Genomic DNA, 115,343 nt, shown 5'->3' on the forward strand with positions numbered 1-115,343 from the left:
CGCCCACCTGCAGGACACCGGGTGGAATTTTCAAGGAAACATTGCCCTCACCGTCGGGCGCTTCAATGCGCGCCGTCTCCAGCGGAACATTGTTGAGGCTGACCTGGAAATTCGAGTCTTCCGGCGCGACCACGATGGCGTTCTGATAACCGATATTCAGCGAAACGGCGGCATTCACCTGCTCGGGCGTCAGATAAATGCTCCACTTCCGCCGATCCATTTCGCCGGAAAGGCTGAGCTTTTCGTACGGCAAGATATACCGGCGACGGCTATCCGCCGCGGGTGACGATGCCTGAACGGGTGCGGGTCTCGCCTGACCCTGCGGCGGCATGGATACGGGTGGCGTCAGCGGCCGCAGCGGCGGTTGCGGCGCAGGTGCGGGCTGCATTACCACAGGAGGCTGGCCCACTGCAGGCTGGGTCGATTGCTGGGCTGGCTGCGGCTGGCGCGGTACAGCGGGGGGAAGTGTCGGCGGCGGCACGGGTGCCGGGGCTGTCTGTGCAGGCTTCTCCGGCGACATGTCGAAGGGTGAGGACTGCGCCATCGCACCGGTTGCGACGACACCCAACATCAGTGCTGTCAGTGAACTCCTGATCGTTTTACCGCCGGTCATTTTACAACTCCGGCAGGTTTGACGGTTTTGGAGGCGGGCCGGAGCGCCTTGGCCAGATAAAACAGGCCGCGCTGCGTCTGGAACAGCGATATCGCCAGAAAGATCGCCGTGCCTCTGATGAGGCCGGGGTTCTTGCGGCGCACGCGCTGGAACTCGCTCCATTGCTCGGAATTGGCGAAGATCAGGTCGGCGATCAGGCGATGATCGATGGCGCGCTGCGGCGAGAATGTGCAGCCTATGGAAATGAAACCGTCGCTCCGGACCGTGCGGACCACATTGATGGTCATGGTTTCCGGCACGCCCTCGCTATGCGGCTTCACCCTAATGATCGCTGTCGTGTTCTTTTCGATAGCGGTGATGCTGTCGAAAAGATTGATCAGCAGGCCATGCACCGACACGTTGTCAATGGAGGCCGGCACCCATGCGTCACTACCCTCAAGCTTGACCTCGCAGCGCCGCTTGACGGTGATGCGCCGCGACGCCGATTTTTCGCCGCGCTCGGAGACGACGCCAAGCGCACAGCCCGCGAAGATAAGGTTGAGCAGGTTCCAGCCGCCGACGACGAGTGTTACGTCCGCCTTGTACGGCTCCGCATAGATGCGCCAGATGGCAAAGGCCATCGCAACCAGCAAAAGTGCGAAAATGACGAAGAACGGGCGGCTGATTTCCGAAAGCCGCGCCTCGGCGATGGATTCGTCCTTCGCCGTCACCTTGAAGGTCGGCTTGCCCGGATTGAAGATCACAGACACGACGGCTGGCAGAAGGTGGACCGTCTGCACATATTCGTAGAGTTCAGAAATCCACGGCCAGCGGAAGCTGCCATAGAGATAGTTCTGCATCATCAGGTTCACGAGCATATACGCGGCCGTATAAGCCAAAAACTCGCCGCCGGAAGCCACGAAAATCTGAAGATCGAAGAACAGGTAGAACAACGGCGCAAACAGGAAGATCGTGCGCGGGAACGGGAAAAGCCAGAACAGCGTCGACGACATGTAGCAAAGACGCTGCGTGAAGGAGAGACCACGGCGGAACAGAGGCTGGCGAAAGATCAGAATCTGCATCATGCCCTGCGCCCAGCGGCTGCGCTGGCCGATGAAGCTTGCGAAGGTGGCCGGTTGCAGCCCGGCGATCAGGGGCTTGTCGACATAGACGCTGTTCCAGCCGCGCGAATGCAGCGCGAGCGCCGTTTCGCAGTCCTCGGTGATGCTGACGCCGCTGAACCCTTCCGTATCCAGCAGTGCCTCGCGCCGCAGCACGGCGGCGGAACCACAGAAAAACGCGCCATTCCACTTGTCGAGACCGCGCTGGATGATGCCGTAAAACATCTCGTTTTCGCTCGGCATCGTCTCGAAGGTGCGCAGATTGCGCTCGATCGGATCGGGATTGACGAAGAAGTGCGGCGTCTGCACCAGGAAGAGCCGGGGGTCTTCCTCGAAATAGCCCACCGTTTCCAGAAGGAAATCGCGCGCCGGCGCATGGTCGGCGTCAAACACCGTCACCAGTTCGCCGGTCGAGTGGGCGAGGCCGTTATTGAGATTTCCGGCCTTGGCGTGGACGTTGCGCTCGCGCGTCAGATAACGCACGTCGAGGTCCTCGCAAAGCTTCTTCAACTCCTCATGGCGGCGCTGTGCCGCCTGCGCCTCGACGATATTGCTGGCATTGCGCTTCTGCACCGAGCCGCCGTCGTCCAACAGCCAGACGGTGAACTTGTCGGCCGGGTAATCCATGTTCTTGGCCGCCGCCAGCGTATTGGCGAGAAGCTCCGCGTCCTCGTTGTAACTCGGCACGAAAACATCGACCGTCGGCCGGTAATCGGGCGAGCCAGGCCGGGTCTTGCGGGAAGGCAGCGGCATCGACACGATGACGAGGCTGAGACCCAGCATCACGACGCTATACATTTCCGCGAGATAAAGCAGAAAGCCGGGAATGAAGTTTTCGAGCTGGTTGACGGGCGGCAGCGTGCTCGTGGTGCGCCAATAGACATAACGAAGCACGATGGCCGTGCCGAAACCAAGCGCCACGAGCCGCCAGGCTCCCTGCCCGTTGAAACTCTTTATTGTTGCGAGAAGGACAAGCGAGATCGCCGTGGCGACCAGGTGCGTCTGCAGGCTGACCGGCATCGTGACGATGGCCAGAACGCAAAGCGACACAAGAAACCAGACAATGATTGTGATGGCCTTGTTCATCCCGAAACTTTCCGCTCTCTTCCCCGCCCGGAATTTTTACCGGGATCTTTTGCAATGCCCTCTTCTGCTGTTGCTCCAGCCATCACCTGCATCCCGGAGGCGCTGCCGAACCGGACAAACATGTGGGCGACGGAATGGCCACCTGCGGAACCTGCGTCGGCTGCTGGCTCTCCACCTGCACGCTGGCCGCGCGCCTGCCGACTACAGCAGGCCTTGCGGGCTGGGCGGGCGCGCCAACGGATGCGGGTGACGGAATACTGACTGCCGCAACCGGCGGTAGGGGCTGCGCCGTTGGCTGAACAGGCGTGACGGGTACGGCAGCACGGCGCACGGGTTGCAATGGTATGCTCGCAGTCACTTCACTGCCGGGCCGCATCGGCACCTCATTGGTCTTCATGGGATAGACCGGATGGCCCGGCCGCCCAAGGTTCTGATCCACCGCCTGCGGCGTGCCATAGGGGTTCCAGCTTTGCGAGGCATAGGTGCCGGTGATCGTGTAATTATACATGACCGTCAGAAGCTGCTCGACGCTTGCCGCCGACTGGCAGAGGCGCAGTCGCACCTTGATACGCCCCAGGTTGCGGAAATCCTGCCGCATGCTTTCGGGTGAGCGGATGTCCTGCCAGCCATAAAGGCAGGTATCGCTGCCTCGGCCCTTGCCGGCCGCATAAGAAAAGGCGCCGTAACCGTTCTGCAGATAATTCGCCGACATGACGATGTTCTCACCCGGAAACTCCGAGCGGATTTCCCGCGCGACGGAGGATGCCTTAAAGCCGGAGAAAGTCAAAGCATCGCGATCAGTGTCGCCGGCTTGCTGCGGACCGAAGAACTCGGCCTTAATGTAGTTCTGTCCGGGCGTAGCGGCTTCGGCGCGCAATACGACCTGCTGTGCCACGGCATTGGAGTAGGTGCGATTGACTACGGTGACGATTTCCGGACCGCCGGGCGGTGGGAAAACCAGTGCTTCGGACGCAGACAACATCTTTGCGCCCCCGAACGACCTGACGCCCGAGGGAGTATTGCAGCCCGAAAGAACTGCAATAGAGAATAGCAATGAAGTAAAGGCAGAAAATTTCACTGCCCCGTGCCCCTTTATTTCCCCAAGCCCTAACAGGTTAAAAGGAGACCGAATCACTAATGACCAGACCATTGTTACGAAATACTGGAGGCAGGCGAATAAGCAATATCAAATTTATATTGTAATTTCTGATGCTTTGTGGCCTCCGAATCGTTTCGGATCCCTTCTTTGCCGGACGAGACGACGGAACCAAATCGCGCTGGTACGGGTTCGCTCGGCGTGAGGTCGATATTTTTACGGTTGCAGCGCAATATGTCCCATGGTCTACTTGCGTCTATAATGACGTATTTTTATTGATCACTTTTTTCATTCAACTGTAAAAACAGAGAGTTGACGCATGACTGTGCAATTTCCGAGTATCTCGCAGGCGCTTGCCGAAGAGATCGGAACCTTACGGAAATGGCTTGAAGAGGACGCGCTACCGCTGTGGTGGGAGGTTGGCTCCGCCCGTCCGGACGGCGGTTTTTACGAGCGCCTGGGCCAGGATGCGAAACCGGTTTTTTCTGATGACCGCCGCGCCCGCGTGCAGCCTCGTCAGGCCTATTGTTTCGCTGCCGCCGGCCAGAACGGCTGGCAGGGTCCGTGGAAGGATGCGTTGCTGCATGGGCTGAGCTGGTTCGAAAAGGTCTATCGCCTCGATAACGGCCTTTACGGCAACCTCGCCGACCAGACCGGCAAGCTGATCGATCCGTCCTTCGATCTCTACAATCAGGCTTTCGCGCTTTTCGCCGCAGCACAGACGGCCGCAGCCCTTCCCGACCGCAAGGACGAGATGCGTGCCCGGGCGCTCGAGATCCTCGCCGTCCTCAATCGCGACTACAAACACCCCGTCGCCGGCTTTGAGGAAGCGAACCCGCCGCGCACGCCGCTGTGCTCCAATCCGCATATGCATCTTTTCGAGGCGATGCTTGCCTGGGAAGTGCAGGACCCCGAAGGTCCATGGACCGCGCTGGCCGACGAGATCGCCGGCCTTGCACTCACCCGCTTCATCGATGGCACCAATGGCGGGCTACGCGAATTCTTCGGCCATGACTGGATGCCGTTTGAAGGTGAGAAGGGCCGCATCATGGAGCCCGGTCACCAGTTCGAATGGGCCTGGCTTCTGGTGCGCTGGGGCAGCCTGCGCAACAATGGCGAGGCAATCGCCAAGGCCAAGCGCATGTTCGAGATCGGCGAAGCGCATGGCATCTGCCCACGCCGCAAGGTCGCGATCATGAGCTTGTACGATGATTTTTCGGTACATGACGGTCTGGCACGGCTCTGGCCGCAGACGGAATGGCTGAAGGCAGCCTTGCGCCTTGCCAGCGTGACCATTGGTGAAGAAAGACAGCGTTATCTTGCCTCGGGCCTGAGGGCCATCGGCGCGCTGCAGCCTTTCCTCGACACACCGGTCAAAGGGCTTTGGTTCGACAAATGGCCGGCCGACAAGCCGATGCTGGACGAACCGGCACCGGCCAGCACTTTCTACCACATCGTCTGCGCCATCTATGAGGCTGAGGCAGTACTCGCCTCCAGCCATTAGAGTCCGGGCGGGCGAGCGGGCCGGGCGTCCGCTCTACCCGCTCCAGCCTCAGTTAAGCCGCGCCGGGCGCACAACGCGCCAGTCGGGCTTGCCGAGATTGTGCGGCCATGGATGCACGTCCTTGTCGTTGAAATAGACGACCTCTTCCAGCTTGGGAAAATCCGCCTGTTTCAGCGTCACGTCGTTCATCCATGGACGGACGTAGGAATCGCCGCCTTCATAACCCAGTTCAGCAACCCAGACCGGTTTATTGAAGGTTTCGACAAGCCCATAGCCCTTGCGCAGGAGATCGGTGAACTTCTGCGGCCCGCCATATTCGATCTTGTCATAGTCCTCGAGACCGAAGACCGAGAGACCGACCAGGTCCGCGTAATTGTCACCAGGATAGTAAGCGCGCAGACCGTCAAGACCTTTCGGCGACCACATCACCTTGACGCCGGGGACCGCCTTGCGGGTCATGTCCACCATGCGTTTGTAGGCCGTGATATAGTCCTGCGGGTTCCAACCCGACCACGAGAAGCGGCCGGATGTGTCTTCCATTTCCTGTCCCCAACGCAGGATCAGCGGGCTCTTCATTGCGGACATGCGTGCGGCGATCGCCTGCATGTTCTTGTCGTAATCGCCTCCCATCACCTTGCGGCGCAACTCGTCGGAGGTGAGCCGCCAGTTGACGTCCCATGACCAGGGTTCGACCGTGATCAGCACGTTACGCTTGCGCTCCAGAGCGTAAGCGTCTGCGAGCGCGAGGCTGTCGAGATCCACGTCCTCCCAGGGCAGGAACAGATGTTCCGTCGCCACCCCGGTCTGGCCGGTGAAATCGCCGTGCGGATCGTAGGCGCCGAAGCGTATACCATCCGCGTGCAATGTCGGACGTTTGTCGGCAAGCGTCTTCATGCCCGTGGAGCCCATGGGCGCGACCCCTTGGGCATCCAGTTTGAATATGGGGTACATGCTGGCTGAAGCAGCAACAGCAGCCCCGCTTGCAAAGAGCAGTCTTCTTCTTGTTATTTGCATGACACTTTCCTCCTACCTCGTCGCAGTCATCGCCTTGCCATAGGCGGCGATTTGCGGGGTGACGTCGTCCTTGCGGACAAGTTTCAGGAATTCATCTCCGGGCCGTGGCGGATTATGCCGGAAGACGTACCAGGGCCCGCCCTGCTTGCGCTGGTAAAGCACCTGACCGATGCGACCGTGGTCGAAACACGTGTCGGCCTTGCCGTTTCCGGCATCGGTTTTCCAGGTAGCGCGCATGCACAGCGTACCTTTGGCATCGACGGTCCAGCGGCCTTCACCGACGGCCTTCTTGCCTTTCTCTTCAGTCAGGGCGATGAACTTGCGGCCATCGGCGATGAAGCGTCCGCCACCAGTCTCCCATTTCCAGGTCTTGTCGTAATACATATCTACGACTTCGCTGGTCCGGAGCGGTTTCGGCGTCTTCGTGCCGCCAGCGGCGTGGACGGCACTTGGCGCGATCACCGCAAGGCAGAGTACGAAAGCGGAGAACCCGCATTTGCTTATTGTTGTTCTCATCACAGCCTCCTCCTTCTATTGTCCGACCCTATTGTCGGCCAGCATGATTTCTCCGGTTGTCATGACCGGTGGCGGCACCATGGGCTCCGCCTGCATGTTTCGAATTCCGGGCATTCCCGGCAGTACGATGCGCAGTTTCAGACGCACCGATCTCGCTCCCTCCACGCCAGCACCGGCCACGGTGAACCGCGTTTCGGTGAAGCTGACATAGGGTTGCCCGTGCGACAGGGCCTCCAGCCCACCAATCGCATGGGAGCTGAGTTCCGCGGCACTACCTGCCACAAGCAGTAACGAACAGGCGGCAACCGTCGCCCCACCGCGCAATGCCGGCAGCCGTGGCAAGCCGTTTTCCATGGTGTGTCGGACGAGAAGAAAAACCGAAAGGCCCGCGTAGATCGCCACATTGATCGCGGCGAAGACGAAGAAACCTTCCGCAGCGTTTTCACGCGGCGCCAGCACCATTGCGAGAAGGCTTAGTGCCGCCAGAACCATGTAAGGCGCGATTACACGCAGCGGCAGCGGCGGTTTTGCCTGCGTGCCCTTGGGTGTAATGCGAAAGTCGACGAAATCACCACGGATCGTATCGCGTATCGCCGCAAGCACACCCATCAACGACCAGGGCCAGCGCAGGAACAGAAACACGATGGCTTCCCACCCGAAGAGTTTCGCATCATGCGGGCGAAAGGCCCCCGTGGCCCGCCAGAAAAAGGCGAACACGATCATGATGAGCGAAATCGGCAGGAAATGCGCCAGAAACACTGGATAGGAGGCATTGACGAGTACCTGGCCGCTCAACAGTGCAAAAGCGGGAAGCACGAACATCAGTGCCATGAAGCCGGAAAACAGGGGATACCAGAGCTGTGAAAACAGGAACTGGAATTTCAACCGCAAGGGAAGCTTCGGCACGTAATGCCGCGAATATTGCAAGAGGATGGTCATCAGACTGCGTGACCACTGGAATTCCTGCACCACGAGATCGGTAAAAGTCACCGGCCCGTCGCCATGCGCGATTGCGTTGACGGCATGGACGCCGCGCCAGCCGCCCGCATTCATCAAAAGCGTGGTGGAATGGTCCTCGGCAAGCTCGGGTCCCAGACCGCCCACCTCACGCAGGGCTTTGGTGCGCACGGCGTAATGCGAGCCGATACAAAGCGGCGCCCAGCTGTTGTTGTAACCCAGCTGCAGGGCGCCGTGCAGGCTTGCCTCGGCATAAAGCCTGCCACGCGCAGCCCAGCTCTCCTTTGCATTGGCATCGCAGATGCTTGGTGCGGAGACATATCCAACCGCCGGATCGGCGAAAGGACGGATGATTTCACTCAGATAGTCCGGTTCCGGAACGTGATCGGCGTCGAATTGCGCGACGAAATCATAACGCTCATACCCGTAATGATCGTAGAAATAAGCGAGATTGCCTTCCTTGCAACGGGTGCGGCGAGGCCATGTCTTGCGGTGATAATCGACGACACCCCTCCGGGTCGAAACGAAAACACCGTGCGCGCCGCACCATTTCAACGTTTGCGCATCCGGGTCCTCATCCGCAAGCCACACGTCAAATTCCAGGCCCTTCTGCTCCAGCATGGCCTGCAGCGTCTTTTGTACTACGGTAAATGGCTCCGACGGCGCCTTGGTTACAACCATCGCCACCCTGCCCTGCGGCAGAGGAGAGCGCCGGTCGACGACCCTTGCGTTCAGGAAGATGAAGATGAAATAGGACGGCAGAAGCGTGATCCACGCGAGTGTTACCGTAACGATCGTAAAATACGGCCAGTCGATGACCCGATCCCGGTCCAGCCACCAGATCCAGAAATAGGCAAGCGTCACCAGCCAACCGCCAATGCCGAGACGATAGGCCATGCGGTTCCAGCCGGTGAAGACGGGCAGCATTGGCAATTGGCCCGCGACGGGACGCGATGATGGTACGGAAGGGGTAGAGCGAGCTTTCATGACAGCACCTCCAACCCGAAGCCGGGACCAGCCGTGCGGATGATGGTGTCTATATCGGAGCGCTTCGGCGCAAAGCCGAGGGTCGCCCTCGCTCTTTCTATATCAGCGAACAGGGCGGGCGGATCACCGGCGCGCCTTGCGCCGAAATGTACCGGCACTTCCTGTCCCGTGACGCGATGGATCGCGCGGATGATATCCCCGACCGATGTGCCGTGGCCGGAGCCGAGATTGACACGCAGGGTCTCGCCGCCATCGGAAAGATAGTTGACGGCGGCCACATGGGCGTCAGCCAGATCGCTGACATGGATGTAGTCGCGGATACAGGTGCCGTCGCTGGTGTCGTAGTCCTGGCCGAAGACGTCAAGTTGCGGCAGCCGCGAGGCGGCGGCCATCAGTGCCCGGGGGATCAGATGGGTTTCCGGCTCGTGGCGTTCGTAAAGTTCGCCATCCGGGTCGGCACCCGCCGCATTGAAGTAGCGCAGAGCGACGAAACGCATGCCATAGGCGGCAGCGTAATCATCGAGCGCCATTTCGAAAATCAGCTTCGTACGACCGTAGGGATTGACCGGGATCTGCGCCGTTTCCTCGCGGATCGGTAATTGCGGCGGCACGCCATAGGTGGCGCAGCTGGAGGAAAATACCAGCCCGCCGATATTCTGGTCGAGACAAGCATCCAGAAGCGCCAGACTGCCGCCGACATTGTTGCGGTAATATTTGCGCGGATCCTCAACGGATTCGCCGACATAGGCATTTGCGGCGCAATGGATGACGAAGGCTGGCGAGAACTCCTTGAGCGTGGCCTTCAAGAGACTACGATCCAGAATGTCGCCTTCAATGAAGGGACCCCAGCGAACTGAATCCGCGTGACCCGTCGAGAGATTATCGTAAGCAATGGGCTTGAAGCCGGAATGCGCCAGCGCCTTGCAGATGTGGCTGCCTATGAATCCGGCCCCGCCCGTGACGAGGATTGTACGGGACATCTCATACGGCCTCCGCAACCTTCTTGCCGGCCAGCAGCGCATCGAAATAGACGATGGTTTTCTCCAGACCGGTTTCGAGCGGTACGCGCGGTTGCCATCTGAGCATTTCCTTGGCACGCGAAATATCGGGACGACGCTGCTGCGGATCATCGATCGCAGCGGGCAGATGCACGATGCGCGAGCGGGAATTCGTCATGCGGATGACGATATCGGCCAGCTGCCGCACCGGAATTTCAGTCGGGTTGCCGAGATTGATCGGTCCGGTGCAATCCTTCGGCTTAGCTGAAAAACGCAGGAACCCGTCGATCAGATCATCGACGTAGCAGAAGGAGCGCGTCTGGCTGCCGTCGCCATAAATGGTGATGTCCGACCCCTTCAGCGCCTGGACGATGAAGTTGGAGACCACCCGCCCGTCATCGGGGCGCATGCGCGGCCCATAGGTGTTGAAGATGCGCCCAACCTTGATATCGACGCCATAAAAGCGGTGATAATCGAAAAAAAGCGTTTCGGCGCTGCGCTTGCCCTCATCGTAGCAGGCTCGCGGCCCGATTGTATTTACGTTGCCGAAATAGCTTTCCGGCTGCGGATTGACGAGCGGGTCGCCATAGACTTCCGATGTCGAGGATTGCACCACGGTTGCACCGCATCTGCGAGCGACTTCGAGAACGTTGACCGCGCCGAGCACATTGGTAAGCAGGGTGCCGACTGGATCACGCTGGTAGTCCGGCGGCGAGGCCGGCGACGCGAAGTTGAAGATCAGCGAGACGTCGATGTCATAGGGCTTGCGGACATCATGCTCGACCATCAAAAACCGCTTGTTGGCTTGCAAATGCTCAACATTAACGGTCCGTCCAGTCGAAAGATCGTCGAGACAGATCACCTCATGACCGCAAGCCAACAGACGTTCGCAAAGATGGGAGCCAAGGAAACCAGCCCCGCCGTTGACCAGAACGCGCTGGCCTGGCCGCCACTCGGAATAGATTGTAGCGCCGTTGTCATGGTCGTTGGGAACGAAATTACGCATTACACACTCCTCTCAATGAGGAACCAGCCCGGCTGATTCGACTTGAACTAGATCAAACTCCAGATTGCAGGATATTTCGAATGTCACCTCCGGTTTTTATTTCTTCTGGAGGTTTTAATATTTAGATTCGGTATATTTCAACTTTTATGATAGGCGCGTCATAAAACAGGTCAACTTTATTTTATCGAAATATTACAATTGATTACCCCGAATTACTCGTATTAATCACTCGATTGAATACTTTTTAACTACGCCTCCATTATGCCTTTCTTATTGAGCATTAGCGCAAGCTTCGCTCAACCAGTCGGGACTATTCTGGTTTTGTAAGGCTCGGTCCACCGGGGCAAAACCACCCGGCGAGATGCGACAGCTAGTCGATTTCAGGGGACATACATCATGAATGAAATGCCTTATTCCCATAACAGCAAAGCGGCCCGCCGCTGTCGTTTTGCACTTGTTGCCGCCGCACTTGCGACGTTCACTTTCGCAACGGCCTCGTGCTCCGTCGTTGAAGATGCCGTTCTGATCAAGACCGCATCTGCTAATACGGCGACGATCAAGAGCCGGGTTGCTCCAGCCAAGGCGTCCTACGGCTATGACAAGACAGGCAACGCAGCCGTCACGCTTGTTGCCGATACTTACGACACACCGACGATATCGCCGCGGCATTCCTATTCCGGTTCTTCTCCCTATATCTGCTCACCGAGCGGATTTGGTCAGAAGTCCCGCTGTTTCCTGAGGCCCTGAGCCTCAGGCATAACCTCTGCTTGAAACTGGCGTCATTGCGGCATCAGGCCCGCCAGATGTTCAGTTTCTCCAGCCGGAGATAGCCGCGTCGTCGTCCTTGTGAAAGAAGCGCGATGCTGCCTCCGTTCGGTTGCGCACATTCATCTTCTTATAGATGTTGCGAACGTGCACCTTCACGGTATTCTCGGACAGGTGAAGCCGGTCGGCGATGATCTTGTTTTGCGTTCCCTTGCAAAGCAGGTCGAGGATTTGCACCTCGCGCGTCGTCAGCGCCGCCATTTCACTCTTGCTGACGGCAAGAGCGTCGGCGCGGTTGGCGATCACGGCGTTGCTTTGAACGCTTTTGCCGTTCACGGCCTGGGAATAGGGGGTGAGCTTGCCGAGAAGGGCAGCGGGAAAATGCTCCCCGCCCTTCATGAGGAGATCAACCGCCGCCATGAAAACATCGAGCCGCAGATTAAGCGGCAGCACGCCATCGATGATACGCATCCCCACCAGTTGCTTCAGCGGCTCCTCAAACTTGTCGATGGTTTCGACGACAAGTGCAATTGGGGCATCCGGATGCTTTTCGTGGACTGCCGAAAGAACGCTATGAAGCCGCTCGCCCGACATACGGTACGGCAGGACCAGCCGGACATCGGCGCCATAGTCATCGTCGATCGTTGCCGAGGACATAACGCTCATCACAGCGAATGTAGGGAACTTTTTGCCCAGCGCCTCCACGAGGCACTCGGAAAACAGGTCCGGATCCGCGATGATCAATAAAGTTCCATTTATAGGCGCAACGGCTCCACTTTGTTTTGCCGCATAATCTGAAGTTCCCATGAACATCGACGTCTCCCCTAAAGCGCTACGCATTACGTTCTTTTTGGTTGTGTGCTCTGTCATTCGCCGGGATACCCCTAGAAACAAATGGGGCAACTCCCGCTTCACGCCATGTCAACTATCATTAATTACCCGTTAATTAAGGAGGCTAATACGAAAAGCTGTGCAAAGAAATGGCCCAAATGGGTTATTTCTTGCAATTGACGTACAAAATTGGTTACGCCCGTAATGAATCGTTGAGCCCGGAACCAGTGTAAAAACAAACACATCGGAAAAGCTTTCGCTCCGGTTTTGCAATCCGGGAAAATATAACTTTTGGTTGATATCCCTTTACATACCTGCCCGGCAAACGAGCTTCCGGAATGTGCCATTTCGGGATAGGGACCCTTCTCACCGCCATTGACTATATTTTTAGGAAAAGCAGCTTTTCCCGGCCTGAGCGCAATTATTTGCGTCTGAACCGGCGGCAAATCTCCATGCGACCGCCTTCCGACATATATATTGGTGGTAAGGGTGCCGATATGTTTAGCCCGAATTGATAGCTAGGAAGCGCGATTTTTCTGCTGCACAGTCTGACCGTCGCTGCAAACAGTGACCGATGGAAAGACAACCCCGGCCTTTGACGTGTGTTTGCAAACGCCGGTTCCTTTTCAAGACATAACGAAAGCAAAAAGACGAAGCCACCGCGCTCCCAACGGAGCGAGGAACGGATTTGTGCGCCTTAATACCGAGTAGCGCACAAGGGCTGAACGAGAAGAGCCCGGTTACGGGCCGATGCCAAGCCGCAGATGAGACGTACCGAGTGCATCTGCAGAACATCAATCTTTGTGCAACGCGGAGCAAGCGCGAAAAAATCCCGTTTTAGATGAGAGGGATTTCGAAAGCTGCTCCGAGCTTTTTCGGAGGAAATCGACATGGGTTACAATCCACAGCCTGCGGGCGACGACATCACCAAGATTGGCGCGCTTTCGGAGGGTTTCGCCAACACCTCGACCAATGACGCAAAGGTGGACGACAGCAATGTCGGCACCGCAAACGGTGAAAACCGCAACAACGACAACAGCGACAACAGCACCAATGTGGATGTTGACGCCAAAATCGACGTTGCAGTGGGCAACGGCGACAATCGCGACAACGACTATGACTGGAGCTATGACAGCAAGTCTTACAGCGACAACGATACGACCGTAAAGACGAGCACCGAAACCAGCACCGAAATCAAGACCGATTACGACTGGAGCTATGAAAGCAAGTCGTACAGCGACAATGACACCAACGTGAAGACGGTCACGGATACGGACACCAAGACCTTCTCCTATTCCGACGACGACACGACAACAACAACAACGACGACTTCCGACAGCTTCAACTCCGCTGACAGTTTCTACAAGTCGGATGACGACTTCGGCAACATCGCCGGCGTCAAGGATGTCGGCAATCTCGGCATCGCTGGCGGAGACCTCACCTTTAACCTCGGTGACGACTTCTCCTTCACACTTGATGTCGACAATATCCTCAACAGCTCGCTCAACGGCGAAGGCAACGACACGGGCTTCAGCCTTGTGCAGGCCAACCACCTGGCGGATCAGGATCAGGCCTGGGATGTCAGGATGGACAATGGTGGTGCCCAGAACCACCTGAGCGCGAATGCCGGCGACGCCTTTGGCGCAGAAGGCATGGACGGCAAGGGATGGGACCTCAAGGCTGGCGACGACGCTGCGGGTACCAGCACTGCAGATGCATCGGCTATCCTTGCAAACTCCGGCTTCCATCTGGAACTGGTGCAGGGCGCCAACATGCTCTCCAATGCCGTTGATGTCTCGGTCACAGGCGGTAACTCGCATGTTTCTGATACCGGCGAGGACAGCGGCTCCTGACGAGTACCTCTCTATGAAAAAAGCTGCACCGGCATTCGCCGGTGCAGTTTGCGGTTGAAGGACCGGGTTTGCGCGAAGACGAAGCACCGCCTCTTGGACGTGTGCCGCCCGCCGCCCAGGCTCTGCCGCGATGATCAGGGAGGGACCTGCAATGCAAATCGACAGAATTTCAGACATGATTGCGCATTTCATCGGCCTGTTCGACACGGTGATCGAGGAAGCGCGTCTAAGAAGCAACTATGCCGAAGGCACGGCACACGCGAACAAAGACCGGTTGTCGGATGATGACGCGGCAAGACTGCTAGACAAGACCTACGACTTGCAGCTTCAGGATTACGATCCCGGCGTTAAATATCGCGCCGGCTATTACGACTTCGACTATCTGCAACCGCATTTCGCTCGCATGGTCGAACACGACATGCAGCAGCTTGCAAATGCGATACCGGTAGATATGTCAGCCGCGCATTTCCGTTTTCCGGGCAGTGTCTCCTTTGAGCAAGAACGCGAACTGGTGGTGCACACCGGCCCGGGCTCGGTTATCGCGCATGTCACGCAGGTCAACATTCTTCAGGACGACGACTATCTGAACATGACGGACGGCCCAAATGTGGCGCGCGACACCAGTTTCGTGACCCAGCGCACCGTCGAGTTCCATAACGAAGCAGCCGTCTTCACGCCCTTTTCCGTTTTCCAGCGCACCGACAGCTACGACGCGTTGCAGGCGCTCGCCAAATCAGCACATGATTATATCGACCATGCGCGCGAAAATGACGTGACGTCCCTTGGAACCGGCGCGGAACAGGATTTCGTTCTCGCCGGCAATGACATCAACGGCCTCTACATCAATGGCTCCATGGCAAGCGAAAAGCCAATGCTCGACGACTTCATGCCGGATCGTGGCATTGCCAAGCCCGCTGAAGAGCCTGAAAAGAGCGATGTTTCGCTGCATGAGGATAGCCCCGCCGGAAACAGCCTCGATGTGGCTGCCGGCGCAAATGTCGTCGCCAACATAGCAACGCTGGTCAATACTGCCGTCATGGCCTCCGTCACCACCGTCATGGGCGATTATCACCAGATCGATGCAATCACCCAGGCCTATGTCTATAGCGACCGCGATGAGGTCGATTCCGTTTTCACGCAGTCCGAAGACCATGACGCAACCGCCGCCTACAATATTGCGACCTTCTCACGCAGTGTCTATCCGGGTGCAGAAAGCGCCGATAGCAGCCACGATAGTGGTGAACCGCCAATATTTCCCACTGCCTGGCGTGTCAGCGTCCTCGAGGGAGACGTGTCTTTCGTCCACTGGATCGAGCAGTACCAGTTCATCAGCGACAACGACACACTGACGGTTACCTCTTCGGGTGCCAGCGTCAGCTTGCTGAGCGGTGGCAACGCTGCCCTCAACATCGCCAATTTCCTCGGCATCGGCATGCAGTACGATCTGGTCATCGTCGGCGGCAATGTGCTGGACATGAACCTCATCAGCCAGATCGCCGTGCTTTACGACAATGACTGGATCCGCGCCAACCCCGACGCGCCTGAGGGCGCCACCGTTCAGTCCGGCAACAACCTGTTGTGGAACGACGCCAGCATCCACAATGTCGGTGGCAACGACCGTTTTGAAACCATGCCGGACTATATGGCGCAGACGGTGAAAGCGATTAACGAGCGTGATCCGAACATGCCGGACGCGCTTGCCCACGATGCCAATTTTGCGGGCTATCAGGGGATCAACGTCCTTTACATCACTGGCAATCTTTATGACGTCAGCATCATCAAACAGGTGAGCGTGCTGGGCGATTCCGACTATGTGACGCAGGCAGCCGCAAAGATTCTGGAAAACAACGAGAACGTCACGATCCATATCGATACCGGCAGCAACGCCGTCATCAATCTCGCGCAGATTATCGATTACGACAGCTTCGGTTCCACCACCTACGTCGCAGGCGGGCTTTATTCGGATGCTATCCTTATACAGGGCGGCATCATCGAAAATGATGCGTCGCAACCGGGTCACCAAGGCCAGCAGCTGGCAAACGAAGTGATCGCGTTTCTGCACGACGATCCCGCCACCATTCAGAATGAATCCGATGGCGTCATCAACGCCGGTCACGACATGTCGTGGTCGAGCGCGCATTCATCCGACGTCATGCAGGCGGTCACTGCATAGGTTTTGACAGGCGGGGAGAAACACCCGCCGCCAAAGCCGCAGAAACCGCGAGATCACCGAGGGGATTAATAAAAAAATGGATCATATTTCAAGAAAAACCATTACCGCCGGGCACTCGCTGGACTTGCCGCTGGATCAGGATGCGGAAGACAGCAAGCTGACTGATGCCTGCATTTCGGCCATAAACGAGGCCGTCGAAAACCTGCGCCATCTGTCCGGCGCGGAACCGACCGTGAAAGCAGCCCCGCCCTCCCCTGAGATCACACCGCCCCGGCCCCTTCCGCAACATTCCCCATACGCCGAACAACCGCAAATGCGTGACGTTCCGCAGGAAAGGCCAGTGCCGCCGCAGCAAGACCGGCGCCCCGCCTCACCGCCGGAGCCGGAAGCAAAGGTGGACAATACCGAGCTGAAAAGCTCACCCGACCTGCCCTTCGTCAAGACCATCGACAATAATGACGGGCCTATACGTGAAAACGAGCGCCGTCCGGTGACGGGCGGCGGCGGCAACGGCAAGGAGCCGACGGAGAATGGCGGTGGTGGCGGAGGAGGCGGCGGAAGCCAGAGCGGCTTCCACAAGCGCAGTGAACCCGTCAATTTCGCCGCCAGCCTCGCCAAGGGCATCGCCGCGATACGGCGCAACATGGCGATCGTGATGCTGTTCACCATCGCCATCAACGTTCTGCTGCTTGCCATCCCGCTCTATCTGTTTCAAATCTCGGACCGGGTCCTGACAAGCCGCTCCATGGATACACTCGTCATGCTGACGGTCGCCGTTCTCGGCGCGGTTCTGTTGCAAGCCTTCATGGACGCCATCCGGCGCTTCATCCTGATGCGCACCGCTGTCGAGCTTGAAGTGCAGCTTGGAGCGCCGATCCTGTCGGCAGCGGCCCGTGCCTCCCTGCATGGCAGCGGCAAGGACTACCAGATTCTGCAGGACCTGCAGCAGCTGCGTTCCTTCATTACCTCCGGCACCCTGATCGCCTTTCTCGATGCGCCGTTGATGCCCCTCTTCATCGTGGTGGTTTATCTTGTACATCCGCATCTCGGCATCATCATCATGGTCTGCTGCGCGGTGCTGTTCATCATAGCCTGGCTGAACCAGCGCTTCACCGCCAGACAGTTCGCGGAAGCCTCCGGTTATCTGAGCCGCGCCAATTTCCATCTCGATTCCATGTCGCGCAACTCGCAGATCATCAATGCCATGGCGATGATCCCAGAGGCCGTGAAGATGTGGGGTCGTGAAACAGCCGGATCACTGAAGTCGCATGTGGCGGCGCAGGATCGCAACATCATGTTCTCAGGTGTTTCCAAAGCAGCCCGCATGATCACGCAGGTCGCACTGCTGGGTTGGGGCGCGCATCTGTCTCTCGCAGGCGAACTGACCGGCGGCATGGTGATCGCAGCATCCATCATTTCCGGCCGCGCGCTGGCGCCCATCGAAGGGGCGATCGAGGGTTGGCATCAGTTCAACAAATCTGCAGCCTCCTATAGCCGTATCAAGCAGCTTCTCATCACCTCACCGCTCAATTTCCCGCGTCTGCGCCTGCCCAATCCGGAAGGGCGTCTGGATGTGGAACGTATCCTTTTCGTGCCGCCGCCGCAGAAGAAGGTGATCTTGAACGGCATTTCCTTTTCGCTGAAGAAAGGTGAATCCCTCGCCATCATCGGCAATTCCGGTTCCGGCAAGACGACGCTTGGCAAGATGCTGGTCGGCTCCATCCTTCCCACTTCCGGCAATGTCCGCCTTGACCTCATGGACCTGCGCAACTGGGACCAGCGGCAATTCGGTGAAAGCATCGGTTATCTGCCCCAGGACGTGCAGCTGTTTCCCGGCACCATCAAGGCCAATATCTGTCGCATGCGTGACGATGTTGAAGACCGGCAGATCTACGAGGCGGCTGTGCTCGCTGACGTACACGAGCTGATCGCCGGTTTCCCGCAGGGTTACGAAACCGTGGTTGCCGCCGATGGCGCACCGCTTTCGGGCGGCCAGAAGCAGCGCATCGCGCTTGCCCGCGCCTTCTTCGGTGATCCCAAATTCGTGGTTCTGGACGAACCAAACTCCAACCTTGATACGCAGGGCGAACAGGCGTTGGCAAAAGCCATTCTGCACGCCAAGAAACAGGGCATCACCACCGTCACCATCACCCAGCGACCCGCACTTCTTCAGTGCGTCGACAAGATAATGGTGCTGAAGGACGGATCGGTCGCCATGTTCGGCGAACGGATGGACGTACTGAAGGCTATTTCCGGCAATGGCCGGCAAAGTAGCCAGTCTCCGCAGATCGAGGGTTGAGGATCGTCATGTTCAAGAAAAAAACCGCCGTCGCCGTCGCAGAGGTAAAACCCCAGGGCCAGCTTGAGTGGTACAGCGAAGTGCCACGTTCCATTCGCCTCCACAGTTCAATCGGTCTTGCCGTGCTGCTCGCCTCCTTCGGCGGCTTCGGGTACTGGGCCGGCACCGCACCGCTCTCCGCCGCCATCATTGCCCAGGGCAGCTTTGTCGCCACAGGCAACAACAAGGTCGTGCAGCATCTGGAGGGCGGCATCATCAAGGAAATGATGGTCAGCGAAGGCGACACCGTCAAGGAAGGCGACGTGCTTCTGACGCTCGACAAGACGACGGCGCTCGCCAACGAGCGCATGTTCCAGCTGAGACGCCTTCGCCTCGAAACCATCGTCACGCGCCTGCGCGCCGAGGCGCAGGGCCAAAAAAGCTTCAAGGTGCCTGACATCGTCATGAAGGAAGCCAGCGATCCTGATATCAAATCCATCATCCAGAGCCAGAACATCGTGTTCCACAGCAAGATCGTGAAGCTCGACGAGCAACTGAATCTCATCGAAAAGAACATCAAGTCGCTGGAGTTTCGTTATGCAGGCTATGAGGGGCAGAAGCAGTCCTTCGACCGTCAACTGGCACTTCTGACCCAGGAGCGTGATTCCAAGGAAAGGCTTGCCAAGGACGGTGTCATCCGCAAGACCGACATGCTGGCGCTGGAGCGCGCCATTGCCGATGCCATGGGCGATATCGCCCGACTGACCGGCGAGATGAACCAGAGCGAGGCTGAAATCGCCAAGTTCAAGCAGGAAGCGGTCATTGCCATCAACGCCAACAAGCAGGCTGCTCTCGACGCGCTCGAAACCGCAGAAGCCGATCTGGACAGCGTGCGCGAGCAAGTGCGCGGTGCCGCCGAAGTGCTGGAACGCACCGTCATCCGCTCCCCCGTCAACGGTACCGTGGTGCGCGCCTATTACCACACGGCAGGCGGCGTCATCACCACCGGCAAGCCAATCATGGAAATCCTGCCCGCCCACGTTCCCCTGATCCTTGAGGCGCAGGTTCTGAGAACCTCCATCGACCAGTTGCATGAAGGCCAGACGGCAGCGATCCGCCTTTCGGCACTGAACCGCCGCACCACGCCTGTTCTGAACGGTAAGGTCTTTTACGTCTCCGCCGATAGCATCGAGGAAAATGCAGGCCTGCAGGTTAAGGACGTCTATATCGTGCGCGTGCAGGTTTCAGACGAGGAGATCGCGAAGGTCCATAATTTCCATCCCGTTCCCGGCATGCCGGCGGATGTCCTGATCCAGACTTCGGAGCGAACCTTCTTCGAATATCTGACCAAGCCTATCTCCGAGAGCATGTCCCGAGCATTCAAGGAAAGATGAAGAAATACCGCTTTTCCAGGAAGGTTGGACGGCGGTTTTGCGTCGGGAAAATGCGGAACGCAGAAGGACCTACACTGTCAATCCCGTCCAGATCGGCATAGAATGCCAGTATATGTCTGGTGGGGCGGGAGAACAGCATGGCGGCAATGTCGGATATATTGCTGATGGTCGGCAGGCTGAATTACGTGTGGACCAACACCGAAAGCCTGATGATCTATCTGATCGTCCATCTCCTGAAAGTGGAGAAGGAAGCGGCCATCGTCGTGTTTCTGACGCTCAACACCACGCGCGCGCGCATGGATCTCATCGAGCGTCTGGCAAAACTTCCCTCAACGCCGGCGCCGGATCGCAAGACCATTCTATCCATCATGGCGCGGCTCAAGAAAGAATCGAAAACGCGCAACAAATACAATCATTGCATCTACTCCTTCGACGAAAAGGGCGAAATTGCCAGCACCCAGCTCATGCGACTGGTGGAGGACGAAACCCAGGTCCGTTACGGCAAGGTAGAACGCATGGACGAGAAAGAAATCGAACACCTCGAGAAATCCATCGCCGACATCGTCTCTGTCAGCAAGGACATGTGGAGTTTCATCCACGCCAGCCCGCACGTCTCATCGGATTACCTCTAGGATCGGGCAGAGCGAATGCTCAGGCTCGCGTCTGTAACCGCACGCCAATCGCGGGATGAGTTTCGCTATTCTGCGTGGCTTTCGCCGGCAGGCACAGTTTTCCGGCGGCGAAATACAGCAGGAACGAACCGATCTGGAATGGGAAGATGATATCGATCTCCACGAAGGAGCGGACGACGAACAGCGCGCAGATGGCAAAGAGAATGACGCCCTGCGGATCGCGCTGGCGCATCAGGACCGAGCGCAGATGGCCGAGCAGCGTTCCGTAAAGCACCATGCCGAGCAGAACCATGCCGACGATGCCATTCTCCACCACCGTCTCGATATAGGTGTTGTGAAAATGGAAGCCGCTGCGTCCGGTAATGAAGAAGTCGTTCCACAGGCGCTCGGCATCGGCAAAACCCACCACCCAGAACCCCTGGTAACCAACGCCGAGGATCGGTGTCTGCTTTGCCGCTTCGATGCCCTGCTGCCAGAGATAGGTGCGTCCTGTCAGTGTCGAATCCTTGCCGAAAAGGCCGAGAATGGCATCAAGCAAGCCGAACTGCAGGGACGCGACCACCAGCAATATGCCAATACCGCCGAGTGCGAAAAAGGTCATCTTGCGGTTGGCGGGTGAAAGCATGCCAATCGGGATGAAACCGATGATGAGGGCGACCACCGCCGCCGTGGTAATGGTGGATGTGGCCGATTGCGAAGCAATTAGGCTATAGGCCGATAGGAGCCCGGTGATGCCCGCGATCGGCAGCCAGATACCCCTTTGCTTGAGGATCAGCACGGATGAGACAGCGAAAATGACGCCGAGCGAGGCGTAAAAGCCAAGCTGGTTCTTCGATGAGAAAGCCCCGACAAAACTGTAGGTTCCATCAAGCGCATCGAAAAGGTGGACACCGAACAGCAGCGAATAGAGCAGAATGACGGTGATGCCGATCAACGCCCCACGCGTCAGCGTGCGGATGGACACCACCCGCATGGCGATAAGTGCACAGACGATATGCGTCATATACTGGATGGAAGCGCGCATTGTGACCGATGCTGCCTCCGACCAGAAGCTCGACAGCACGGTCAGGATGCCGAAGGCGAATATCCACAGATAGCGCGGATAGTTACCCAGCACGCGCCGGTAATTGACCACTACAAGGGGCAGCCACATGCCATAATAGGCCAGAATCGAGATTTGCCCGAAACGCGACGAATAGGCGAAAACGAAGAATGACAGCGCAATCGCCGCCATTCCGTAGACCTCATTGCGTTCGGGATCGATCAGTGCCGATTTGGCGATCCGCATGAAAACCTCACTGCATCAGGATTTCGGACGAGACCTTGATGACGTCGCCTGGCTGAAGCATGGCGTTTTCATCCACCTTCACTTCCTTCGGCTTGCCGTTTTCCTCACGCACCACGACGTAGCTGATTGTCGCGGATTTTCCCGACGGATCGAAACGGATCGCCTCAGCCGATTGTGCGAGCGCCTCCGACATCAATTCCCGGCTTGTACCCAGTTGCAGATTGAGCTTGTCGAGTTCCGCTTCCGTGTCCTGCAATTCCTTGGAGCGCTGTGCCACCCAGTCATTGCGCAGGTTGATTTCATCCTGGGTCGCCTTGTTGATATCCTGCTTGGCACGCAATGACTGCGTGTCGATATCAAGCAGTGCGGCTTCCACCTCCGCTGCACGTTCTTCCGCGGAAATACGCCGTTGCGATAGTGCAAGGCCCTGCTCGTTCAGCCGGTTGACGCGGTCTCGGTCCTCATTGGCAAGCTCGAGCTGACGGTTTTGCGTTTCCGATTTCTTTTTCAGCGATTCGACTTCGCTTTCCAGAAGCGCATGCAGATCCGTCAGTGCCTTGAGCTGCAAAGTGTAACGCTCGGTGCGCGATTTCATCAGCGCACTTTCGCTGGCGAGAAGCGCGTCGATCTCGGCAATCTTTTCCATCTCCGGCGTCTTGGCGATGACCGTGTCACCCTTGACCTCGGCGATCAACCGCGCCTGACGGGCAAGCAGCCTTGCGCGCTGGTTGTCGTAAACGGCTGCGTCGCCGCGGGCATTTATGAAGTCGCGGGCAAAACGCTGCCCGGCATCGGAGCGCCGCAACCCGCCGGCAAGGCTTACGGCCTTCAACACCGTGAGATTGGCAGCATAGGGATATTCGCCTGGCGTCTGTACATCTCCGCTGAGGAAGATCGGCCGGAACTGGGCAATTTCGACAGAAGCCGACGGCAGGTTGCGAAGGGCGAACTTGCTCTGAAGCTGGGCTCCAATCGCCTCACCGACCTCTGCGGACGTCTTCCCCGCCACATCCAGCTGGCCGATGAAGGGCAGCGACAGCGCGCCGGATGGGCCGACGGAATAATCGCCGTTGATGACATCCCAGTTGCGGATGCTGCCATCGGCCGGCTGCCATTCGGCAACGCGGATGCGCAGCTTGTCGGCGGTGCCAAGCTTGTATTGAGCGCCTTCCGCAGCCATTGCGGAAAGCGGCGCTCCAAATGCGACGGATGCGACAAGCAGAAGGGCGGAGAAAGTGCGTCCGGCGGTTCTTTTTGCAAGCGGACGGCTAGCGACGGCAATAGGACCGTTCATCGGGAAACTCCCTGTTTGCGGATCGCCGCGCGGGCGATCAGGCGATAGAGCAGCCGGACGGTGCCGGCTGCACAGCGCCGCAAAAAAGCGGCCATTATGATTTGCACCAATGACGCACCCAAAGACCGGACTTGGGATCCCGGTCAGGGTGCGTGGCAAAACAAAGATCGATAAAGCCAAACTCAATATCGGTTTTCAGTAGCTTCCGCGTGAAAGGCACACGGCGGGAATGGTCTTGACGATGATGAAGACGTCCTGTCGCATCGACCAGTTCTGCACATATTGCGTGTCGAAAGCCACGCGGGTCTTGTAGCTTACGTCATTGCGGCCGCTGATCTGCCAAAGGCCGGTCAGGCCCGGACGGGTGCTGAGGTAATAGGCGGCATCGCTTTCGTAGTAGCTCAGCTCCTCGTCGACGACGGGGCGCGGGCCAACGACGCTCATTTCGCCGCGGATGATGTTGAGAAGCTGCGGCAGCTCATCAAGGCTGAGCTTTCGCAGCACGGCACCAACTGCGGTTACGCGCGGATCATTCTTGAGTTTGCGGGTCGCACGCCATTCCTCGGCAGCCTCCGGATTGGCGGCAAGATATTGCCGCAACATTTCATCACCGTTCATCGCCATCGTCCTGAATTTCAGGCAATGGAAATAGCGGCCATTATGTCCCACACGCCGGTGCCCATAAAAGATCGGGCCGGGATCGGACAATTTCACCAGTGCGGCGATCAACAGAAAAATCGGGCTGAAGATGAGCAGCGCAAGCAGGGCCGATGTCATATCGAAGCTGCGTTTTGCGATGCCCCCGATAGGGAAACTGACATCGAAGTCTTCGGAACTGCTGAGTGTCTGTTCAGCCGATTGGGTCGCGGACTTCATAGAGAGAACTCCATTTATGTTTTGCGATTGGTCGGTGCCCGGAGGCGTGTCTTTCCGTCTAAAAGAGATAACAAGTCTGTGTTCTGAATTTGATGCTAATGGATTTTTTGTAAGGCACATTGCCCCTGACCGTCTATGCGATTTCTTGCGAGAGCGGCCGATCAACGTCAGGGCAATATTAACGGTTGCATAAAAAAGCAACAAATGTGCCGGCGGCCATGTGTTGAGAGCATGGGTGCCGCTCCCGCATGTATTGCGTTTTCGACAACAGATAGTCTTTTCTTATATGTTTCTTGTGACTTAATCAGGTGAGACAGGAACGCCAAGAACAGCCATGCGTCAGGAAGAATATTAAATTTTTTTGCAGCGCAGCAAGATTGTGGCAATGCATATAAAATTTGACATATTAACCGGGATTTTTTTGCCGGCACGCCAACTTCGCCAAGAAAAAGCGATGGAAAAATTGCAAAAGCGGCGCAAAAGCGGCAAAATAATGGCAGGAACCCGTATCAAAGTTCGGTCGGCTCGTAGAAAATCTCTCCGGCTGGACCATATTATCTCCGGCTGCAACGGTCCGACCACCATTCCGGCGTGACTTTACGCGAAAGCCATAGAATCAGAAGGTGGGTGGTGTGCAGGCGCTGATGACCTCGCACGGCACTGGACCAACGCAACGGAAGCGGTGCGGCCTGCGGCTTTCGAAATAATAGGCATCCCCCGGACCGAGAACCCGCCGCTCCTCGTCGACCGTCACCTCCAGACGCCCGGAGAGGATGATACCACCCTCTTCTCCATCGTGGACCAGTGGCACCTTGCCGGTATCGGCACCCGGCTGGTAACATTCCTTCAAGATTTGCAGGCTGCGGCCGAAAACATTTTCGCCCACCTGCCGGAAGGATATCGGTCCTTTGCCGATTTCGACAAGTTCATCCGCGCGGTAAAATGCCTTGCGGCTGGTCTCCGGCTCGTAGGCGAAAAATTCGGCAAGGCCGATCGGTATACCGTCGAGAATGCGCTTCAGCGCGCCGACGGACGGGTTGGAGGTGTTGGATTCGATCAAGGAAATCGTCGAATTGGTAACGCCAGCACGTCTTGCCAGTTCACGCTGGGAAATATTGTGACGCAGCCGCAAATGGCGCAAACGCCCGCCTATATCCACCGACATGCGTGATCCCCCGTTGCCGTTGTTCGAAATATCGAAAACTACCTTTCCCGCCTATAACATTTTCAATGGCTTGGCCACAGCGAGAAAAGGGCTTGTTCAGCCCGGAAAATAGCTTTCAATCACCGGCACCGAACAGGAGAACCGTTATGGACAACCCCAACCGATCCAACTCCACCTCACTCGACAGCTACTGGATGCCATTTACCGCCAACCGGCAGTTCAAGGCCAATCCCCGCCTGCTGACGAGCGCGGAGGGCATGTATTACACCAGCAATGACGGTCGTCAGGTTCTCGACGGTACAGCTGGCCTGTGGTGCGTCAATGTCGGCCATGGCCGCCACCAGATTGCATCCGCCGTCAAACACCAGCTTTCGACCATGGATTATGCGCCCTCGTTTCAGATGGGCCATCCCGTCGCCTTCGAATTCGCCGAGCGGCTGGCGGAAATCGCGCCTGGCCCGGAAGGCGCGAAGCTCGACCGCGTGTTCTACACCGGCTCGGGTTCTGAATCAGTCGATACGGCGCTGAAGATTGCGATCGCCTATCAGCGCGCCATCGGTCAGGGCACCCGCAGCCGTCTGATCGGCCGTGAGCGCGGTTATCACGGCGTCGGTTTCGGCGGCATCTCCGTTGGCGGCCTTGTCAACAACCGCCGTGTTTTTCCGCAAATCCCGGCCGACCACCTGCGTCATACCCACGATTTGGCGAAAAACAGCTTCGTAAAGGGCCAGCCCGAGCATGGTGCCGAACTGGCAGACGATCTGGAACGGCTGGTTGCTCTGCATGGGGCCGAAACAATCGCGGCCTGTATCGTTGAACCGGTTGCCGGCTCCACCGGCGTGCTGGTGCCGCCGAAGGGTTATCTGGAGCGCCTGCGGGCCATCTGCGACAAGCACGGCATTCTGTTGATCTTCGATGAGGTTATCACCGGTTTCGGCCGTATGGGCTCGTCCTTTGCCAGCAACTACTTCGGCGTGACGCCTGACATCGTTACCACCGCCAAGGGGCTGACCAACGGCGCAATCCCGATGGGTGCGGTTTTTACCAGCCGCAAGGTGCACGATGCGTTGATGCATGGGCCTGACAACCAGATAGAGCTGTTCCACGGCTATACCTATTCCGGACATCCGGTTGCCTGCGCCGCCGGCATCGCCACGCTCAACATCTACCGCGACGAAGGGCTCTTTACCCGCGCGGCAGAAATGCAGGATGTCTGGCACGACGCCATCCATTCGCTGAAGGGCCTGCCCAATGTCATCGACATCCGCACCATCGGCTTCATCGCCGGCATCGAGCTGCAATCGCGTGATGGAGCTATCGGCGCACGCGCCTATGACGTTTTCGTGGATTGCTTCGAGCGCGGTCTGCTCATTCGCGTCACGGGCGATATCATTGCCCTTTCGCCGCCGCTTATCGCCGAAAAATCCCATTTCGACGATATCGTCTCGATCTTGGGCGACGCGCTGAAAAGAGCGGATTAAAAGTATAAATCTCTAATAAATAAAAGGCTGCAATTTCTATTGCAGCCTTTTTTTGCATTTATCAAGACCGCAACAAAAATAGATCATTTCTTAAGCATATTCTATTAATTTCCCGTAGTATAACCAACCGAGCGGGAATGGCCTCATGGCGTCGATTCAGAAAAAAATTATATTTGCAAGCATTGCAATCTTTTCCATCACCGGAAGCGCGGCGGGGGTCGGTATCTGGGCGACGAATACGCTCAATCGCAATAGTACGGATGTATCGCGGTCCGCCGAGATACTTCACAATCATATGCGTGCCGACATGATGCACGATGCGCTGCGCTCAGACGTGCTGGCAGCCATTCTTTCCACGAATGATACGATGGGCCTGTCGTTCGACGCGGTAAAGGCCGACCTTGCCGAACATGAAGCCACTTTCCTTGAAGCATTGAAGCTAAACAAGGCGCTTACCGAAGGTACGAACGCCAAAGCCGTTATTGAGAGCGTTGAAAAACCGCTTCAGTCCTATCTTGAAAGCGCCAAAACGGTGGTTGGCCTCGTCAACGCCGATCCGGGCGCGGCGACAAAAATGATTCCGGACTTCATGCGCCAGTTCACCACTCTCGAAACCGCGATGGAAACGGCGAGCGAACAGATCGACGCGCTTTCCGAAGCAACTGTCGCGGAAAGCCAGGAGACGAAGGCGGTAATCGAGCTCGTATTAGAAGGGCTGCTGGTTCTGGCGACACTCTTCTGCGTAGGCCTCTTTATCCTCACCCGCAAAACGGTAACGGGTCCAATCCTGCGCCTGTCGAAGACGATGGAAATCCTTGCCAGCGGCGACACGTCACAACCTCCTTCCGGCATGGACCGGAAGGATGAGATCGGCTCCATGTCCGGCGCGGTCGAAATATTCCGGCAGGCGGCGATTGCCAATCGGGCGCTCGAAGAACAGGCCGCAGCAGCCAGACTGCAGGCAGAAGCCGATCAGGCGGCGGCGCGACAGCAAGCGGAGGACGATGCGTCAGAGCGGCTGCGCATCGCCACTTCCGGTCTTGCGACAGGACTGAAGCGGCTGGCATCGGGCGATCTGGCCTTTCAGCTCGATCAGGCCTTTGCCCCTCAATTCGAGGCCTTGCGTCACGATTTCAACAGCTCAGTGCGTCAACTCGGCGAAACGCTGTTCGCCATTTCCGATGGCATCAGCACCATTGACGGCAGCAGCCGGGAAATCGCCGCAGGTGCCGGCGATCTTTCCCGCCGCACGGAAAATCAGGCAGCGTCTCTGGAACAGACAGCAGCAGCTCTCGATGAAATCACGGTCAATGTTTCAAACGCCAACAAGCGTGCCGCCGAAGCGCGGCTCGCCGCCACCGATGCCAACCACAGCGCACTGAAATCTGTGGAAGTTGTCAGCCATGCGGAAGAGGCGATGCGCCGCATCGAAACCTCGTCCCGGCAGATCACCGGCATCGTCGGCGCCATAGACGAGATCGCCTTCCAGACAAATCTTCTGGCGTTGAATGCAGGCGTGGAAGCCGCGCGCGCCGGTGAAGCCGGCAAGGGATTTGCGGTAGTGGCGCAGGAAGTGCGCGATCTCGCCCAGCGCGCAGCAAAGGCCGCAAGCGAAATCCGCGATCATATCCGGCAATCCTCGACGGAAGTGGAAAGCGGCGTGAAACTGGTTCTCGACACCGGCACGGCGCTGAAGGAGATCGGCGAGCGTATCGCGGGCATCGATCGCCATATGAACGCCATCGCCACATCGGCGACCGAACAATCGACCGGTCTTGCCGAAATCAACGCGGCGGTAAACTCCATGGATCACGCCACCCAGCAAAATGCTGCCATGGTGGAACAATCCACTGCGGCTTCTGCAATGCTCGCCGCCGAAACGGCAAAGCTGCGCTCGCTTGTATCGCGGTTCCGTCTGGAAATGGAAAGTGCCGGTAGCAGCGACGTTACCCGTCGCGTTGCCTGAGGTCGCTGCCGCAGATCGAGCCGGCAGCCGCAGTATCGAAGCGCTGTGATTGCGCCTTCATTCATTAGCCATTTCCAGCCGCCCTCTCAGGCGGCTGGAAATTTCGTCTATCAATAGGTCTGCATTGGTTGCGACAGGCCGTCGCCGACCACGCCGCCGCCATACTGCGCCACGGGCACGCCTGCCTGCCCGATAGGAACACCCTGCTGTGCGGGCCCGAGCGCCGTCACCACAATCGGCGTACCATCAGGCACACGGTTATAGAGGTCGACAATATCCTGGTTCAGCAGACGCACGCAGCCGGAGGAAACCGACTTGCCGATCGTCCACCATTCCGGCGAGCCGTGCAGACGGTAGATCGTGTCCTTGCCGTCCTTGAAGATATAAAGTGCACGCGCACCGAGCGGGTTCTTGAGGCCCGGCTCCATGCCGCCATTGCGGCCGCTATAGGGTTCCAGCTCAGGCTGGCGGGCAATCATCTCGTCGGGCGGCGTCCAGCGCGGCCATTGACGCTTGTACTGGATAACGCCGCGTCCGGCCCATTCGAAGCCCGCGCGGCCGAGACCGACGCCATAACGCATGGCCTGGTTGTTCTCGTAGGTGAGATAAAGGAAATGGTTGGCGGTATCGACCACAATGATGCCGGGACGCTCACCGGTGGGATTTTCCACCATTTGACGCAGGAACTGGCGCGGGATCCGCTTGTAGGGAATTTCCGGCAACGGAAACTGCTCGTCGGGCTTCGGACCGTACATCAAGGCATACATCGGGTCGTCGGCCGGGGCTGTTGGCCGTGTGGCCTCACGCGCGGTGGTGTTGCAGCCTGCAAGGCCGGCCAGCGCCAATCCGCCCGCTCCAAGCAGGAAACCTCGCCGGGTCGTTGTCGTGTCGTTCAATTGAAAAACCTCATCTGCGTCATCTTGCGCTGGCAAAGGGATCTGCCAGCGCCGCCTCGGGGCGGCTTATAGGGTACTTCGTGCCGGAGACCTGCGATGCCATGGCCTTTGCGCCACTGGATTTCAGGATGGCACGGAAGCTCGGGTGCATGCCGCCGTCTACATACGCGCTGACCGGGGCAGAAGTTCCCTCGTTCATCGCGGCGGCAAATTTCTGTTGCTCTTCGGCCATTTTCGACGCCACCAAGGGGTCCGGCTGGTTTATCGCAGGTGGGCAGGCCGCCAGCGGATCGGCAGGCTCACCGCCGGCAAATTCGCTGTTAAAAACGTATCGCCGGCCACAAACGGAAACCTTTGGCTGGCGGCGCGTCACCTCGAAATAGTCATAGCCTTCCTTGAGCGTCTTCCAGAAGGGCATATTGGGATCGTCCCGATTCGCCACCATGTTCCGCGCGCTCATGCGGAAGGGATAGGCCTGAACCTGAAAGCGGTCCTGCCCGCCCTGCAGCGCGCGCGCCACGACCGCATAAATCTCGCCGACCTGTTGATCGGTCATCGCGTAACAGCCCGACGAAGAACAGGCACCATGCACCATCAACGCTTCGCCGGTGTAACCAAGCGCCGATTCCAGCCGGTTGGGATAGCCGAGATTGAAGGAGACGTAATATTGCGAATTGGGGTTCAGCATGCCTGCGGAGACATGATAAAATCCTTCCGGCGCCTGCCGGTCGCCCGTCTTCGTCTTCGGGCCAAGTTTTCCGGACCAGCGGCACATGGGATAGGTCTTGAGCAGCGCATAATTACCGGTCTTGTCGATCTTCCAGACCTCAAGCTCGCTTTCCTGCTTGAAAATGCGAACGAGAACCGGGCTTTCCGGGCGCATGCTCTTGGCAGACATCTGCGCCATCATCTTGGATGACAGCTTCGGCGGGTCCTTTTTGACGCTGTCGAGACCCATGGAGGTGCACGCGGCGAGACCGCTGCCGATCGCGACGACCGCAGCTATTCTCATTCCCGCTTTTACCCTGCGCCGCAGCCCCGCACTTGCGAAGTTCAGCAATGCATTCACACCCATGGATCGTTCTGCCCGCCCGATTTGCCCGCCTTTGTGGCAGAGGCTTAACTAGCGAAGGTGGCCATATGGCGGCAACCTCCCGCAAGGACAAAGTCTCGTGAACAGACGTTACCCATTCGTTAATCATACGCACACAAGCCTGTGATGGAACTGCCGCTACCGAAGAAGCCCCTGCCCGCCATCGATCCATACCGGCGTTCCGGTGATATGGCGCGACTGGTCCGATGCCAGAAAACCGATCAATGCAGCAACATCCTCGCTCGTCCCTGCAACCCCGCCGGTGACCGGAATGTCACCCGCCGGGAAACGGACTGGCACTTCGGTCCTGTCGCGCCCGCGTATGTCCGTATTTTCGTCAATCGCCGTTTCAATTTCGCCCGGACACACCGCGTTGACACGGATGCGATGACGCCCGAGCTCCAGCGCCAGTTGCTGGGCCATGGCAAGCTGCCCGGCCTTCGTCACCGAATAGGCGGTAGCGCCCGGCGAGTTGAAAGTGCGTGTGCCGTTGATGGAAGAGACGATGATGATGGAGCCGCCACCTGCCTCCTTCAGATGCGGCACACTGGCATGGATAGTGAGATAGGTGCCTCGCAGGTTGATGCGGATCGTATCGTCCCACTCCGAAGGCGTCAGCTCGTCAATCGGTGCCCAGACGCCGTTGACGCCCGCATTGGCCACCACGACATCCAGACGGCCGAAAGCATCCACAAGCTCTGCAACGGAGTGTCGCATCACTGCCTCCTCCGCCACATCGGCGACGAGGACCTTAGAAGCGCCGGATAAGGCGGAAATCTCATTTTTCACCGCCTGCAATTCAGATTCGGTACGGCCGAGAAGGCCTACGGAAAAGCCTTCCGCAGCCAGATGAAGGGCAGCAGCCCGGCCAATGCCGGAGCCAGCGCCGGTGACGAGGGCGACTTTACCAGTGGCCAAGGTCACAGCCCTCCTTTTCTAGACGCGATCGAGGTGACCGTTGCCGAGACGGGGTCGCTCGCCGGAAAACTGTCTTCCAGCCCCTCTTCCAGTTCCTCTTCAAGAATGTCACGATCCTTCGATGTGCGGGCGCTCGCCTGACCGTGCGGGACTTCATCCTGCGCCGTGCCGAGAGCGGAAAACTGCGACGGCGCATCGGCGCCTTGACGCGTTCCGAATGCCGTCAGCTGAACCATCACCGCGCTCGCGCGTTTGATGGCCTCCGCATCGTCGATGCCATCAAGACCGTCGGCAAGGCGGACCGAGACCTGATCGCCGTCGCTGCCGACAAATTCCACGGAAATCACTCCGTTATCCCGTTTTACATAGGTCGTAGAAAGTTGCATGACATGCCCTCCGATTTGAAAAAGCATCGGCGTAATCCGATGCGACAACACACTGAAACCTGAATTCACAACGATGGCAGAGCAGAAGGGGTTCCAGATGGATCAGGCCTTGGGCCCGGAAATGCAGGAGCGCTTCTTTCAGCGCGATCCCGTTGACGTTGCCCGCGCCCTCATCGGCGTGGAATTCCGCGTTGGCAATACAGGCGGCATCATCGTGGAAACCGAAGCCTATCATCCTGATGATCCAGCATCCCATAGTTTCAATGGGCAGACCCCGCGCACCAAGGCGATGTTCGGCCCGGCCGGCCATCTCTATGTCTACCGGTCCTACGGCATTCACTGGTGCGCAAACTTCGTATGCGCTCCGGGCTCCGCCGTGCTTCTGCGCGCCATCGAACCCCTCACCGGCATAGACATGATGAAACTGCGGCGAGGAACTGACAAACTGAAACTGTTATGTTCCGGCCCCGGCAGGCTTTGTCAGGCCTTGGCCATTACCGGAGAAATGGACGGAGCACCGCTGGACCGCCCGCCGTTTTTCCTCCGTCTGCCAAAGGAGGCCGCTGCCGTTACCAGCGGCAGACGCATCGGCATAAGCCGCGCGCAGGACTATCCTTGGCGCTTCGGGCTTGAAGGCTCGGCCTTCCTCAGCAAGAAATTCGAACAGGCCTGAAACCTACAAGACCTTGGGCGGCCCGTCGTTTTCATCTGGATTGGGGGTTGGCGCCTCGTCCGGCAGCCTATCGGGCTCCGGCTCTTTGACCGGCGGTATATCCGGCTGTGGCGGCACCGGCATTGGCGGGTCTGGATAGGGTTCAACGGGAACAGTTGGCATTGCAGCTCCTGGATATAAGCGCTTCGTCCAATGCGGAATCGAAATGCGCTTTCATCTGCTGGGACGACGCGAGCGCGCGGCCCCTCCTGAGGCGGCGCAACACCCAATTCGCCCATCGGTCAATTGCCGGTCAGGTCCCTTCGGTTTCATTGCGCCGCCCTGCGGATTGTACAGGGCAAACGCAGGAAAACGCCGGTCAGTTCCGTTTTTTTTGGGAAGCTGTTGCGAGGGCTCAGGCGAAACCCAGCGAGCTGCGGGAAATATCGCGGTTTTCGCAATAGTCGCGGGAGTGGGCCTCATGGCCGTGTTCGCGAGCGGTGGAACGGGTCAGTTCCGGGCTGGGCACGTTGAGCAGCGCGTCGGCATAGGTGCCGGTTGCCTCCACGTCATCGATCACAGTCTGTTGTTGCGGCTTTAAAAATTCAAACATCGGTCACCTCCTTCAACACGTCCCCTCAACGCGCTGGCCCAGGTCCTGTTCCAAAAGGCCTGTGCAGCTTCGATTATACACGAGATGCCGCTGCCGTATAGGCGATGAAAGACGAACGGCAATCAATTGACGTTCACAAAATGGAATGGAATCAGTGAGCTATGGCGACGAGGTCAGGCTGGACCGACCGATTCCCGCAAGATCAGTTCGACCGGCCACAATTCCTGAACCTCGCGGACGGGACGGCCGCCGACGATCTGCAGAAGCAGGTCCGTAACCCGCATGCCAGCCATGCGCATGGGCGAGCGGGTGGTGGAAAGCGGCGGCATCATGCTTTCCGGAGTGAGGTAAGGAAACACGTCGTCATGGGCGATGACGGACACGTCCTTGCCGATCACCAGTCCCAGCTGGGTTGCCGCGCGATAGACGCCCTGCGCCGTCATCATTGCGCCAGCGACGAAGGCCGTCGGGCGCGGCGTCTGCTCCAGCAGCGAGCGGGCGAAACGGAAGGCGGCATCTTCGCTGAAATGCTCGCTCATCATGAGGCGCGGATCAGGCGTGATGCCATGGGTCGCGAGCGCATCACGAAAACCCTGTTCGCGGTCCTGCACAAAGGTACGGCCTGTCGGGCCGTTGATCATCGCGATGCGACGGTGGCCACGTTCCAGAAAATGGATTGTCGGACGATACGTCACATCATGATTGTCGATATCGAGCCAGGCGTGCTCGAACGCCGTCTTCGAGCGGCCATGCACGATGAAAGGCACGCCCAGCCGATTGAGCAGCGCGATGCGCTCGTCCTCCGGACGCGGCGAATGCACGATTATGCCATCCACCCGTCCGCTCGACGCCAGCCGGCTGAAAATCGCGAGCTCTTCCTCAATGTTATTGTCGACGGTGACGCTGACGAGAATGTCGGTCTCTTCGCCTTCCAGCCGCGTCGCCATGCCGCCCATGAATTCCGAAAAGAAATGCCCGCCGCCCGAACGGCCCATCACGACACCGATTGCGCCAGCCCTGCCTGTTGCCAGCCTGACCGCGTTGGCATTGGGACGGTAGCCGTATTTCAGCGCAGCATCCATCACCCGCTGGCGCGTCTCTTCACGCACCTCGGGATAGCCGCCAAGCGCACGGCTGACGGTGGTGGGCGACAGCCCGACCTTTTCTGCGAATTCCTTGAGCTTCATGTTTTCTGCCAATTTGCTCCTGCATGCGTCGCCGCCGCAGATTTTTCAAGCGGACAAAAATTGAAATCGCTTTCAATTTATTCCCACCTGAAATCTTACAGTTCGCCGTTTCGAAAGGCAAACCCTCCGTGGCAACATGCGAAGATGCCCAATTTCCAAGCCATAAGAAAGAGTATTGACAGATTTGTCGGCTTTTGCGAACTTCACACCAGTCAAAAGCGCTTTCAATTTTGAGGATGATTGGAAGCGTCAACGGAGGAGTTTGACAATGAATATTTCCATGAAGGCTTTGTTGCTGTGTGGCAGCGTGCTGTCTGCGGCAGTTTCCGCGCAGGCGGCCGAACTTTCCATCGCCGCCAACTCGACCGGCAAGAACATTGCATTTTTCAAGGAGCGGATCGCCGCCTTCGAAAAAGAGACCGGCCACAAGGTCAATCTCGTCACCATGCCGTCATCGTCCAGTGAGCAGTTCAGCCAGTACAGGCTATGGCTTGCCGCGGGTAACAAGGATGTCGACGTCTACCAGACGGACGTGATCTGGGCGCCGCAGCTCTCCGACCAATTCGTGGATCTGACCGAAGCGACGAAGGATGTCATTGGCGATCATTTCCCCTCCATCGTGGCGTCGCAGACCGTGGACGGCAAGCTTGTCGCCATGCCGATGTTCACCGACGCGCCCGCTCTATTCTACCGCAAGGACCTTCTGGAAAAATACGGCAAGCAGCCGCCGAAAACCTGGAAGGAACTGGGCGAGACCGCCAAGGAAATTCAGGACAAGGAGCGCACAGCCGGGCAGAAAGACCTGTGGGGCTTTGTCTTCCAGGGCAGCGCCTATGAGGGCCTGACCTGCAACGCTCTGGAATGGATTGCGTCCGCCGGTGGCGGCCATATCGTTGAGACCAACGGCGACATCTCCATCAACAACGAGAAAGCCGCAGCCGCGATTGAAGCCGCCAAGGGCTGGGTCGGCACCATCGCGCCGCAGGGCGTCCTTGCCTACAAGGAAGAGGAAGCACGCGGCGTCTGGCAGACCGGCAATTCCGTCTTCATGCGCAACTGGCCCTATGCCTATGCGCTTGGAAACGGTGCCGACAGCGCCATCAAGGGCAAATTCGGCGTCACGCCGTTGCCGGCCGGTGAAGAGGGTGCGGCACCCGCCTCAACGCTCGGCGGCTGGAACCTCGCCGTTTCGAAATATTCCGACGATCAGGAAGCTGCCATCCAACTTGTGAAGTTCCTCGCATCAAAGGATACCCAGAAGATGCGTGCGATCCAGCTTTCCAACATGCCCACGATCGCCTCGCTTTACGACGACAAGGATGTCGCGGACGCACAGCCTTTCATGCCGACATGGAAGCCGATTTTCCAGACCGCCGTTCCACGCCCCTCTGCCTCGGCGAAGGTGAAATACAACGAGGTTTCGGCCAAATTCTGGGGTGCCGTGCACAACACGCTCTCCGGCAACGGCACGGCGGCGGAAAACCTTGAGCTCCTTGAAGTCGAATTGACCGATCTCAAAGGCAACGGCTGGTAATCCGGCCCGTGTGGGAAGCGGTCTCGCCTGAGCGTTTCCCACACCCCAACTGCGAGATATCCCAATGAACGATACCGCCCTTCAAAGACCGGCCGCGGCATCCGGCACCGGCTCCGATCTTCAGTCGGAACGCCTGAAATCCGCATGGCTGTTCCTAGCCCCCACGTTTCTGGTACTTGCGATGGTGGCCGGCTGGCCGCTGGTGCGCACCGTCTGGTTCAGCCTCACCGACGCGTCGCTGACCAATCTCGACGGCGCACAATTCGTTGGCTTCAAGAACTACCTCACCTGGATCACGCTCAGCAGCGGCCGCACCATCTATCGCGGCCTGTTGGCTGATCCCGCCTGGTGGGGCGCGGTTCTGAACACGCTGAAATTCACCATCCTTTCGGTCAGCTTCGAAACCGTTCTCGGCCTTATCGTTGCGCTGGTGCTGAACGCGGAATTCAAGGGACGCGGCCTCGTGCGCGCCGCCATCCTCGTTCCATGGGCCATTCCCACCATCGTTTCGGCGCAGATGTGGGCGTGGATGCTGAACGACCAGTTCGGTATCTTGAACGACCTGTTCCTCAATCTCGGGCTGATCTCCCACAAGATCGCATGGACCGCCAATCCGGACACCGCAATGGTCGCCGTTCTTATTGTCGATATCTGGAAGACGACGCCCTTCATGGCGTTGCTCATTCTCGCCGGCCTGCAAATGGTGCCGAAAGACATGTATGAGGCGGCGAAGGTGGACGGTATCCACCCCGTCAAGGTGTTCTTCCGCGTCACCCTGCCAATGATCCGGCCAGCGCTCATGGTTGCCGTCATCTTCCGTATGCTGGATGCGATGCGCGTCTTCGACCTCATCTACATTCTGACGCCGAATAACGCCCAGACCCGCACGATGTCGGTGCTGGCGCGTGAGAACCTGTTCGATTTCGACAAGTTCGCCTATGGCGCAGCCGCTTCCACCATGCTGTTCCTCATCATCGCCTCGATAACAGTCGTTTATATGTGGCTCGGGCGCGTCAACACAGATGGAGCTTCGCGATGACCCTGCCAAGCATCCTGAAAACCACCGCCTTTTATGCGCTGGTCGCCGTCATCATGGTGATTTCGGTATTCCCGTTCTATTACGCGATACTGACCAGCCTGAAATCCGGCTCAGCGCTGTTCCAGGTGAACTACTGGCCGCGTGAATTCTCGCTGACCAATTACAACTTCGTCATCGGCAACGGCACGTTCCTGCGCAATCTCGGCAATTCGCTGTTCGTTGCATCTTCAGTCGTCGTACTGTCGCTGTTCCTTGCGGTAACGGCGTCCTATGCCCTGGCCCGTGTCCGTTTCCGGGGCCGCTCGCTGCTTCTGCTCACCATCCTCTCGGTCTCGATGTTTCCACAGATCGCCGTTCTCGCCGGCCTGTTCGAACTCATCCGCTGGGCTGGCATCTTCAACACGCCGCTCGCGCTGATCTTTTCCTACATGATCTTCACTCTGCCCTTCACTGTCTGGGTGCTGACGACATTCATGCGCGACCTGCCGATCGAAATCGAGGAAGCGGCAATCGTCGATGGCGCAACGCCATGGGTCATCATCACCCAGGTCTTCATGCCGCTGATGTGGCCGGCGCTCGTCACCACAGGGCTCCTCGCCTTCATTGCGGCGTGGAACGAGTTCCTCTTCGCGCTCACCTTCACCTCATCGAACGAACAGCGCACGGTGCCCGTCGCCATCGCACTTCTTTCGGGCGGTTCGCAGTTTGAAATCCCCTGGGGAACGATCATGGCGGCCTCCGTCATCGTCACCGCCCCGCTCGTCGTCCTCGTTCTTATCTTCCAGCGACGCATCATTTCCGGCCTCACCGCCGGCGGCGTCAAAGGCTAGGAGAAAACTTATGACCACCATTCAACTGCGCAATCTTCGCAAATCCTTCGGCGCCTTCGATGTCATCAAGGGCATCGACATGGACATCCGCTCCGGCGAGTTCATGGTTTTCGTCGGCCCTTCCGGTTGCGGCAAGTCCACGCTGCTACGCCTCATCTGCGGGCTCGAGGAAATCACTGGCGGCACGCTCTCCTTTGACGGAGAAGCCGTCAACCGCCTGCCACCCGCCAAGCGTGGCGTCGCCATGGTCTTCCAGTCCTATGCGCTTTATCCGCATATGACCGTATTCGAAAACATGGCCTTCGGCATGAAACTCTCAGGCGCCGACAAGGAGCAGCGCCGCAAGCGTGTAGAGGCGGCAGCGGAAATGCTGCAGCTCACGCCCTATCTGGAACGTCTGCCGAAGCAGCTTTCCGGCGGCCAGCGCCAGCGTGTCGCCATCGGCCGTGCCATCGTGCGTGATCCGAAGGTGTTCCTGTTCGACGAACCGCTCTCCAACCTCGATGCGGCGCTGCGCGTCGCAACCCGTCTCGAAATCGCCAAGCTGCACCGGGAGATGCATGACACGACGATGATCTACGTCACCCACGACCAGGTGGAAGCCATGACGCTCGCCGACCGCATCTGCGTTCTGCGCGATGGCCGCGTCGAACAGATCGGCACGCCGCTCGAGCTTTACGAAAGCCCGGTCAACACCTTCGTTGCCGGCTTCATCGGCTCGCCGAAGATGAACTTCCTTGCCGGCAAATATGCGGAAGTCGAAGGTGCCGCCACCATCGGCATCCGCCCCGAACACCTTGCGATCGGTGCCGGTGAGACCGGCTGGAACGGCGAAATCATCCATTCGGAAATGCTGGGATCGGACAGCTACATCTATGTCGAGATTGGTGCTGGCGAACCCATCGTCGTTCGTGAGGAAGGCGTGACCGACCGCAAGCCGGGAGAAAAAATCGTTCTCGTGCCGGATGCGGCGCAGATCCACCGCTTCGACGCGCAGGGCCAGACCCTTGCCCGCAATCCCGTGCGCGGCGCCGCCTGAACAGTTAACTTTCGCCGGATCACCCAAGCTTCCGGCTTTCACCAAGGAGCAAGAAAATGACCATCAACACCGTTGTATGGGGCGAAAATATCCACGAACACATCAACGAGACGGTGCGTTCGATCTACCCCGATGGTATGCACAACACCATTGCCGATGCGCTGAATACCAACCCTGAGATCAGCGCCACCACCGCCACGCTTCAGGAACCGGAACACGGTCTTTCGCAGGAGCGTCTGGACAAGACCGACGTTCTGGTCTGGTGGGGCCACAAGGACCACGGTGCGGTTCAGGATGAGATCGTCGAGCGCGTTGCCAAGCGTGTCTGGGAAGGCATGGGCCTCATCGTCCTCCATTCCGGCCACTTCTCCAAGCCTTTCAAGCGACTGATGGGTACGCCCTGCGCGCTTAAATGGCGTGAGGCGGGCGAACGCGAACGCCTGTGGACGATCAATCCGCGTCACCCGATTGCAGCCGGCCTGCCCGAGCATTTCGAGCTGGAAAACGAAGAGATGTATGGCGAGCAGTTCTCCGTGCCGGAGCCGCTGGAAACCGTGTTCATCTCCTGGTTCCAGGGCGGCGAAGTCTTCCGTTCTGGCCTCACCTGGCGCCGTGGCGCAGGCAACATCTTCTATTTCCGCCCCGGTCACGAAACTTATCCGACCTATCACGACGCCAATGTACAGAAGGTCATCAGCAATTCGGTGAAATGGGCCTATAATCCGGTCGGCGCACTGAAAAGCATTCATGACGCCCCCAACGTTCCCGTCGACAAGGCGCTGGAGCCTATCGAAGAACGCGGCCCCAAGCTGCACAAGGCAGGCGAAGCAGGTTACAGGTAAACAGCCATGAGACTTCTCATTCTCGGAACCGGCGGCATGGCCAACAACCATGCCACATATTTCTCGCAAATCCCCGGCGTCGAACTGGTGGCTGCGGTGGATGTGGATGATGTGGTTGTGCGGGGCTTTGCGCTTCGCCACAACATTCCACTCTCCTTTACCTCGCTGGATGACGCGATTGCCTGGGGCGAGTTCGACGCGGCGGCAAACGTCACGCCGGATGCCATCCACCACCCAACCAGCCTTAAGCTTCTGGCGGCGGGCAAACATGTTTTCTGCGAAAAGCCGCTGGCGGAAAACTACGCCAAGGCCGCCGAAATGGCCGATGCCGCAGAAAAAGCGGGCCTTGTTGCCATGGTCAACCTCACCTATCGCAATGTCGCCCCCTTGCAGGCGGCACGCGAAATGGTGCTGGCTGGCAAGATCGGCAAGGTGCGCCATCTGGAAGCCTCCTATCTCCAGAGCTGGCTCGTTTCCAAGGCCTGGGGCGACTGGATGACGGAGAGCAAGTGGCTGTGGCGGCTTTCCACCAAGCACGGCTCAAACGGTGTTCTGGGTGATGTCGGCATCCACATTCTCGACTTCGCCTCCTATGGCGCGGGCAGCGATGTGGAGCGCATCTTCACGCGCCTGAAGACCTTCGACAAATATGAAGGCAACAAGATCGGCGCCTACGATCTCGACGCCAATGACAGCTTCACCATGACCGCCGAGTTGGAAAACGGCGCCATGGGCGTCATTCACGCCAGCCGCTGGGCAACGGGCCATCTCAACGAACTGCGCCTGCGCATCCACGGCGACAAGGGTGCGCTGGAGGTGATCCACACGCCTGACTATTCCAGCCTGCGAGCCTGCATCGGCGACGATGTGGAAAAGGCGATCTGGAAGACAATCGATGTCGACCCGGTGCCGACGAATTACGAAAAATTCGCCAAGGCCGTCATGGAAGGTGGCATTGCTGATCCGGACTTCCGCCACGCGGCGAATTTGCAGAAGGTGCTTGATCTCTCGATCATCGCCGACCGCGAACGGCGGGAGCTGGCCGTCTCGGCTTGAATTGCAAGGGCGCGGCGGCGTAAGCCGCCGCTTCCAATACTGCAGCGTGTACTATTATCTCCCGTCACCCCGAATCTAGCGCTGCATGACGGAGGTACTACCTCAAACGCCTCGCCTATTCCCCCACAAGAGCACATGCAGCTGCGGCAGCACCCGGGCGGAAAACCAACGGTCTTCGCTGACCTTGTCCACCAGCCACAACATGCGATCCATGATTCCATCGATATCCACACGCGCGTCGTCGTCATCCGGCGGCGGCGGGGTGTGGTTGCCGGGCTGGAGGTAAATCGGCAAATGCGGGAAACGGGCTGATGCAGCCTTGGCATAAGCATAGTCCGCATCGTCAAACACCACGATCTTCAGCGCCACCTGCGGTCCATCGCCGGCGGCGGCAAGACAGTCTTCAAAGGCCCGCCAGTCGGTTTCCATGCCGCTCGATGGTGGCTTCGGGCTCAGCACCAGATGATCGAGATCGCCAAACCAGTCTTTTGCGATGCTGCCCTGCGTTTCCAGCGCGAACCTATAGCCCTCGCCCTGCCCCTTCGCGATTAGTTGCCCAAGGGGCTGGATGGCGGGATTGCCGCCCGAAAGCGACACCGTCAGCGGCACACTGCCGGAAAGCCGTCGCACCTCCTGCCAGATCGCCTCGACGGACATCGGTTTCCATGTGTCGCGATACTCGCTGTCGACGGCATGCAGCGTATCGCACCAGGAGCAGCGGTAATCGCAGCCACCAGTGCGAACGAAAACGGTAGGCAGACCAATCAGCAAACCCTCGCCCTGAATGGTCGGGCCGAAGATTTCGCTGATGCGGATCGCTGTTTCCTTCGCTGCAACTTTCTGTGCAACCGCCGTCATGGCCGGTATTCCGCCCAGGTCTTGGCGGTTTCGCTCACTCGCACGGCGCTGGTTTCCGGCAGGCTCGTCTTGCACCAATCGTAAAAGTGCTTCGCCAGACATTCCGCGGTGACCCGGTCATGGCCGAGAACGTCGTTCAGGTGGCGATGATCGAAATGATCGTCGATGTAGCGCTTCAGCGGCGCGAGTTCGTGGTAATCACGCACGAAACCGTGCTCGTTCAGCTCTTCGCCTGATAGTTCGACCTCAACGATGTAATTATGCCCGTGCAGGCGGGCGCACTGATGGTCGGCGGGCAGGCTTTTCAGCTGGTGAGAGGCAGAGAAATGGAACTCCTTGGTGATGCGAAACATCAACGCACCTCCTGTGCCGCATAAGCATGAGTGGCCGCCACCCAGAAATCCGGGTCCTCATAGTCCGTCGGATCGGTAACACCTGCCAGATGGAAGGCCTCGCGCCGCTCCACGCAGGTGCCGCAACGGCCACAATGGCGAGAGCCGCCCTTGTAACAGGACCAGGTTTCGCCAAATGGGGTGCCGTATTTCACCGCGTCAGTCACAATCGCCGCTTTGGAGACGGTGACATAGGGCGCAAACAAGGTGACGTCTGCGTAGCCTTCCAGCGCATGCGCCTGCATGGCATTAAAGCTGTCGATGAAGCCCGGCCGGCAATCGGGATAGATGAAATGGTCCCCACCATGCACGGCGATCGCCACCGCATCCGCCTGCTGGGCGGCGGCAAGGCCGAAGGCGATGGTCAGCATGATGGCGTTGCGGTTCGGGACCACCGTGGAGCGCATGGTCTCTTCCGCATAATGTCCGTCCGGCACATCGATATCGTCCGTTAGCGCGGAACCGGTGAGGTGCGCGCCGATGGTTGTGATGTCGATGAGATGATGTGGCACGCCGAGACGCTTTGCGCAGTCGGCTGCGAAATCCAGCTCCTTCTTGTGGCGCTGGCCGTAATCGAAGGAGACAAGAGCGAGAAGTTCATGTTCCGCCGCGATTTTGTGCGCAAGCGAAACGGAGTCCAATCCGCCGGAGCAGATGACGATGGTTTTCATACGTTGGGATCCCTTGTTTTGACCGGGTGGGCTGCGACCGGATTACGGGGGCGGCTTTAAACCAAAGCGAAGCGATTGTGAAGGGCTTTGCGGAAATAGCGGAAATTCCGCGCAATCCACGAAATTGCCCCGCCGCAGCAACAAGACGAAACAATCGCGACATAAGCGGGAAACCGGCTTGATCTAGAACGGACTGAACGTTGCAGTTCTTGAAGGATGTTGCCGATGGCGGCCGGTTCTATGTTCCTCTTTTCGCTAAGCGATCTCAGCTCCATCGGCTCCGGCATTTTGATGGCGTTGGCAGGCACGCTTTATGTCACCCTTACCATTCGTGGGCTGATGGCCACCGTGCGTCATGGATAAGGCACTCGGCAACAGACGCCCAGGGCTCAGGCGCAATCTCGCAGTCTTACTTTTCATAGCCTCCGCGACGCTCGTCGCCACGATAGGGATCGCCCCGTTCGTTTTCCTGATCTGGATGGTCACGACCGTCGCACGATGGCTTGGTTTTTTCATTGGCTTTTGAGACACGAAGCTCGCCCATGATGCGGCGGAGCGGAAGGAGCCCGGCAAAACGGCAGTGCGCCGGGCTCTTTTTTTCGATAAACCGGGCTCAGCGCAGCAGCGCCTGCGCCTCCTCGATGCCGAGTGCTGCCGGCTGCGTGCAGGTTGTGGTCATCTCGATGAAGCGGCCTTCTTCCCCGGATTTGAGGATGGAGGTCATCACGTCGATACCGTGCAGGGAGCGATCCAGCGAGCAGCGGGCATCGCGGCCTTCAAGGATAGCAATCGCCATATCGGCCAAGCCTGCCGTGCGATAGTTGGCGCGCGGGCCATTCGGGCTTTCCTGGTTGGCAATGCCGAAGGGATGCGCCCAGTCTTCCAGCGGCTGGATATTTTTGTCGCGTCCGCTCGCCTCCACCACACCGCCGAAGAAGTTGGGGTCCGGCACGTAGATCGATCCTTCCGTACCGTAAAGTTCCATATTGGCGTGGCGATGCGACCACACATCCCAGCTGGCCGAAAGTGTGATCGTTGCTCCGTTCACGAATTCCAGAAGCGCATGGATGTTGGTAGGCGTTTCTACCGGGATGATCTCGCCGTTCAGCGGCTGGCTGGTCACCGTTCGGGTGGGGTTGGCCATTGATGTCAGTGCGCCAACGCGCTTGACCGGGCCGATGAGGTTGATGAGGTTCGCCACATAATAGGGGCCAAGATCGAGGATCGGCCCGCCCCCCTTCAGGAAGAAGAAGCCCGGATTGGGGTGCCACATCTCCATGCCGGGGCTCATCACATGGCAGGTGCCGGAGGTGATGCGCCCGACCTTGCCCTCGTCGATATATTGCCGGGCAAGCTGATGCGCGCCGCCAAGGAAAGTATCAGGCGCGCAGCCAACGGAAAGGTTCTTCTCGCGGGCGATGCGCCGCAACTCCTCGCCTTCCTCCAGCGAAAGCACCAGCGGCTTTTCCGAATAGACGTGTTTACCCGCCTCGAGTGCCGCTTTCGACACGGGAAAATGCGCGGCGGGAATGGTGAGGTTCACCACCACGTCGATGTCCTTGTTGGCGAGGAGTTCCTCGATCGACTGCGCCGTGACACCAAATTCTTCTGCCCTCAGTTCCGCCGCATTGCGGTTAAGGTCGGCGCAGGCCAGCACCTTGATGCCCTTGAAGAGCGGTGCCAGCGAAAAGTAAGCAGACGAGATGTTGCCGCACCCGATGATGCCGACGCCCAGTTCCCTTTGCATGATGAAAACTCCGGATTGATGCTCAATAGGTTTTGAAGGATGCGATGGAGCGAGTGATCAGCCGATCGATATCCTTGGGATTGTCGTGTTCGACCACGAAATGTTTCGTGGCGGATTTTGCCCTCAGTGCTGCCACGAGGGCCTTCCAGTCCACCGTGCCGTGGCCGACATCCGCCCAGCCGTCCTCATCCGCATTTTCGCCTGATGGTGCGATGTCCTTCACGTGCACGGCGGTAATGCGCTTGCCGTAGCTTTCGATCCAGGCGAGCGGATCGGCATTGCCTCTGATAATCCAGGCGATATCCGCTTCCCATTTCAGGTCCGGTCCGCCGGCAAAAATCTGCTCCTGCGGGGTGGAGCCGTCCGGGAGCACCTGGAACTCGAAATCGTGGTTGTGCCAGCCGAAGGTCAGCCCGGCATCCACGAATGGCTTACCCGCTTCCTGCAGGCGCTTGCCGAAGGCGAACCAACCAGCCGCGTCCGCCGGGCGCTGGTCGGGCATCAGGTAAGGGCAATAAATCGCTTCCACGCCCAGAACCTTGGCGATGTTTAGAGCCTTTTTCGGATCACCCTCGAGAAGGTCAAGGCCGAAATGGCCGGTCGGCATGGCAAGACCATTGGCATCGAGTTCGGAGCGCAGGCTGTTCAACCCAGCGTCATCAAGCGAGGCGTACATGGCGCCGTAACCTTCGACATGTTTGTAACCAGCCGCCGAAAGCTTCTTCAAAATATTGGAAAACGGCTGGAAATTGCGGGCGCTGTAAAGCTGGAAACCGAGTTCTGTCATTATCTCCTCCATAGAGATGTGGGTGCTTGGGATGGTGTTGGGGGTAAAACGGGGCCCTTCCTAAAGCCGCTCTTCGCTCTGTGCGTCGAACAGCGAGGCCATGGTGAGGTCTAGGCCGAGGCGAACCCGGGTGCCCGGCGCAAACCGCCTGTGGCCGCCAACGCGCACGGACAAGGTATGACCGGCATGTTTGAGCCAGATCAGATTGTCGGCGCCCATCGGCTCCTCGATGTCAACGATCGCCTCATGCACCTCGCCGCTGACGATGTCGGCATCGACGCGCACATGTTCGGGACGCACACCGAGAACCACGGCACGACCGGCGACAAGCGGCGCCTCCGGCTGATAACCATCCAGTGAGAAGGTGACGCCGTTGGTGGTGAAGACCACCTTGCCGTCCTTCTCGATCAATTCGCCACGCAGGAAATTCATCGAGGGCGAACCGATGAAGCCCGCGACGAAGAGGTTCCTTGGCTTGTTGTAGATGGTGACGGGATCGGCAAGCTGCTGGATGACGCCGCTTTTCATGATGGCGATACGATCAGCCAGTGTCAGCGCCTCGATCTGATCGTGTGTCACGTAGATCATGGTGTTTTTCAGCGCCTGGTGCAGCCGTTTGATCTCGACGCGCAGTTCCGAGCGCAGCTTGGCATCGAGGTTGGAAAGCGGTTCATCGAACAGGAACACATCCACATCGCGCACCAGCGCCCGGCCGATCGCCACGCGCTGGCGCTGGCCGCCGGAAAGCTCGGCGGGCTTGCGCTTCAGGAGTGGTTCGATCTGCAATATGCCCGCCGCCCTTTTGACGCGCCGGTCGATTTCCTCTTTCGGAACCTTGGCGACCTGAAGGCCGAAGGAGAGGTTCTTCTCCACCGTCATCTGCGGATAAAGCGCATAGGACTGGAACACCATGCCGATGCCACGATCCTTCGGCTCCTCCCAGGTAACGTTGCGGTCCTTGATGAAGATTTGCCCGTCGGTTGGCTCCAGAAGGCCCGCAATGCAATTGAGAAGTGTCGACTTGCCGCAGCCGGAAGAGCCGAGCAGCACGAGGAACTCGCCGTCGTAAATATCGAGATTGAGGTCTTTCAGGACGGTAACGGCACCGAAGGACAGGGAAAGATCGCGAATGGAAACGCTTTTGTTCATATAACTCAACCTTTTACTGCGCCTGCGGCGATGCCACGGACGAAAAGCCTGCCGGAGACGAAATAAACGATCAACGGCACGGCCCCGGTGAGAAGGGTTGCAGCCATGTTGACGTTGTATTCCTTCACGCCCTGCACGGAGTTGACGATATTATTGAGCTGCACCGTCATCGGGTAATATTCCGGCCGCGTGAACACGACGCCGAACAGGAAGTCGTTCCAGATGCCGGTGACCTGCAGGATCATCGCCACGACGAAGATCGGCAGCGACATGGGCAGCATGATGCGAAAATAGATCTGCCAGAAATTGGCGCCATCAATACGTGCCGCCTTGAACAATTCCTCCGGCAGCGACGCGAAATAGTTGCGGAAGAGCAGCGTCAGGATCGGCATGCCGAAAATCGTGTGCACGATCACGAGGCCGGTCAGCGTGCCATAAATGCCCAATTCGCGCAGCACGATGACGATCGGGTAGATCATTACCTGATAGGGGATGAAGGCGCCGATGATGAGGATCGAGAAGAACAGTTCCGAACCCTTGAACTTCCAGTTCGCGATGGCGTAACCGCTGACGGAAGCCACGATGATCGAGATCACGACCGACGGTATGAGGATGCGTACCGAGTTCCAGAAGCCGCGTGAAAGCCCGTCGCAGTTCAGCCCGGTGCAGGCATTCGCCCAGGCTTTCACCCAGGGTTCGAAGGTGATTTCCACCGGTGGCGCGAAAATGTTGCCGAGCCGTATTTCCGGCATACCCTTCAGAGAGGTGACGACCATCACGTAAAGCGGCAGCAGGTAGTAGGCGGCAGCGACAAACAGCGTGCCATAGAGAATGATGTTGCGGCGGGAAAACGTTTTTTTCGGCTTCTTGCCGCGGGGACCGGAAAGGTCCGTGGCAACCGCATCGGTTGCGGCGGCGACCGTGTTCAATGTGCTGATATTAGCCACGCTTCTTGCCTCCGAATTCGAGGTACGCCCATGGAATGACGATAATGGCGACGGTCAGAAGCATCATGGTGGAGGCGGCAAAGCCCTGCCCCAGGTTCTGCGCCTGGAACATGTAGTCGTAGACATATTTCGCCGGCACTTCGGATGCGATGCCCGGTCCGCCACTGGTCTGCGCCACCACCAGATCGTACACCTTGACGATGCCGCTCGCGATAATGACAAGCGTGGTGATGAAGACCGGCCGCATCATGGGAATGATGATGAGGATATAGGTCTTCCACATCGGAATGCCGTCGACGCGCGTCGCCTTCCAGATATCCTCGTCTATGCCGCGAAGACCGGCCAGCATCAGGCACATGACGAGCCCCGTGCCCTGCCAGAGCGCAGCAATCAGGATGCCGTAGATAACGATCTCGGAATTATAAAGCGGGTCGAAGGTGAAGCTTTCCCACCCCATCGAGCGGACCACCGACTGAATGCCGAATTCCGGGTTCAACAGCCATTGCCAGACAAGGCCGGTTACGATGAACGACAGAGCAAAGGGATAAAGGAAGATGGTGCGGAAGGTGTTCTCGAAACGGATCTTCTGATCCATCAGCGCCGCCAGCACGAAGCCGATCACCAGACTGAAGATCAGCGACAGAATGCCGTAGATCGCCAGATTCTGGATGGAAATGATCCAGCGCGGCGCGGCCCACAACCGCTCATACTGGTCGAAACCGATGAAGCTTGCACGTGGCAGAAGCTTGGAATTGGTGAATGAATAAATCACCGTCCAGACCGTTCCGCCGAGAAAAATCACGACGGCGGTCAATATCATGGGAATGGAAGCAATCTTCGAATTGAGATTGCGGAAAAGCTGGTTGGGGCGGCCGGAGCGCGCTAGACCCGCCATGGATGACCCTCCTGTAACGTTGCCGTTGATAGCCAGGCAAGGTCTCAAAGACCTTGCCCCAATCCTCCGGGCTTGCGCGTTTACGCATCCCGCAGGGAGCTTGCGGCGGATGGATGCCACCCGCCGCACAAGAGGTTGCGGTTAGTCAGCGGAACCGATGATGCCGGCGAAGCGCTTCTGTGCATCTTCTGCAGTCATCGCGCTGGCAAAAAACTCTGCCATCAGGTCTTCTTTCTGCTTCTGCGTATCAGCAGAAATCAGCTGGTCTGTGCTGGTCAGCGCATTGCCCTTGGCCAGAATTTCCAGACCCTTCTTCATGCAGTCATTGGCCGCATTGAGGTCGACGTCGCCACGGATCGGCAGCGAGCCCTTCTTAAGGTTGAAAGCCACCTGCGTTTTAGGATCGACGATGGTTGCGGCCAGAACGTCCTGCGCCTTGGATTTTGCTTCATCCTTCAGCAGCGGGAAATAAAAGGCGTCGCCGCCGGTGGTGAGATAGTCATTAAGGCCGAGACCCGGCAGGCAAGTGTAGTCCGTACCCGCCTTCTGGTTGGCAAGCTGGAACTCGCCCTGCGCCCAGTCGCCCATGATCTGGCCGCCGGCCTTGCCTGTTATGACCATGTTGGTGGCCTGGTTCCAGTCCTGAACATTTGTGCCCTTGGCCATGTCGCGGGCCTCGACGGCGGCCGCAAAAATCTTGGCCATGTCAGGACCGGCCGCTGCTTCGGCATCCTTGTCGCCATAGACCTTCTGATAAAGATCCTTGCCGCCGATCGAAAGCGTCAACGTGTCGAACAGGCCATTGGCCTGCCATGCCTGACCGCCGAGCGCGAGCGGCTGGATGCCGGCTTTTTTCAGTGCCGGTGCTGCGGCAGCAAATTCAGTCCAGTTCTTGGGAACTTCGACGCCCGCTTTCTTGAACGCTTCGTTGGAAAGCCACAACCATTGCCAGGAATGGATGTTGACCGGCGCGCAATAGATCTTGCCGTCGATGGTGCAGCTGTCGAGCAGGCTTGCCGGCTTTATGACGTCTTTCCACTTGCCCTTTTCGGCAACGTCGGTCAGGTCGCGCATCAGGCCGGCCTGCACCAGCTCTTCGGCCTGTCTGCCATGGTTGAACTGGGTGGCACCCATCGGGTCGCCGCCGGTGATACGGCTGATCATGATCGGACGGGCGGTGCCGCCCGAACCGGCAATAGCGCCGTCCACCCACTTGTTGCCGGTGGCATCAAAAGCCTTGGCAAGTTCGGCAACGGCAGCGGCTTCACCGCCCGATGTCCACCAATGGGTAACTTCAAGATCGGTAGCCCCAGCGACACCCGCCGGAATCATAACACTGGCCAAAAAGGCCGCAGAAATAAAGCGCATTCGCATGAGTCTCCTCCCTCACTGAAACGTTGCAGTTGGAACGTAAGCGAAGATTTTTGATTAGGCAACCGCCTAAAAAATGAATCTCGCCGCAGCTCGCCGCGCTGTGTCGAGCAGCTACAAACGTGCCGAACGGCTAGATTTTGTTGAGAAAGAAGATTGGGAAATTGGAAGGATGCCGAATGGCACGACAAAGACTGCGCACCGGTAATCTGCAGGCAACGTAGTATCTTCATAGTCTTCCGACTTTGGCGTCGGTTCCTGCGCACAGAGTGCCAAGCCCGCATGGACGGGCGAACATAAGGTGAGCGATGGCAAAACGTTGGCACATTCTTTTGATGATCGGTCTGGCGGGCGTGTTATCGCTTTTGCTCGCACCGTTCGAACGACTGGCGGCGGGACAGGATCTTTCCTTCACGATACGGGTTGTGATGCTCGTCCAGCCGGCAGTCCTGATCATTGCTGCGGTGGCGACGGGTCAAGCGCTTGCCGGCAAACTCGGGCTCGGCACTCCGCTGATCGATGCCTGGCTGAAAGGAACCGGGTTCGGGCCAGTCTTGCGCAGGCAAGCCCCAGCAGCTTTGCTGACGGGTCTTATCGTCGGCCTGCTGATGATCGCTTATTCGTCTGTGATCCTGCCTGCCTTCACCGATACGGCAACCATGGAAAAAATGGCGGCGTTTGAAGTCCCACGTGTCACCCGGGTTCTCTATGGTGGCATAACGGAGGAGCTGCTGACCCGATGGGGCTTGATGACATTATTCGCATGGGTGCTCTGGCGAATAGTGGGCAAGGGGCAAGTCCAACCGGTCATGCTGTGGAATGCAATTTTTATCGCAGCGGCCCTTTTTGCCGTGGGCCACCTGCCCTTTCTGTTTGCCATTCCCGTTCATCCGCAACCATTGCTGATTGTCAGTGTCATGCTCGGCAATTTTATCCCCGGACTGATGTTCGGGTGGCTGTTCTGGCGTCGCGGGCTGGAAGCAGCGATGCTTTCCCACGCTTTCGCCCACTGCGTGAATGCAACTGTCTCCTGATCCGTCGAGCCGACAGATAAGTCAGGGATTTATCATCCCGGCCTCGCCGGCCGGGATAAAATGCCGCGTCGGTGCGCGCAGCAGTCCTAATGCCTCTTATAATCATCCTCGATGCGGATGACGTCGTCTTCGCCAAGATAGGCGCCGGTCTGGATTTCGACCAACTCGAGCGGAATCTGCCCCTCATTGGCAAGCCGGTGCGGTTGACCAATCGGGATATAGACGGACTGGTTTTCCGTCAGCAGCCGGGTTTCGTCGCCAATCGTTACGGTTGCCGTGCCCTTGACGATGATCCAGTGCTCCGAGCGGTGATAGTGTTTCTGGAACGAGATGCGGTGGCCAGGATCAACCGTGATGTGGCCCACGCGGTAGCGCTCGTCCACATACATATGTTCGATGTAACCCCATGGACGATACACTCGCCTGTGCGCTTGCGTCCGCGGCGCGTGTTCGCCATCCTTCAGTGTCTCCACCAGGCCCTTCACGTCCTGAACCCGGTTTTTCGGCACCACCAGAACCGCATCCTTGGTAGCCACCACCACCAGATCCTTTGCCCCCACCACGGTCGTCAGCAATTGCGTGGAATGGATCAGGCAGCCCTCGGAATCGATGAAGACGCCGTCGCCCTCGAGCGCATTGTCGTTGCCGTGCTTGTCGGCGATTTCCCAGATCGCGTCCCAGCTGCCGATATCCGACCAGCGGAAATGGCCGTGCACCACCGCCATGCGCTTGGTCTTCTCGATCACCGCATAGTCGATGGAGTTTTTCGGAGAGGCTTCGAAGCTCGCCTGATGCAGGCGCACGAAGCCAAGGTCGCTTTCATATTGTTCGACCGACTTCGTTACTGCCGCAAGAATTTCCGGCGCGAATGCCTTGAGTTCGGCAATCATCACGTCGGAACGGAACAGGAAGTTGCCGGAGTTCCAGAGATACCCCTTCTCCAGATAGGAGATTGCCGTCTTCACGTCCGGCTTTTCCACGAATGCCTCGACGATGCTCAAGTCAGCCTCACCATCAATTGCTTCACCAGGCTTGATGTAGCCGTAAGAGGTGCGCGGCTCGGTTGGCACCAGACCGAAAACGACGATATTGCCCTGATCGGCGGCCTTGGCGCCAAGCCTCACGGACTCTGAAAATTTGTCGGCATCCAGCACCACATGGTCGGCGGCGAGCGCCAGCACGAGGCATCCCGGCTCCCGGCGCTCGGCCAGCACGGCGGCAGCGGCCATGGCGGCGGCACTGTCGCGGCGGGCGGGTTCGAGAACCACCGTCGCCGGAAGATCGATCTCCTCAGCCTGGCGGCGGGCGAAGAAACGGAAATCCTCGTTGGTGATCACCAGCGGCTCGGCATAAAGCGCCTTGTCGGCCACGCGCGTCAGTGTCTGCTGATAGGTCGAAAGATTGCCGACCAGCGGCTGGAACTGCTTGGGCAACTGATCGCGCGATACCGGCCAAAGCCGTGATCCCGCCCCACCAGCAAGAAGAACCGGCGTGATCTTTCGAGATTGTTCCGTCACAATAAAAACCTTTCCAACTTTAAAAAACTTCCGGCGGGCCGGACAATATACATATTTACCAATGCTGCCATCATCGGTTCACGGGCGGATAAGCGCAAGCTCATAAGTTCGCCTTGTGAAAGCTTGGTGAATGTCGGACCCGTTTTGCTAACGCAACGCACAGGGTGAGGTTCCGCGCAAAGGGCGATCAATGGCTTTGACAGGCCGCAAAGAAAAACCCGGGCGAATGGCCCGGGTTTCCGTTTTCAGAGCGATGACCTGTCAGGATCAGTTCGGCAGCGCGTAAGCGATCACGTAGTCGCCACGGTCAGGAGACTGACGTGCACCGCCGGCCGAGATGACGACATATTGCTTGCCTGTCTTCGGAGACTTGTAGCTCATCGGGCCGCCCTGGCTGCCGACAGGAAGGCGGGCCTTCCAGACTTCCTTGCCGGTCGCCGTATCGAAGGCGCGCAGATAATAATCCTGTGTGCCGGCGATGAAGACGAGACCGCCCTGGGTGGCAAGCGTTCCGCCGAGCGTGGGCATGCCGATCGGGATCGGCAGACCCATCTTGATGCCAAGCGGACCGGTATCCTCAACGGTGCCGACAGGAACCTGCCACTTGATCTGCTGCGTCTTCATGTCAATCGCAGTCATCGAGCCATAGGGTGGAGCCTGGCAGGGAATGCCGAGAGCAGACAGGAAACGGTTCTTGTTCACCGCATAGGGCGTGCCCTTCATGGGAACGACGCCCATGCCGGTATTGACGCTTTCGCCGCCGCTTGCCGTTGCCTTGGTGGGAGCAGCTTCCTTCATCTCAATCCACAGGCCGAGGCGCATGTCGTTGATGAAGATTGTGTTGGTCGTCGGGTCAGTCGAGATGCCGCCCCAGTTCATGCCACCGAGCGAACCCGGGAAGGCGAGGGAGAGGTCCGTGCCCGGCGCCGTATAGAGGCCTTCATAACGCATGCCCTTGAAAGCGATACGGCAAAGAAGCTGATCGAAAGGGGTGGCACCCCACATATCGGCTTCCGTCAGCGTCTGCGCGCCGATTTGCGGCATGCCCACCGAACGCGGCTGCGTTGGTGCATATGGCTCGTTCGGAATGTTGCCGGCCTTGACCGGAACGTCTTCCACCTTGGTCAGCGGCTGGCCAGTCGCACGGTCCAGCACATAGATCTGACCGGCCTTGGTGCCGAAGACCAGAGCCGGAACGGTCGTTCCGTCAGCCTTCGGGAAATCGACGAAGCTCGGCTGCATCGGCACGTCGAAGTCCCATAGGTCGTTATGAACCGTCTGGTAGACCCACTTTTCGCGGCCGGTCGTGGCATCGAGCGCCAGCATGGAAGCGCCGTATTTATGATCGAGCGGTGTGCGCGTCGCGCCATAAAGATCGACCGAGGGGCTGCCTACCGGCATGAAGACCGTGTTCAGCTCCGGATCGTAGGACATGGATGCCCAGACGTTCGGCGTGGAACGGGTGTAGGTCTGGCCCTCGGGCGGCAGTTTGGTGATTTCAGGGTTGCCGGGATCGAAAGCCCAGCGAAGCTCACCCGTCACAACGTCGAAACCGCGCATCACGCCGCCAGGCATATCCACCTGTACGTTGTCAGCGATACGCCCGCCGACCACGACGGTGGTGCCGGCCAGTGTGGGGGCCGATGTCAGCACATATTGCGGGTCCGGCGCATCACCAAGACCGATCTTCAGATCGACGCGGCCGTTGGTGCCGAAATCCGGGCAAAACGCGCCGGTGTCGGCGTCGAGCGCGATGAGTTCCGCGTTGATGGTGTTCATGAGAATGCGGCGCTGGCAAAGCGCGCCGTCAGCTACGATCGCCGGGGTGACAGGCGTTGCGCCCGGAGCGGTCGGCTGCTTCAGCGGCGCCTTGGCATCGAAATAGGCGAGACCACGGCAACGCATCCAGACGGTGGATTTGGCGTTGATTTCGGTCTTCCACTTCTGCGCGCCGGTATCGGCGTCGAGGGCGATGACATTGTTGTGCGGTGTGCACACAAACACGGTGTCGCCGACCTGAAGCGGCGTTTCCTGATCTTCCGCACCGTTCGCGCCGGGGCTGATCGGGATGTCGCCGGTCCGATAGGTCCATGCCACCTCAAGGTTCTTGACGTTATCGCGGTTGATTTCGTCAAGCGCAACAAAGCGGCTGCCGCCCGCCGTATTGCCGTAATGTTCCCAGTTCTTCTGCTCATTTTCCGGCGTTACCGGCGTCAGTGCAGCAACCTCACCCTTGAAGGCGACGGTCGGATGCGGCACGAACATGCCGGCAAAACCGGCAGCGGACGCAATGGCCAGAACGCCAGCAAGGGCAAAGGGCGCGCCGTAAGCAGGCGTCTTGCCAGCCGCGCGCCGCAGCAGCGGATAGGAGAGCGCAACCACCGTGGCGCCCACGCCCAACGCCAGCAGGCGGGAGATGAGCGGCCAGAAGTGCAGTCCGGCTTCCCACACTGCCCAAACACCGCTAACGATGAAGACAAGGCCGAACAGGAGCGCGCCGGCAGGCTTGCGCAGCAGAATAAGCAAGCCGGAGACGATCAGCGCGATACCCGCAAAGACGAAATAGAGGCTGCCGCCGAGTGTTGCGAGCTGCCCGCCGCCAATGGCGAAGAACAGTCCCGCAGCGACAATGACAGCGCCGAGCACGAAGAGCCATAATCTGGCTGCAAGCGACGTTGAGGTTGCTGGTTTACTCATGAAATTAAATATCCGGTTAGGAGAGCCGCCGCGAAGGCTGACGCCCGATGATCTTTCAATGCCCGGCCCAGGCCAGACAGTCCGCCGCACTTACGGCTGAGCGAAGATGCGCTGAAGGCGACGAGGCGAAATGGGGAACAATGGTGCGGGAGACTTCCGTGGTGACTGTCATTTTGACCCATTCACTGCAGTTTATCGCCGGCCCCAATGGACGGCGGACAATGTGCTCGAACAAATCCTCCCAAGTTCGTATCGCAGAGGCCCGCATGCGGGCACTGGGCGACCGAAACCTCGGTGCGGTATAACGTCGCCTGCGACAAGATGACAATGCGCAAGACGGGCATTTTTGATAAGCTGCGCTTATACCATATCAACACCTACAACACAAAGACCTCTCCGCCGATGGATATTCGCCAGCTCGCCATTTTCGTGGAAGCCGCAAGGGCCAAAAATTTCCGCGCGGCCGCTTTGCAGCTGGGCATCGCCCAACCGGCCGTAACGCAGCGTATCCGGCAACTGGAAGAGAATCTGGGCTTCAAGCTTTTCCTCCGTGTCAACCGCGGTGTGGAACTTACGCCGGCTGGGCAGTCGATGCTGCTCGATGCGGAGGAAATTCTTGCCCGCACCAAGGGGGCGCTGGAAAAGGCACACCAGATCAGGCGCGGCCAGCTCGGCACGCTGCGCATCGGCTTCGGCACCAGCGTAATGGCGGAACGAAAATTGCCGGCGCTGATCACCCGCTATGGCAACGACCACAGGGAGGTGACGCTTGAACTCCTGCCCGGCATGACGATGGAACAATTGATCGAGCAGGTGGCGACGCGCAAGACAGACGTCGCTTTCATTCGCGCACCCCTGCCCCAATTGCCGCAGAGCTTGCGGGCCATGCCCTTCGACCGCTCCAAACTGTGCGTCGCCCTGCCGGAGCGCCATCCGCTCGCCTCCCGCCCCAGAGTTTCGGTTGGCGATATCGTGCAGGAAAAACTGCTGCTACCGGTGGACGAGATCGGCCTGGGGCTCAGCAGCAGCGCGCTTTCCCTTTTCGAGGATGCAGGCTGTGAGCCGGAAATCGGCATGCGCATCGCCAACGTCAACACCATCCTTGCCCTCGTGGAAGCTGGCGCGGGAATTTCCATTCTGCCGGAAAGCACCGTGCGCTCCACAAGGGGCATCACAGGTGTGCCGCTCGAAAGCGCCGATGCCTGGTCAGATAGCGTGCTGGTCGTCAGACGCGGTCCGCTTGCCCTCCACGTGGAGGCCTTCGTGAATATGGTACGGCAGGCCTACCAGTCCCACCTATAATGCCGACAATACGCACTTAATCGATTGAATCGGCCACAAATTTCGCCACGGCTAAATTTGCTGCACTGAACAACATTCAACGCTTGGCACGCGCGCGAAAAATACAATAACAACGACGGATATTTTTGCACTGTTATCGACACGAAAGCACACTCAGCCCATGTCCGACACGACGAAGCCCGCCAGCCCCAGAACATCGGTTACAGATCAGGAAGCACTGGATTTCCACGCGCAAGGCAGACCGGGGAAACTGGAAATCACCCCGACCAAGCCGATGGCGACTCAGCGGGATCTGTCGCTTGCCTATTCGCCGGGAGTGGCCGTGCCGGTGAAAGCCATCGCCGAAAATCCGGCGACCGCTTACGATTATACGACACGCGGCAACATGGTAGCAGTGATCTCCAACGGCACGGCGATCCTCGGTCTCGGCAATCTCGGCGCGCTCGCCTCCAAGCCTGTCATGGAAGGCAAGTCCGTTCTGTTCAAGCGCTTTGCGGATGTGGATTCCATCGATCTCGAGGTCGATACCGAAGACGCCGACGAATTCATCAATTGCGTGCGTTACCTTGGCCCCTCTTTCGGCGGCATCAATCTGGAAGACATCAAGGCGCCGGAATGTTTCATCATCGAAAGCCGCCTGCGCGAGCTGATGGACATTCCCGTTTTCCATGACGACCAGCACGGAACCGCCATCATCGCCGCCGCCGGTCTCATCAACGCCATCGAACTGACGGGCCGAGACTTCAAGACGACGAAGCTCGTCTGTAACGGCGCAGGTGCTGCTGCCATCGCCTGCATGGACCTCATCAAGGCCATGGGTTTCAACCCCGAAAACATCACGCTTTGCGACACCAAGGGCGTGATCTACCAGGGCCGCACCGAAGGCATGAACCAGTGGAAATCCGCCCATGCGGTAAAGACTGACAACCGCACGCTGACTGAGGCCATGAAGGGCGCGGATGTCGTCTTCGGCCTGTCGCAGAAGGGTGCCTTCACCGAAGAGATGATCCGCTCCATGGCGCCGAAGCCGATCATTTTCGCGATGGCCAACCCTGACCCGGAAATCACCCCGGAAGAAGTCGCCCGCATCCGCGACGACGCCATCATGGCGACGGGGCGTTCGGATTATCCGAACCAGGTCAACAACGTCCTCGGCTTTCCCTATATCTTCCGCGGCGCGCTCGATGTCCGCGCAAGCCAGATCAACGACGCAATGAAGATTGCCGCTGCACAGGCGCTGGCCGATCTTGCCCGCGAGGATGTGCCGGATGATGTGGCCGCCGCCTATCAGGGCAACCGCCCGCGCTTCGGATCGCAATATATCATTCCCGTTCCCTTCGATCCGCGACTGATCTCGGCAATTCCGGTGGCCGTGGCGAAGGCCGCCATCGAAACCGGCGTCGCTCGCCGCGAATTGCCCGATCTCGATGCCTATGCCCGCGAGCTTTCCGCCCGTCGCGACCCCATGGCGTCGACCACGCAGCGCCTTTACGAGCGTGTGCGCCGCTCTCCGAAGCGGGTCGTTTTCGCCGAAGCGGAAGAAGAACAGGTGATGCGCGCGGCGATCTCGTTTACCGCGCAGGGGCTTGGCACCGCCATCCTGCTCGGCCGTGACGACATCATCAAGGCCAATGCGGAGCGTGCCGGCATCGATCTCGACCGCGCCAATATAGAGATCACCAATGCCCGCCTTTCCAGCCGCGTCGATGCCTATGTCGATTATCTCTATGCGCGTTTGCAGCGCGGCGGCTTCCTGCTGCGCGACGTGCAGCGCCTGATCCACAACGACCGTAACCATTTCGCCGCCTGCATGGTGGCGATGGGCGATGCGGACGCCGTGGTCACCGGCGTTACCCGCAACTATTCCACGGCGCTCGAGGATATCCGCCGCTGCATCAACACCAAACCCGGCCACCGTATCATCGGCGTTTCTCTGGTCGTGTCGCGCAACCGAACGGTCTTCGTGGCAGATACCGCCGTGCACGACATGCCGTCCGCCGAAGACCTTGCCGATATCGCCGAAGAAGCGGCCGGTCTTGCCCGCCGTTTCGGCTACGAACCGCGTGTGGCGATGCTCGCCTATTCCACCTTCGGCCAGCCGGTTGGCGAACGCTCCGACAAGGTGCGCGAAGCGGTGAAAATCCTCGACAAGCGCAACGTCAATTTTGAGGTCGACGGGGAAATGTCGGCCGATGTGGCGCTGAACCATCATCGCATGCAGAGCCAGTATCCCTTTGCCCGCCTTTCCGGTGCGGCCAACGTGCTGGTCATGCCAGCCATCCATTCCGCCTCGATCTCCACCAAGATGCTACAGGAACTGGGCGGCGCGACCGTCATCGGCCCGCTTCTCGTCGGCCTCGACAAATCGGTGCAGATCACCTCGATGGGTGCCAAGGACAGCGACATCGTCAATATGGCGGCGATCGCGGCCTATAACGCCGGTCGGTAACGGTGTGGGAGCGCTCTTCGGGAGAAGGGTGCTCAAAATGCCCCGGCATAGCCAGCATATCCTCGCCCTGTGGCGAGGATATGCCAAAGCGCCGAACCCCGGCACCGTAAGAACAAGATTCTACGATTTCAAATTATTAGGTTATTTTTTCTCACCAGAGAACTTATTGGAACACGATTTTATTTATACGATTTTTTGCGCAACGCCAATTCTCGCTCTCGACGGACGCCTCATGTAGTTTCCACCCACAACCAAAAGGAAATACCCATGGCCCTCTCCTTCTCCAGATTTGCCGCAAAACTCATCGCCGGAACCGTCGCTATCGCTTCGATGGCCACCGCCGCTCACGCGGATGCGACGCTCGACCGTATCAAGGGTCGCGGCAAGCTCACCGTCGGCGTCATCCTGTCCGGCGCGCCTTTCGGCTTCATCGATCCGAAGACGCAGGAGCAGAAGGGCCTCAACATCGACGTCGCCAAGGCGCTGGCCGCCGGTCTCGGTGTGGAGCTGGTGACCGAAACCGTGACCCCGCCCAACCGCGTGCAGTTCCTGCAGCAGGGCAAGGTCGATATTCTGATCGCCAACATGCAGTACACGGAAGAGCGCGCCAAAACGCTCGATTACGTGCCCACCCCCTATGACCGCCAGGGCGGCGCAGCCATCGGTCGAAAGGACTCGGGCATCAAGGACTGGCCGGACCTGAAGGGAAAGATTGCCTGCGTATCGCAGGGCTCCAACTACACCCAGCCGCTGATCGAGCAATATGGCGCGCAGGTAAAGGCGTTGCCGAGCCAGCCGGAATCGCTGCTCGCGCTGAAGGGCGGCAATTGCGATGTCTCCGTGCACGTCAACGGCACGCTGAGCCTGATGCTTCAGGACCGCGCCGATGAGTGGAAGGATTACGGCATCCTGATCCCCACCGACCTTATCCCTTCTGACTCCGTCATCTGGCTGCGCAAGGGCGAGGCCGACACGCAGGCTGCGCTCGACAAGATCGTCAAGGAGCTGCACGCTTCCGGCAAAATGATCGAATTCGCCAAGGCCAACCGCCTGCCGAGCATCGGCTTCATGGAAGAGCAGAAGACGAAGCTCTCCGCGGCGCAGTAACGGCTGGGCAATCCCGCTTGCTCCGTCACCCCGGAACTGGTCCGGGGGACCGGCATGTCGTAGGGGCATCTGCCATCACGGAGATTTCCCCTCACCACTGAGAACGGCCGGTTTCGCCCGCCGTTCTTTTCTGCTTTATAGCAAGACAGGTCATTCTGGCACCGCCTGCCGGGCGGCAGCCGCGACAACAGCATGGATATCCGATGCAGGATGGATTTACAGCGCGTTTCATAGAGTTGGCCGCACATATAGGCCTCAACTATGACTTTCTGAACAGCGGCTACGAGGTTCAGATCTGGCTCGACGGCATGAAGATGACGCTCATCCTCGTCGCCGTCACCCTGCCGCTCAGCCTCGTTTTCGGCTTCATTTTCGCCGCCATGCTCACGTCAGGCAAAGGCTGGCTCGCCGGTCCGGTGCGCGCCTATGTGGAATTGACGCGCAACACGCCGACGCTGGTGCAGCTGATGTGTGGTTTCCTTGTGCTCAACATGTTGATTTCAAACGCGCTCGGCGGCGCGCAGAACAATCCGCTCACCCCGTTCTTCTGGGTCGTCGCCATCACCGGCCTGCACGTTGCCGCCTTCCATGCGGAAGCCTTGCGCGGCGGTATCGAGGCGGTGCCGGCTACCACCATCGAGGCGGCACGGGCCATCGGTTTCAGCTCTTTCGAGATTTTACGTTACGTGGAATTTCCGCTGGCAATCCGCACGGCACTTCCTTCCATCATCAACAATCTCATCAATCTGGTGAAGCTCACCACCGTCGGCTCGGCGATTGCGGTCGGTGAAATCACCTATGCCTCGATCCTGATCTGGACGCAGCGCGACAATGTGGTCGAACTTATGCTGGTGATCCTCATCTTTTTCAGTGTCATCAATTTCATCGTCGCAAGGGCGGGCCTGTGGCTTGAGCGGCGTCTTGCGGTTCCGGGGTTCGGTCAATGAGCGCGGTGGTCTCTCCAACACAGGCGGCGAAGAAGCTGCCTTTCGGCACCATTCTTCTGTGCGGCGTGCTGGTTGCCGTCGTGCTGTGGCTGGTTCTCGATCCCTCGCTCGGACAGGTGCTGCTGGAATGGCTGCCCTATCTGGGCAAGGGTTTTGCCATGAATGTGCTGATCAGCATCCTGGCGATTGCCATCGGCACCATCATCGGCGTCGTGCTTGGCATCATGGAGCTTGCGCCCTATCGGCTCGTGCGCGCGCCGGCGCTCACCTACGTGCAAATCTTCCGCAACGCCCCGCATCTGGTGCTGATTTTCGCCGCGACCTACATCTTCCCCTTCGAGATCGTCGCCTTCGGCAACTACATTCCGTTTCCAGACTGGATCAAGGCCGTGGTCGGGCTTGCGATTCCGGCCAGCGCCCACATCGCCGAAATCACCCGGGGCGCCATCCAGTCCATTCCCACCGCACAATGGGAAGCGGCGCAGGGCCTCGGGTTTTCGCGCAACCAGACGCTGCGCTGGATCATCCTGCCGCAATGCGTGAAGCGCTCGCTGCCGCCGTGGATGAACCTTTACGCCTCCATCACCATGGGCACGGCGCTTGCCTCGCTGGTCGGCGTGCATGAGCTTCTCCACGCCGCAACCGATGCCAGCACCGCCGTGCAGCGCAACGATTTCACCGTCGTGGTCTATCTCACCGTCCTGATGGCGTTCTTCCTGTTCTGCTATCCCGTGTCCCGTTTCACGCAGCGCCTTGAACGGCGCTTCGCTTCCCGCTGATTGGAATACACCATGTCCGCATCCGCCCCCCAAACCGCCGCCAAAGCTCTGGTTGAACTGGAAGGCGTGCACCTGTCCTTCGGCGACAATCAAGTGCTCAAAGGCATTGATCTCACCGTCAACAAGGGCGACGCCGTCTCCATCATCGGCCCTTCCGGCTCGGGCAAATCCACGATCCTGCGCTGCATCAACGGCCTGCTCATTCCGCAATCTGGCAAGATCACCGTGGGGGGCACCCGCGTCGATCAGCTGAAAACGGAAGCTGAGCGCATAACGCTGCGCAAGCGCATCGGCATTGTCTTCCAGCAGTTCAACCTCTTCCCGCATCTAACTGTCATGGAAAATATCAACATCGCGCCGATTAAAATCCTCGGCACGCCGAAGGCGGAAGCCGAGCGTCATGCCCGCGAATTGCTGGAAAAAGTCCGCCTGTCGCAGAAGGTGGATGCCTATCCCGGTCAGCTGTCCGGCGGCCAGCAGCAGCGTGTGGCCATTGCCCGCGCGCTTGCCATGCGGCCTGAACTGGTTCTGTTCGACGAGGTTACCTCCGCACTTGATCCGGAAACCGTCGGCGAAGTGCTCGCCGTCATCCGCGATCTCGTCAATGACGGCATGACCAGCATTCTCGTGACACACGAAATGCGCTTCGCCGAGGAAATCAGCGACAATATCGTCTTCACGGAAAACGGCCTGATCGTTGATCAGGGCACGCCGGAGCACATCTTCTACAAGTCGACCAATCCGCGTATCAACGCCTTCGTAAAGGGCCTCGGCGGACAGGTGGCACGGGTCGCCGACGGCGAAGGGATCTGACGCCATGACCGCCGACGAAAAACTCACCCTTCATCTGGCAGAAGCCATCGCCGCCTCTGATCCGCTCCGCGACGAAGAGGCTGTGACGATCGCCCGCACGGCGCTGATCGACTTTTTTGCCTGTATGCTGGGTGGCGCTTACGACCGAAGCACGAAAATCCTCATCGACAGCTTTACGTCAGGCACATCCGGCACGGCGGGCATTGTCGGCCATGATCTGCGCACGGATGCTTTCACGGCCGCACTCATCAATGGTCATGCGGGGCACGTGCTGGATTATGACGACGTCCATGGCAGCGTGCGCGGCCACCCCACCGTCGCCATCGTTCCCGCTCTATTGGCTGTTGCGGTCGAGGAAGGCTCTACGGCGGATGCATTTATCGCCGCCTATATTGTCGGGCTGGAAACCATGGCGCGGCTTGGCCTGTCGCTCGGTACAAAGCATTACGAAAATGGCTTCCACGCCACCGCGACCCTCGGCCCCATCGGTGCGGCGGCGGCCATTGCCCATCTTCTCAAATTCACCCCGCAGACGACCGCTATCGCACTCGGCCTTGCCGCCACGCAGTCGGCCGGACTTCGCCTGCAATTTGGTTATGATGCCAAGCCCCTGCATGCCGGGCTTGCGACACGCGCTGGCCTCACCGCCGCGCAGCTGGCAAGATCAGGTTTTCAGGGCGCGCCGGATTTTCTGGAAAACCCTATCGGCTTTTATTCCGCCTTCGCCTTTGGCGCGGAACAGCCGAAACGGCTCCTGTCCGGCTGGGGTACACCCTGGCAGATCGTCTCTCCCGGATTGACGCTCAAGGCATTTCCCTGCTGCACCGCCAGCCACCCTGTTGCCGTTGGTGCGCTTGCACTGCGCAGCGCCAGTGATCTGGCACCAGATGAAATCGAAACTGTCGTCATCACCTTCCCCCCGGGAGGCGATGCCGCTCTTGTGGGTTCGGCCACACCCGCCACGGGCATCGATGCGCGTTTCAGCGCCGAATATGTCTTCGCCGCCGCACTGACGGATGGCGCACTCGGCATCAGCCATTTCGACGAACGCCCTGCACGCGCCGACCTGCTTGGACTTTCCGCAAAAGTCTCGCGCCGGCACGACGAGACCGCCCGCCGCCTCTCGCCGGATCCTACCACCCGTTTCGTGGTCATCGACGTGACGAAGAAGGATGGCACGGTGCTGTCGCGCCGTATTGACGGTCTTCCCGGCATTGATGACCCCACGGAAAAATTTGCCGACGCCACCGGCGGCAATGAAAAATTCGCCGGAATTCCGGCACTGGTGCGGACCATGAAAACCTCAGCCGACCTCAAGAAGCTAGAAGCGCTTCTGGCAACGCAAATATAACACGACCGAAATAAAGGCATGATCACCATGACCACGAATACCCGCAAAAGACAGATGCATCTTGGCCTGTTCCTGCAAGGAGCCGGCCACCACGTTTCCGGCTGGCGTCACCCGGATGCGGAAGCCGGCAGCGAGAATTTCGACCTGTTGACCCGTGTCACGAAAATGGCCGAAGATGCCAAGTTCGACATGGTCTTTCTGGCCGATGGCCTCACAAGCGGCGTCGACGCCCATCCCTCGATGATCGCCCGTTTCGAGCCGCTTACCCTGCTTGCGGCGCTTGCCATGGTGACAAACAAGATCGGACTGGCCGCCACCGCCTCCACCACCTATGGTGAGCCCTACCACACCGCACGCGCCTTCGCCTCCATCGACCATCTCAGCCACGGACGTGCGGCGTGGAACATCGTTACCACCTCCTATGCCCGCACGGCGGCGAACTTCTCCAAGAGCCATCCCGAGCATGACGAGCGTTATGCCGTTGCGGAAGAATATGTGAACGTCGTGCGTGGCCTGTGGGACAGCTGGGACGACGACGCCTTCGTCAAGGACAAGGAAGGCGGCCGCTACGTCGATCCGCAGAGGGTCCACATTCTCGATCACGAAGGCAAATATTTCACGGTGAAGGGGCCGCTGAACATTCCGCGTTCGCCGCAGGGTCACCCAGTTCTCATTCAGGCCGGCTCCTCCGGCCCGGGGCAGGATCTCGCCGCCCGCACTGCCGATATCGTCTTCACAGCCCAGCAGGCCATTTCCGAGGCGCAGGCCTTCTACACCAGCCTAAAGGCGCGAGTGGAGAAATTCGGCCGCGATCCCGCAAGCGTTGCCGTGATGCCCGGTTTCATGCCCATCATCGGCAAGAGCTTCGAAGAGGCCGGCGAGAAGCTGAAGGAGCTGAACCGCTGGACCGACATCAAGAGCGCCATGCCGTTGCTTGAGGAACGCATCGGCCATAGCCTTACCGAGTATGATCTCGACGGCCCGCTGCCGGACCTGCCTATTTCCGACCAGTTGCGCAGCCGCGCCGAACTTTTGACAGAACTGGCGCGCCGCGAAAAGTTGACGATCCGGGAACTGGCGCTGCGCGTTGCAGCTGGTCGTGGCCACCATATCGTCATGGGCACGGCCAAGGACGTTGCGGATCGCATGCAGGAGTGGTTCGAGAACGGCGCGGCAGACGGCTTCAACGTCATGCCGCCCTTCTTCCCCGGCGGGTTGGAAGAATTCAACCGCGAAGTCGTGCCGCTCTTGCAGGAACGTGGCCTGTTCCGCAAGGAATACGAAGGCTCGACGTTGCGCGACCATCTCGGCATCAACAGGCCTGCCCTGCGGGCATAAAAAACGGATGCCCGGCGACGGGCATCCGTATGACAAGAGGCTCACGTGGAAGCAGGCTGTCGCCGATCCGTCAGGCTGCTTTCCTTCCCGACAGTTTCACACTGTGGCTCGTCCGCGACGAGTTGGATGAAATGGATGCCCCGTCGTCGCGCTGGGTCGCGCGGCGGTTCAGTTTGAACAGGCTGACCAGTTGCGCCAGCACATCCGCACCCTGGGCAAGTGTAGCGCTAATGGCGGTCGTGCGCGCGCTCATCGCCGCGTTCTCCTGCGTCATCCGGTCGAGCTGGTTGACTGCGCGGTTGATTTCGCTGATGCCTAAGGCCTGTTCATCGGCGGCCTTGGCGATCATATCGACATTGCCGTCAATGTGCTTCACCAGCGCATCGATCTGCTTCAGCGCCTCACCCGTCTCGCCAACAAGCCGCACGCCTTCCATAACTTCGGTGCCGGAATTGTTGATGAGCGCCTTGATTTCCTTGGCGGCACTGGCGGAGCGTTGCGCAAGTTCGCGCACCTCCTGTGCCACGACCGCAAAACCCTTGCCCGCATCACCCGCGCGCGCGGCTTCGACGCCCGCATTCAGGGCAAGAAGGTTGGTCTGGAAGGCGATTTCGTCGATAACGCCGATAATCTGGCTGATTTCCCGCGATGCCGTCTCGATGCGCTGCATGGCGTTGACGGTACGCCCAACGACTTCGGTGGAAGCCGCCGTTGACGTCCGCGCACTCTGAACGAGTTTTCGGGTTTCCTTGGTGTTTTCCGTCGATGCCCGTACGGTCGCGGTGATTTCTTCCAGCGCCGCCGAGGTTTCCTCCAGCGCCACGGCCTGCTCACGCGATCTTTCAGCGAGATGAACAGAGGCTTCGCTGACTTCCTGGCTGCTTCTGGTCAGGTCATCGGTCTGCCCAAGAACATTTTCCAGGGTTTTCTGGAATTCGGCGATGGACTTGTTGAAATCCCGTCTCAGCCCCTCGAACTCACCCACGAAAGGCTTGTCGAGCGTGACGCGGATGTTGCACTGGGAAAGACGCTCAAGCGCCGCGCCCAGTTCTTCCACCGCATGCACGCGGTCCGTTACATCGAAGGCAAATTTCACCACCTTGACGACTTTTCCCCGCTCGTCGATGATCGGGTTGTAGGACGCCTGGATGAAGACGCGTTTTTCGTTCTTGCCAAGCCGCATGAACTGACCGGTCGAGAACTCTCCCTTACCAAGATCCTTCCAGAAATTGCGGTACTCTTCGGACTGCACGTAGCCACGCTCACAAAACATCGAATGATGGTTGCCGATGATCTCTTCCGCCGTGTAGCCGAGTGCTGTGAGGAAGTTTTCATTCGCGGAGAGAATTTTCCCCTCGGGCGTGAACTCGATCATCGCCTGCGCACGCGAAAGCGCTGCCAGCTTGCCGTTATCCTCGGTGCTTCGGCGCTTCGTCGCCGTGATATCGGAAGCGATCTTGACCACCTTGTAAGGTTTGCCGAAACGAAAAACCGGATTGTAGGAGGCTTCAATCCAGATGTCGTCGCCGGTTTTCGACCGCCGCCGATATTGGCCCTGATCGTATTCGCCGCGTGAGAGTTTCGCCCAGAAGGCCTTGTATTCGGGTGACGCTGCATCTTCGGGAGACAGGAACATGCTATGGGGGCGTCCGATGATTTCTGATTGCTGATAGCCGACCGCCTTGCAGAAATTGTCGTTCGCTTTCAGAATTTTGCCAGTCAGATCGAACTCGATGATGGCTTGCGAGCGGCTTAGGGCATCAAGTACCGCAGATGCGTCCGTACCGAGTTTGAAAAATTGAGACATGTCTTTGAACTCCCAACAATAACTTGTATGCGGACCTTTCCTCCTCGATGCCAAAGAGATGAAAATAAAGGATCGGTCTGCGTGTACGCGAAACCTAGCCGGACACCGTTAAATAGCAATTAATGATGACCCATAACTATTGGTCCAATGACCGAAACTGTTGGCAAGAATACTTCAGACCGAGCTGCCTTTACCAACCCGTCCGCACCGGATGAGAACCGCTTATTTGCCACAGTGCTGATATTTCTGCCGCCGCAGAGCGATACGGGCTTTCATCGGTACGGCATTCATTGTTATGGCGGGCTTGAAAGATTTGTGTTGCAGGAGCGCCGATGACCAAAACCCTGAAATGCGACGTGCTGGTGATCGGCACCGGCATTATCGGTTCCATGGCGGCGCTTTACCTGCAAAATGCCGGGCGTGAGGTCTTTCTTCTGGAGCGCGGTGAAGTTGCCCGCGGCGCAAGCTCCGGTAATGCCGGCATCCTGGCCTTTCCCGAAATCATCCCCATTCCCGCCCCCGGCATCATGAGAAAAGCACCGCGCTGGCTTTTCGATCCGCTTGGCCCGCTCAGTGTGCCGCCTGCTTATGCGCCGAAGATCGCGCCGTGGCTGTGGCGTTTCTGGCGCGCCAGCGCTGAGCGCAACTTTCGCCACGGCCTGAGAACGCTCAGCGAGATCAACCGGCTGTCTGCCACCGAAATGGCCCATGTCGCGGCCATGCCGGAGCTCTCGCACTTTGTCGCGAAAACCGGCACGCTCGATCTTTACGACAGCGAAGCCAGCCTCAACGCTGCCCGCAAGGACTGGGATGAAAAGGAACAGGCAGGCTTCTCTTCCAAGCGTGTCGCCCGCAACGAGATAGACGAATTGCAGCCGGGTCTTGCCCCGCAATTCCGCCACGCCATGTTCTCGCCTGATGGCTTGCAGGTCTCCAATCCCTACGACTTCACCCGTGCCATTTTCGACCTGGTGATCGCCCGTGGCGGAAAGCTGCGCAAGGGCGAGGCAGAACGCATCGACGCCGTCGGCGAAAGTACGATCGTGACCCTGGAAAACGGCGACAAGATCGACGCCGACAAGGTGGTGATCGCCTGCGGCGCGTGGTCCAAGCCGCTTGCCGCAACACTTGGCAACATCGTGCCGCTGGAAACCGAACGCGGCTATAACACCACCCTGCCCGCCGGCGCCTTCAACCTCACGCGCCAGCTTTATTTCAACGACCACGGTTTTGTCGTTACACCGCTATCTTCCGGCATCCGCGTTGGCGGCGCAGTCGAGTTGGGCGGTCTGGAGTTGAAGCCGAATTTCAAGCGATCCGAGGCCATGCTCAAAAAAGCCGGTCGTTTCCTGCCCGGTCTCAAGGTTGAAGGCGGCCAGCAATGGATGGGGTTCCGCCCTTCGATGCCGGACTGTCTTCCCGTCATCGGCACCGCGCGCACAACACCTTCCGTCATCTATGCCTTCGGCCATGGTCATTTGGGGCTGACGCAATCGGCAGCTACCGCCCGCCTCGTGACGCAACTGGCAAACGGCGAGGAGACCGCAATATCGGTCGATCCGTTCCGTCCGGGGCGTTTTTCCTGACAATGCGGAAATCCGGTTTCAAGCCGGTTAGAGTTTCTACGGTTTAGCGGACGCCTGCACGCTATTTCACCTGCTGTACGGAATCTTCCGGAAACTCCACCGTGGCGAAGGATGGATAGACCTTTCGCAGGATGGTCACCTGCTGCTGATCGCTCACACGCAGCAAATACCATTGCGTACCGTCGATAAGCGCCAGGGTATGGGATTTCGCTTCGATCGTCTGGCCGCCGGTTTCCATCACCGTTTTCGTCGGAACGAGCGCATAGGGCGTTCCATCAGGCGTCTGCTGCACACTGATCGCCGCCGTGTCCATGGTGAATTCGGTGATCTTGACCGCTGCAAGCGCCATTTGCATCTGCGTGGTCAGAGCGCTACGCAACTGCCCGACGGAAACACCCGCGTCGTTTGCAATGAATTCAAAGATTTTCGGCGGCACCGTCCGGCCGACAAAATCAAAATCCTGCGCATTCAAGGCGGCGCTGAACCGCTCTATCTGTGTTTGCAGCTTGTCTTGCTCAGACGGCAAAAGATCGCGCGACAAAGCGGGATGCGACATCACCGCCAACAATAACAGCCAGGCAAACAGGCGTTTCATTGCTTCGCCTTTCCGGGTTTGGGCTTGCCTGTTGCAAGGCATCGCAACGTCCGCGCCGCGACACGCTTGTGAACAGCGTTGCTCAGCGCAGCAGAATGAAACCCGCAGCCGAAAGCACGAGGAAAACGATAAGGCCGCCAAGGAAACCCACGGACGTGAAGAAACCCGCGACCATGGCCAGCATCAGCACGCAGACCAGCATCGTGCCGTACTTCGTCATGGCAAGAAAAGCGTTGTAGGTCTTTTCATGCTCGGCGTAGTTCATCTCGGCGCCAACTTCGACCGGACCTGTGTGGTGTTCGCTCATTCCGCTTCCCCTTCTGCTCCATCCGCCATACCCGCCGCACAAGACAATTTGCCCTGCGGACGATAACGGGCCCATGCCGGATTCTCCGGAGCCAGAGGTAACATGAAGTCGGCGAAAAGTGCAATGCGTTCCACACGAAAGAACATCGATGACAAGCGGGGCAAACGGTATGCCGTGCAAAGCGTGCCGTCGTGCAACATTCTTTTGTAAACGGTTGAAAACGGCGGCCATACGGCCGGTTTAATAGTGGTTTCGGTTGCTTTTCGGACAGCCTGCCCATACACGGGATTCTGTGGGGAGGAACGCCGGAATTTGGCTGTGCGGATACGCGTGGAGGCGTGCCCGTCACGATGGCCGACCGGCTTGCTTGCCACCATAACCCGCAAAGGGCCCGGCAAGGGAAGAGGGGAAAGTCATGAAACCGCTTTTGAAATTAAGTGCGCTGATCGACCTTGTCAGCGAAGCTCTGGGCAAGGTCGCCGGTTATCTGGTGCTTGTCTGCTGCCTCGTCAGCGCCGGAAACGCCATGGTGCGTTATACCTTCAACTATAGTTCAAACGGCTGGCTCGAAATCCAGTGGTACATGTTTGCCTTCATCGTGCTGGTGGGTGCGTCCTACACGCTGCGCATGAATGAACATGTGCGGGTGGACATCATCTACGGGGCTATCTCGTCTCGCACGCGCCTGTGGGTGGACATCATCGGCATCGTACTTTTTCTTATGCCCGCCTGCTTTTATCTGGCCTGGCTTTCCTGGCCGATGTTCATGCTTTCCTGGCATCAGAACGAAATGTCCTCCAATGCGGGCGGGCTTATCCGCTGGCCGGTGAAACTCATCATCTTCGCCGGTTTCGCCCTTCTGGTTCTTCAGGGATTTTCCGAACTCATCAAGCGCATCGGCGCCCTCAACGGGCTTTATGCGCTCGATACGAAGTACGAAAAACCCCTGCAATGATCGCCGCGATCTGAACCTTCAGGATATTTCCCATGTTCGAATATGGAATTCTTCCGCCACTGATGTTCCTCGGCATGATCATCTTCATGCTCTACGGATTTCCGGTTGCTTTCTCTCTTGCCACCGTCGGTCTGGTTTTCGGCGTCATCGGCATCTTCACCGAGCATTTTTCGCCGGCCTTCCTTCAGGCCTTGCCGCTGCGCATCTTCGGCATCGTCTCGAACGACCTGCTGCTCGCCATTCCGTTCTTCACCTTCATGGGCGCGATCCTGGAGCGATGCGGGCTTGCCGAAGATTTGCTTGAAGGCACAGGCAAGCTGTTCGGCGCCATTCCGGGCGGCCTCGCCTATGCCGTCATCATCGTCGGCGCAATCCTTGGCGCGATCACCGGCACGGTTGCCGCCTCCGTCATCACCATGGGCGTCATCTCGCTGCCGATCATGCTGAAATACGGTTACAATCCGCGCCTCGCCACCGGCGTCATCGCCGCATCCGGCACCATCACGCAGGTCATTCCGCCTTCGCTCGTGCTGATCGTTCTTGCCGACCAGCTCGGCAAATCCGTCGGCGACATGTATCTCGGCGCAATCGGCCCGTCGATCCTGCAAGTCGCCATCTTCATGCTCTTCATCCTGTTCATGTCGATCGTGCGGCCGAAGGATTTGCCTGCTTTGCCGCCAGAAGCGCGGGGCGAACTCAACCGTGCACTGGTATTTCGCGTGCTGGCGGGCATGGTGCCCTCCATCGTGCTGATCTTCCTCGTGCTCGGCACCATCTTCCTCGGCCTTGCAACACCAACGGAAGCCGGCGCGCTCGGCGTCGTCGGCGCCATGGCGCTGGCCGCAGCCCACCGCCGCCTCACCTGGGATCTCGTCAAGCAGGGTATGCATTCCACCATGCACATCACGTCCATGGTGGTGTTCATTCTGGTAGGCGCCACCTGCTTTTCCCTCGTCTTTCAGGGCATGGACGGTTCGCTGTGGATCGAGCACATGTTGTCGGGCATTCCGGGCGGCCCGATCGGCTTCCTGATCTTCGTCAACATCTTCATCTTCTTCCTCGCCTTCTTCCTCGATTTCTTCGAGATCGCCTTCATCGTTATCCCGATGCTCGCACCCATCGCGCAGGCGCTCGGCATCGACCTGATCTGGTTCGGCGTGCTGATCTGCATCAACATGCAGACCAGCTTCATGCACCCGCCCTTCGGTTTCGCGCTGTTCTACCTGCGCTCAATCGCGCCGCGCACGGTCAAGACCTCGGATATCTACATGGGTGCCATTCCCTGGCTCGGCATGCAGCTCATCCTCGTCGCAATCGTGATCTTCTGGCCGGAATCCGTCACCTACTGGTTGGACAAAGCACCCCAGGTGGACCTCAACTCCATCAAGATCGAAGTGCCTGCCTTCGGCAATCAGGGCGGCAACACCATGCCCAATTTCGGCCTGCCAGGAGGCCAGCCGGGTGGGTTGCCAGGCATGCCTAACCTCGGTGAACCACCGAAGATCGGGCCTTAACCGGCGTCTTTTACGGATTTTTCGGAGAACTGATCATTGCTGAGTGGAAGACAGGGTTGCACCCCTGCCTTCCATTTACTCTGTGTGGAAATTGAACCTGACAGTCAGCGACCAGCCTGTCCGGTTTTTCCGAGGTCAGCGTGGCCAATCCTTGCCGAGACTGCGCCTGGTCACCGAGCCTGCTACTTTTGATTCCGACAGCCCTGATCGTCAATCGCCCTTTTCTATCGGGCGGATGCAGGCGCGACGGCACGACAAAAACCCCGGGGACCGAAGTCCCCGAGGCTTTTGTCCGGTCCGCCGCACCGAATAATCAGAGCTTGCCGTTACGCTGCTGGATCATCATGAAAGTATCGAAAGTATATTCCGCAAGCTGCATCCACAGGTAACCCTCGCGCTTGAAGGCGACCTGATCCTCGTAGATCTTCTTGAAGTCCGGGTTGGTTGCTGAAATATTGGCATAGACTTCCAACGCCGCCTTATAGCAGGCCTCGAGGATTTCCTGGCTGAAGGGCCGCAGCACGGCACCCTCCGAAACCAGCTGCTTGATGGCGATCGGGTTTTTCGCGTCGTATTTCGCCATCATGCTGGTATTGGCGAAAGCGCAGGCATCCTGCAGCACCGTCTGGTAGTTCTTCGGCAGGCTGTTCCACTTGTCCAGATTGACGAAGGAATGGATGACCGGTCCGCCTTCCCAGAAGGCCGGGTAATAATAATATTTCGCCACCTTCTGGAAACCGAGCTTGTGGTCGTCATACGGACCAACCCATTCGGCGGCATCAATAGTGCCTTTTTCCAGCGCCGGATAGATATCGCCGCCGGCGATCTGCTGCGGGACCACGCCGAGCTTTTCCACCACCTTGCCGGCAAGACCGGCAATGCGCATCTTCACGCCCTTGAAATCGTCGACGGTGTTGATTTCCTTGCGGAACCAGCCGCCCATCTGGGCGCCGGTATTACCTGATATCATGCCGTAGAGATTGTGCTTGGCGTAAAACTCGTTGAGCAGCTTGTTGCCGTTGCCTTCGTAGAACCAGGAATTGGTCAGGCGGGCATTAAGACCGAACGGTATCGCCGTGCCGATAGCGAAGGTCGGATCCTTGCCGACGTAATAATAGGAGCAGGTATGGCACATCTCCACCGTACCTGATGATACGGCATCGGCCGCCTGCAGGCCGGGCACGATTTCGCCAGCCGCAAAGGGCTGGATGGTGAAATTGCCGTCGGTAGCGGCCGCCACATGTTTGGCAATATCCTCGGCGCCGCCATAGATCGTATCGAGCGACTTCGGAAACGAAGACGTCAGTCGCCAGGTGATCTTGGTATTCTGTTGTGCAATTGCGGGCGCAGCCAAGGCTGTCGCAGCAGCCCCCGCCAGCGCACCTTTTTTCATAAAGGAACGGCGATCCATCTATATCCTCCCAGATATCAACGCTGCCCGCAGCTTGAATTCCCCTCGTGCTGTTCAGGCATCGCAGCAAAGTAAGCACGGTTACCGCCCAGCTGACAAGCACCCGCGCCAAGAATTAATTGCCGGAAAACCAGCCATATCAGGATTTTTTCGGCGGCCTCTTCGCTATTTTATTTGCAACTGAAATATCGCGACGCCGCCTTATACTTTAGCCGCATATATTGCGTTCCGAGGACGAAACACATGCTTGACTTGGCCCGCTGGCAGTCGCACAAATTTTCGAAGATTCGCCCCCGGAGCCACCATGCCAAAACCGATTATCGCCGTCCCCGCCGACATCCGGCATTTCACCGGAGCCGACTGGCACGCCGCGCAGAACCAGTATCTTTCCGCGGCGCTGAGGGTGGCTGATGTCATGTCCTTCATCGTTCCGGCCTTCGAGGACGGCAATGAGGTCGATGCCATCCTCGACCGGGTCGATGGCCTGCTCGTCTCCGGCTCGGCCACCAATGTCCACCCTTCTCTCTACGGAAAAGAGGCAAAGGAGAGTGACGGCCCGTTCGATCCAGCCCGCGACGCCACCAGCCTGCCGCTGATCCGCCGGGCGTTGGAGCGCGGCATTCCGATGCTTGCCATCTGTCGCGGCATTCAGGAGCTGAACGTCGCGCTGGGCGGCACGCTTGCTTCCGAAATTCAGGAACAGCCCGGAATATGGGACCACCGCAAGCCGGAACATGAGGACCGCGACGTGGCCTTCGCAATCCGCCAGCCGGTGCATGTGCGCGAAGGCTCCTGCATTGCGCAGCATCTTGGCGTGTCGGGAGAAATCCAGATCAATTCGCTGCACCGGCAGGCAATTGCCGAGACCGCGCCACGCCTGCAGGTGGAGGCGACGGCGGCAGACGGCACGATCGAGGCCGTTTCCGTCATCGATGCCAAGGGCTTTGCCGTTGGTGTGCAATGGCACCCGGAATATTGGGCCGAGACAGACGCACCCTCGCGCGCTTTGTTTGAAGCTTTCGGCAAGGCAGTTCACGACTACCGGAACAGCAAGACCTGAAACCGACCCCTCCCCTCCAAGGCCATTCAGGTCCTTGTCGATAGGACAAAAAAAGGGGCAAGCCTGAAGGCCTGCCCCAGGTCCGGGAGGAGGAGTGCTTAGCGTTTTGCGCGTTTCTTCTGGCGGTAGACGTCAGCGACGACCGCAGCCACGATGATCAGCCCCTTGACGATCTCCTGGTAATAGGCATCGACCCTGAGGAACGTGAAACCGGATGTCATGACACCGAGAATGATGGTGCCGATCACTGTGCCGGTAATACGGCCAGCACCGCCGGCGAGCGAAGTGCCGCCGATAACGGCCGCGGCGATGGCGTCGAGTTCATACATCACACCCATGCCGGCCTGGGCCGTCTGTGCACGGGCAGCGGTGACGACACCAGCAAGACCGGCCAGCATGCCGGCAATGGCATAGACCTTGATCAGATGCGCCTCGATATTGATACCGGAAACGCGGGCGGCCTGCTGGTTGGCGCCGATGGCATAGGTGAACTTGCCGTAACGGGTGTAACGCAGCGCAACGTGGAAAATAACCGCGACGACGAGGAAAACCACGACCGGCCAGACACCTGTACCGATGAAGGTGAAACCGTCGGTCAGACCGGAAATCGGTTGGCCCTTGGTGTACCATTTGGAAAGGCCGCGAGCCGTCACCATCATGCCCAGGGTTGCGATGAAGGGCGGGATTTTCGTGCGTGCTATAAGCTGCCCGTTGATGAAACCGGCCAAAGCGCCAGCCAGAATGCCGACAGCCAGCGGCATGAAGAAAGGCAGATCGGTCAGACCCGGATAAAGCGCCCGCGGCCATGTGGAGGACTGCCCCACGCTGGCAGACAGCATCGCCGTCAGGCCGACGACCGAACCGGAGGACAGATCGATGCCGCCGGTGATGATGACCTGCGTGACGCCGACGGCGATGATGCCGATGACGGACACCTGCAGGATCATGATCGTCAGGCGCTGCTGGTTCATCAGAAAGCTCTGGCCGATGAAAATCCAGCCAAGAATTTCGTAAACCAGCGCGATGCCAATCAGCACGAAAAATATATTTGCTTCGGGCGGTATGCGCCTGTGCGGCTTGCGTCCGGATTTTGCATCCAACTCTGCGTTGGCGGCGGCGTTCGTATTCATAGTCATTCCTCCTCGAGAAATCCCGGCGCGCCTCACCGCGATGCGAGATCCATCACTTTCACCTGTGTGGCTTCACTTCTGTCAAGGAAGCCCGTCACGCGACCTTCATGCATGACCATGATACGGTCGCTCATGCCCAGAACCTCCGGCATTTCGGAGGAAATCATGATGACGGCGACGCCATTGCGCGCCATCTCGCCAACCAGCTTGTGGATTTCGGCCTTTGCGCCAACATCGATCCCGCGCGTCGGCTCATCCAGAATGAGGATGCGTGGCTGTGTCAGCATCCAGCGCCCGATCAACACCTTCTGCTGATTGCCGCCCGACAGGTTTTCGATGCGCTCGTAAAGATTGGGCGTCTTGACCCGGAGCTTGCGGCACATGTCGTCGCAGGCTTCCGAAAGCGTCTTTTCCTGCACGAAGCCGTTGGCGACATATTTGTCCTGTAGAACCGCGATCTGCATGTTCTCAAGAATATTGAGGATCAGCAGGCAGCCGGTATCCTTGCGGTCTTCCGTCAGGAACGCCATGCGGTGACGGATCGCCTCTGTCGGACTTGCGATCGACACAGGCTTGCCGTTGATTTCCACAGTGCCCGAAGACGCCGGCGTAACGCCGAACACCGTTTCCGCCACGTTCGAGCGGCCAGAACCGACAAGGCCGGCGACACCTAGAATTTCCCCGGCGCGAACATCAAATGACACGTCATGGAAGACGCCGTTCAGCGTCAGATTTTTGACCGACAGCACCACATCGCCGATCGGAACCTCTTCCTTCGGGAACATCTGGGTAATTTCGCGCCCCACCATCATGCGGATGATGTCGTCTCGCGTCACATCGGTGGACGCGTGGGTGCCGATATATTTGCCGTCGCGAAAGACGGAAAACTCATCGGCGATCTCGAAAAGCTCATTCATCTTGTGAGTGATGTAGACGATGCCGATACCGCGGTCCCTGAGGTCGCGGATGATGCGGAACAGATGTTCCACCTCGCGCTCAGTCAACGCTGACGTCGGTTCGTCCATGATGAGAACGTCGGAGTCGTAGGAAACCGCCTTGGCGATTTCGACCATCTGCCGGCTTGCAACCGATAGTTCGCCGACACGCATTTCCGGATCGAGATCGATACCGAGCCTTTCGAGCAATGTCTGGGTGCGGCGATACATTTCGCCATGGTCGATAAAGCCCAGTCGGTTTTTCGGCTCTCGGCGAATCCATATATTTTCCGCCACCGTCATATAGGCCATCAGGTTGAGTTCCTGATGGATCATCGCAATGCCGTTTTCGAGCGCATCAAGCGGTGAATCGAGGCGTATCGCAGCGCCCTTAAGCCGAATTTCTCCGACATCCGGCTGGTAGATACCTGCCAGAATCTTCATCAGCGTCGATTTACCGGCGCCATTCTCACCCATCAGCGCATGCACGGTGCCGCGCTTGAGGTGGAACGAAACGTCATCCAGCGCGACAACGCCTGGAAATTCCTTGCGTATGCCGTCCGCTGCGAGAAGATATTCTGCATTGGGCACGGCGCCGCTGGCGCGCACGGCGGCCATTGTCGATGGGCTGACGACCATCTTATCCTCCACGATAGACAAAAATGACCGGGGGAAGAGGTTTCGCCAAAAGGCGCCCATCCTCCGGGGAGGCCTACAGCGCCGTGCCGATCAAGACACACATAAGCGCTGTAAAACTTTGAATTCACTGAAATACTATTCTAGCCTGGTTTAACTCGGCGTCTGAGACGCCGACTGCCGTCCAGAACCGGCATTTGCTTCCGATATTGCTTGAAACGGTCGCAAATGCCGGTAAAGGGTCGTCAGTTCTTGGCTACGTAGTCCTTGACGTTTTCCGGGGTAACGAGCTGGAAGGGAATGTAGACCTTCTTGTCAACCTTGTCGCCCTTGACGAGCTTCAGTGCGGCATCGAGAGCACCCTTGCCCTGGCCAGCTGCATCCTGGAAGACCGTCACGTCGAGATCGCCTGCCTGCATGGCGGCAAGAGCGTCTTGCGTGGCGTCCACACCGGCAACGACATATTCCTTCATGTCCTTGCCCGCGGCCTTCAGAGCCTGGATAGCGCCGATCGCCATTTCATCGTTATTGGCAATGACGGCATTGAACTCGATACCGCCGGACAGCCAGTTGGTGACGAGGTCGGAACCCTGCGTGCGCTGCCAATTGGCCGTCTGCTCTTCAACCACGGAAATGCCCTTGCATTCATCGGTTTTCAGAACATCGTGAACGGCCTGCGTGCGCATGCGCGCGCCCTGATTGGACAACTCGCCCATCATGATCACGGCCTTGCCCTTGCCACCGAGAAGGCGGCAGACTTCCTTGGTTTCAAGCGTGCCGGCCACAGTTTCTTCCGATGCCACGAAGGCCTGGCCGTCTGGCAGGGAATCCACATTTACCGGCTGGCGGTTGACGTAAACCAGCGGAATCTTGGCTTCAGCAGCAAGTTTCGACATGGCCGCCGTCGCATCCGTATCAACCGGATTGACGATGATCGCATCGACCTTGGAGGCGATGAAATTCTGGATCTGGCTCTGCTGCTTGGCAACGTCGTTCTGCGCGTCCTCAACTTGCAGGGTGACGCCCTTCAGCTCCTTGGAATAATCCTGCATGCCGTTGCGCAGCACGGTCAGGAAGTTGTCGTCGAACAGGGCCATCGAAACACCGACGGTCTCGGCATGTGCCGCCGTGCCCAAAAGCACAGACATAGCCGCACTGATAATAAGCTTTTTCATTGTTTTCTCCTCCTCGGTGTCCAGCGCCACCTCTCCCAGCCGGAAACGGACCCGAGAGCCCGCCGCTAACTCCTCACATCCAGAAAACGGAATAATGAAACCGAATTTCTGTTGTTCGATATATTTATTCCATTTTTGGTTCGAACGTCAATGCTTTCTTCGTGGCCGTGAAACGAGACGGCACACAAGGCGGTGATGACCAGGAGTTTTCAGAGAAAACGGGGATAGCCCCCTCCGCCCTGGCGTGGGCGGAGGGGGCTCATGCGCTTGCTGAGCACTTTCGCGGAAGTCGCTGGGCTGCCTGCGATAAAACATCACAGACAAATGGAAGAGTTGGACGGGCGCGAAAGACGCGCCACGTCTTAATCGTGAAAACCGGGCATCACATCCGTCGGAATGGGGCAGACATAATCACTACCCTCGGTTTTCTCCAGCCATTCTTTTTTGACACTTTCAAGCAGCTCGGGCGAGGTCATCAGCGAAAGACCTGTCGATGCGAGCGTCTTGGCGGCGTGTGCCATAGCTTTGTGGGCGGCCGGGCTTTTGCCCTGCGCCACCACCTGCCATGTATGCGGATTGGTCCCGATTGCCCATGCGGGCGTCCAGCATTGCGCTGTCGGCGTCACCCAACTGACATCACCGACATCGGTCGATCCGGCACGAAAATGCGACTGCCCCTCGAAATCGCGCAGGCCGAGATGCAGCGGCGTCGACCCGTCGATCTTCCCGTTGGAAAAGACGTCGCCCTTGATCTGGTAGAGCCGGATGCTGCTTTTGATCGCCTCTTCCGTGAACGTGTCCTGAATGACCTTGGCGAAGGCCTGATCGGCCTCGTCGAAGGCTATGGGTCCAAGCGCCACCATGTTTTCATGCATCGCCGTTTCGAGCGTGATGTTGGGCAGGAGATTGGTGGAGGCGGTATCGAAAACGATCTCCACCTCTGTTTCGGTCATCATGGCCGCGCCACGCGCGACCTTGTCCACACGGGCTGCGAGATCGAGCGCCTGGCGCATTTCAGGTGCGCGGATCAGATAGAGCACTTCGGCCTTTGCCTGCACCACATTTGCCGCTTTGCCGCCGGCATCGGTGATCGCATAATGCACCCGGCAATCCTGCGGCATGTGTTCGCGCAGGAAATTGACGCCGACATTCATCAGTTCAACGGCATCGAGCGCCGAGCGACCAAGATGGGCGGCGTTGGAGGCATGGGAAGCAACGCCCTTGAAACGATAAAAATATTCCAGCACCGCGAGATTGTTGGTGGAGCGCACGCCGTTGAAGGGCGCGGGATGCCATGTCAAAGCCGCATCGACATCGTCAAACAGACCGGCGCGCACCATGAAAGTCTTGCCGGAACCGCCCTCTTCGCCGGGGCAGCCATAATAACGCACCGTGCCGGGCAGGTTGTTGGCTTTCAGATGCCGGGCAAGTGCGATAGCGGCCATCAGCGAGCCGACGCCGAGCAGATTGTGGCCGCAGCCATGGCCGGAGGCGTCGGGTTGAAGCGGTTTTGCCTCGGCCACGCCGGCCATCTGGCTCATGCCAGCAAGCGCGTCAAATTCGCCGAGGAAGGCAATAACCGGCTTGCCGTGGCCGAATTCACCGATGAAGGCCGTGTCCATGCCAGCTACACCGCGGCGGACCACAAAGCCGTTCTCCTCAAGCGCGTTTGCTAGAACCCCGGCAGATTGCCTCTCCTCGAATTTGAGTTCGGCAAAATCCCAGATGCTGTCGCTCAAAGTGGTGAAATGTGGCTTCATTGACTCGATTTCGGCGGCAATCGACATCACAGCTTCACGGTTCATGGCTTGTCCTCGCATTCCTGCCCTTTAAGGGCGCACGCAAACGCTTCGGCGGGGGGCCGCCAAATCATTACGGTCATGATGGAAAATGCCCGCGCCGGGCTTTGCTTCCGGCGCGGGCAATATTGGATCAGTTGTCGACCGAGACTTCCCAGAGGCGGGCGTTCGACTGCCAGACCGGCTGACCCTTGAGCTTCTTGGTCGCGCCCCAGACATCGACCATGTCGTAAAGGAAGATGCCGGGCATTTCCTTCAGCATCAGTTCGTGAAACTCGTCGAAAATCTTCTGGCGCTTCGCCTGGTCGGCCTCAACATAGGCAGCCTTCATCAGCTCGATCGCCTTCGGATCATCCCACATCAGGGAGGCGTTCTTGTCCTTGTTACCGACGTAGAATGCATACATCAGGGCCGGATCGAGACGCGGCGCGACAGACTGCGAGATCACCTGATAATTGCCGGAACGGCGACGATCCACCTGCGTGGCATAGTCCAGCACCTCGATCTGTACGTTCAAACCCGCCTGCTGCATCATGGCCTGCGCCATGACGGCTGCCGGAAAACTCGGCACATTGCCGCGTTTGTTGGCGATGATTGAGATCGGCTCGCCCTTGTAACCGGCTGCCTCCAGTTCCTTCTTGGCTGCCTCGATGTCATAGGCCGGACGCTTCTTCTGGATTTCATCGAAATAGACCGAGTCCTGCGAAACCATCGAGCCGTTGGCTTCGCCCGTACCGTTCGATGCGGCGGCGACCAGTTCATCGAGATCAAGCGCCATCGCCATGGCGCGGCGCACGCCTGGATTGCTCAGCACCTTGTCGCGGGTCTGAATATAGAAAAGGTTCTTGCCGTTGTTGCGGGCAACAATGAGCTGCATCTTCTCATTCGTCTTGAACTCCGGAATGAGATCGGGAGAAATCTCGGCGGTGTCGAGCACGCCGGATTCGAGGCCCGCCTTCACGGTCGAGGCGTCCGGAATAACCATGAACTTGATGCCGTCGGCCAGCGGCCGCTTGGAGCCGACCATGCCATCCGGCTTGCCGTCATTTACAGGCGAAACATAATCCGCGAATTTGGCGAGGCGGATATATTCACCCTTCTTCCATTCGTTCCACTGGAACGGACCGGTGCCGATGGGCTTGACGAAGTTGCCGTCAGCGGCAACAGATTCCGGCGAGATCATGCCGGTATAACCGCATTCGGGCCGCGACATCAGGCCGAGGAAAACGGCTGACGGCTTTTCAAGCGTAATCTGAACCGTGGAGGCGTCCGTAGCCTTGACGCCGGTGACATGCGCGGCACCGCCTTCCACGAAATCATTCAGGCAGGCCCATTTGGTTTCGGGCTTCAGATAGCGCGTCCAGTTCCAGACGACATCTTCTGCGGTGAGCGGCTTGCCGTTATGGAATTTCACATCCGCGCGCAGCTTGAACGTATAGGTGAGGCCATCTGGCGAAACCTCGAAGCTCTCGGCAAGCAGCGGCTTTACTTCGCCGCCATTGTTGTAACCGACGAGGCCTTCGACGATGTGCAGGATCACCCCGTCCGTATTGCCGTCACGATTGACGCCGGGATTGCTGCTGCGCAGATCGGAGCTCTGCGCGATGGTGATGTCGCGAGCCGCCGCGATATTGGCTGTTACGAGCAGGGCCACGCCTGCGAGAAGAAGTTTGTTCACTGTTCTACCCTCTTTGTTGTCGTTGATTATCATTGTTGAAAGCCGTCCCAGCAGGCCTGCGCCAGCCGGCCGATCGTTTCGAGCGCGATGGTGTATCCCGGCGTGCCGTCAGGCATCACCTGCGGCACTTCATCGGTATAGGCGGTGATGATGAAAGACGGCGCGCCGTTTCTGTAGACGATGCCGGCGTCCATACGCCCGCGCTTGCCGCGTCCGCTCTTGCTCGCCACCACAGCCTCGAACGGCAGGCGGGAGCGGATTCCGTAGCGCAATATCTGGTTTTTCAGCGTCTGCATTGCCCAGCCGCACAATTGCGGACTGCAGCCGAGCTTTGCCTGCGCCTCTGGCGAGGACTGGGCATCAAGAATGGCCTGAAGCAGCAGCACCTGGTCCGCCGCCGAGGTGGTGGTGACGGTCTTCAGCGGATGATCGGCCGCCAGCGCCAACGGCGGAATGAGGAAACGGTGGTGGGTATTGGCCATGCCGAGCGTCTTGCAATAGCTGTCCACTTCCTCAAGCGTCAGCCGCTCCAGCACCATCTTGGTGCAGACATTGTCGCTCAGCACCATCATGCCGGCGAGCGCATCGCGCAGGGAAATGACGATGCCCGGCGTCAGATAGCGGAACATGCCGCTGGCCACCTCTTCCGCCAGCCTCTTCTCGTAGGTGACCGGCTGGTCGAGATCGAGCCGCCCTTCGCTGGCCGCCTTGAGCACGGCCATCATGATCGACGTCTTGCGGGTGCTGCCCGATGGGGTCTCCTCGTTTTCTCCCCGTCCGATCTCTTCGCCGGTCAGGAGATTGCGCACCATGAAGCGCGTCACAAAAGGCTGTGCATCACAGATAGCATTCAGTTGGGCAGCCACAGTCATTGTCATGTTCCTGTTAAACTTCTTCTTCCAGACGCCATTTGAGTGTCACACCGCCCTTTTCATTCTGGTCGAGGGCGGGAATGGCCGAGAGGAGCCGGCGTGTGTAGGCCTCTCTCGGGCTGTCGAAAATCGTGTCGCGGTCGCCCTCTTCGATGATACGGCCGTCCTGCATGACGACGACACGGTCGGCCACCTGTTCGACCACGCCGAGATCGTGGCTGATGAACAGGCAGGAAAAGCCGTAACGTTTCTGCAGATCGGAAAAGAGATCGAGCACCTGCGCCCGCACCGTCACGTCAAGGGCGGAAACCGGTTCGTCGGCGATCAGGAACCGCGGACGGCGGGCAATGGCACGGGCAATCGCCACGCGCTGGCGTTGGCCGCCGGAAAGCTCGTGCGGATAACGGCTGGCATAGTCTGCGCCGAGCCCCACCTCTTCCAGCGTTTCCAGCGCCCGCTTGCGCTTGGCAGCCTGATCCAGGCCGGAGACGAGACGCAACGCCTCCTCCACCAGCGCCTGAATGGTCATTCGCGGATCGAGCGAGGAATAGGGATCCTGAAACACCATCTGGCAATTCAGGCGATAGTCGTTCCAGTCTTCGTTGCGTTCCCGCCCCTGAAACTGGATCTGCCCTTCGCTTTCCTTTACGAGACCGGCAATGGTGCGGCCAAGCGTGGTCTTGCCGGAGCCGGAGCCACCGACCAGTGCCACGACTTCACCCTCGTGAATATCGATGCTGACCCCATGCAGCGCCCGCTTCGGCTTGGCTTTCTTCAGCAGTGACTTGCGTCCGGCATAATCGACAACAATGTTTCGGGCTGAAATCATCGGCGCCTTGCTGGTGTCGACGATACGCGGCTCGCCCCGGAAGGGCAGAGAGGAAAGCAGCTTTTTCGTATAGGGATGCTGCGGCGCATCGAGCAGGTCTTCGGTGCGACCCTGTTCGACAATCGCGCCCTTCTCCATGACCACGATACGGCTCGTATAGCGGGCCACCATCGGCAGGTCATGGCTGATGAGAAGGACGGCTGTTCCCTCCGCCCGTGTCAGTTCGACCATCAGCTCCATGACGTCGCGCTGGATGACGGCATCGAGCGCCGTCGTCGGCTCGTCGGCGATCAGCAGCGCCGGTTTCAGGAGCATGACCGAGGCCAGCATGATGCGCTGGCGCATGCCGCCGGAAAACTCATGCGGATAGGCAGCAAGCGCCCCTTCGGGATCGCGGATACCGACCCGTCTCAGCATCTCGAGAATTTTCTCGCGGCGCTCTTCCGGCGAAAACTTGGTGTGAAGGATCAGGCCTTCTTCCAACTGCCGGCCAATCGTCATCGACGGATTGAGAGAGGTCATCGGCTCCTGGAAAACGACGCCGATTTCCGCGCCGCGCAGGCGGCGAAGTTCCCTTGCCGGCAGGGACATCACGTCCCTTCCTTTGTAGATGACCGATCCGCCGATGACGGCAATTGCCGGGGGCAGAAGCGAGATGAGCGCGCGGGTGGCCAGCGTCTTTCCCGATCCGCTTTCGCCGACGATGCCGAAGATTTCGCCAGGCGCAATATCGAAGGAAACATCCTTGACTACCCGGTGGCGGCTTCCCGCGACCTCCAGCGAAAGGCCGCGCACGGTAAGAAGAGTATTGTCCGTCATTTGAGACCTCTCATGCGCGGGTCAAGCCTGTCGCGAAGGGCATCGCCCAGAAGATTGATGCCGAGCAGTGTCAGCGCGATGCAGAGACCGGGGAAAAGCCCGAGCCAGACGGCCTGCTGGATGAAGGGCCGGCCAGCGGCCAGCATGTTGCCCCAGGTGGGGGCCGGCGGTGGCACGCCAAGGCCGAGGAAGGACAGTGCGCTTTCCGAGAGGATTGCCCAGCCGAACATGGATGTGGCAAGCACCGTGATCGGCGCGATGCAATTGGGCAGGATGTGGCGGAACATGGTGTAGATCTCGCCATTGCCCATCACCAGCGATGCCTCGATGAACTCGCGCTCACGCAGCGACAATACGGCGCCACGCACCACGCGGGCCATGGACGGCGTGTAGGCGATGCCGAGCGCAAAGATGATGCCGTACTGGTTGGCACCAAAGACCGCGAGAAGGCCAAGCGCCAGGAGAATGCCGGGAAAAGCGAGAAGCGCATTGTTGATGGCCATGATGACGCCATCAACCCAGCCGCGCGCATAACCACTGACAAGACCGATCAGAGTGCCGCAGATCGTCGCGAAGCTGACCGTCAGGAAGCCGATCCAGACGCTGGCACGCGCGCCGACCATCAGGCGGCTGAGAACATCGCGCCCGAATTCGTCGGTGCCGAGAAGATGGCTGGGACCGGGCGCGGCCAGCCGCGAGGCGAAACCGAGCTTCATCGGATCATAGGGCGTCCAGAACAGGCCGGTAATGGCGGTGATGAGCAGGAGGCCGATGAGAACGCCGCCGATAAGCCCGTTGAGTGTGAACTTTTTCATTCGGCAACCACACGCGGATCGAAGAGGGGATAAAGAAGGTCGACGAAGAGATTGACCAGCACGTAGGACAGGGAAACGAACAGCAGGCAGCCCTGTATGACGGGGTAGTCACGCGCAAAGATACTGTCGACCATCAGCCGCCCGAGCCCCGGAATGGTAAAGACCGTCTCGATGACGGCGATGCCGCCGAGAAGATTGCCGAGGATGAGGCCGATCATTGTCCATGTCGGACCAAAGGCATTCTTGAAGGCGTGCCGCCAGAGGACGGCACTCTCCGAAAGTCCCTTGGCGCGGGCATGGGTAATGTAATCCAGCCGCAGCACTTCAAGCGTGGAGGCGCGGGCCATGCGGATCAAGACACCCATCTCGTGGATCACCAGCGTCATGACAGGCAGGACGAGATAGAGCATGCCGCCAACGAGATTGTCGCTGATCGACACGTATCCCAGCACCGGCAGCCAGCCGAGCTTTAGGCCGAAGAACAGCAGAAGCAGAAGCCCGAGCCAGAATGTCGGTATGGACAAAAGCAGGGTTGCCGTTCCAACCAGTGCAAGATCGGTCAGGCTGTTCTGTTTCCAGGCGGCGATCACACCCGCCGGAACCGCAATCAGGCTGGCGAGCAGAACGGCGACGACGACGATCTCGGCACTGACGAGGAACCGCGACACGACCAGCGGCAATACTGCCTCGTCGTTGACGATGGACCGGCCGAAATCGCCCTGCACCACATTGCCCGCCCAGATGACGAACTGTTGCGGCATGGACTTGTCGAGACCAAGCTCTGTTCTCATCGCCTCGATCTGTTCCGGTTGCGCCATGTCGCCCAGCATCAGGGCGGCAGGATCACCCGGAATGAAGCGGATGAGCGCAAAGACCGTGATCGACACAAAGGCGATCGTCGGCAGCGCCATCAAAAGACGGCTCAGTATGAATCTTATCATCGGTTCCCCACGATTGATGGCCGGGAACGTGCTCCCGCCTCTATCGGTTTCGTTGCGAATGACTATGACGGATTGATAAATAACGCGCAATATTATGCATAAACGTCATATGCCTATGCAGAATGGTGGCACGTTTCATCCTGACAGGGACAATGAGATTTCTCGCGAAAAACCCTGTTTTCAGTCGATTTTTTGCGAAAGCTGGATTTGCTGCTTCAAGGCGTCGCTGAGTGCCTGCGCCGCGATGGACAGCGGTGCGCCCGAGGCCCGGGCAAGACCGAACTCCTGGGTTGATTGCGGAATGAAGGGCAGCGCCACGACGGGAAGGTGCCTGTAGAGGTTAGCATAAAAACTGCTGATGATCGTAACGCCCAGACCATGCGCGACATAGGCACATGCGGAACTGTTGGTGTGGGTCTCGATCTTCACCATGGGCTTGACGCCCGCTTTCTTGAAGACCTGCTCGAGCGCCATGCGGTTCGGCCGCTGCCGGCCGATCAGAATGAGCGGAATGTTGCGCAGGTCCTTCACCGTTATCTCGGCAAGCTCGGCTAAAGGGTGATCCTGACGGACCACGCAGACGCTTTTGCCGGTGGCGACACGCTCGACATCAATGCCCGGTCCAATCTCACCTTCCATGCGCAGGAAACCGAGGTCGATCACCCGCTCGCCAACCAGCCTGTTGATGGCGGTGGTCGTTTCAAAGAAAGTCTCGATGCGCACGCCGGGGAAATCCCTGACATAGTCTATCAGCATGGCGGGCGCGAAGTTCTCCCACATGCTGCTCGGCAGGCCGATGCGGACGATTTCCGGACCGGCAGCACCATTGCGCAGATCTTCGGCATGGCCGGACATGCGATCGACAGCAAGCAGCACATTTTCCGCGTCACGCGCGAGAAGCGCTGCCTCCGGCGTCGGGATCAGCCGCCCCTTGTCACGGGCAAACAGCGTCAGCGACAGGTCCGCCTCGAGCTGAGCCAGAAGCCGGCTGATACCGGACTGGCTTAGCCCCATGGCCTTGGCGGTGGCGATGGTCGAGCCGGTGGAAAGAAGCGTGCGAAGGACTTCGAGCTGCTTGATATTCATGAGGCCAGCACCATGGGATGAAAGGACGAGCCGGTTTCGGTTCAGACCTTTTGCCGCCGATAGGCCTTCATGTCACCGGTTTTTTTAGCATTGTCATTCGGCCCGGTCGGTCGCCGGTTACAATTCCACGTCATAGACCCTGTCGTGGGTGGCAACACGGGCCTCTCCTGATGGAGTCACCCAGCCACGGAACATGCCGGGCGTATTATAGGGTGCGGCAATGCCACCTTCGGCATCGATGGCGACAAGACCCGCACCGATATCGTAGGGCGCCAGATCCTTGTGGACGAGGTTGCCGGCGGCGGTTTCCAGATCCTGCCCGAGATAGGCGACACGGGACGCGATCTCATGGCCGACGACGTAACGGATGAAAAATTCACCCTTGCCGGTGCCGGAAACGGCGCAGGCGCCGTCGCGTGCATAGGTGCCCGCCCCGATCACCGGGCTGTCACCCACCCGGCCGTCAGGCTTGTTGGTGTAGCCGCCGGTGGATGTCGCGGCTGCGAGATGCCCAGCAGCATCGAGTGCCACGGCACCGACGGTTCCGTGTTTTTCGTTTTCCGTCGCTTCCGTACCTGCGGTGGCATGGGCCTTCATGGCCGCCAGCGCCTCGACACGCTTTTGCGTGGTGAAGTAGGATTGAGGCTCCGTGGCAAGCCCCTTCTCCTTCGCAAACCGGTCAGCCGCTTCACCGGTGAGATAGACTGCGCGTTCATCCTCCATCAGCGCCCGGGCCGCCTTTACCGGGTTGCGGATGGCGCGGGAGGCGCTGATTGCGCCTGCCGCAAGGGTCTTGCCATCCATGATCGACGCGTCGAGTTCGTGAATGCCATTCTCGTTGAGCGCCGCCCCATGGCCTGCGTTGAAATGCGGGCTGTCCTCCATAACGACGACTGCCGCCTCAACCGCTTCCAGCGCAGTTCCGCCAGCCTTGAGCACACCATAACCGGCGCGCAGTGCCACCGCCAGATCGTGGCGCGCCGCTTCCCATTCCTCCGGAGTCATGCTGTCTTCCGGCATAACCCCGCAACCACCGTGAATGGCCAGTGCGATCTTCGTCATATCCTCACTCCACTGTTGCCCCGCCGCAGGCAGGGCCTCTTACCATCAATGAAAGGCGATATCGCCGATAACACGCACGCGGACCCTGCGAGCGCCGCCAGGCAGATAGGCGATGGGAATATCCTCCACCTCAAGCGTCTTGAGGCTCGCGCGCTCCGCTCCCGAAGCGACCGCTGCGTTCTGCGCTTCGGTCTCGGCTTTCGCAAGGGCTTCGTCGCGGCTCAACCCGGAAAAGACCTGATCTACCTCACCGGACACCTGCGCCATCGCTGCGCCGAGCGCATTGGCAACGCCTGCATTTTCCACACGAAGCACCTCGGATGCGCCCGGCACCTGCTCCGGTATCAGGAATGCGCCGCCGCCGACCGCAACCAGCGGCACGTCTTCGGCTGATGTCTTCATCTGGTCGAAACTGTCGGCCACCATGTCGCGGATACGGCCGAGCGTCGCCTGCACGAATGCCGGATCGAGGCCCTTCACACGATCCCTGTCACCCATCTCGATCAGGCCTGCCGCAACGGCGATATCCGATGCCGTCAGTGTCTCGCCACCGAAAACGCGGGCTTCGGTCAGGATGCGATACCCAACCGAGCGCGGGCCGATCTTGCCTGTCTGCGGGTCGACAATGGTGCCGCCGCCCAGTGCTACAGGTAGAAGATCGGGCATGCGGAACAGGGTGCGGACCCCGCCAATATGGACAATATTATTTGCCTCACGCGGAAAACCACCGACAAGGCAACCAATATCGGAGGTGGTGCCGCCGACATCCACCACCATGGCATCGGAAAGCCCTGTGAGAAAAGCCGCACCACGCATCGAATTGGTCGGGCCGGAAGCGAAGCTGTGCACGGGGTTTGCGGCAGCCACATCCGCAAGCGCCACGGTGCCGTCATTCTGTGTAAGATAAAACGGCGCCTTTACACCTGCTTCGCGCAGCGCATCCGAAAATGCCTGTACCGTGGTCCTGCCAAGCGTCTGCAAGGCGGCATTCAGAAGTGCGACGTTTTCGCGCTCCAGAAGCCCGATACGGCCCAGCGTATGGGAAAGCGTGATGCGTGCGTCGGGGATCACCGAACGGACAATCTCTGCCGCCCTCACCTCGCACTCCGTGGTCAGCGGCGAAAAGGTTGCCGAAATGGCGATCGAGGTAATGCCTGCATCGCGGATTTTCATCGCCGCTTCACGGACTTCATCCGGGATCATCGGCACCAGCGGACTGCCATCGTATTCATGGCCACCATGAACCATGAAGATCAGCGGATCGACGGCCTCGTAGAGATCCTTCGGCCAGTCGCACATGGGCGGCAGTGAAGAACCGGTCGGCAGCGCGATGCGGATGGCCGCAACTCGCTCCAGCCGGGCGCGCTCCACGACAGCATTGGTGAAATGGGTGGTGCCGATCATAACCGCATCGATCGGGCGATCTGCCGCGCCGACATGGCCAGACACGTGAGCGAGGGCCGCCTTCACGCCGGACAGGACATCCTGCGTGGTCGGAACCTTGATCGAGGCAACGATGGCGTCTCCATCGATCAGAACGGCATCCGTATTGGTGCCGCCAACGTCAATACCGATGCGTTTCATGGGAATACCGATCTGAAATCAATGTCATAACCGAAGGCACGCGGGCCAACGGCAGCAATGCCGGCAGGCGTCGTCAAGAGTTCCGGTGCCGGCAGGGCGATAACCGTGACACGCTGGCCATAGCGCACCGATTCCGTGCCGATGGCGCTGCCCGAAACAGTGTCGAGAAGGCAGATCAGGTCCGGCGTCATGGCGACCGGCTGGCCGTCGCGGAAGGCGACCGCCCACTCGTTCTGGAAGGCAAGTTCCATGCGTGAGCCGCGATCGGCGTCGATGCCTTCAATGGTCGTACTGCCGCGCAGAAAGCCACCGGTGGTCTCGCGGGCGACATCCACCACCTTGCCGCGGAACAGCTGTTTGCCACCCTCATGGTTGAGAACCGCCTGAACCGGGTCATCATGGCGTGCACGCGCCTCCATCACCGCGCGCCCGAGTTCGGTCGCCTTTGTGACGGTGTAATGAATGCCCCATTCCTTCACTTCCTTGCCGGTGCGCGGCGCCTTGCAGGTGGCGGCGGTGGAACCAACTTCGGTGCAGACCTTGCGCGAGATGCGCTCCATCCATTTCCACGATGCAGCGCGTGTCACGATCACCTCATTGTCTCGTACATCGACCAGCGATAATGGAGACATCGGCAGATTGCCGATGGCGAATGAGGTCATCTGCGCTTCGGGATAAGCACGTCCCATGGCATCGGCATTCACGACGGGACGGTCGAGCATGGCGGCGGCGAGGAAGGACGATAACGCATTCGAACCGCCGATTTCCACGCTCATGATCGCCCGGAAAGGCTTGCCGAGATAATCCTCCATGACCTCGACCGCGCGGGCAAGATGAACGGGGTCTCCCAGCCGTTCCTGACCAACAAGCGGTGCACCCATCTTGGAGACGACCGCAACCATGTCGTCATCAGCAAGCGCCATGGGGTCCATGACCTTCACCCGTCTGCCTTCGGCATAAAGACGGCGCAGATTGAGCGTCGAGATATAGGGATTGCCTCCACCGCCCGTTCCCAGAATCCAGGCGCCGGTGGCAAGAGGTTCGATATCGTCTTCGGAAAATTCCTGGATCATGCGTCATCCTCGGGCATGCCGCAGCCTTTCCGGCGCAAGCGATGCTCCTTCCCTTTATCGTTCCAAGTCTCATCGGCCCCGCCCTGCGGCGGGACCGCTTTTCATGGGACGGAGATCACTCCGCCTTGCAGTCCCAATGGAAGTTGGAGAAGTTCAGGTCCCAGCTCTGCATGGGAATGAACTCGTAACCCTGAAGGCACTTGTTCGCCGCATAACGGCGGTTCGGCGCAACCGCCCAGACATCCGGTTGAAGATCGGCGATCTTGGTCTGCAGTTCCTTGTAGGTTGCGTTCTGTTCGCTGGTATCGGTCGTGGCACGGACCTTGTCGATCAGCCCGTCGATTTCCGCGTTCTGCAGCCATTCCATCGACATCCATGTGCCTGATGCCTTGGAGTGATACTGGTTGTAGAACATCGCATCCGGAGACGGATAGGTCGGCGAGATATTCACCTGCGTCGACGCAGGCGTCGTTTCAGGCTTGGAGGAAAGCTCGACGATACGGTTCCACGGCTCTGGCTTGATATCGAGCGTAATACCGATTTGCTCGAGGCTGGATTGCAAAAGCAGCGCCACTTCCGCCTCGAAGGCCAGCGAAGCGACATAGCTGTTGACCAGCGTGATTTTCTGGCCGGCATATTTCGACTTCGCCAGTTCTTCCTTCGCCTTTTCCAGATCGTAGACGCCGGGCTGAATATCGCCGTTATGCGCGTCCTTGAAAGCGTCGGATAGCGGCCCCTGCATGTCGAAACCGGGATAGATCACTTCCTGGATCGTCTTGTAATCCGTCGCATAGGCAATGGCGCGACGAACGTGAACGTCGTCGGTCGGGTAAACCTTGGTGTTGAGCTTGATGACGAAACCGCCGGCGGTGCGGGTCTGGATGAGCTTGTAATCCTTCATCCGGCCAATGGATTCATAGGTGTCGTTGCCAAGGCCGTGCGAGGAAAGGCCAAGTTCGCCCTTTTCAGCCAGCGCCTTGACGGTAGCGTCGTCGCTCGTCTGGGCGAAGCGTACTTCGTCGATCGGCTTGCCCTTGGTCCAACCAAGGAAATAGTCCGCATTGCGGGCAATGACCATATCGGCAGAACGGTTGTAGCTGACGAGCTTGTATGGGCCGGAACCGGCGGAATGTTCGCCCACATAAGCCTCGCCCCACTTGTCTTCGGGCTTGGCATTGGCTTCGATCAACGTCTTGTTCAACGCCATCATCAGCGGCGTGGAGGCCATGAAGGGCGAAAACTGACGCTCGATCTTCATGACGAGCGTCGCATCATCAGGCGCGCTGACGTTTTCGGGCTTCAGTACGCCGACGATGAGGTTCGACGGCCCCTTGTTGATGCCGAGCAGGCGCTGCACCGACCAGACGAGATCGGCAGCCTTCACCGCCGTGCCATCCTGGAACTTCGCATCGTCGCGCAGATGGAAGGTATAGGTCAGGCCGTCTGCAGAAATATCCCAGGACTTTGCCAGATGCGGCACGATTTCGCCCTTGGCGTTCACCGTGGTCAGGCCGTCATACATGTTCACGATGGCCATGTAGCCGGTATAGTCAGTCACTTTCGCCGGGTCGAGCGAGCTGAATATCTGCATGGTGTTGACCGCGACCGAAACCTTGTCATCCGCAAAAGCAGCGGAAGAAACAAGCGGCAACGCGATTGCCGTGCCGAGCGCAAGCACGGCAAGGCGGGAAGGAAGTCCTGGCATTTTCATTGTCGTTCTCCTCTTTATTGCGGGTCATTTGCCCCGCTTATGGTTAGGCAGCCTTGCCGACCGGGACGGGCAGCGGTGAGAAAGGAATGTCCGGGTAACCGAAAGCCGCCGGTCCAACGACTTCGAGCGCGCGGGCGCTGCGCAGCAGATCGTGGCAGGGGATCGCGACCACGGCCACGCGCTGGCCGTAACGCAGGACTTCGGTGGTGATCGGGTAACCGGTATCGACATCGAGCAAGACGATCAGATCAGGGACGGTCACTTCCACCTTGCCGTCACGGCGGAACAGCAGGAATTCGTTCTGGATCGCCACGCTCGCCGTCTGGCCCGAGCAATCGTCGAAGCCGGAAAGCTCGACATCGCCCACGGCGAAACCGCCGCGCAGATGGCGTTTCAGATCGGTGATCTTGCCGTTGAAGATGCGCCGTCCACCTTCAAGCGCGCAGACTGCCGCAATCGGGTCTTCCTGCTGCTTGCGGGCACGGATCACCGCCTCGCCGAGCGCGATCGCCTTGGTGTAGGTTTTCGGAATACCATACTGGTGCACGTAGTGCGCCTGCATCGGCGCGGTCGCTAGCATTGCGCCGCCGCCCTGAGAAACGACGCAGGCGCGGGCCATGCGCTCGTGCCAGACTTCGGAAACGGCGTGGCTGAAGATCACGGCATTGCCGTGCAGGTCGCACATCACCGATGGCGTCGAACTGTGGCCGTAGATGGAGAAGGTCGTCATCTGCATCTCTGGGAAAGCCCGGCCCATGCCGTCGCAATCGAGGATCGGCAGCCCACCAAGCGCCGCCGTCACCAGCGGGTTCATGGAGTTCGAGCCGCCGATTTCCTCGCAGACGATGGCGTCTACCGGCGTGCGGATCAGCTCTTCCATAGCGCGCAGGCAACGCAGACCCTCACGACCCTCGCGAATGCGCTCCACACCGACAACGGGGGCGCCAATGCCGCCGATGGACATGCAAAGCGCGTCCGGCTCGATGGCGTCTGTCGCAAGGATCTTCATCTCGTAACCGGCCTTCATGGCCTCGAGTGCAAGCAGCTTACCCAGATAGGGATTGCCGCCGCCGCCGGTGCCGAGAATGCCCGCACCGATTTCCAGCGCGTCGAGATCTTCCCTCGTCAGCGTACGCAATGCCGCTTCGTCATATTTCAGCTTGCGCGTCTCAGCCATGGTTGGCTCCCATTTCTCCAACGACTTTCACATGAATGCGGGTGGCATTGCCGGGCAGATAGGCAAGCGGCATATCCTCGCGCTCGATGACTTCCAGCGTTTCGGCCAGTGCGCCAGCCGCAATCGCCTTTTCGCGTGCCTCGGCCTCCGCCTCCGCAAGCGCGCTTTCACGCGTGCGCCCCTCGATCAGCGAGAAGACGCGGTCCGTCTCGCCGCTGATCTGCGCGATCGCTGCACCCACGGCATTCGCCACCGCGAAATTCTCGGGGCGGATGACGTCCAGATCGCCGATACGGTCAGGCATGAGAATGGAGCCGCCGCCAACGGCGATCACCGGCACCGGTGATGACGAGATGCGGCTGCGCTCCACACAGGACTCGAGCATGTCGTTGATCTTTTTGACTGCGGCATCCACCAGCCGCTTGTCCAGAGTGGAAACCAGAGCCTTCTCGCCCACGTCTGCCTTGCCGGAGGCGACAGCGATATCGGTTGCAGTCAGGGTCGTACCGCCGAAGCAGAGCGCCTCACGGCGGACGCGGTAACCAACTGATTTCGGGCCAACGGTGAGGCCATGTTCGCCATTGACCACCAGCGAGCCGCCACCGAGACCGATCGAGAACACATCCGGCATGCGGAAATTGGTGCGCACGCCACCAATATCCACCGTCGTGGACGCCTGGCGCGGAAAGCCGTGCGACAGCGAGCCGACATCGGAGGTGGTGCCGCCGACATCCACGACCACGGCATCCTTGAGGCCGGTGAGGAAAGCAGCGCCGCGCATGGAATTCGTCGGGCCGGAGGCGAAGGTGAGCACAGGGAAGCCGCGCACCACATCCGCTGCCATCAGCGTGCCGTCGTTCTGGGTGATGTAGAACGGGCAGGTTATGCCCGCTGCCTTCAGCGCCTCGCCGAAAGCGGCAACGGTGCGGTCCGCAAGCGAAAGAAGGCTGGCATTCATGATCGCAGCACTTTCGCGGGCGAGCAGACCATGCCGTCCGATATCCTTGGACATAACCACCGGCAGGCCGGGGCAGCGCTCCTGCAGGATATCCTTCGCCCGCACTTCCATCGCATCATTGATGCCGCTGAAGACGCAGGTGACGGCCGCGGCCTTCAGGCCCTTTGCGCGGATATCGGCGGCGATGCGGACAATCTCGTCCTCATCGAGGGCTGAGATTTCGCGACCGTCGAATTCATATCCGCCGCGGACCTGATAACCGTGGTTACCAACGATTTCCCGGAGGTCATCCGGCCAGTCGACCATCGGCGGCAGGCCGGCGCCGGACGGCAGGCCGATCCGGATGGCGGCGACCTCGTCCATATGCCGCCGCTCGATCACCGCATTGGTGAAATGCGTGGTGCCGATCATCACGGCACCGATGTGTGCCCTGTCGATGCCCGACGCCTCGATCACCTTTTCAAGGGCTTCGATGACACCGGACGTCACATCTTCGGTGGTGGAGGCTTTCACCCCCGCCAGAACAGTCTTTTCCTGTAACACAACGGCATCGGTATTTGTGCCGCCGACGTCAATTCCAACGCGATACACGTCAGGCTCCTCTTTTATCAATCGGTCGTTTTTACGAGGAAGCGCATACGCTCTTCCTCTGTCACGGTGGGTTTCAGGCGCTCTTCCTTGTCGGTAACGACGGGGATCGCCGCGATAAGGGCGCGGGTGTAGGGATGCTTCGGCTCGGCGAAAACCGCAGACGTCACCCCTTCCTCGACGATCTCGCCACGCAGCATGATGGCGATGCGCGAACAGAAATTGCGCATCAGCGAGAGGTCGTGCGAGATCATCAGATAGGTCAGGCCAAGCTCTTCCCGCAGCTGCAGCAGAAGGTCGATAACGGTCTTCTGCACGGAGACATCAAGCGCCGCCGTCGGCTCGTCGAGGATGAGGATCTTCGGTTCAGCCGCGAGTGCACGGGCAATGGCGACACGCTGCTTCTGTCCGCCGGAAAGTTCATGCGGATATTTACCGAGATAGGATTGCGGCAATCGCACCAGCCCCATCAGTTCCTGCATCCGGCGTTCGCGCGCCTCACCGTCCATACCGATGGATTTCAACGGTAGGGTAAGCGTCTGCCTGACCGTGCGCTTCGGATTAAGGGAAGTGCCCGGATTTTGATAGACGATCTGCGTCAGCCGCTTGCCACGGCCGGGAGACGGGGCGTCGATGACAAGATTGCCGGAGGTCGGGCGAGAAAGTCCCATGATCATCCGGGCGACCGAGGTTTTTCCAGAACCGGACTCGCCCGCAAGACCGAAAATTTCGCCGTCCTTCAGCGTCAGGTTCACATCGCGCACGGCGTGGTAACCGTTGCGTCTGCCGTAAATCTTGTTCAGGCCCTCGATGGTAACGATCGGCGAGCGTGTGCTCTGCGCCAGATCGGCGACACGCGGACCGTAGAGCGGCGGCACCGCATCCAGCAGCGAACGCGTGTAGTCCGCCACGGGAGCGTGCAGGATTTGCGTGCAGGGACCGGTCTCGACGATGTCGCCATGGTGCATAACCACGACCCGATCCGCCACCTTACGTACGACACCGAGATTATGGGTTATCATCAGCAGCGCCATATTTTCTTCGGCAACCAGCTGGTTGATGAGATTGAGAATTTCGTCCTGCGTGGTGACGTCGAGCGCCGTGCCGGGCTCATCCGCGATGAGGAGCTTCGGCTGATGCAGCAGCGCAAGCCCGATCAACACGCGCTGGCGCATGCCGCCCGAAAGCTCGGACGGATAGGCATTCATGACCCGCTCGGTATCGCCAAGCTGTACGCGGCGCAGAACCGCTGCGATACGGGTGCGGCGCTCTGTCTTGGACGAGTTGATGCCGTTGCGCTTGTCGGCAAAGCGCATGACATCATCGAGATGCGTGCCGATCTTGAAGACCGGATTGAAGGAAGACAGCGGGTCCTGCATGATCAGCGAAAACGCCGTTCCCTTCAGCGCCTCGCGTTCCCTTCGCGGCATGGCGAGCACATCCCGCCCGTCGATGACAATGGCGCCGGAGGCAATAGTGGCATTCTTCGGCAAAGTGCCGATGATAGCCTTGGCGGTGACCGATTTACCCGATCCGGTTTCGCCGATCAGCGCCACCCGCTCGCCGGCTGAGACTGTGAAGGCGACATCGCGCAGCACCTGGCGCGTGCGGCCGTAATTGGTGAAGCTGACGTTGAGGTTTTCGACTTTGAGAAGCGGTTCAGTCATGGCTTTAGCTTTCCACGTCGAACATGTCACGCAGGCCGTCGCCCAGCAGATTGAAACCCAGCGTCACGTAAAGCACGGCCGCGCCGGGGCAGAGGACCTCCCACCAGAAATCCGGCATGAACTGGCGCCCATCGGCAACCATCGAGCCGAGATCGGGAGTTGGCGGCTTGACGCCGAAACCGAGGAAACTCAGCGTCGCACCAAAGAGGATGACGAATGCCGCATCCAGCGTCGTCTTGACTGATATGACCGAGACGCAATTGGGCAGAATTTCGCGAAAGAGAATGTGCAGCGGACCCGCACCTGCAAGACGTGCCGCTTCGATGTAGTCCTCGGATGCGATGGATTTCGACACCGAATAGATCAGCCGCGCATGCCAGGTCCACCATAGAAGCGTGATCGCGATCATGGCGTTCATCAAGGTGGGTTCCAGCAGGTTGGAGACCGCCAGCGCCATGACGAGGGGCGGCATGGCCAGCATCACATTCGTCAGGCCACTGATGATTTTCTCGGTCCAGCCGCCGAAATAACCGGCGACCAGGCCAAGCACGGTGCCGACCGGGACCGAGATGCCGAGCACGCCGATGACGAGAAGAAGTGAGACCCTGAGCCCGAAGACAGTACGGGAAAAGATGTCGCGTCCGGCCTTGTCGGTTCCGAACCAGTGCTCCAGATCCGGCGGCATGTGGCGGGCACGGAAATCGACAACCGCGCCGATATGTTTGGGATAGGGTGTAAGCCAGGGCGCAAAGATCGCCAGAACCAGCACCGACAACAGGATCAGCGAACCGATGACCGCTGCCGGATTGCGGCTGAAGCGGTACCACATCATGTAACCGGCGCTTAAGCCCCGATCGGTGGGTTCGACCATTTTCATATCAGCCATCAGCGAGCCTCCTTGCGGCGCAGGCGCGGGTCGATGATCGAGATCAGGACATCAACGATCAGGTTCGCAACGATGAAGAACAGGCCGGCCACCAGCACCACGGCAGTCACGGCATTGAGGTCTTTCTGAAGGATGGCGTTCAGCCCGTAGGATGCGAATCCGCCCCAGGCGAAGACCATTTCGATCACGAAGGCATTGCCGATCAGCGAGGCGAATTCGAGCCCCATGATCGTCAGCGGCGCGATGGAGGAAAGCTTCAGCAGATAACGGAAGATGATGACCCGCTCCGGCACGCCGAAGCTTTGCAGGGTGAGCACGTGATCCTTGCGCTGGTTCTCGATCATCGAGGAACGCGTGATGCGGGTGATCTGGCCGATACCGGCCATGGAGAGCGCGAAGGCCGGCAGCGCAAGGTGCTTCAGCGCATCCAGCACCACATCGAACCGTCCGGCAAGCGTACCGTCGATCAGTATGAAGCCCGTCGGGCCACCCTGCCAGCCAAGTGAATGATCGATCCTACCGATGATCGGCCACCCGGAGAGAAAGCGAGCGGCCAGCAGTTGCAGCGTGATGGCAAACAGAAAGCTCGGGATCGTCACGCCGGTGAGCGAGAGGATACGGCCGATATGGTCGAGCGGACGGTCGCGGTAATGCGCCGTGATGACGCCGAGCGGGATGGCGACGGCAAACATGAAGATGACTGAGACCAGAACCAGTTCGACGGTCGCAGGAACGGTCTGGGCCAGATCGGTGGTGACGGGGCGCTGGGAAACCAGCGAGAAGCCCAGGTCACCGTGCAGGGCGTTGCCGATATAGTCGAGGTATTGGGCGGCGAGCGGCTTATCGAGACCCATCTCGCCGCGCAGCGCATCAACTTGTTCCTGTGTTGCCGCAGGGCCGAGCGCCATGCGGGCGGGATCACCCGGCACCACACGGGCTAGAGCAAAAATCATGATGGACAGGGCGATCATGACCAGTACGAAAGCGCCGAGCCTGTTCAAAATCGCGACCAGCGGATGTTGCTGCATCGGTGGACCGTTCCTTGTGCATCAGTTTCCTGAGCACAAGTTTTCACCACATGTCCTTTTGAACAATCGCAGAAAGGTATAGTTTTTTGATAAATGAGTATAGGTTTTTGAATTCAGATCTCCTATCCCTGTCTGAATGACGCTTCTGCCGCGCACCACACTCTGCCGCCGTATCGCCAGCGAAACCGCAGGCGTGATCTTTCTGCGCGCGCCGGCGGGCGCCGGGAAAAGCGTTCTTATGGACTTGCTGGCACAAGAGCTGGGGACCGAGGTATGCCGGACGCACCAGCCCAGAAGTGATGAGGCGGCGAAAGGCTGGCTGCTATGGGATGTGCCGGTCTTCGCACGCGCGGTCCGCATGCCCGCCCCTATTCTGGAAACCGTGCGTTTCGTGGTCATCGCCTGCCGTCCGGATCAACGTATCAGCGGGCTGGCGCGGCAAATATTGCATCGTGGTTCGCTGACGATCGGAGCAAATGAACTGGCCTTTGGCCAAGATGAGACAGCGGGCCTTCCAACAGAACAGAAGCGTCTGGCGCTCCATGATTATGCGGGGTGGCCGGCCTTTCTGTCTCTCGCTCGCCTCGCCGACGAAAAACTGTGCGTCGACTATCTGCGGGAAAATTATCTGCCGCATCTGTCACCGGCCCAGACGGTCGCGCTTTCGCTCTGGCTGGAAAATCCCTCGGCAGAACCCGACGCTGAATGGGCAGAACTTCTGCCTCCCTTCCTGATCGCAAACCCGGAAAAACACGACACACTGATAAGGCTTCTGACCGTGGCAGCGGGAGAACGTCTCGCCACATTACAGGCTGGCAGGGCAGTGGTAGAGGTCGCTTCCGCATTCGAGAAGGAAGGGCGGGCGCTTGCGGCAATGGCCATGTTGCTTGACCGCGGTTATGAGACCCACGCCGCGCAAATCCTAGAACGCGCCCATGGGCGCGAACTGATCTATCGAAGCAGCGTCGACAGGTTTCGCGAGATCATCATGCGGTTTTCGCAGGACATGATCGCGGCGAATGAAACAGTCCTCTTCGCCGTCACCCGAGCATTGCTGAAACAGGGCGAATTGCAACGCGTGCGCCATCTGCTTGGCAAGAGCCTCGGTTCGGATTATCTCGATCCACTCAAGGTGCTTGCCCGCGGTTCGCGTTTTTCCTTTGCCGCCCGCACCTTCCGGCTGAACCTGATGATTGCCGAGGACCTGACCCCCAATGACGCTGTGATAACGCGCCTCGGGGAATTCATGGCCGATTACCCCATGGACGATCACGGCAAATGGGCGGCCTATTACAATGCGCTGCTGGAATTCGAAATCCGCCGCCGTAATTTTCGCGAGGCCGAGGCCGCTGCCGCCCGCGCGCTTATCTATCTGCGCAAGATGGGCGGGCAGCCGCTGCTCGAATTCTTCATCCATCTGCACCAGATCGTCCTGCGACTGATGAGCGGTGATGTGCTCTTGGCCCGTCGCGCGGCACAGGATGCGCGCACGAGGTTGGAACAGGTGCCACACGACGCCGCGCAGGAGTTCCGAATGCTGCGGCTGGCGGAAGCCTGCCTTGCCTATGAGGCGGGAAAACCGCGCGACCTGTTGCACTTCGTCGAGCATGAATTCGACCACTTCGCCGCCGCCGAGATATGGCCGAGCCTGATGCAGTTTGCCCTGCATTATGCCTCGCAGGTGCTGATCGATCATTTTCCGATGACCGTTCGTCCGGGCTTTCTCGACGGCCTGTGGATTCACCTTTCGGAAGGGCTGCAATTCCATGCGATGATGGAGATCAGAACGGCAATCGCCTACCAGAACGCCAACCGCTGGGCGGATGCGGCAGCGACGCTATCGGCAATTCGCATGCCGATGGGTCGCAACTGGGTGGAGAGCGCGAATGAGGACCTTGCCCGGCTCACACGGCGCGACGAAATCGCCTATGTGATGGCCTGGCTCCGCGACGCGGTACATCTTTTCACGCCGCGCGCCTATCTCGCCCGGCAGATGGATGCAATGATCGCCAACCCCAAGGTCACCAACCGCGAAAAGGTCGCGCTCAGAATATGGCAGAGCTATGCCGCACACCAGCGTCGTGACAGTGCCGGCGCCCGCGCCCATATCCTCAACGCACTTGAATCGGCGACGCGCCTTGGCTGCAACGGCGTCCTGTCGGAGGAGCGCATATTCCTGTCGCCGCTTCTGAACAATCGCCGTATCCGCGGTTTCATCGAAACCTCTTCCGATGTCCGGAACGCGCTGTCGATTTTCGCCGCCTCGGTCAACTCGCCGCAGGCACGCGCCCTGCATGGCGGGCTTTCACAGCGGGAAGCACAGATGCTGCAATTGCTGGCCAGCGGCATGTCGAACAAGAAGATCGCGCAGACCCTCAACATCTCGGAAGTGACGGTAAAATTCCATCTCGGAAACCTGTTCCGCAAGCTGGATTGCAAACGCCGCGCGGAAGCGATCCGCGCAGCGAAAGCGCTGGGCTGGCTTTGATCTCAAGTCGTGACTGCCAATCAGAAAAGCCCGCTATTCTTCCCGGAAGGCGCGGTTGATCTGGTCCGTCAGCGGCTTGGCGATATAGGACAGCGCTGTGCGCTCGCTGGTCTGGATGAACGCCTCGGCGGGCATGCCCGGCATCAGCGGCGCAGTGTTCAGCTTTTCCCGCTCGGCAACCGGTATGGAAATCCGCGCCAGATAATAGGAGAGGCCGGTCCTCTGATCGGTGGTGATATCGGCGGCGATGCGACTGACATGGCCTTCCAGTTCCGGCGTGACACGCTGGTTGAACGCGGTCATCCGCAGCATCGCTTTTTGCCCTACCTGCAACTGGTCTATATCCTTCGGCACGATCTGCACCTCGAGTGCCAGTTCGTCCCCATCAGGCACGATTAGCATGATCGGGTCGGCCGGCGTCACCACGCCGCCCACGGTATGCACCGCCATTTCATGCACCATGCCGGATTGCGGCGCGATGATATCGATGCGCTTCAGCTCGTCCTCCGCAGCGACCTTCCGCTCGACATGTTCACCCGTCTGCGCCTGTATCTCGCGCAGTTCCCGGCCCACTTCGGTGCGCAGTTCCTGATCGATCTGCAGAATCTGCAGTTTCGTTTCGGTGATCCTGCCCGCCGTCTGCGCCTGATAGGCGATTTTTTCGCCACGTTCACCGCCAAATGTCGCGGCCTGGGTCTGCAGGCTGTTCAGCCGCTGCACGGACACGATGCCCTGCTCCCGCAAGGATTTCTGCGAGGTTATCTCAGCCTGCAAAACCGCAAGCCCGTTGTCGTAGGCGATTTCCTGTGCCCTCAACCCTTCGATTTCATGTTCGAACTGGGTGATACGCTCCACAAGCTGCGCTTTGCGCCCCTCACGGTAGGATTTGCGGAATTCGAACAGCCTGGTTTCGCTGCGCATGGCGGAAGCGACATCGGGATCGTCCTTGCGCGCCACCAGAGCCTGTGGAAAAACGAGTTCCGGCAGATCGTCCCGTTCGGCCTCCAGCCTTGCCATGCGCGCGCTCAGCTCATCCAGCCGCTTGGTCACTATGGCGAGATTAGCGCGGGTCTGGGTGGCGTCGAGACGCATGACGACGTCGCCGGCCTTTACCCTGCCACCTTCGCTCACCAGAATTTCACCGACGACACCACCCTTGGGGTGCTGTACCTTCTTGATATAGGAATCGACCACAAGATGACCGGACGCGACGACCGCGCCAGCAAGATTTGTCGTCGCTGCCCATCCGCCGACGCCGGCCAGCAGTGCTACACTTGCGGCAAGACCGGCAAGAAGATGTTTGCGGATGGAGCGGGACACCTGCGTGCGCTGGTCAATTTTTGACATCCGTATCTCCTTCCTGCCTGTTCTCTTCGCCACTCTCTTGCAGCGCCACCGTCTTAGGTTGGGTATTCGCGACGACACGCAATGGTGAAACCGTGTGCGCGGATGCAGTGAAACCTTTCGCCGCTTGAGCATTCGGAGTGCGCAGCACTTTCGAGAGAACCTCGTCGCGCGGACCGAAGGCCTTCATCCGCCCCTCCTCCATCATCAGAATGAAATCAACGGCACCGATCGCGCTGGGCCGATGCGCAACGACGATGGCGATACCGTTGCGCGCCTTGACCGACGCGATCGCCCTGACGACGGCGGCCTCGCCCTCCGCATCGAGATTGGCATTCGGCTCGTCCAGCACGACGATGAAGGGATCGCCATAAAGCGCACGCGCGAGACCGATACGCTGGCGTTGTCCTGCCGAAAGCGCCGAACCGGCCTCACCTATATCGCCGTCATAACCCTTTTCGAAGCGCAGGATCAGTTCGTGCGCACCGGCGGCTTTCGCAGCGGCAATGATTGCGTCGGGATCGGGATTGTCCTCGAAACGGGAAATGTTTTCGCCGATCGTGCCGTCGAAAAGCTCCACGCCCTGCGGCAGATAACCGATATGGCGGCCGAGGGCTTCGCGATCCCATTGATCGAAGCTCGCACCATCAAGCCGCACCTTGCCGGCGGCGGGCATCCAGGCTCCGGTGAGAATGCGCGAAAGGGTGGATTTTCCCGAGCCGGACGGGCCGATGACACCGAGCGCATTCCCGGCGGTCATGACGAAACCAAGGCCCGCGACGGTCGGTTTTCTCTCTCCCGGCGGAATGATGGTGACGTTTTCGACTTTCAATTCTCTCTCAGGCTTCGGCAGTGCCATTGCGGTCGCCGTTACCGGCATCTGCGCAAAAAGCTCCCTCAGCCGTGCCCAGCTCTGGCGAGCGGCAACAAAGGACTTCCAGTTGGATATGGCAAGATCGACGGGCGCCAAAGCCCGACCCATCATGATCGAACTGGCGATCATCACGCCGCCTGACGCCTCCTGCTGAATGACCAGCCATGCGCCGACCGCCAAAATGGCCGATTGCAGCACGATCCGCAGGGATTTTGCGATATTGCCGAGGCCGCCGGCCACATCGCCCGCCTTGCGGTTGGCGGCGAGGTAAGCCTCGTTGGAGATTTGCCAGCGTTTGCCAAGCCGGCCGCCGAGCCCCATGGCCTGCACGACTTCGGCGTTGCGGCGCGAGGCTTCCAGCTGCCGGTTGCGCGCCATGTTTTCGACCATGGTGTCGCGGATCGGCTTCTGCGAGAACATATTGGTTAAGATGGTGAGGGATATAAGCAGAACGGCACCGGCAAGAGCCGTCACGCCGATCCAGAAATGGAACAGAAAACATATGCCAAGGTAGAGCGGCATCCAAGGCAGATCGAAAAAGGCGGTGGGCCCCGTGCCGGACAGAAAACCGCGCACGTTGTCGAGATCGCGCAGCGGCTGCAGGCCGTCCCCCGGCATACGGTTGACGAGCGGCAGGCGCACCACCGCATCATGCACCTTGCCGGAATAGCGCATGTCGAAGTCCTCGCCGATACGGATCAGGACCCGGGCGCGGATGATGTCGAGCAGGCACTGGAAGCCATAGAGGCCGAGCGCAAGAATGGCGATGCCGACAAGTGTCGGCAAACTGCCGCTGGCCAGCACCCGGTCGTAAACCTGAAGCATGAACAGGGGCGACGTCAGCGCCAGGATGTTGACCACACCGCTGACGAGCGCCACACCGAAAAACGTGCTTTTAAGGGGCGAAACAACCGCCGCAGTGAGGGACTGCGGCGGTGTCTGCTGGTGGTTTTGAAAGCCCACAGCCTGATTTTCCTTTAAGCGGCGAGCGCCGATGCGCTGGCGAAAATGAAGTCCGATGCGTCGAGTACGCTGGAATCTACACCAACGAGAGTGATGCTGTCGCCGCCAAAGATGTTTTCAATAACTGCGTCTCCGTTTGCATTGCTGCCTACAATGACGTCATCGATGCTTCCGGCGCCCCAAGCGGAAATATCCAGTTTGTCGGTGCCGTCCTGATAACCGTATGTTCCGGTCGGGCCAGCCTGTACAACATCACTGCCGCCAGAGAAAACGAACGTATCATTACCAGCAAAACCCGTAAGGGTGTTAGAGGAAGCAGTGTCTTCGATCACAGTGCCGGTAGCCGCGAAGTAGTCATAGAAGCCAGCCAGCGAGCCAAAACGGGCAAGCTGGTAAACGGCGAGATCGAGAAGATCGCGCGCGCCTGCGAGCGAGTAGGAGCCGTCGGGATCGATCAGCAGTTCCTGCTGGCTGACGGCGATGCCGCTGGTGGACTGGCTGTAGCCGGTGCCGAGAACGATGCTGTCGACCGAACCTGTCAGGTTGCCCTGGGAGTATTGCAGGGCACCGCTCATGACAATGCCCTTGCCACCGTTGCTGCCATCGCCCCACGCCTCATAGGTCGTGTTCGGATCGATAGTGGTGGTGGCGAGAGAGCTGGTCTGAGCGTCGTAGAACGCACCATAGGTCGAACCGAAACCGCTCGTCCAACCGTTGAGGTAACCGATCAAGTCGGAGGAAGACTGTGTCAGTTGAATTGTGGTAGCCATAGGTGTACTCCTTTGCTGGCCAATAGGGATACCTTTGTCATGTGACGAAGGCGTTTCATCTCCGGGATGGGCTGCAACCCCAGCCCGGAGAATTTCTTCCGCGCATCAGAACTTCACGTTCATCGTCGCGACAAAAGTGCGGCCCGGCGCGGTATAGGCACTGGCTGCCGGGATGTATTTGCGGTCGGTCAGGTTGTTGACCGCGAAACGAAGCGTCGCCTTTTCGTTGAAGGTATAGGAGCCGTATAGGTCCACCGTCGTGTAGGGATCGGTTACCTCCCGCAGATTACCCTCCGTATCGAGCGTCCGCGATTGTGTCGGCGTGACATGGTTGAGCCGCGCACCCAGAGAGAATTTTTCGTCGAAGAAACGCATGCCGCCATCGAGCGTCAGCTTCACCTTGGGCGCAACATCGCCCGGCCATGCGACAATCTCGCCGCTTGTCGTGGTGGTGCCGTTGGAAAATACCTGCGTGTTGTCCGGCCAGTCGGTCTTCAGCAGCGTCGCTGAGCCACCAAGCCAGAAGCTTCGCGCATCGTAATTGCCCTCGAATTCAAGGCCGCGCATATAGGTCGTGCCGTCGAGATTGACGAAGCTGGTATAGGTCCGATCCGCCACCTGATCCGTAACGAGATAACCGAGAGCGATATAATCCTTAACCTCACGGCGAAAGGCGGCCATTTTGATGCGGACGGAATCGTTGTCCAGCAGCACGCCGTCAAAGCTCATATTCGCGCCGATTTCGTAGGTCGTCGCTTTTTCCGCGCGCAGGGACTGGTTCGGGGCGTATTCGTAGCCGGCCGAATCTCCAGGGCGTGCGCCGGCAAAAAAAGCCTCGAGAATTGTCGGCGGTCGCAGGCTCTGGGAATAGCTCGCATAAGGCCGGAACCAGTCAACGGGTTTCAGTTCTATCGTAGCGGACGGCAGCCAGGCACTGTAGGTACGGTCTATTTCCACGTCGTAAGAGGGATACTCCGTCGAATAAATCGTATCAAAATACGTAGTTCCAGCATCCCGCCATTGGCCGTTGATGATTTCACCCCTGGTTGCAGGCCAGACGTTGTTCAGAGTGTTGCAGGAACCTGTCCTCTGTGTCGCAGTGAAAGTGCGACCACCAAATACACCCGTAGTGCAGATCGCGTAGACACGATCGTAAGTCGGCCGCGAGTATTGCGATACATAGGTGAGATAATTGTCTATCGCGCCTACAACACGGTTTGAACCCGTCGCAACCGTTACCTGATTGTAGTAAGTCGCCAATCCCTTCAGACGTGACCAGTCATAACGCACGCCGCCACTCAGCTTGATCCAATCGGCGGGCTCTAATTCGCCATTTACAAACAGACTGGCAACATCACGCCGTCCGGCAGGACTGAAAGCCGTATAGCTACTCGCGAACGAGGGGTTCTCGCTAATTGCGGAACTGGTGGCAATCGACGATGCAATATCCCGAAATGCTTCCCCACCATAATTCAAACTTAACGCACCCGCTTTTGTATCGAAGCGACTGGTGTTTTCGACACTGACGCCAAAACTGCGTAAGCCCATGTCAAGATTCGTCTCAGCGGCATACCCAATACGCTCTGCACGCAGTTCGTGCGTCATATTGTCGTTCAGCCACAACGAAGATTTGAAATCGATGAGTTCGCTTTCGGGGTCCCAGTCCAGCTTCGCGACGACGCTGTCGTTGCGTACACTTTCCCTGTCGACCACGGTGGACGCACCCTGAACAAAATCATTCTGCTGATGCATCCATGACAACGAAGTCTGCACATCCCCGAAGTCACCTTCGCCCTTGAAAAAGGTCGACCAACCGTCCCTGCCGAGCAGGTCCTTCATCGTCAAAGCGGTGCTTCGTGCCTCGCCTCTTGTTCCGATCTTGTATTCATCCATGATCGTGCGGCTGTAACCGGCAACAAAGGAGAGAGGGCCATTCGGCTCACGAACTGCGGCCAGAACCGAACCCTGAAAATCGTAACCATTTGTGCCACGGGAGACATTCACCTCCGCCCCCTTGTTCGCACCCTCGGGGATCAGATCGGCGGCGCTGACGGTACGGAACTCGACCTTCCCGCCAAGCGAACCCGCGTTACCCGACCTCGCATTGGTTATTTTCTCGATCTCGACAGCACGGATAAAGGCAACATCGACGTAACCCTGCCCGGCGCTCGCGGTGTAACTCGTGGCCCCGCCGAAAGCTGCGCCACGCTGCGCATTCTGCCGCGCACCATCGATGGAGACGACCACGCGGCCGCTTTCCTGCAAGCCACGTATATTGGGCGAAACGGTCGGGAAGCTGCCGTTGCCCTCACCGGCGTAGACGCCGGAGACGCGGTTGAAGACATCGCGCGTGTTACGCACGCCGGCGGACTGGATCGCCTCGCGGCTGACGACGCTGACACTGGCGGGTGTTTCATAAACCCAGTCGGGCGTTCCCTGATAACCGGTGCCGGCAATGGAATTGCGTCCGGTTTTTCCGGTCACTGTAATTTCTTCCAGAACGGTGGTGCCTTCCGCCTCGGAAAGATCGGCAGCGGCCTGGCCCGAGCCGATGACGACGGTTCTGCCACTTCCGGTAAACCGGAAATTCACGCCCGTGCCGGCCAGAAGCCGGGACAGCGCATCCCGCACCGTAAAACTGCCGGTAACGGCATTGGTGCGCACATTGCCGGCGGACGGCGTGGCAAGCGTAACCTGCAGACCGGATTGCCGCCCGAAAACGCCGACAACGGAGGACAGCGGCTGGGCGGGAATATTAAAAGGCCGCGTTGCACCCTGCTCGCCACCGGAGCGCTGACCATTGGCGGCATTCGGTCCGCTCTGCGCAAAAGCCGGTACCGACATTGAAACGACCACCGCCGTTGTCGCCAAAAGCACGGTCATACGTGCCGGCTTTGCCGCGTTTTTCCCTGAACCGTTCATACGTATCTGGAGGCGCATACTGCTTTTGTCTTCCTGTCTTCGCTCCGGCTATATCTTGACCGGATTACTCAACAAAAAGACGATTGCCTCGGCGGTTTTTTTCAGGGTTTCGGAGAATTTTTTATAAACGACTGAAAATAAATACGATTTTTTGTTTTATGGCGCTTCAGAAACGGGTGATGATGCGGGCAGTATTGGCAATTGCATGAACCTTGCCCTTATAGGGTTCCACCAATGCTTCCAGCGCACGGTCCGGATCGCGAAGATTGTAGAAGCCAGTCACACGCTGCTCTGCAAGCGTCTTGTCCGCCATCGTCAGCCATGCGGGATGATACCGCTGGATTTGCTCGACGACAGAACCGATCGTCGCATCCACAACGTAAAGCTCGCCGTTGCGCCAGCCACCAATATCCTCGACGGGAACGGTCTCTTTCCGGATTGTACCGGAGGCGTCGACAACCAGCATCTCACCCGGCACCAGCCGCGTTGGTGGCGCGTTGCGGAAGGAAGCTTCCACGGAACCATGCGCAAGAGCGACTTGCGTCACGCCATCCGTCATGTCGACATCGAAAGCCGTGCCGAGCACTTGGACGGTCAGGTTTTTCGCCTCCACGACAAAGGGACGGTCGCTATCCGGCACGACATCAAAAAAAGCTTCGCCCTTCAGCACCTTCACATTACGGCGGCCATTGGCAAAATCAGTGGTAAGCGCACTTGCCGCGGCAAGCTGCACCCTGCTGCCGTCTTCAAGGGTTATGGTGCGGCTCTCTGCGGTACTGGTCTGATATTCGGCCTTGATATGGACGAAAAGCGTGGGAACGAACAGTACCGCAAGACAGAGAGACACTGCTGCCACCGCCATGCCGGCATAATGCCGCAAGGACCAGCGCCGTCGCGATGCCTGTTTTCCGGCAACGTCAGGCAGGTGCGGCGCGTCTTCCCAGAGGCTTTTTAAACCCGGCTCGACCAGACCGAGATTGCGCCAAGTCTTGCATGTCCGCTCCCAGGCCAGACGATTTGCCGGCGAAGCAGCCAACCATTGATCAAATTCCGCCTTCAGCCTCGGTTCCGCCGAACCCGTCTGCAGGCGTATCAGCCAGTCGGCAGCCTCCTCCGCCTTCCCGGTCGGCAATGTTATTTTTTTATCGGGATCAATTGTCATTGAGCCGGTCAGTTCCTTTGACTGGGCGGAGGAGATGCCTCGTCTTCCGTGTTGCTATAAAGACGTTTGAGGGAGAACTTTTTTTCACAAGATGAAACAATAAAGGCTATTTTACTGCATTTCTTTGGTAATGGCGGCAATACTACTCTTAATCAGACGGTGGGCGCTAGCCACGGATACGCCGAGGTGACGGGCGATCTCTTCCATATTGTAACCGCCAAATCTATGCATTTCCAATGCCACACGCGCCTGGACCGGCAGAGAGGCCAAAATAATCTGCATCTGTCGGACCTCGTCGCAGAACAGGGCGTGCTCTTCTGGTGTGCCGTGACCCTGCGGTATGCCCCAGAACGGGGTATCGTCGGGACGCTCCCGCAGGTCCTGCCGGTTGCGGCGGCGATTATCGAGGGCGAGGTTGCGGACGATGCGGAAAAGATAGGATTTGAGGTTGGAGGGATTGCCGGAACCTTCGGGAACGAATTTCAGGAATGCCTCCTGAACCACGTCCTCCGCGTCCGCCCGCGACCCTAAAATAAGCGTGGCGTATTTGATCAGGTCAACCCTGTGCGCGACGTAAGCGTTATAACGCTTGTCATCTTCCCGTATGCCCATGTCTCAACCGAGAGAAATTTCAAGGATAAACGAAACTGCAAGCCCCCAAACGACAAAGCAGTTTTCCCGTCTAAACCTCTAGCACCCAAACTCTCGACCGAACAGCTATTTCATGACTATTATTATCAAGAATTTGTGCGGTCGCGGGTCCTGCAACAGCCAGAGACTCGCAGACCCGGCGGCAGGCGCGGCCGGGCCCTGTGATAGCGTCAGATAGCGCCGTCGACTATAACCATCGGCCTGCCCTGCGAACAGGGTTCGATACGCGCATCGATGCGGTAGATATCGCGCAGCATGGCCGGAGTTATCACCGTCTCGGTGCTGCCGCTCACCACCATTTCGCCGCGCGCGATCACCATCGTATTCTCGCAATAACGAAGCGCATGATTGAGGTCGTGCAGGGCGATCAGCACGATCATGCCAGTCTTCTGGGCAAGGTCGGTCACAAACCCCAGAACCTCGACCTGCCGGTGGAGGTCGAGAGCAGATGTCGGCTCGTCCATCAACAGTACCTCCGGCTTGCGGGCCAGCGCCTGCGCCAGGGACACAAGCTGCCGCTGACCGCCAGACAATTCGCCGAGCCCCCGGAAGGCGAGATCGTGGATTTTCAGCGCCTTGAGAATGGCGTCGATCTCAAACAGCTCATCGTCGTGAACACGCCACCCGCCGCCCTGCTTGGCGGACAGAAGCACGGATTCGTAAACCGTCAGCACGGCGTTGGCGCCGGTGTCCTGCGGCATGTAGCAGATGGCCCGGTTGCCGCGTGCCGTATCTGACAACTCGACAAGCCCGGGACCGGAGATCAGGCTGGCGATGCGCTTGAAAAGCGTGGACTTGCCGGCAGCGTTCGGGCCAATAACCGCCGTGACACTGCCGCTTTCCAGCGTATCGATGCCGACCTTGGAGAGAACAGTCGTGCGGCCGTAGGCAGCGCCGACATCCTTCAATGCGAGCGCTACCATGCGCGTCTCCTGTTGCCGAAAATGAGCGCGAAAAAGAACGGTACGCCAACCAGCGCCGTGATGACGCCGATTGGCAGAATTGCGCCGGGAATGAGGATTTTGCTGATAACAGAGGTCGCCGACAGCAGCAGCGCCCCGCAGATCACCGAGCCCGGCAGGAAGAACCGCTGATCTTCGCCCACCACCATGCGGGCTATGTGCGGGCCGACAAGCCCGACGAAACCGATGGTACCAACGAAAGAAACCGGAATCGCGGCCAGAAGGCTGACCGTCAGCATGGTCTGCAGCCGCAGCCGACGCACATTGATGCCCATGCTGGCTGCCTTGTCGTCACCCAGCCGAAGCGCCGTCAGCGCCCATGCGTTGCGCATGAACATCGGCACCGTAACGAGAAGAATACCACCGGTGATATAGACCTTTTCCCACGTGGCCTTGGTAAGGCTGCCCATGGTCCAGAAAACGACGGCGGCGAGCGCCTGTTCGGAAGCCAGATATTCAAGCAGCGACAATGCGGCATTGAAGGTGAACACCAGCGCGATGCCGAGAAGGACGATAGTCTCCACGGTTACGCCGCGCATCGTCGAGGCAAAATGAATGAACAGGGCGGCAATCATCGCCATGATGAAGGCGTTGATCGGCACCATGTACTGGACGGCACCGGGAAAGATCGCAACGCCGCCAACAAGGGCCAGCGCGGCGCCGAAACTGGCAGCGGCCGAAATGCCGAGCGTAAACGGACTGGCGAGAGGATTGGACAGGATGGTCTGCATCTGTGCGCCCGCAACCGAAAGCGACGCGCCGACGGTGACCGCCATCAGCGCAATCGGCATGCGGATATCCCATATCACCACCCGAAGCTGGTTTGCAGCAGCAGCCGGATCGGCAATCGTCGCCAGAACTTCTGATATCGTGTAGCGCGCCGGACCAAGTGCCATGTCGGCAGCCATACTGAAACAAAGGGCGATGAAAAGCCCGAAGAGAATAACGATCCTTCGTGCGGCAAGGGCGCGATATTGATCGCGCCCACTCACGCCAACGGCGATTTCATTCAACGAACTCATTCATTCGAACCTTTTTCGAGGGATGCGAAGTAGCCCGGCTTGTAGGTGACGGGCAGGAATTTCCGGTGAAATTCCTCAAAATTCTTCTCGGGATTGAGATCGGCGAAGAGCTCGGGATGGAACCATTTGGCGAATTGCTGAATCGGAAAGAACTCGTAGGGCGCGCCGTAGAACTGGTGCCAGACGGCATGGACATTACCTTGTTTGACAGCCTTCAGTTCCGGAAACGGCGTGCGCTTCATCAGGTTTGCCAGTCTTTTCCGGGAAAGAGCCATGTCGGCTCCGCGTCCAACGGGAACGAACTGGTTGATATCGGATTCAGCTGCCCAGTTTGAGCCGGTTACGATGACATGATCCGGATCGGCAACGACGAGCTGCTCGGGATTGAGATCGCCGAACGTCGTCTTGATGATGCCGTCGGCAATATTATGGCCGCCAGCGAGATCGACCATCGCGCCGAAATTGACCGGGCCGAAGGTGCGGCAGCAATTGTCCTCACCGGAAATGCCGGGCGCGCGCTCGATGAAGACGCCGGGACGCTTCAGGTCCTTGACGCTGGCTAGCCGGTCGGTCACGCGGGCGATTTCTGCACGGCGATAGGCGATGAATTCCTTTGCACGCTCTTGCGCGCCAAACATTTTCCCGAGAATTTCAATCGAGGCTTCGCTGTTCTTTTCGGGATCGATACGAAAATCGAGATAGACGATCTTGATTCCGGCGGCGGCGGCCTTCTCTTCGAAACCACTTTCCTTGGCGGATTTTTCCGCTTCCAGATTGAGGGTGATCACGTCAGGCGAAAGGGTAATGGCCGTTTCCAGACTGAAATCGCCCTGCGGCACATAACCGAAGCGCGGCAGTTTTTCGATCTGCGGAAAGCGCTCGACATAGGCGGCGTAGCTGTCAGGGTCCTTCTTGAGGAGATCGTCACGCCAGCCGACAATGGTGTCGAAGGTCTGGTCGCCCTTGAGCGCCGCGATGACGTGGATCTGGCGCGCCTCACCGACGATGACACGTTTGACCGGCAGGTCCAGCTCGACCTTGCGTCCGGTGACATCGGTGATTTCTCCGGCATAAGCCGGCAAAGCGAGAAAAGACAAAGCCAGCACCGCAAGATGCCTGAGAGCGTTAAGCCGCATGAGAAATCCTCTTATTTCCAAAAGAAAATGATGAAGCCGCATGGCTGCGGCTTCATCCATCGATCGGACGGCGCTCCCCTTCACCGTCCCTGTCTTATTTCGTGTCCTTCAGCGACACAAAGTAACCGGGCTTGTAGTCGAGAGGCAGGAAGCGGGCATGCAGCTCCTTGAAGGTCGCCTCGGGGTCGAGATCCTTAAAGAGGTCCGGGTGCAGCCACTTGGCGATTTCCTGAATGGCCACGAACTGATACGGGTTGTTGTAGAACTGGTGCCAGATAGCGTGGACATTGCCGTTCTTGACCGCCTGTACCCCGGTGAAAGCCGGGCGCTTGGTCAGGTTTTCAAGCTTGCGGTGGGCTTCCTTCATATCCGCGCCATAACCGACACCGACCCAGTTGCCGCCGGGAACATAACCGTTCCAGTTGCCACCCGTGATGATGATCTGTTCCGGATTGGAGGCGATGATCTGTTCCGGATTGACGTTGCCGAACGTGCCGGGAATGATGTCCTTGGCCATGTTGATGCCGCCGGCGAGTTCGACCATCTTGCCGAAATTCTCGTTGCCGAAGGACATGCAGCAATCGTCGGAATAACCGCCGGCGCGTTCGACGAACACGACGGGCTTCTTCGGATTGGCCTTTTCGAGCGTATCGGTGACCTTGGCGATGGAGTCCGCGCGGAACTTGATGAAGTCCTCGGCGATCTTTTCCTTGCCGGTCAGCTGGCCCATCAGACGCATGCTCGGCTCGGTGTTTTCCATCGGCTTTTCGCGGAAGTCGACGTAAACAAGCGGGATGCCGACCTTTTCGAGCTTCTCGATGTAACCGGCCTCCTGCGTCGCGGTCTTCGCGTCGATGTTCATCAGGATCACGTCTGGCTTCAGCGAAATGGCCTGCTCGATGTCGAAGGTGCCGTCTTTCATGCCGCCAAAGGTCGGCAGCTTGGCAATATCAGGGTACTTGGCAAGATAGGCCGCATAGGTTTCCGGGTCGGCTTTCGCCAGGTCGTCGCGCCAGCCGACAACGTGCTGGAAAGGGTTTTCCTTGTCGAGCGCCGCCAGGAAATAGATCTGACGGCCTTCGCCGAGGATCACATGCGAAACGGGCACATTGACTTCCACGTCGCGGCCGGTCACATCCTTGACGGTGACCTTTTCGGCCAATGCAGGCCACGCTGCGGATACGAGAAGGCCAAGGGCAAGTGCCGCGGATTTGGCTGAGATGCGCATCGGATATTGCTCTCCAGTGTTGACTGGCGCGGCTGTATTATTTTCTGACTATACTAGTCAAGTTTTATGTTTTAGAGCCATTCTTAACTGACCGGTATGTGAGCTGAAGACCGATGATCGACACTATCCACTATGGCAAAAACGACAGTCTGAGAGACGAAATCAAAACCTATTGGTCCGGCCGCGCCGCGACTTTCGACCTTTCCCCGGGTCATGAGATTTTCTCCGAAGAAGAGCGCGAGGCCTGGCACGCGCTGGTTTTGAAGCATCTGGGCCAGGGAGAAGGCCGCAAGGCGCTGGATCTGGCCAGCGGCACCGGCGTTATCTCGCACCTGATGGACGATCTCGGTTTTCAGGTCACCGGCATGGATTGGTCGGAAACCATGCTGGAGCTTGCAAGGGCGAAGGCGAAAACCCGCGGGCGCAATATCCGCTTTTTTGTCGGCGACGCCGAAAACACGATGGAGCCGGACGAAAGCGCCGACGTCATCATCACCCGCCATCTGGTCTGGACGCTGGTTGACCCGAAGGCAAGCTTTGCCGAATGGTTCCGTGTCTTGAAACCCGGCGGACGCCTGCTGATCGTCGATGGCGATTTCGTCAACACCGGCTGGCGCGAAAGACTGGTCAAGAAGCTGGCGGCGGGTCTGGAAAGCATCGGCCTTGTGAAGCCGGACCAGCCGCACAAGCCGGCGGATCCGGAAAACACCTTCAACAGCATTCTATCGCGGGTCTATTTTTCACAGGGTGCAAGAGCTGGTGACGTTGCAGCGCTGTTGCGTGAAACCGGCTTCGAGCCCGTTGCCATCGATCAGGAACTTCAGGCCATTCATCGTGCCCAGGCAAAAAATTTCAGTCTGCTGAAAGGCATCTTGCGGGGATTGCAGCACCGTTATGCAGTATGTGCCGTGAAGCCGCACACGTCCGACAAGGGATAGGGCGACCAAAGCCCACAAGCTGCCGCCCAGCTCACCGTCACCCCGGATGTGATCCGGGGTCCAGTGCGACCAAGTCCTTGATCGCGTAAT

Annotated in this window: 97 protein-coding genes (1 of these 97 cut by a window edge); 33 read left to right on the forward strand and 64 right to left on the reverse strand. The window is 58.9% G+C overall.

Going from position 1 to position 115,343, the window contains the following annotated elements; all coding sequences use genetic code 11:
* From J5276_RS17070 to bcsN, 3 genes are all read right to left on the reverse strand, one after another.
* Window positions 1–613, reverse strand: the 5' portion of a protein-coding gene (locus J5276_RS17070; RefSeq protein WP_065703074.1) for a cellulose biosynthesis cyclic di-GMP-binding regulatory protein BcsB. The gene continues 1,874 nt to the left of window position 1, outside the view; only the first 613 of its 2,487 coding nucleotides appear in the window; the start codon lies at window positions 611–613; its stop codon lies off the left edge, out of view.
* Window positions 610–2,799 carry a UDP-forming cellulose synthase catalytic subunit gene (gene bcsA / locus J5276_RS17075; protein WP_065703076.1) on the reverse strand — a complete coding sequence of 730 codons (2,190 nt, stop codon included), beginning with the start codon at window positions 2,797–2,799 and terminating at the stop codon, window positions 610–612. Before bcsA ends, J5276_RS17070 begins: the two co-directional genes overlap by 4 nt.
* 82 nt (window positions 2,800–2,881) lie before the next feature.
* Window positions 2,882–3,781 carry a cellulose biosynthesis protein BcsN gene (bcsN, locus tag J5276_RS17080; protein ID WP_035199452.1) on the reverse strand — a complete coding sequence of 300 codons (900 nt, stop codon included), beginning with the start codon at window positions 3,779–3,781 and terminating at the stop codon, window positions 2,882–2,884.
* A 433-nt stretch (window positions 3,782–4,214) separates the two neighbouring features.
* Here bcsN and J5276_RS17085 point away from each other — a divergent pair, with 433 nt between their 5' ends.
* Complete coding sequence (locus tag J5276_RS17085) at window positions 4,215–5,399, forward strand: AGE family epimerase/isomerase (protein WP_035199453.1); 1,185 nt, start codon at window positions 4,215–4,217, stop codon at window positions 5,397–5,399.
* 48 nt (window positions 5,400–5,447) lie between these two features.
* On the opposite strand, the gene J5276_RS17090 is transcribed toward J5276_RS17085, so the two are convergent.
* From J5276_RS17090 to J5276_RS17110, 5 genes are read right to left on the reverse strand one after another with little or no spacing between them, the layout of a single operon-like run.
* Window positions 5,448–6,413, reverse strand: coding sequence for a glycoside hydrolase family 26 protein (locus J5276_RS17090; protein WP_003510877.1), 966 nt, complete (start codon window positions 6,411–6,413; stop codon window positions 5,448–5,450).
* A 12-nt stretch (window positions 6,414–6,425) separates the two neighbouring features.
* Complete coding sequence (locus J5276_RS17095) at window positions 6,426–6,929, reverse strand: DUF995 domain-containing protein (RefSeq protein WP_003510879.1); 504 nt, start codon at window positions 6,927–6,929, stop codon at window positions 6,426–6,428.
* A gap of 15 nt (window positions 6,930–6,944) precedes the next feature.
* Entirely contained in the window at window positions 6,945–8,873 is a 1,929-nt protein-coding gene (locus tag J5276_RS17100; RefSeq protein WP_025595678.1) for a glycosyltransferase family 2 protein, read from the reverse strand.
* On the reverse strand, window positions 8,870–9,853 hold the full coding sequence (galE, locus tag J5276_RS17105; RefSeq protein WP_013761570.1) for a UDP-glucose 4-epimerase GalE: 984 nt from the start codon (window positions 9,851–9,853) through the stop codon (window positions 8,870–8,872). The genes J5276_RS17100 and galE overlap by 4 nt, the downstream gene beginning before the upstream one ends.
* 1 nt (window position 9,854) lies before the next feature.
* Complete coding sequence (locus J5276_RS17110; RefSeq protein ID WP_013761571.1) at window positions 9,855–10,877, reverse strand: UDP-glucuronic acid decarboxylase family protein; 1,023 nt, start codon at window positions 10,875–10,877, stop codon at window positions 9,855–9,857.
* A gap of 396 nt (window positions 10,878–11,273) precedes the next feature.
* Between J5276_RS17110 and J5276_RS17115 the strand changes: the two genes are divergently transcribed.
* Window positions 11,274–11,624: a hypothetical protein gene (locus tag J5276_RS17115; protein ID WP_013761572.1), complete on the forward strand. Its 351-nt coding sequence runs from the start codon at window positions 11,274–11,276 to the stop codon at window positions 11,622–11,624.
* A 60-nt stretch (window positions 11,625–11,684) separates the two neighbouring features.
* Here J5276_RS17115 and J5276_RS17120 read toward each other — a convergent pair whose 3' ends face one another.
* Window positions 11,685–12,455: a helix-turn-helix transcriptional regulator gene (locus J5276_RS17120; RefSeq protein ID WP_003510893.1), complete on the reverse strand. Its 771-nt coding sequence runs from the start codon at window positions 12,453–12,455 to the stop codon at window positions 11,685–11,687.
* A 908-nt stretch (window positions 12,456–13,363) separates the two neighbouring features.
* Between J5276_RS17120 and J5276_RS17125 the strand changes: the two genes are divergently transcribed.
* From J5276_RS17125 to J5276_RS17145, 5 genes are all read left to right on the forward strand, one after another.
* On the forward strand, window positions 13,364–14,326 hold the full coding sequence (locus J5276_RS17125) for a hypothetical protein (RefSeq protein ID WP_035199459.1): 963 nt from the start codon (window positions 13,364–13,366) through the stop codon (window positions 14,324–14,326).
* Window positions 14,327–14,477: 151 nt separating this feature from the next.
* Complete coding sequence (locus tag J5276_RS17130; protein ID WP_035199460.1) at window positions 14,478–16,499, forward strand: hypothetical protein; 2,022 nt, start codon at window positions 14,478–14,480, stop codon at window positions 16,497–16,499.
* 76 nt (window positions 16,500–16,575) lie between these two features.
* Window positions 16,576–18,798 (forward strand): type I secretion system permease/ATPase, encoded by a 2,223-nt coding sequence (locus tag J5276_RS17135; RefSeq protein ID WP_112752773.1) that lies wholly within the window; start codon window positions 16,576–16,578, stop codon window positions 18,796–18,798.
* A gap of 8 nt (window positions 18,799–18,806) precedes the next feature.
* Window positions 18,807–20,171, forward strand: coding sequence for an HlyD family type I secretion periplasmic adaptor subunit (locus J5276_RS17140; RefSeq protein ID WP_003510897.1), 1,365 nt, complete (start codon window positions 18,807–18,809; stop codon window positions 20,169–20,171).
* Window positions 20,172–20,308: 137 nt separating this feature from the next.
* The gene (locus J5276_RS17145) at window positions 20,309–20,803 is read left to right on the forward strand and encodes a hypothetical protein (protein WP_013761578.1); all 495 of its coding nucleotides are present in this window, start codon (window positions 20,309–20,311) and stop codon (window positions 20,801–20,803) included.
* 19 nt (window positions 20,804–20,822) lie between these two features.
* Here J5276_RS17145 and J5276_RS17150 read toward each other — a convergent pair whose 3' ends face one another.
* The 3 genes from J5276_RS17150 to J5276_RS17160 form a co-directional block, all read right to left on the reverse strand.
* Window positions 20,823–22,091 carry an O-antigen ligase gene (locus J5276_RS17150; protein WP_003510903.1) on the reverse strand — a complete coding sequence of 423 codons (1,269 nt, stop codon included), beginning with the start codon at window positions 22,089–22,091 and terminating at the stop codon, window positions 20,823–20,825.
* Between the two features lie 7 nt (window positions 22,092–22,098).
* Window positions 22,099–23,385, reverse strand: a complete 1,287-nt coding sequence (locus tag J5276_RS17155) for a polysaccharide biosynthesis/export family protein (protein ID WP_013761580.1) — start codon at window positions 23,383–23,385, stop codon at window positions 22,099–22,101.
* Between the two features lie 195 nt (window positions 23,386–23,580).
* Entirely contained in the window at window positions 23,581–24,261 is a 681-nt protein-coding gene (locus J5276_RS17160) for a sugar transferase (protein ID WP_003510909.1), read from the reverse strand.
* 385 nt (window positions 24,262–24,646) lie between these two features.
* Here J5276_RS17160 and J5276_RS17165 point away from each other — a divergent pair, with 385 nt between their 5' ends.
* Window positions 24,647–24,856: a hypothetical protein gene (locus tag J5276_RS17165; RefSeq protein ID WP_141680512.1), complete on the forward strand. Its 210-nt coding sequence runs from the start codon at window positions 24,647–24,649 to the stop codon at window positions 24,854–24,856.
* Window positions 24,857–24,877: 21 nt separating this feature from the next.
* On the opposite strand, the gene J5276_RS17170 is transcribed toward J5276_RS17165, so the two are convergent.
* Window positions 24,878–25,426: a cupin domain-containing protein gene (locus tag J5276_RS17170; protein ID WP_003510910.1), complete on the reverse strand. Its 549-nt coding sequence runs from the start codon at window positions 25,424–25,426 to the stop codon at window positions 24,878–24,880.
* Between the two features lie 146 nt (window positions 25,427–25,572).
* Here J5276_RS17170 and J5276_RS17175 point away from each other — a divergent pair, with 146 nt between their 5' ends.
* Together J5276_RS17175 and J5276_RS17180 are read left to right on the forward strand one after the other, a co-directional pair.
* Window positions 25,573–26,907, forward strand: coding sequence for an aspartate aminotransferase family protein (locus J5276_RS17175; RefSeq protein WP_003510911.1), 1,335 nt, complete (start codon window positions 25,573–25,575; stop codon window positions 26,905–26,907).
* 145 nt (window positions 26,908–27,052) lie between these two features.
* On the forward strand, window positions 27,053–28,873 hold the full coding sequence (locus J5276_RS17180) for a methyl-accepting chemotaxis protein (RefSeq protein WP_065704073.1): 1,821 nt from the start codon (window positions 27,053–27,055) through the stop codon (window positions 28,871–28,873).
* A 110-nt stretch (window positions 28,874–28,983) separates the two neighbouring features.
* Here J5276_RS17180 and J5276_RS17185 read toward each other — a convergent pair whose 3' ends face one another.
* From J5276_RS17185 to J5276_RS17200, 4 genes are all read right to left on the reverse strand, one after another.
* Window positions 28,984–29,769 (reverse strand): L,D-transpeptidase, encoded by a 786-nt coding sequence (locus tag J5276_RS17185; protein ID WP_035251547.1) that lies wholly within the window; start codon window positions 29,767–29,769, stop codon window positions 28,984–28,986.
* Between the two features lie 19 nt (window positions 29,770–29,788).
* Window positions 29,789–30,844, reverse strand: a complete 1,056-nt coding sequence (locus tag J5276_RS17190) for a murein L,D-transpeptidase family protein (protein WP_003510915.1) — start codon at window positions 30,842–30,844, stop codon at window positions 29,789–29,791.
* A 156-nt stretch (window positions 30,845–31,000) separates the two neighbouring features.
* Window positions 31,001–31,786 (reverse strand): SDR family NAD(P)-dependent oxidoreductase, encoded by a 786-nt coding sequence (locus tag J5276_RS17195; RefSeq protein ID WP_003510918.1) that lies wholly within the window; start codon window positions 31,784–31,786, stop codon window positions 31,001–31,003.
* Window positions 31,783–32,166, reverse strand: coding sequence for a hypothetical protein (locus tag J5276_RS17200; RefSeq protein ID WP_019564682.1), 384 nt, complete (start codon window positions 32,164–32,166; stop codon window positions 31,783–31,785). The genes J5276_RS17195 and J5276_RS17200 overlap by 4 nt, the downstream gene beginning before the upstream one ends.
* Before the next feature lie 97 nt (window positions 32,167–32,263).
* Between J5276_RS17200 and J5276_RS17205 the strand changes: the two genes are divergently transcribed.
* The gene (locus J5276_RS17205) at window positions 32,264–32,839 is read left to right on the forward strand and encodes a DNA-3-methyladenine glycosylase (protein WP_019564683.1); all 576 of its coding nucleotides are present in this window, start codon (window positions 32,264–32,266) and stop codon (window positions 32,837–32,839) included.
* A gap of 3 nt (window positions 32,840–32,842) precedes the next feature.
* On the opposite strand, the gene J5276_RS17210 is transcribed toward J5276_RS17205, so the two are convergent.
* The 3 genes from J5276_RS17210 to J5276_RS17220 form a co-directional block, all read right to left on the reverse strand.
* A complete protein-coding gene (locus tag J5276_RS17210; RefSeq protein WP_034501930.1) occupies window positions 32,843–33,001 on the reverse strand; it encodes a hypothetical protein in 159 nt (52 codons plus the stop codon).
* A gap of 232 nt (window positions 33,002–33,233) precedes the next feature.
* Window positions 33,234–33,431, reverse strand: coding sequence for a hypothetical protein (locus tag J5276_RS17215; protein ID WP_003510923.1), 198 nt, complete (start codon window positions 33,429–33,431; stop codon window positions 33,234–33,236).
* Window positions 33,432–33,604: 173 nt separating this feature from the next.
* On the reverse strand, window positions 33,605–34,618 hold the full coding sequence (locus J5276_RS17220; RefSeq protein ID WP_003510924.1) for a substrate-binding domain-containing protein: 1,014 nt from the start codon (window positions 34,616–34,618) through the stop codon (window positions 33,605–33,607).
* Between the two features lie 268 nt (window positions 34,619–34,886).
* Between J5276_RS17220 and J5276_RS17225 the strand changes: the two genes are divergently transcribed.
* The 6 genes from J5276_RS17225 to J5276_RS17250 all read left to right on the forward strand — a co-directional run bounded on the left by J5276_RS17225 (window position 34,887) and on the right by J5276_RS17250 (window position 40,958).
* Entirely contained in the window at window positions 34,887–36,152 is a 1,266-nt protein-coding gene (locus J5276_RS17225; protein ID WP_065704075.1) for an ABC transporter substrate-binding protein, read from the forward strand.
* Between the two features lie 64 nt (window positions 36,153–36,216).
* The gene (locus J5276_RS17230; protein WP_003510926.1) at window positions 36,217–37,191 is read left to right on the forward strand and encodes a carbohydrate ABC transporter permease; all 975 of its coding nucleotides are present in this window, start codon (window positions 36,217–36,219) and stop codon (window positions 37,189–37,191) included.
* Window positions 37,188–38,021, forward strand: a complete 834-nt coding sequence (locus J5276_RS17235) for a carbohydrate ABC transporter permease (RefSeq protein WP_003510927.1) — start codon at window positions 37,188–37,190, stop codon at window positions 38,019–38,021. The genes J5276_RS17230 and J5276_RS17235 overlap by 4 nt, the downstream gene beginning before the upstream one ends.
* A gap of 10 nt (window positions 38,022–38,031) precedes the next feature.
* Entirely contained in the window at window positions 38,032–39,060 is a 1,029-nt protein-coding gene (locus tag J5276_RS17240; RefSeq protein ID WP_209159628.1) for an ABC transporter ATP-binding protein, read from the forward strand.
* Between the two features lie 56 nt (window positions 39,061–39,116).
* Window positions 39,117–39,902 carry a ThuA domain-containing protein gene (locus J5276_RS17245; protein WP_003510932.1) on the forward strand — a complete coding sequence of 262 codons (786 nt, stop codon included), beginning with the start codon at window positions 39,117–39,119 and terminating at the stop codon, window positions 39,900–39,902.
* Window positions 39,903–39,908: 6 nt separating this feature from the next.
* On the forward strand, window positions 39,909–40,958 hold the full coding sequence (locus tag J5276_RS17250; protein ID WP_003510934.1) for a Gfo/Idh/MocA family protein: 1,050 nt from the start codon (window positions 39,909–39,911) through the stop codon (window positions 40,956–40,958).
* A 102-nt stretch (window positions 40,959–41,060) separates the two neighbouring features.
* On the opposite strand, the gene queE is transcribed toward J5276_RS17250, so the two are convergent.
* The 3 genes from queE to queC are packed head-to-tail and all read right to left on the reverse strand — an operon-like array spanning window position 41,061 to window position 42,879.
* On the reverse strand, window positions 41,061–41,816 hold the full coding sequence (gene queE / locus J5276_RS17255) for a 7-carboxy-7-deazaguanine synthase QueE (RefSeq protein ID WP_003510936.1): 756 nt from the start codon (window positions 41,814–41,816) through the stop codon (window positions 41,061–41,063).
* Entirely contained in the window at window positions 41,813–42,169 is a 357-nt protein-coding gene (gene queD, locus J5276_RS17260) for a 6-carboxytetrahydropterin synthase QueD (protein ID WP_003510937.1), read from the reverse strand. Before queD ends, queE begins: the two co-directional genes overlap by 4 nt.
* The gene (gene queC, locus J5276_RS17265; RefSeq protein ID WP_003510940.1) at window positions 42,169–42,879 is read right to left on the reverse strand and encodes a 7-cyano-7-deazaguanine synthase QueC; all 711 of its coding nucleotides are present in this window, start codon (window positions 42,877–42,879) and stop codon (window positions 42,169–42,171) included. Before queC ends, queD begins: the two co-directional genes overlap by 1 nt.
* Window positions 42,880–43,104: 225 nt before the next feature.
* Between queC and J5276_RS17270 the strand changes: the two genes are divergently transcribed.
* On the forward strand, window positions 43,105–43,242 hold the full coding sequence (locus tag J5276_RS17270; RefSeq protein ID WP_003510942.1) for a hypothetical protein: 138 nt from the start codon (window positions 43,105–43,107) through the stop codon (window positions 43,240–43,242).
* Window positions 43,243–43,492: 250 nt separating this feature from the next.
* On the opposite strand, the gene J5276_RS17275 is transcribed toward J5276_RS17270, so the two are convergent.
* The 6 genes from J5276_RS17275 to J5276_RS17300 all read right to left on the reverse strand — a co-directional run bounded on the left by J5276_RS17275 (window position 43,493) and on the right by J5276_RS17300 (window position 49,778).
* Window positions 43,493–44,626: a Gfo/Idh/MocA family protein gene (locus J5276_RS17275; RefSeq protein WP_003510945.1), complete on the reverse strand. Its 1,134-nt coding sequence runs from the start codon at window positions 44,624–44,626 to the stop codon at window positions 43,493–43,495.
* A gap of 22 nt (window positions 44,627–44,648) precedes the next feature.
* The gene (locus J5276_RS17280; RefSeq protein WP_065704077.1) at window positions 44,649–45,413 is read right to left on the reverse strand and encodes a sugar phosphate isomerase/epimerase; all 765 of its coding nucleotides are present in this window, start codon (window positions 45,411–45,413) and stop codon (window positions 44,649–44,651) included.
* 60 nt (window positions 45,414–45,473) lie between these two features.
* Window positions 45,474–46,562 (reverse strand): ABC transporter ATP-binding protein, encoded by a 1,089-nt coding sequence (locus J5276_RS17285; protein ID WP_003510949.1) that lies wholly within the window; start codon window positions 46,560–46,562, stop codon window positions 45,474–45,476.
* Between the two features lie 5 nt (window positions 46,563–46,567).
* Entirely contained in the window at window positions 46,568–47,509 is a 942-nt protein-coding gene (locus J5276_RS17290; RefSeq protein WP_003510950.1) for a carbohydrate ABC transporter permease, read from the reverse strand.
* On the reverse strand, window positions 47,502–48,404 hold the full coding sequence (locus tag J5276_RS17295) for a carbohydrate ABC transporter permease (RefSeq protein WP_003510951.1): 903 nt from the start codon (window positions 48,402–48,404) through the stop codon (window positions 47,502–47,504). Before J5276_RS17295 ends, J5276_RS17290 begins: the two co-directional genes overlap by 8 nt.
* Before the next feature lie 141 nt (window positions 48,405–48,545).
* Window positions 48,546–49,778 carry an ABC transporter substrate-binding protein gene (locus tag J5276_RS17300; RefSeq protein ID WP_026330684.1) on the reverse strand — a complete coding sequence of 411 codons (1,233 nt, stop codon included), beginning with the start codon at window positions 49,776–49,778 and terminating at the stop codon, window positions 48,546–48,548.
* 305 nt (window positions 49,779–50,083) lie between these two features.
* Here J5276_RS17300 and J5276_RS17305 point away from each other — a divergent pair, with 305 nt between their 5' ends.
* On the forward strand, window positions 50,084–50,809 hold the full coding sequence (locus J5276_RS17305) for a type II CAAX prenyl endopeptidase Rce1 family protein (RefSeq protein ID WP_065704079.1): 726 nt from the start codon (window positions 50,084–50,086) through the stop codon (window positions 50,807–50,809).
* 86 nt (window positions 50,810–50,895) lie between these two features.
* Here J5276_RS17305 and J5276_RS17310 read toward each other — a convergent pair whose 3' ends face one another.
* A complete protein-coding gene (locus tag J5276_RS17310) occupies window positions 50,896–52,326 on the reverse strand; it encodes a mannose-1-phosphate guanylyltransferase/mannose-6-phosphate isomerase (protein ID WP_111789776.1) in 1,431 nt (476 codons plus the stop codon).
* Between the two features lie 267 nt (window positions 52,327–52,593).
* Window positions 52,594–55,023, reverse strand: a complete 2,430-nt coding sequence (locus tag J5276_RS17315) for a glucose/quinate/shikimate family membrane-bound PQQ-dependent dehydrogenase (protein ID WP_065704184.1) — start codon at window positions 55,021–55,023, stop codon at window positions 52,594–52,596.
* A 327-nt stretch (window positions 55,024–55,350) separates the two neighbouring features.
* Between J5276_RS17315 and J5276_RS17320 the strand changes: the two genes are divergently transcribed.
* The 8 genes from J5276_RS17320 to J5276_RS17355 all read left to right on the forward strand — a co-directional run bounded on the left by J5276_RS17320 (window position 55,351) and on the right by J5276_RS17355 (window position 65,109).
* A complete protein-coding gene (locus J5276_RS17320; protein ID WP_025595631.1) occupies window positions 55,351–56,325 on the forward strand; it encodes a LysR family transcriptional regulator in 975 nt (324 codons plus the stop codon).
* A 160-nt stretch (window positions 56,326–56,485) separates the two neighbouring features.
* Window positions 56,486–58,774 carry an NADP-dependent malic enzyme gene (locus J5276_RS17325; protein ID WP_065704186.1) on the forward strand — a complete coding sequence of 763 codons (2,289 nt, stop codon included), beginning with the start codon at window positions 56,486–56,488 and terminating at the stop codon, window positions 58,772–58,774.
* Window positions 58,775–59,041: 267 nt separating this feature from the next.
* Window positions 59,042–59,881, forward strand: coding sequence for a transporter substrate-binding domain-containing protein (locus J5276_RS17330; RefSeq protein WP_019564695.1), 840 nt, complete (start codon window positions 59,042–59,044; stop codon window positions 59,879–59,881).
* 203 nt (window positions 59,882–60,084) lie between these two features.
* Window positions 60,085–60,828 (forward strand): amino acid ABC transporter permease, encoded by a 744-nt coding sequence (locus J5276_RS17335; protein ID WP_003510965.1) that lies wholly within the window; start codon window positions 60,085–60,087, stop codon window positions 60,826–60,828.
* On the forward strand, window positions 60,825–61,607 hold the full coding sequence (locus J5276_RS17340) for an amino acid ABC transporter permease (protein ID WP_013761604.1): 783 nt from the start codon (window positions 60,825–60,827) through the stop codon (window positions 61,605–61,607). The genes J5276_RS17335 and J5276_RS17340 overlap by 4 nt, the downstream gene beginning before the upstream one ends.
* Window positions 61,608–61,619: 12 nt before the next feature.
* On the forward strand, window positions 61,620–62,420 hold the full coding sequence (locus tag J5276_RS17345) for an amino acid ABC transporter ATP-binding protein (RefSeq protein WP_065704188.1): 801 nt from the start codon (window positions 61,620–61,622) through the stop codon (window positions 62,418–62,420).
* 4 nt (window positions 62,421–62,424) lie between these two features.
* Entirely contained in the window at window positions 62,425–63,771 is a 1,347-nt protein-coding gene (locus J5276_RS17350) for an MmgE/PrpD family protein (RefSeq protein ID WP_019564697.1), read from the forward strand.
* A gap of 18 nt (window positions 63,772–63,789) precedes the next feature.
* Window positions 63,790–65,109, forward strand: a complete 1,320-nt coding sequence (locus tag J5276_RS17355; RefSeq protein WP_174012024.1) for an LLM class flavin-dependent oxidoreductase — start codon at window positions 63,790–63,792, stop codon at window positions 65,107–65,109.
* A 70-nt stretch (window positions 65,110–65,179) separates the two neighbouring features.
* Here the strand turns inward: J5276_RS17355 and J5276_RS17360 are convergent, their stop codons facing one another.
* On the reverse strand, window positions 65,180–66,916 hold the full coding sequence (locus tag J5276_RS17360) for a PAS domain-containing methyl-accepting chemotaxis protein (RefSeq protein ID WP_019564699.1): 1,737 nt from the start codon (window positions 66,914–66,916) through the stop codon (window positions 65,180–65,182).
* Between the two features lie 332 nt (window positions 66,917–67,248).
* Here J5276_RS17360 and J5276_RS17365 point away from each other — a divergent pair, with 332 nt between their 5' ends.
* Window positions 67,249–68,502 (forward strand): FAD-binding oxidoreductase, encoded by a 1,254-nt coding sequence (locus J5276_RS17365; protein ID WP_065704190.1) that lies wholly within the window; start codon window positions 67,249–67,251, stop codon window positions 68,500–68,502.
* A gap of 61 nt (window positions 68,503–68,563) precedes the next feature.
* Here J5276_RS17365 and J5276_RS17370 read toward each other — a convergent pair whose 3' ends face one another.
* Window positions 68,564–69,097, reverse strand: a complete 534-nt coding sequence (locus tag J5276_RS17370; protein ID WP_035199477.1) for a hypothetical protein — start codon at window positions 69,095–69,097, stop codon at window positions 68,564–68,566.
* Between the two features lie 82 nt (window positions 69,098–69,179).
* Window positions 69,180–69,404, reverse strand: coding sequence for an aa3-type cytochrome c oxidase subunit IV (locus J5276_RS17375; RefSeq protein WP_003510978.1), 225 nt, complete (start codon window positions 69,402–69,404; stop codon window positions 69,180–69,182).
* 415 nt (window positions 69,405–69,819) lie between these two features.
* Here J5276_RS17375 and J5276_RS17380 point away from each other — a divergent pair, with 415 nt between their 5' ends.
* Both J5276_RS17380 and J5276_RS17385 read left to right on the forward strand, forming a co-directional pair.
* Window positions 69,820–70,359: a TRAP transporter small permease subunit gene (locus J5276_RS17380; RefSeq protein WP_003510982.1), complete on the forward strand. Its 540-nt coding sequence runs from the start codon at window positions 69,820–69,822 to the stop codon at window positions 70,357–70,359.
* A gap of 32 nt (window positions 70,360–70,391) precedes the next feature.
* Window positions 70,392–71,873 carry a TRAP transporter large permease subunit gene (locus J5276_RS17385; RefSeq protein ID WP_003510985.1) on the forward strand — a complete coding sequence of 494 codons (1,482 nt, stop codon included), beginning with the start codon at window positions 70,392–70,394 and terminating at the stop codon, window positions 71,871–71,873.
* A 313-nt stretch (window positions 71,874–72,186) separates the two neighbouring features.
* Here J5276_RS17385 and J5276_RS17390 read toward each other — a convergent pair whose 3' ends face one another.
* On the reverse strand, window positions 72,187–73,284 hold the full coding sequence (locus J5276_RS17390; protein ID WP_003510986.1) for a TRAP transporter substrate-binding protein: 1,098 nt from the start codon (window positions 73,282–73,284) through the stop codon (window positions 72,187–72,189).
* Window positions 73,285–73,588: 304 nt separating this feature from the next.
* Here J5276_RS17390 and J5276_RS17395 point away from each other — a divergent pair, with 304 nt between their 5' ends.
* Window positions 73,589–74,344: a gamma-glutamyl-gamma-aminobutyrate hydrolase family protein gene (locus J5276_RS17395; protein ID WP_065704194.1), complete on the forward strand. Its 756-nt coding sequence runs from the start codon at window positions 73,589–73,591 to the stop codon at window positions 74,342–74,344.
* A gap of 98 nt (window positions 74,345–74,442) precedes the next feature.
* On the opposite strand, the gene J5276_RS17400 is transcribed toward J5276_RS17395, so the two are convergent.
* The 19 genes from J5276_RS17400 to J5276_RS17490 all read right to left on the reverse strand — a co-directional run bounded on the left by J5276_RS17400 (window position 74,443) and on the right by J5276_RS17490 (window position 98,793).
* The gene (locus J5276_RS17400) at window positions 74,443–75,474 is read right to left on the reverse strand and encodes an ABC transporter permease (protein ID WP_003510990.1); all 1,032 of its coding nucleotides are present in this window, start codon (window positions 75,472–75,474) and stop codon (window positions 74,443–74,445) included.
* A 32-nt stretch (window positions 75,475–75,506) separates the two neighbouring features.
* Complete coding sequence (locus J5276_RS17405) at window positions 75,507–77,048, reverse strand: sugar ABC transporter ATP-binding protein (protein ID WP_003510992.1); 1,542 nt, start codon at window positions 77,046–77,048, stop codon at window positions 75,507–75,509.
* 242 nt (window positions 77,049–77,290) lie between these two features.
* Window positions 77,291–78,220: a sugar ABC transporter substrate-binding protein gene (locus tag J5276_RS17410; RefSeq protein ID WP_003510994.1), complete on the reverse strand. Its 930-nt coding sequence runs from the start codon at window positions 78,218–78,220 to the stop codon at window positions 77,291–77,293.
* A 362-nt stretch (window positions 78,221–78,582) separates the two neighbouring features.
* On the reverse strand, window positions 78,583–80,025 hold the full coding sequence (locus tag J5276_RS17415; protein WP_065704195.1) for a M20 family metallopeptidase: 1,443 nt from the start codon (window positions 80,023–80,025) through the stop codon (window positions 78,583–78,585).
* Between the two features lie 127 nt (window positions 80,026–80,152).
* Complete coding sequence (locus tag J5276_RS17420) at window positions 80,153–81,697, reverse strand: ABC transporter substrate-binding protein (RefSeq protein ID WP_065704517.1); 1,545 nt, start codon at window positions 81,695–81,697, stop codon at window positions 80,153–80,155.
* A 29-nt stretch (window positions 81,698–81,726) separates the two neighbouring features.
* Complete coding sequence (locus J5276_RS17425) at window positions 81,727–82,569, reverse strand: serine hydrolase (protein WP_065704196.1); 843 nt, start codon at window positions 82,567–82,569, stop codon at window positions 81,727–81,729.
* 13 nt (window positions 82,570–82,582) lie between these two features.
* On the reverse strand, window positions 82,583–84,217 hold the full coding sequence (locus J5276_RS17430; RefSeq protein ID WP_065704199.1) for an ABC transporter ATP-binding protein: 1,635 nt from the start codon (window positions 84,215–84,217) through the stop codon (window positions 82,583–82,585).
* The gene (locus tag J5276_RS17435; protein WP_003511004.1) at window positions 84,214–85,032 is read right to left on the reverse strand and encodes an ABC transporter permease; all 819 of its coding nucleotides are present in this window, start codon (window positions 85,030–85,032) and stop codon (window positions 84,214–84,216) included. Before J5276_RS17435 ends, J5276_RS17430 begins: the two co-directional genes overlap by 4 nt.
* On the reverse strand, window positions 85,029–85,973 hold the full coding sequence (locus tag J5276_RS17440; protein ID WP_003511005.1) for an ABC transporter permease: 945 nt from the start codon (window positions 85,971–85,973) through the stop codon (window positions 85,029–85,031). Before J5276_RS17440 ends, J5276_RS17435 begins: the two co-directional genes overlap by 4 nt.
* A gap of 180 nt (window positions 85,974–86,153) precedes the next feature.
* Window positions 86,154–87,059, reverse strand: coding sequence for a LysR family transcriptional regulator (locus J5276_RS17445; RefSeq protein WP_065704200.1), 906 nt, complete (start codon window positions 87,057–87,059; stop codon window positions 86,154–86,156).
* A gap of 117 nt (window positions 87,060–87,176) precedes the next feature.
* Window positions 87,177–88,121: an isoaspartyl peptidase/L-asparaginase family protein gene (locus J5276_RS17450; RefSeq protein WP_065704203.1), complete on the reverse strand. Its 945-nt coding sequence runs from the start codon at window positions 88,119–88,121 to the stop codon at window positions 87,177–87,179.
* Between the two features lie 45 nt (window positions 88,122–88,166).
* Window positions 88,167–89,705: a hydantoinase/oxoprolinase N-terminal domain-containing protein gene (locus tag J5276_RS17455; protein ID WP_065704205.1), complete on the reverse strand. Its 1,539-nt coding sequence runs from the start codon at window positions 89,703–89,705 to the stop codon at window positions 88,167–88,169.
* Window positions 89,702–90,778, reverse strand: coding sequence for a DUF917 domain-containing protein (locus J5276_RS17460; RefSeq protein WP_065704207.1), 1,077 nt, complete (start codon window positions 90,776–90,778; stop codon window positions 89,702–89,704). Before J5276_RS17460 ends, J5276_RS17455 begins: the two co-directional genes overlap by 4 nt.
* 115 nt (window positions 90,779–90,893) lie before the next feature.
* Window positions 90,894–92,489 carry an ABC transporter substrate-binding protein gene (locus tag J5276_RS17465; protein WP_065704209.1) on the reverse strand — a complete coding sequence of 532 codons (1,596 nt, stop codon included), beginning with the start codon at window positions 92,487–92,489 and terminating at the stop codon, window positions 90,894–90,896.
* 43 nt (window positions 92,490–92,532) lie between these two features.
* Window positions 92,533–93,666 carry a DUF917 domain-containing protein gene (locus tag J5276_RS17470; protein ID WP_013761623.1) on the reverse strand — a complete coding sequence of 378 codons (1,134 nt, stop codon included), beginning with the start codon at window positions 93,664–93,666 and terminating at the stop codon, window positions 92,533–92,535.
* Window positions 93,659–95,215 carry a hydantoinase/oxoprolinase N-terminal domain-containing protein gene (locus J5276_RS17475; RefSeq protein ID WP_025595602.1) on the reverse strand — a complete coding sequence of 519 codons (1,557 nt, stop codon included), beginning with the start codon at window positions 95,213–95,215 and terminating at the stop codon, window positions 93,659–93,661. Before J5276_RS17475 ends, J5276_RS17470 begins: the two co-directional genes overlap by 8 nt.
* A 17-nt stretch (window positions 95,216–95,232) precedes the next feature.
* Window positions 95,233–96,879, reverse strand: coding sequence for an ABC transporter ATP-binding protein (locus tag J5276_RS17480; RefSeq protein ID WP_065704211.1), 1,647 nt, complete (start codon window positions 96,877–96,879; stop codon window positions 95,233–95,235).
* A 4-nt stretch (window positions 96,880–96,883) separates the two neighbouring features.
* The gene (locus tag J5276_RS17485; RefSeq protein WP_025595598.1) at window positions 96,884–97,765 is read right to left on the reverse strand and encodes an ABC transporter permease; all 882 of its coding nucleotides are present in this window, start codon (window positions 97,763–97,765) and stop codon (window positions 96,884–96,886) included.
* Entirely contained in the window at window positions 97,765–98,793 is a 1,029-nt protein-coding gene (locus J5276_RS17490; protein WP_003511023.1) for an ABC transporter permease, read from the reverse strand. The genes J5276_RS17485 and J5276_RS17490 overlap by 1 nt, the downstream gene beginning before the upstream one ends.
* 136 nt (window positions 98,794–98,929) lie before the next feature.
* On the opposite strand from J5276_RS17490, the gene J5276_RS17495 reads away from it, so the two are divergent.
* A complete protein-coding gene (locus J5276_RS17495; protein ID WP_065704212.1) occupies window positions 98,930–101,281 on the forward strand; it encodes a LuxR C-terminal-related transcriptional regulator in 2,352 nt (783 codons plus the stop codon).
* Window positions 101,282–101,314: 33 nt separating this feature from the next.
* On the opposite strand, the gene J5276_RS17500 is transcribed toward J5276_RS17495, so the two are convergent.
* From J5276_RS17500 to J5276_RS17545, 10 genes are all read right to left on the reverse strand, one after another.
* Window positions 101,315–102,628: an HlyD family type I secretion periplasmic adaptor subunit gene (locus J5276_RS17500; protein ID WP_065704215.1), complete on the reverse strand. Its 1,314-nt coding sequence runs from the start codon at window positions 102,626–102,628 to the stop codon at window positions 101,315–101,317.
* On the reverse strand, window positions 102,615–104,462 hold the full coding sequence (locus tag J5276_RS17505) for a type I secretion system permease/ATPase (protein WP_065704218.1): 1,848 nt from the start codon (window positions 104,460–104,462) through the stop codon (window positions 102,615–102,617). Before J5276_RS17505 ends, J5276_RS17500 begins: the two co-directional genes overlap by 14 nt.
* A 14-nt stretch (window positions 104,463–104,476) precedes the next feature.
* Window positions 104,477–105,232: a hypothetical protein gene (locus J5276_RS17510; protein WP_013761630.1), complete on the reverse strand. Its 756-nt coding sequence runs from the start codon at window positions 105,230–105,232 to the stop codon at window positions 104,477–104,479.
* A gap of 105 nt (window positions 105,233–105,337) precedes the next feature.
* Window positions 105,338–108,172, reverse strand: a complete 2,835-nt coding sequence (locus J5276_RS17515; RefSeq protein WP_174012026.1) for a TonB-dependent receptor — start codon at window positions 108,170–108,172, stop codon at window positions 105,338–105,340.
* A gap of 148 nt (window positions 108,173–108,320) precedes the next feature.
* The gene (locus J5276_RS17520) at window positions 108,321–109,316 is read right to left on the reverse strand and encodes a FecR family protein (RefSeq protein ID WP_065704222.1); all 996 of its coding nucleotides are present in this window, start codon (window positions 109,314–109,316) and stop codon (window positions 108,321–108,323) included.
* A gap of 111 nt (window positions 109,317–109,427) precedes the next feature.
* Window positions 109,428–109,928: an RNA polymerase sigma factor gene (locus tag J5276_RS17525; protein WP_013761633.1), complete on the reverse strand. Its 501-nt coding sequence runs from the start codon at window positions 109,926–109,928 to the stop codon at window positions 109,428–109,430.
* 209 nt (window positions 109,929–110,137) lie between these two features.
* On the reverse strand, window positions 110,138–110,890 hold the full coding sequence (locus J5276_RS17530) for an ABC transporter ATP-binding protein (protein ID WP_003511038.1): 753 nt from the start codon (window positions 110,888–110,890) through the stop codon (window positions 110,138–110,140).
* The gene (locus J5276_RS17535) at window positions 110,884–111,951 is read right to left on the reverse strand and encodes an iron ABC transporter permease (RefSeq protein ID WP_019564724.1); all 1,068 of its coding nucleotides are present in this window, start codon (window positions 111,949–111,951) and stop codon (window positions 110,884–110,886) included. The genes J5276_RS17530 and J5276_RS17535 overlap by 7 nt, the downstream gene beginning before the upstream one ends.
* Window positions 111,948–113,087: an ABC transporter substrate-binding protein gene (locus tag J5276_RS17540; protein WP_065704520.1), complete on the reverse strand. Its 1,140-nt coding sequence runs from the start codon at window positions 113,085–113,087 to the stop codon at window positions 111,948–111,950. The genes J5276_RS17535 and J5276_RS17540 overlap by 4 nt, the downstream gene beginning before the upstream one ends.
* A 94-nt stretch (window positions 113,088–113,181) precedes the next feature.
* Window positions 113,182–114,315: an ABC transporter substrate-binding protein gene (locus J5276_RS17545; RefSeq protein WP_003511043.1), complete on the reverse strand. Its 1,134-nt coding sequence runs from the start codon at window positions 114,313–114,315 to the stop codon at window positions 113,182–113,184.
* A 113-nt stretch (window positions 114,316–114,428) separates the two neighbouring features.
* Between J5276_RS17545 and J5276_RS17550 the strand changes: the two genes are divergently transcribed.
* Window positions 114,429–115,253: a class I SAM-dependent methyltransferase gene (locus J5276_RS17550; RefSeq protein ID WP_003511045.1), complete on the forward strand. Its 825-nt coding sequence runs from the start codon at window positions 114,429–114,431 to the stop codon at window positions 115,251–115,253.
* Window positions 115,254–115,343 lie beyond the last annotated feature (90 nt).

This window comes from Agrobacterium sp. S7/73 (genome assembly GCF_019355535.1).
Classification (GTDB): Bacteria; Pseudomonadota; Alphaproteobacteria; order Rhizobiales; family Rhizobiaceae; genus Agrobacterium; species Agrobacterium tumefaciens.

Coding starts and splice junctions, on each gene's coding strand:
- bcsA (WP_065703076.1), bottom strand. CDS start 2,799: ATGAACAAGGCCATCACAATCATTGTCTGGTTTCTTGTGTCGCTTTGC.
- bcsN (WP_035199452.1), bottom strand. CDS start 3,781: ATGTTGTCTGCGTCCGAAGCACTGGTTTTCCCACCGCCCGGCGGTCCG.
- J5276_RS17085 (WP_035199453.1), top strand. CDS start 4,215: ATGACTGTGCAATTTCCGAGTATCTCGCAGGCGCTTGCCGAAGAGATC.
- J5276_RS17090 (WP_003510877.1), bottom strand. CDS start 6,413: ATGCAAATAACAAGAAGAAGACTGCTCTTTGCAAGCGGGGCTGCTGTT.
- J5276_RS17095 (WP_003510879.1), bottom strand. CDS start 6,929: ATGAGAACAACAATAAGCAAATGCGGGTTCTCCGCTTTCGTACTCTGC.
- J5276_RS17100 (WP_025595678.1), bottom strand. CDS start 8,873: ATGAAAGCTCGCTCTACCCCTTCCGTACCATCATCGCGTCCCGTCGCG.
- galE (WP_013761570.1), bottom strand. CDS start 9,853: ATGTCCCGTACAATCCTCGTCACGGGCGGGGCCGGATTCATAGGCAGC.
- J5276_RS17110 (WP_013761571.1), bottom strand. CDS start 10,877: ATGCGTAATTTCGTTCCCAACGACCATGACAACGGCGCTACAATCTAT.
- J5276_RS17115 (WP_013761572.1), top strand. CDS start 11,274: ATGAATGAAATGCCTTATTCCCATAACAGCAAAGCGGCCCGCCGCTGT.
- J5276_RS17120 (WP_003510893.1), bottom strand. CDS start 12,455: ATGTTCATGGGAACTTCAGATTATGCGGCAAAACAAAGTGGAGCCGTT.
- J5276_RS17125 (WP_035199459.1), top strand. CDS start 13,364: ATGGGTTACAATCCACAGCCTGCGGGCGACGACATCACCAAGATTGGC.
- J5276_RS17130 (WP_035199460.1), top strand. CDS start 14,478: ATGCAAATCGACAGAATTTCAGACATGATTGCGCATTTCATCGGCCTG.
- J5276_RS17135 (WP_112752773.1), top strand. CDS start 16,576: ATGGATCATATTTCAAGAAAAACCATTACCGCCGGGCACTCGCTGGAC.
- J5276_RS17140 (WP_003510897.1), top strand. CDS start 18,807: ATGTTCAAGAAAAAAACCGCCGTCGCCGTCGCAGAGGTAAAACCCCAG.
- J5276_RS17145 (WP_013761578.1), top strand. CDS start 20,309: ATGGCGGCAATGTCGGATATATTGCTGATGGTCGGCAGGCTGAATTAC.
- J5276_RS17150 (WP_003510903.1), bottom strand. CDS start 22,091: ATGCGGATCGCCAAATCGGCACTGATCGATCCCGAACGCAATGAGGTC.
- J5276_RS17155 (WP_013761580.1), bottom strand. CDS start 23,385: ATGAACGGTCCTATTGCCGTCGCTAGCCGTCCGCTTGCAAAAAGAACC.
- J5276_RS17160 (WP_003510909.1), bottom strand. CDS start 24,261: ATGAAGTCCGCGACCCAATCGGCTGAACAGACACTCAGCAGTTCCGAA.
- J5276_RS17165 (WP_141680512.1), top strand. CDS start 24,647: ATGCATATAAAATTTGACATATTAACCGGGATTTTTTTGCCGGCACGC.
- J5276_RS17170 (WP_003510910.1), bottom strand. CDS start 25,426: ATGTCGGTGGATATAGGCGGGCGTTTGCGCCATTTGCGGCTGCGTCAC.
- J5276_RS17175 (WP_003510911.1), top strand. CDS start 25,573: ATGGACAACCCCAACCGATCCAACTCCACCTCACTCGACAGCTACTGG.
- J5276_RS17180 (WP_065704073.1), top strand. CDS start 27,053: ATGGCGTCGATTCAGAAAAAAATTATATTTGCAAGCATTGCAATCTTT.
- J5276_RS17190 (WP_003510915.1), bottom strand. CDS start 30,844: ATGGGTGTGAATGCATTGCTGAACTTCGCAAGTGCGGGGCTGCGGCGC.
- J5276_RS17200 (WP_019564682.1), bottom strand. CDS start 32,166: ATGCAACTTTCTACGACCTATGTAAAACGGGATAACGGAGTGATTTCC.
- J5276_RS17205 (WP_019564683.1), top strand. CDS start 32,264: ATGGATCAGGCCTTGGGCCCGGAAATGCAGGAGCGCTTCTTTCAGCGC.
- J5276_RS17210 (WP_034501930.1), bottom strand. CDS start 33,001: ATGCCAACTGTTCCCGTTGAACCCTATCCAGACCCGCCAATGCCGGTG.
- J5276_RS17215 (WP_003510923.1), bottom strand. CDS start 33,431: ATGTTTGAATTTTTAAAGCCGCAACAACAGACTGTGATCGATGACGTG.
- J5276_RS17220 (WP_003510924.1), bottom strand. CDS start 34,618: ATGAAGCTCAAGGAATTCGCAGAAAAGGTCGGGCTGTCGCCCACCACC.
- J5276_RS17225 (WP_065704075.1), top strand. CDS start 34,887: ATGAATATTTCCATGAAGGCTTTGTTGCTGTGTGGCAGCGTGCTGTCT.
- J5276_RS17230 (WP_003510926.1), top strand. CDS start 36,217: ATGAACGATACCGCCCTTCAAAGACCGGCCGCGGCATCCGGCACCGGC.
- J5276_RS17235 (WP_003510927.1), top strand. CDS start 37,188: ATGACCCTGCCAAGCATCCTGAAAACCACCGCCTTTTATGCGCTGGTC.
- J5276_RS17240 (WP_209159628.1), top strand. CDS start 38,032: ATGACCACCATTCAACTGCGCAATCTTCGCAAATCCTTCGGCGCCTTC.
- J5276_RS17245 (WP_003510932.1), top strand. CDS start 39,117: ATGACCATCAACACCGTTGTATGGGGCGAAAATATCCACGAACACATC.
- J5276_RS17250 (WP_003510934.1), top strand. CDS start 39,909: ATGAGACTTCTCATTCTCGGAACCGGCGGCATGGCCAACAACCATGCC.
- queE (WP_003510936.1), bottom strand. CDS start 41,816: ATGACGGCGGTTGCACAGAAAGTTGCAGCGAAGGAAACAGCGATCCGC.
- queD (WP_003510937.1), bottom strand. CDS start 42,169: ATGTTTCGCATCACCAAGGAGTTCCATTTCTCTGCCTCTCACCAGCTG.
- queC (WP_003510940.1), bottom strand. CDS start 42,879: ATGAAAACCATCGTCATCTGCTCCGGCGGATTGGACTCCGTTTCGCTT.
- J5276_RS17270 (WP_003510942.1), top strand. CDS start 43,105: ATGGCGGCCGGTTCTATGTTCCTCTTTTCGCTAAGCGATCTCAGCTCC.
- J5276_RS17275 (WP_003510945.1), bottom strand. CDS start 44,626: ATGCAAAGGGAACTGGGCGTCGGCATCATCGGGTGCGGCAACATCTCG.
- J5276_RS17280 (WP_065704077.1), bottom strand. CDS start 45,413: ATGACAGAACTCGGTTTCCAGCTTTACAGCGCCCGCAATTTCCAGCCG.
- J5276_RS17285 (WP_003510949.1), bottom strand. CDS start 46,562: ATGAACAAAAGCGTTTCCATTCGCGATCTTTCCCTGTCCTTCGGTGCC.
- J5276_RS17295 (WP_003510951.1), bottom strand. CDS start 48,404: ATGGCGGGTCTAGCGCGCTCCGGCCGCCCCAACCAGCTTTTCCGCAAT.
- J5276_RS17300 (WP_026330684.1), bottom strand. CDS start 49,778: ATGCGAATGCGCTTTATTTCTGCGGCCTTTTTGGCCAGTGTTATGATT.
- J5276_RS17305 (WP_065704079.1), top strand. CDS start 50,084: ATGGCAAAACGTTGGCACATTCTTTTGATGATCGGTCTGGCGGGCGTG.
- J5276_RS17315 (WP_065704184.1), bottom strand. CDS start 55,023: ATGAGTAAACCAGCAACCTCAACGTCGCTTGCAGCCAGATTATGGCTC.
- J5276_RS17320 (WP_025595631.1), top strand. CDS start 55,351: ATGCGCAAGACGGGCATTTTTGATAAGCTGCGCTTATACCATATCAAC.
- J5276_RS17325 (WP_065704186.1), top strand. CDS start 56,486: ATGTCCGACACGACGAAGCCCGCCAGCCCCAGAACATCGGTTACAGAT.
- J5276_RS17330 (WP_019564695.1), top strand. CDS start 59,042: ATGGCCCTCTCCTTCTCCAGATTTGCCGCAAAACTCATCGCCGGAACC.
- J5276_RS17335 (WP_003510965.1), top strand. CDS start 60,085: ATGCAGGATGGATTTACAGCGCGTTTCATAGAGTTGGCCGCACATATA.
- J5276_RS17340 (WP_013761604.1), top strand. CDS start 60,825: ATGAGCGCGGTGGTCTCTCCAACACAGGCGGCGAAGAAGCTGCCTTTC.
- J5276_RS17345 (WP_065704188.1), top strand. CDS start 61,620: ATGTCCGCATCCGCCCCCCAAACCGCCGCCAAAGCTCTGGTTGAACTG.
- J5276_RS17350 (WP_019564697.1), top strand. CDS start 62,425: ATGACCGCCGACGAAAAACTCACCCTTCATCTGGCAGAAGCCATCGCC.
- J5276_RS17355 (WP_174012024.1), top strand. CDS start 63,790: ATGATCACCATGACCACGAATACCCGCAAAAGACAGATGCATCTTGGC.
- J5276_RS17360 (WP_019564699.1), bottom strand. CDS start 66,916: ATGTCTCAATTTTTCAAACTCGGTACGGACGCATCTGCGGTACTTGAT.
- J5276_RS17365 (WP_065704190.1), top strand. CDS start 67,249: ATGACCAAAACCCTGAAATGCGACGTGCTGGTGATCGGCACCGGCATT.
- J5276_RS17370 (WP_035199477.1), bottom strand. CDS start 69,097: ATGAAACGCCTGTTTGCCTGGCTGTTATTGTTGGCGGTGATGTCGCAT.
- J5276_RS17375 (WP_003510978.1), bottom strand. CDS start 69,404: ATGAGCGAACACCACACAGGTCCGGTCGAAGTTGGCGCCGAGATGAAC.
- J5276_RS17380 (WP_003510982.1), top strand. CDS start 69,820: ATGAAACCGCTTTTGAAATTAAGTGCGCTGATCGACCTTGTCAGCGAA.
- J5276_RS17385 (WP_003510985.1), top strand. CDS start 70,392: ATGTTCGAATATGGAATTCTTCCGCCACTGATGTTCCTCGGCATGATC.
- J5276_RS17390 (WP_003510986.1), bottom strand. CDS start 73,284: ATGGATCGCCGTTCCTTTATGAAAAAAGGTGCGCTGGCGGGGGCTGCT.
- J5276_RS17395 (WP_065704194.1), top strand. CDS start 73,589: ATGCCAAAACCGATTATCGCCGTCCCCGCCGACATCCGGCATTTCACC.
- J5276_RS17400 (WP_003510990.1), bottom strand. CDS start 75,474: ATGAATACGAACGCCGCCGCCAACGCAGAGTTGGATGCAAAATCCGGA.
- J5276_RS17405 (WP_003510992.1), bottom strand. CDS start 77,048: ATGGTCGTCAGCCCATCGACAATGGCCGCCGTGCGCGCCAGCGGCGCC.
- J5276_RS17410 (WP_003510994.1), bottom strand. CDS start 78,220: ATGAAAAAGCTTATTATCAGTGCGGCTATGTCTGTGCTTTTGGGCACG.
- J5276_RS17415 (WP_065704195.1), bottom strand. CDS start 80,025: ATGAACCGTGAAGCTGTGATGTCGATTGCCGCCGAAATCGAGTCAATG.
- J5276_RS17425 (WP_065704196.1), bottom strand. CDS start 82,569: ATGACTGTGGCTGCCCAACTGAATGCTATCTGTGATGCACAGCCTTTT.
- J5276_RS17430 (WP_065704199.1), bottom strand. CDS start 84,217: ATGACGGACAATACTCTTCTTACCGTGCGCGGCCTTTCGCTGGAGGTC.
- J5276_RS17435 (WP_003511004.1), bottom strand. CDS start 85,032: ATGAAAAAGTTCACACTCAACGGGCTTATCGGCGGCGTTCTCATCGGC.
- J5276_RS17440 (WP_003511005.1), bottom strand. CDS start 85,973: ATGATAAGATTCATACTGAGCCGTCTTTTGATGGCGCTGCCGACGATC.
- J5276_RS17445 (WP_065704200.1), bottom strand. CDS start 87,059: ATGAATATCAAGCAGCTCGAAGTCCTTCGCACGCTTCTTTCCACCGGC.
- J5276_RS17450 (WP_065704203.1), bottom strand. CDS start 88,121: ATGACGAAGATCGCACTGGCCATTCACGGTGGTTGCGGGGTTATGCCG.
- J5276_RS17455 (WP_065704205.1), bottom strand. CDS start 89,705: ATGAAACGCATCGGTATTGACGTTGGCGGCACCAATACGGATGCCGTT.
- J5276_RS17460 (WP_065704207.1), bottom strand. CDS start 90,778: ATGATCCAGGAATTTTCCGAAGACGATATCGAACCTCTTGCCACCGGC.
- J5276_RS17465 (WP_065704209.1), bottom strand. CDS start 92,489: ATGAAAATGCCAGGACTTCCTTCCCGCCTTGCCGTGCTTGCGCTCGGC.
- J5276_RS17470 (WP_013761623.1), bottom strand. CDS start 93,666: ATGGCTGAGACGCGCAAGCTGAAATATGACGAAGCGGCATTGCGTACG.
- J5276_RS17480 (WP_065704211.1), bottom strand. CDS start 96,879: ATGACTGAACCGCTTCTCAAAGTCGAAAACCTCAACGTCAGCTTCACC.
- J5276_RS17485 (WP_025595598.1), bottom strand. CDS start 97,765: ATGGCTGATATGAAAATGGTCGAACCCACCGATCGGGGCTTAAGCGCC.
- J5276_RS17490 (WP_003511023.1), bottom strand. CDS start 98,793: ATGCAGCAACATCCGCTGGTCGCGATTTTGAACAGGCTCGGCGCTTTC.
- J5276_RS17495 (WP_065704212.1), top strand. CDS start 98,930: ATGACGCTTCTGCCGCGCACCACACTCTGCCGCCGTATCGCCAGCGAA.
- J5276_RS17500 (WP_065704215.1), bottom strand. CDS start 102,628: ATGTCAAAAATTGACCAGCGCACGCAGGTGTCCCGCTCCATCCGCAAA.
- J5276_RS17510 (WP_013761630.1), bottom strand. CDS start 105,232: ATGGCTACCACAATTCAACTGACACAGTCTTCCTCCGACTTGATCGGT.
- J5276_RS17515 (WP_174012026.1), bottom strand. CDS start 108,172: ATGCGCCTCCAGATACGTATGAACGGTTCAGGGAAAAACGCGGCAAAG.
- J5276_RS17520 (WP_065704222.1), bottom strand. CDS start 109,316: ATGACAATTGATCCCGATAAAAAAATAACATTGCCGACCGGGAAGGCG.
- J5276_RS17525 (WP_013761633.1), bottom strand. CDS start 109,928: ATGGGCATACGGGAAGATGACAAGCGTTATAACGCTTACGTCGCGCAC.
- J5276_RS17530 (WP_003511038.1), bottom strand. CDS start 110,890: ATGGTAGCGCTCGCATTGAAGGATGTCGGCGCTGCCTACGGCCGCACG.
- J5276_RS17535 (WP_019564724.1), bottom strand. CDS start 111,951: ATGAGTTCGTTGAATGAAATCGCCGTTGGCGTGAGTGGGCGCGATCAA.
- J5276_RS17540 (WP_065704520.1), bottom strand. CDS start 113,087: ATGCGGCTTAACGCTCTCAGGCATCTTGCGGTGCTGGCTTTGTCTTTT.
- J5276_RS17545 (WP_003511043.1), bottom strand. CDS start 114,315: ATGCGCATCTCAGCCAAATCCGCGGCACTTGCCCTTGGCCTTCTCGTA.
- J5276_RS17550 (WP_003511045.1), top strand. CDS start 114,429: ATGATCGACACTATCCACTATGGCAAAAACGACAGTCTGAGAGACGAA.